This is a genomic window from Moraxella sp. K1664 (assembly GCF_039693965.1).
Lineage (GTDB): Bacteria > Pseudomonadota > Gammaproteobacteria > Pseudomonadales > Moraxellaceae > Moraxella.
The window spans coordinates 1,901,125-2,016,467 of record NZ_CP155576.1; the positions used below are offsets into that span (position 1 = coordinate 1,901,125).

Sequence of the window (115,343 nt, forward strand, 5' to 3'; positions counted from 1 at the left end):
TGTGTTAAGCAAGCATGCCCCCAAAGAAAGCTCGTCATGCCTAGATGAACAGTATTTGGATGAGTATGATGAGACCATCAGCGAAGATGGCGAAGAGGTCATTGATGATGGCGAAGTGGTCTATGGTGAGGTGGCTGATGAGACCGCAGAAGATGTGGTCTATGGTGATGTGGAAGCGGAAGTGGAAGCAGAAGAGAGTTTTTGATGTATAGCCATTAAAAACCATTTGCAAAATCAAATCAATACTGCTATCATTGATTTATGACAAAATAGTGACAAAACTATAACAAAGCCATGACAAAACTGTAAAATAGGATTGTCGTGGTTTTTGTTCATGCCACATACCAATCATGAAGTGTCCATCATGAAACGCAAAAACTACCTACATCATCTCATGCTTGTCGTCTTTGCCGTGGGGCTTGGTTTGTCCTTTTGGTACAGCTCGGCTTGGCTACATCTGTGCTATGGGCTTGCCTTGTTTTTGTTTGGTATGCAATGTATCGAAGAGGGCTTACACAGCACGGCAGGCGGGACACTTGAACGCTTGATGACAAAAAGCACCGCCACACCCGCCAAGGGTTTTTTGTTTGGGGTGGGTTCGACCTTTATTTTGCAGTCCAGTACGCTTGTATCGCTTTTGACCATCGCCTTTTTGGGGACGGGCATGATTACGCTTGCTGGCGGTATTGCCATCATTTTTGGTACCAACCTTGGGGCAACGACAGGCATTTGGCTACTTGCCTTGGCAGGGCAGAGTGTAAGCTTATCGCCTGTTGCCATTCCCATGCTTGTCTTTGGGATTTTGCTTGGGTTTTTTGGTGGTCAGCCCAAGGCGGTAGGGCGGATATTGGTGGGGGTGGCACTTATTTTTATGGGCATTGATGCCATCAAATCAGGCTTTGGGGCGTTTGGCGGACAGCTTGATTTTGCGTCTTTGAATTTTAGCCCAACCTTAGAAGTGCTGACCTTTGCAGGGATTGGGTTTTTATTGACGTGTGTGTTGCAGTCGTCCCATGCCACGCTGATTTTGACCTTGACCGCCCTTGCCAGTACACAAATCACCATTCCCCAAGCCTTTGCCATTGCGGTTGGTTCAAACTTAGGCTCATCTGCCACAACTGCCATCATGGGCATGATAAGTAGTGAGCGAGCAGGACAACGCCTTGCGTTGGCACACCTGATTTTTAATGGGGTAACGGCTCTTTTGACCTTTGTGCTTTGGATGCCGATGACCACGATAGTGGACACCATTGCCGAGCTTGCCAATTTTCCGCCTTTGATACAGCTTGCCTTATTTCATACGCTCTTTAACGTGTTTGGCATTGCGGTGTTTTGGCGGTGGCAGGGCAATCTTGCCAATGCTTTAACCAAAATCCTGCCCGACAAAGCCAACACCAAACTTCTGCCCGATGGCTCACAGGCAGTCATGCCACGCCATCTTGACCCCAATGCCTTGATGTCGGCAGATATTGCCCTGCGAGCGGTATCCCAAGAGATTCGCCATTTGGCAAGCCTTAGTATGGAAGTGATGTCGCACGCTGTCTTTGTGCCAAGCGATGATATTTACAAAAAAGACGAGTCGCCCACTGCCCCCACACCGCCTTTTGAACCGAATGTGCAGACTTTGTACGAGTGGCAGATTAAGCCTTTATACAGTGAGATTTTGGACTTTGTTAGTAAAATGGACGTGGATGAGACCGACACCCGCCAAGATGAGCTGACTGCCATTCACCTGGTGGCGTTTACACTACTGGGTATGGTTAAAGATGCCAAGCATTTGCAAAAGAATATGGCAAAGTTTTTGGCGGTTGATGTAAAGAATGACAAAAAAGATGGCGACATCAATGACATCGGTCAAGAATACCGCTATCTTAGAGAGCATTTGTTTGTCTCACTACAAGCCCTTGCCAAGGCGGGGGAGATGAAGCTGGGTTCACAAAAATGGGTCATGCACATAGACACGCTCATTCGCCATGCTGATGGGCTTGATGAAATGCGTGGGCAGGTATTTGACCGCCTGCGAGATGGCGTACTTGATGGCGAACAGGCATCATCGCTCATGAATGATATTAGCTATGTCAAACGCATTGAAGATGGTGTGCTAGAACTTCTGATGGGGGCAGGCGAGATGTTTTGTTGTCAGGCACGTTAATGCTGTCAAAAAAGCAAACAATCATAACATTTTGATACATTTTCCCAAAACTTATGAAATGTGTTAAAATTGTCATATAACTGTCATATTTGACTTTTATAATGCAACGATTTTTGGATACAACCATGTTATCCATGACGATTCAGATTAAATAGTAGTGGCGTTGCCCATTTAAGGATTGAATGGGTAGGGCTTTTTTATTGTCATATTCTTTTAATTTAACCAACCCTTGGCGGATTTTATGGTAAATTCAGCAAAGCAGTCCACGCCCATGGCGGCGAATGTCTTTTTTGCCTTATTGATGTTAGGTATTAGTGTCTATTTTGTGATGTGGGGACTTGATTATACCAATCATCAGCAAGTTGTGCTGTTTTTGGTGGCATCATTTTTTGGGATTTTTATGGCGTTTAACATCGGTGGTAACGATGTCGCCAACTCCTTTGGTACGTCAGTCGGAGCAGGGACGCTCAGTGTTACCCAAGCCCTAGCCGTGGCGGCGATTTTTGAAGTCTCTGGGGCGGTCTTGGCAGGGGCTGCCGTGACTGACACGATACGCAGTGGTATCGTGGACATCTCCGATTTGGGGGTGTCGCCCAATCAGTTTATTTATCTTATGCTCTCAGCACTCATCGCGGCGGCGTTTTGGCTACTGTTTGCCACCAAGCGGGGTCTGCCTGTCTCCACCACACATGCCATCATCGGGGGTATCGTGGGGTCGTCTATCGTGCTTGGCGTGAATCTGGGTGGGTCTGAGCTTGCTTTATCCACTGTTAAATGGTCAAAAATCGGCGAGATTGCCATCTCTTGGGTGCTCTCCCCTGTACTAGGCGGGGCGTTGTCCTATGTTATTTATGGGCTGGTTAAAAAGAACATTTTGGCGTACAACGACCACATGGAAATCAAGGTCAAAGAGCTAAAAGCGGAGAAAAAAGCCCTAAAAGCCCGCCAAAAAGAACATTTTGAAAACCTACCAGAAGAGAATAAACTGGACTACACCACCGCCTTACTGCGTGACCAAGAGATTTATAAAGAAGTGGACAGTGCCGATGAGCTAGAAACAGGCTATTATAAAGAGTTGCACGCCATTGAACACAAGCGTGAAAACCTAGACACCCTAAAAGCACTCAAAACATGGGTGCCACTTATCGCTGCTTTGGGTGCGGTCGTGATGACAGCGATGGTGGTGTTTAAGGGGTTAAAAAACACAGGGCTAAACCTATCCACCTTGCATTCTGCCCTTGTCATGGGCATGATTGGGGCGATGGTGTGGCTGACCGCCTTTATCTATACCAAGACCATTCGTGGTAAGCACAAAGAGGATTTGGGGAAAGCGACCTTTATCATGTTTAGCTGGATGCAGGTGTTTACCGCTTGTGCCTTTGCTTTCTCACACGGTTCAAACGACATTGCCAATGCCGTTGGACCTTTTGTGGCGATTATGGACGTTATCCGTGAAAACGCCATTGCCGCCAAAGCCACCGTGCCTGCTCCTGTACTGGTTACCTTTGGTGTGTCGCTTATCGTGGGGCTTTGGTTTATTGGCAAAGAAGTTATCCAAACTGTTGGGACAAATTTGACCGAAATGCACCCAGCGTCAGGATTTTCTGCCGAGCTTGCGGCGGCGGCGGTGGTCATGGGGGCGTCAAGCCTTGGTATTCCTGTATCCAGTACGCATATCCTTGTCGGGGCGGTGCTTGGCATTGGACTTGTCAATAAAAACACCAACTGGAAACTCATGAAACCCATCGGGCTTGCGTGGATCATCACGCTCCCTGCGGCGGGGGCGATTAGTGCGGTGGCGTTTGTGGCATTGTCAGCGATATTTGGCTGATGATAAAATTAAAAAAGAGCGGATTTACCGCTCTTTTTTGTTGGCAAAAATTTAAAGGCTGTTATCCCCAAGGAACTTTAAAATTACCACAAATGCAATGATGTTTGGATATAGCCCCTACAAGCCTGTGACAAATATCAAGTTTGCTAGACATGCGTTGGCAACACGCCTAGAAGTGGTGGATAATGCCTATACAGGGGGCGTGACGGATTTGCCTAGCTTTAAGGATGGTGAGATTTTTCATGCAAAATAGATAAAAGCGTTAAATTTTCATCTTATTTTATAAAAATGTTATCAATGGCAGGCACGTCCTAGATAAAAACCGCCGATGACAATGGCATTTGTTTTGACAAACTTATCACTTAGTCAGATTCAAAAAATGATTTACCGCTTTTAACGTTTGCTGATAAGGCGGTGTGTGTTTGCCCTGATGAGATATTAACCGCTCATGCAACAGAGCAGGGGTGGGATGTGGTGGATTGGTGAATTTGATGCGGTATTGATGATTGGGTGGATTTGTAGGGACAAATTGATTTGCCCTTTGGTAAAAGGTTGGTTTTTAGGGTGTGTTTATAAAAAGTTTTTTTGAACATGCAAGCAACAAAAAAAGGCGTACTCAACGATACGCCTTTTTATTTGTATGGATTATTTCATAAATGGCAACATCAAGAAGCCTTGTAGCACCACTAAGTTCATTAAGTCCACAAAGAACGCCCCCACCATCGGGATAATCAAAAATGCCTTGTGAGATGCACCATAGCGGTCGGTAACTGCTTGCATATTGGCAACAGCAGTCGGGGTTGCACCCATACCAAAACCACAATGACCTGCCGCCAGTACTGCCGAATCGTAGTTTTTACCCATGACTCTAAACGTCACAAAATAGGCAAACAAAATCATCACAATGGTTTGTGTCACTAAGATGACAACCAAAGGTCCTGCTAGGTCGGCAAGTTCCCACAGTTTTAATGACATGAGTGCCATCGCCAGAAACAGGCTCAAAGATGCATTACCAAAGACATCAATGGCACGGTCAAACATATCAAAATTAAAGATGCTGGTCAATACGTTACGCAAAATCACGCCCGTAGCCAACGCCCACACAAAGGTTGGCACTTTGAGCTGAGCTAACCACTCAATGTCTTTGGCAACACCGCTCATATAATCGGCAGCCACCAAGCACACCGCAAACAAAGCCAACGTCTCCACCGCAGAGACGGCAGTAATAAGGCGTACGCTGTCAGATTTTTCAAAGACGGTGTTGTTAGCGTCGTTGCTAGTGTCTGTTTTGTCAAGATTGGCGTTGTTTGGTGCGGTATTGACGGCTTGTACGCCCATTTTTTTGATCAGGCGTTTTGCCACAGGACCGCCAATCAGACCGCCTGCCACCAAGCCATAAGTCGCCGCCGCGATACCCATGGTCACTGCCCCTGTTACGCCATAGTCGTTTTCAAGGGTCGCACCCCACGCACCTGCCGTGCCATGACCGCCAATCAAGCTGATAGAACCTGCCACCAGTCCCATGATGGGGTCAAGCCCGAGCATGGATGCCAGTGCCACGCCCACGCCGTTTTGGACGAGTAGGAAGAAGCCGACCAGTACCGTCAAGATAACCAGTGGCATGCCCCCTGCCTTTAGACGGCGAAAATCTGCTGACAGACCGATGGATGAGAAAAACATGAGCATGCAAGCGGTCTGTAATTCTCTTTGGATATTAAAAACGTAGCCGTATTGGAAATTTAAAAAATAAATGATGGCAGCTGCAAGCAAGCCACCCGCCACAGGTTCGGGGATGTTAAAATCTTCCAAAAATTTAATCTTTTTAACCAAAAATTGTCCCACAAGTAGGACGATGGTTGCCAAAATCAGCGTGTGATAGCCGTTTAGCGTGATTTCGGTGAGTTCCATGCAAACTCCTTATTTAAAATAATACGCCCCAAAAGAGCTTAATCGATTGTTAGTTTTTTTAAAGCTATAATTTTCAATGACTTACAAAAATCATTTGAAAATGGTGTATTATATACAAAAAGTTACAATAAAGCAAATCATGATCTAATAGATGATAATTTTGGGTGGATTTGTGTGGGTAAGGTGCAATGTTTTCTTATATGATTGTCAAATTTAGGTTCTTTTATTATAAATACAAAAGTTCAACACGCCCAAATAAGGATTGACCTGCCGATAAGGATCGGTTTGCTTTGACTTGTACAACTGATAAAAATAAAAACCAATGACAATTGCACCAATCGTCGCCACAACAACTTGCATGATTCGAGTTAATGGATTCATCGTAAAATCCCTAAATCTTGTATTGCTAAAAAAGCGTATCCATTGATACGCTTTTTTTGGGTCTAAATGGCAAATCACTGCATGAACGGTAGCATAAGATAGCCTTGTAATATTACTACGTTCATCAAGTCCACAAAGAACGCCCCCACCATCGGCACAATCAAAAACGCCTTATGCGAGTCGCCATAACGGTCGGTAACCGCCTGCATATTGGCAACGGCGGTCGGTGTCGCCCCACAGCCAAAGCCACAATGACCTGTGGCAAGCACCGCCGCATCATAGTCCTTACCCATGACATTAAAGGTAACAAAATAGGCAAATAAAATAATCGCAAGCGTTTGTACGCCCAAAATAATGACCAAAGGACCTGCTAGGTCAGCCAGCTCCCACAGTTTTAAGGACATGAGTGCCATCGCCAAAAACAGGCTCAAAGAGGCGTTACCAAAGACATCAATGGCACGGTCAAACATTTTAAAATCAAAGACCATCGTCAAAACATTACGCAAAATCACCCCTGTTGCCAACGCCCACACAAAGGTTGGCACTTTGAGGGCGGCGAGCCATTCGACATTTTTGGCGATGTTGCTCATGATATCCGCCCCCACCAGACACACCGCAAACAGAGCAAGGGTCTCAATGGCAGAGCTTGCGGTAATGAGACGAATGGTGTCAGGTTTTTCAAACATGTTTTTATTGGCGTTATCGTCATCGATACTGTGCTTGGTGCTATATAGCGATTGGTCGTCTGCCAGTTTTTCTACGTCCGAGCGGTCATCTTTGGCGGTGGTGGGCTGTATGTTGAGCTTACTCACCAGTCGTTTTGCCACAGGACCACCGATAAGACCGCCTGCCACCAAGCCATAGGTTGCAGTGGCGATACCGACCGTTGTCGCCCCTGTCAGACCGTACTCGGTTTCTAGCGTGCTACCCCAGCCCCCTGCCGTACCATGTCCACCTGTGAGGCTAATCGAGCCGACCACCAACCCCATGATAGGTTCAAGCCCAAGCATGCTTGCCAGTGTTACACCAATACCATTTTGTAAAATCACAAACGCCCCAACCAGTAGGGTAAAGATAACCAACGGCTTACCCCCTGCTTTTAGACGGCTAAAATCAGCCGATAAGCCAATAGAGGCAAAAAACATCAGCATACAGGCGGTTTGTAGCTCTGCCTGAAAAATGAAACTGTACCCAAAGACCGTATTGATTCCCAAAATCAGCATGGACGCCAATAAGCCCCCTGCCACAGGTTCAGGAATGTTAAACTCGTCCAAAAAGCGGATATTTTTGACCAACAACCGCCCAATGAGTAGCACAATCGTTGCCAAAATCAGCGTATAATAGCCGTTTAAGGTGATTTCCATGTAAGCTCCATAGATTTATCAAAAACTTTTAATTATAAATGCAAAAACCTTATAAATCAATGATTGATTTTTATTCAAATTGTCCCGCCCAACAAGTAGCATTTTTCATGCAAAAACGGTTGATTTATTTGTAAAATATTTTTAAATTATAAATAGTGCAATAATAGAGTAGGCACACCCCAAGCAGGGCAATCGCACTACAAAATTTTATATGGAATTGATTAAAAATCAAGCAAATTTAGTGTTTATAGTTAATTTTAACTAAATAAATTTTTAATAGATTATTCAAAGTTTAATTGGTTTGGTGGGTTTTTAAATAATTGTGCATCTAAAAATTACCAATTTCTTTAAAAACATAATTTTATTTGCTAAAAATTAAATATAGTGCGATTGCCCTGACACCCCAAGCGGTATTGATGAAAAATAATCAAATATTTGCTATAATATGCTTTTATTTTTAAATCCATTGTAAGGTAATCATCATGGAAATCGCCCCATATCAAGAACAAATCAAAGACCTACACGCTCGTGGCAAAGAGCTTTGGGGGTATCTTTGACGTTGAGAGTAAAAAAGAACGCCTAGAAGAAGTTAATCTAGAACTAGAAAACCCCGACATCTGGAATGACCCCGAGCTTGCCACCAAAATCAGTAAAGAAAAATCAGTGCTAGACGGTATCGTGGGCGTGGTAGACGGCTTGACCGCCAAGCTAGACGACGCGACCGCCATGTTGGAGCTTGCCGTAGAAGCGGACGATGAGAGCCTGCTGGCAGACGTGCAAGCCGAGCTTGATGATGCCCTAAAAAGCGTGGAAGACTTAGAATTTAAACGTATGTTTAGCGGTGAAATGGACGCCAACAACTGCTATCTGGATATACAGGCAGGCTCAGGCGGTACCGAAGCCCAAGACTGGTCGGAGATGCTCCTGCGTATGTATCTGCGTTGGTGCGAGTCGCACGGCTTTAAGGCGGAAGTTTTGGAAGTTTCCGAAGGCGGTGTGGCAGGTATCAAGTCGGCAACCATTGCGGTCAAGGGTGATTATGCTTTTGGCTGGCTTCGCACTGAGATTGGCGTTCATCGTTTGGTTCGCAAATCCCCCTTTGACAGCAATAACGGTCGCCATACGTCATTTTCGGCGGTGTTCGTCTCCCCTGAGATTGACGACAATGTACAGATTGACATCAATCCTGCCGACCTGCGTATTGACACCTATCGGTCAAGCGGGGCGGGCGGTCAGCACGTCAATACCACCGACTCTGCCGTGCGTATCACGCACCAGCCCACAGGCGTGGTCGTGGCGTGCCAAAACGAGCGTTCACAGCACGCCAACAAAGACACCGCCATGAAAATGCTCCGAGCCAAACTCTACGAGCTTGAAATGCAAAAACGCATGGAAAAACAGCAAGCCCTAGAAGACAGCAAATCCGACATCGGTTGGGGGTCGCAAATCCGCTCTTATGTGCTTGATGATTCACGCATTAAGGATTTGCGGACAGGCGTTGAGACGTCCAACACCCAAGCGGTGCTAAATGGCGATTTGGATAAATTTATCGTGGCGAGTTTAAAAGCAGGTCTGTGATTTTAAAATTAATCGTGATAAATAATAATGATTGATTTTGCCTATCCAAAAATCCTGCTAAATATTGTAACAAACTATTTATTTTATCATTAACAGGTGTTAAAATCTTAGCACCTGTTTAAAAGGGTATTTTTAATTTCCATGATTTCAATAAGGAATGATTATGTCAATTGACCGTATTCGCCACGCAGGTTTGCGTGAAAAAGTGATGACTGCTGATGAAGCCGCCCAATTTATCCAAAATGGCATGATGCTTGCCGTTACAGGCTTTACAGGGGCAGGTTATCCAAAAGCGATGCCGACCGCCATCGCCAACAAAGCCAAAGACGCTCATGCCAAAGGCGAGAAATTTAGCGTAGGTATGGTAACAGGTGCGTCCACCGCCCCTGAGTGTGATGGCGTGCTTGCCGAAGCCAAAGCCTTGCATTTTCGTTCGCCATTTCAGTCTGACCCAAATTTGCGTAATGGCATTAACGCAGGCGAGATTGCTTACCAAGACATGCACTTATCGCACGTTGAACAGCAAATGCGTCAAGGCTTTTATGGTAAATTTGACGTGGCTATCGTTGAGGCGACCGCCATTACCGAAAATGGTGAGTTGATTTTTGCGATGGGTATCGGTCATGGCGTAGAAGCGGTCAAAAATGCCGACAAAGTCATCGTTGAGATTAACGCCGCCCTAAGTGCAGGCTTAGAAGGTATGCACGACATTTATGGCGAAGTAGGTCTGCCACCGCACCGCAAACCGATTCCTGTGGTAGGGGCGTTTGACCGTATCGGTACGACAGGGCTTGCCATTGACCCTGATAAGGTTGTGGCGATTGTGCTAACAGATGCTGGCGACCGTAACTCTAAGTTTGCCGAACCCGATGACGTATCTAAGCGTATCGCCGCCCAAGTCATTGATTTTCTTGACCATGAAGTCAAAGCAGGTCGCTTGCCTAAGAGCCTACTACCGCTCCAATCAGGCGTGGGTAACGTAGCGAACGCAGTCATGGCAGGGCTACTTGACGCCCCATTTGATGATTTGACAGGTTATACCGAAGTGCTACAAGACGGTATGCTTGACCTAATCCTTGCCAAAAAGATGAAAACAGCGTCCGCCACTGCCTTGTCATTTAGCCCAGATGCGTTGGCTCGCTTTAACGAAAACATTGAGTTTTTAAAAGACAAAATCATCCTTCGCCCAATGGAAATCAGCAACAACCCAGAAGTGATTCGCCGTTTGGGTGTGATTGGCATGAACTCCATGATTGAAGCGGACATTTATGGTAACGTGAACTCCACGCACGTCATGGGTACTCGCATGATGAACGGCATTGGCGGTTCTGGCGACTTTACCCGTAACGGCTTTTTTAGCATTTATGTCAGCCCGTCCACCGCAAAAGGCGGAGCAATCTCGGCAATCGTGCCAATGGTAAGCCACCACGACCACACCGAGCATGACGTGATGTTTATCGTAACCGAACAAGGCATGGCGGATTTGCGTGGTAAGTCGCCAAAAGAGCGTGCCAAACTTATCATTGACAACTGCTCGCACCCTGATTACCGTGATATGCTCCGTGATTACTATGACCGTGCATTCGTGGCAAGCCAAAAATCAGGCGGTGTACACACCCCACACCTATTGCTAGAAGCCTTGTCATGGCACCAACGTTTTGTTGAAACTGGCGATATGCGTATTAAATAATCATCGCTTTGGCAAAACAAAACACCCAAGTTGTCGCTTGGGTGTTTTTTTGAGCGGATTTTTTGGGGTAAATTACATTTATCCTTATAAATCATCACTTCAACAGCCACAATATCGCCATTGGCAACCACACCGCCGTTACTAAGCCATTGATGGCAAGTCCAAAGGCAGCATATCGCCCTGCGGTGGGGCTGATAGTCCATGCTTCTACCGTGCCAATGGCGTGGGCGACCAGACCCAGTGCCAAGCCTTTCGCTCGGTCGTCTGTGATGTTTTTAAACAAAATACGGCACACCCCCGCCCCCAAAATCCCCGACACGATGATGATAAGGTTGGCAAGCACAAGTGGTGCGTCAATGATTTGGGCGACCGACAAACCCACAGGCGTGGTAACCGACCGTGTGGCAAAGCCCAAAATCGTCTGCATATTTAGGCTAAACACATACGCCAAACTCATCGGCACAATCGCTCCAACTAGGCTTGCCATGACGACGATGATAGACAGCTTTTTGACAGGCAAGCCCTTAAAATCCATGCCTGCCAAGGGGACAGCAAGCAAAACAGTGCTATACCCAAGCAAGCGATCAAAGACAGGTTTGGCATGGGCGTAATAAGTATTGTAGGGCAGTTGAATTATGGCGATGATGATAAGCGTTAGCACAATGGCGATGATAATCATCGGTATGCCACGAAAGTATTTATTGATATAACGTAGTACATATTTTGCCCCGATGTGGGCGATGAGCGTAACAATAAAGGCGATAAAAATCGTGGTGCTGTCAAGGGTTGGCATGATTTCCTCCTTTATCGTCCGTGCTTTTTAGCCAGTTTTGGGACAATTTGGCAAATGCCCAAAGCGGTATCACGGTACTCAGCACGATGACCGCCGACACGGCAAGTAAATCCGCCCCCAGTCCAAACAGCAAAATCCCTGCCCCTGCCGACACAGGCAAAAATGCAAATCCACTATCCACGAGTAGCACGCTTGCCGATGACGACAGCCAATTTGGTAGACCGCCCTTAATGAGACGCACGCTCATAAGCACAGCAAAGAGCGACACCAAGCCGACAATGTTGGTGGCGGTCGGCATTCCCAAAGCGGTGCAAACGACTAAGGCAAGCTCACGCACACCGATGACGATACAGACGGTGGCGAGCATACCGAGCCAAAAAGTTGGGGATTTGGTGAGATAGGGGGATTTCATTGTTATTATGTCCTTATATGGGGTGTCGCTTGACTTGTCTAGGGCGTGTCTACCCTTTGTATTTGCAATGAAAAATGAGAAAAATCGCACGTTTTTCAAGGAAAAGTCCGCAGTTGATATTGAAATATCAACAAGGATTTTGACGCAGAAAAACAAGATTTAGCCATTTTTTATGCAAAAACAGTTGGTTGTTTTTGCAAAATTTCAAAATATAAATTGTGTTATAAAGGGTGGGCACGCCCTACATTATTTAATCATCATCACGTCATCAGGTCAAGGTGTGGGGCAGGTTTTATAAGAAATGTTCATTATTTTATAAAAAAATAAAGCCAAACACGACTGCATTTGGCTTTATATTCAGATAAAAACTAACGCCCAATCGCACGCCAGCCAATATCACGGCGGTACTGTATGCCGTCAAAGGCAATCGTACCACAGCTTGCCAAGGCACGGGCTTGGGCTTCGGCAACGCTCGCCCCGAGTGCGGTAACACACAACACTCGTCCGCCATTGGTTAGGATTTGCCCGTTTTGCTCTTTTGTGCCTGCGTGGAATACTTTTAGGTCGTCCTGCGACTCTGGCAAGCCTGTAATCACATCGCCTGATGATGAGCTTTCAGGATAACCACGACTTGCCAAGACAATGCCTAACGCCACTTTGTCCGTCCATTCTGCACTGGCGGGCAACTTGCCGTCTAGCCCTGCCAAAATCAGCTCAACCAAAGACGACTTTAATCGCATCATAATCGGCTGAGTCTCAGGGTCGCCAAATCGACAGTTAAACTCAATCACATAAGGGTCGCCTGCGTCATTTATCATCAGCCCTGCGTACAAAAAGCCCTTATAAGGTGTGCCATTTACTTTCATCTCGTCCACGACAGGGCGGATAACACGCTCAATCACTTTATTATGCACATCAGCCGTTACCACAGGGGCAGGGCTGTACGCCCCCATACCGCCTGTGTTCGCCCCTTTGTCGCCTTCAAAAATGCGTTTGTGATCTTGACTGGTCGCCATGGGCAAAATGTTATTGCCGTCAATCATACAGATAAAGGACGCTTCTTCGCCTGCCAAAAACTCCTCGATGACGACACGACTCCCTGCCTGCCCAAATTTATTGCCCGAGAGCATATCATCAATGGCAACAAAGGCTTCGGACTCGTCCATCGCCACAATCACGCCCTTACCTGCCGCCAAGCCGTCCGCCTTGATGACAATAGGCGTACCCTTGGAGCGGACAAAGTCTTTTGCCGACTCTACATCGGTAAAGACTTCATAAAAGGCGGTGGGAATGCCGACTTTTTTCATAAAATCTTTGGCAAATGCCTTAGAACCTTCTAGCTGTGAGCAGTATTTAGAACAGCCCCACGCACGCACGCCAGCACGCTCCAAATCGTCCACAATGCCCGCCACAAGCGGAGCTTCCGCCCCCACAAGCACAAAAGCGATGTCGTGAGATTGACAAAACTCAATTACGGCAGGGTGGTCGGTGATGTCCAAATCCACGTTTTGGAGCTTGGGTTCGGTGGCTGTACCTGCATTGCCACGAGCGACATAGACGGTCTGTACTCTGTCATCTTTGGCACACGCCCACGCTAAGGCGTGCTCACGTCCGCCTGTACCTGTAACTAAAATTTTCATAGCAGTCCTTATGGGTTGGGGTAAATGCCCTTATTGTAGCAAATTTTAGCCAAAAAATCTTGGGGGTTTTTGGCTGTTCTATGGATTTTCTTTTGATTTGTGGCGAAAAAAATAAGATAATGCTCATAAAAATCCCAACAAAGAAAAGATGGGTGTAAATAGAGTAATTTTATTCATCATAAGCTAATAGGGCGTGCCTACCATTGATAACATTTTTATAAAATAAGATGAAAATTTAAAGCTTTTATCTATTTTTGCATGAAAAAATGGCTATCCGACCACTTAATTTAAAAAGTTAAGTGAAAATCTTAAAATTTACCTGATTAAGTGGTCGGATTGTTTTTCATCGTCAAAAGCTCGTTTGATAGAATAACTATCAAACTTCACTTTTTCCTTGAAAAACATGCGATTTTTCTCATTTTTCATTGCAAATACCAAAGTTCAACACGCCCTAGTTAACGGCGTTATCAATAAACTTGCGATTGGTTTGATAATAAATCTCTTTCCAAACTAAAAATAAACCTTTATAAGTATTGGGGTTGAAGTTTTTAAAAATCCACAAAAATCGGGGTTTGGAAAGAAGTCTAATACATTTTTGATTACACACCCAACCAACTTGATATTTACCACGGGTTTGCAGGGGTGTGCTGAGCACACCCTGTGAAAAACACTCTGGTCGCTAAGAGATGGTTGATTGGGAGTTGGGTGGGTTAATATGAAAAAAATACCCCACCCAAAACCTAAGACTTATCCTGATGGGCAAGCTGACTGATTTCCACCGCTTGCAATAATCCCAATTCATTAAATTCTTGGCGTAATTGTTTTACTGCTTGGGTTTGGTCTTTGGTTTGGGCAAGAATGTCCAAATAGCGGTTAATGTATTTGGTTTTATCTACCGCTTGCCAAAGTTTTTGATATTTGCGTTTTTGAAAAATATCATTCACAAAGCTAAGTAATAATAACCCAAGCAGAATATATTCTATTTTCATAGTTTACCCATATCAATATGAATCAATATCTATCAAACCGTATTGCGTCATTTGCCACACTTTGCACGGGCGTTTTATTTGCCAAATGGGGAGCGGATAAGGAGCGTTTGACAATGATTTTGCCATTGCCTTTTAATTGAACATTGGCAATATCCAAAAACAGTCTTTCATCATCATCGCTTGGCGGATTTGCTAAGTCATGTAATACTTGCATGGTTTTACCCACCTTTGCCGAATAGCTATCAGACGGAAACATGGGGTCAAGATAAATCATATCCACTTTTGGCAATGTTGCCATAAAGTCGGTATTCAAAAAATTACCATGATAAATTGCAATTCGGCTTAACAGCTTTTGCCAATTTGGATTGGCGTTCATCATTTGATGCTCAAATAATAACAGCATTGCCACGATAGGATTTTGCTCTATCATTAACACATTCGCCCCTGTACTTGCCAATATCAATCCATCCTGCCCAAAGCCTGCCGTACCGTCTATCACGCTCATATCAGGCGTTAATTTACTTGCTTGTAATATCAGCTCAGACTTTCGCCCTGCGGTTACGATACGTTTGGTTAGGGCTTGCCAATTTAATGATGATTTTATAATAGCATTGTTGTCAATTTTAATTAAGGTTGGGGTATTTTTTATAATAGCGATTAGGGGTGTATTAGCATTGTCATTGGCAAACGATGAGATAAATTTATCACTTAGTTTTGATAAAGCATAAAAAGATAAATTTAAAGACAAATTATGATTTTTATTGATAACGTCTAATATATCAAATAATGCTTTTTCTTGTTCGGTGCCGATGATGTTGATAGTCAAAATATTGCCTTTTTTAAATAGATATTTCTATACTTGTTTAACTTCAAAATGCACCACCGTAGGGGCGTGCATAGCACACCCCTACAAAAGGTATTTTTCAAAAGGTAGAATGGGTGCAAATTGGGGTTAATTTCCATAAATGGTATGTGTACTAGATTGATTTTAAATAAAAATCAAATGTCATTTTAATATATTAAATTTGATAAAATATTACCCTTTAATCTGATAACCAAACACAAAATACGCCGATAACACAATCACGCCTGTGATAATCCGCAAATAGGCAAAAATCATAAAATCCCGTTTTGACACCCAAGCCACAAGCAAACGAATACATAGCAGGGCAACGACAAAAGACACCGCCGTTCCCACACCCAAAATCGCCCAATCTTCCCCTGTTTGCAGCACGTCTTTTTTCTCAATAAGCTCCAAAAGCCCTGCCCCGACAATGACAGGAATACCCAAAAAGAACGAAAATTCAGTAGCGGATTTGCGAGATGCCCCAAACCACAACGCCCCAATAATGGTAGAGCCAGAGCGACTGGTACCAGGGATCAGGGCAAGGCATTGAGCCAGTCCGATTTTTAACGCCATTTTAAAGTCAATATGTTCAGCTTCTTGTGCCTTAATGGGGCGTGGGTGCTTTTCCACATAAATGATGAGCAATGCCCCGATGATGAGCATGGTTGCCACGACAAGCGGGTGAAACAGCGTGCCTGTGATAAAGTCTTTGAGCGTAAAGCCGACAATCATGACAGGAATGGTGGCGATGATGAGCGAGATACCCAGCCCACGGGGGTTGGTCATGCCGTCCGCCTTGCCAGTCAGTAGCCCCATAAATGCCGTCCACAGCCTGCCCCAATAGTCATAAATAACCGCCAAAATCGCCCCAAGCTGAACAAAAACAATGAACAAATCCCGCTTGTCCTTGTCCCAAAAATTCATGATGTCTGCCGACAAAATCATATAGCCTGTACTAGAAATCGGCAAAAACTCGGTAATGCCTTCGACAATGCCCATGATAAAGGCTTTGATAACTAATAAAATGTCCAAAATATTACTCTTGCTTAGGGTTGTAATTGAGATTGATTAAATTTAGCTAATGATGTTGGATTAGAATAATCATATTTCCACTGATTGGATTTTTTATCCAAAATCAGACGCACGATTTCACCATTTTTTAAAATTTCTATTCTAAAAAACTCTTTGGTTGTAAAGTCTTCTGCTGGTATTTCATAAATAACCCTAACGTTGTCATTTAATATGGATTTTAATTGTTTGGCTAACGAAATGCCCATTCTGTGAAATTCAAGCCAATCAAATGAAATTGGCTTGGTTCTATCAAAATCTCTAAAAGCCAGATTAGCATCATTATAATCAAACCATGCATATTCAAATTGTACATGCCAATCACAAAATTGTTGCCATAATTCATCGGGTATGGGGCTGGGTTGGTCGGTCATGTTGGGAAAATAACTCACGCAACATTCGCCAATGAACTTGTCTTTTAATTCTTGCTGTCCCCATAAAAAAGCCTTGCCATATTCTGCCATGACAATAATAAAAGCATGGTCGTTTAAATTGGTTTCATCAGCGGTTTGTTTTTTCATGATATTGGCGTTTGTCACGCATGGTTTGGTGTTTTGTGTGGTTTTGACAATTTAAATAGGGCGTAACATACTTACGCCATAATAATCATTTCTTACCTTGTTCTGCCAAGGTTTTCCAAGCGTTATTTCTAAGATACACAGGCAAGGCGTTTTCTGCCGTTACCGTCTCGCCCTTTAAAAATAGCGGATAGGCAAGGCGGGCGATATGCTCGGCACTGGGATTTAGACGTAATTTTTTGGCATCTGTTGCCACCAAATCCACCCCGTCCCCCACGATGATGTCGGTCTCTACACGCTTATCATAATCCAGCAGATATTCGTTTTGGGCAATGGGCAAGGCGTTTTGCACCACAAAATCCCCTGCATAGACTTGGTTTTGGCGAGCGTCTATCACGGCAGTTATCGTTGTGCCGTCCGCCATGCTTGTTTGTTCACACGCCATAAATGCCAAGGCGTGTAGGCTAGATATGCCGATACACGGTGCGTCATTGGCGACAGATAAGGCTTGGGCTAAGGCGGTGTTGATACGAATACCGCTAAACGCCCCCGGTCCACGGTTAAACGCCCATGCTTTGACATCCTTAATATCCACGCCTGCCGTATGTAGTGCCTTATCCAGCATGGGCAAAATAATCTCCGTTTGCCCACGTCCACCCGCTACGGTCTCGGTATAGATAATGGTGTCATTTTGTAAAATGGCGATAGAGCATTGCTCAAAAATGGTGTCAAAGGCGATAAGAATGTCAGATGGGCTGGGCGATAAGGCAGTCATAGAATGCGTGCGGACGAAATAAAAAACGCTTATCATACCACAAAATACTTGTAAATTTTAGGGTTTTAAAAGCGGTCGGGGGCATTGATAACATTATTTACAAGAGAGTAATAATTAAGAAATTTTATTTTTGTTGGACGGGGTGGTTTTATGACAAATAAATTTAGGGCGTGCCTGCCTTTGGTATTTGCAATGAAAAATGAGAAAAATCGCACGTTTTTCAAGGAAAAAACGCAGGTTGATAGTTATTCTATCAGACAAGTTTTTGACGCAGAAAAACAATCCGACCACTTAATCAGGTAAATTTTAAGATTTTCACTTAATTTTTTTAAATTAAGTGGCCGGATAGCCATTTTTCATGCAAAAATTGATTGAAATTGTCAAGTTTTCATCTTAATTTTATAAAAATGTTATCAATGGTGGGCACGCCCTAATAAAAACTTTTGGTATTTTTAATCAAATCAGCGTATAATGCTTAAATCCCATAAAAACTTTATGGTGTGTATTTTTAGGTGTTATTTAGGAAATTGTTATGGAATCTTATGTTTTGTATGATGATGGTCATCACAAATGTATTGCGTTTAGCATGCCCGAAGAAGATGAAAGCGTGCCGTCTAACCAATTTTTAATCATTGATGGCAAAGAAGCGGCAATTATTGACCCAGGTGGGGATTTGACCTTTACGCCACTGACCTTGCAAATCACCAAATACACCAGCATGGAGAGCATTAAGTACGTCATCGGCTCACACCAAGACCCTGACATTTTGGCGTCCATGCCCCGTTGGCTCATCCATTTGCAAAACACCAAACTGCTTATTCCGACGTTGTGGGAGCGGTTTTTACCCCATTATAATTCTGCCTTTACCAAAGGGCGACTGCACCACGGTCTGTCAGAGCGGCTCGAAGGCATTCTTGATACAGGTGGGGTTTATGCACTGGGCAACACCCAAATCATGGCAATCCCTGCTCACTTTTTACATTCGGTGGGTAACATTCAGTTTTATGACCCTGTCAGTCAGATTCTGTTCTCGGGCGATATGGGGGCGTCATTGGTGGGGCATTCTGGCATTAAGGTAGAGAATTTTCAAGCTCACATCAACAGCATGTCAGGCTTTCACAAACGCTACATGGCAAGCAACAAAGCCTGCCGTCTGTGGGCGGACAGCGTGCGTCAGTTGCCTGTGGACATGATGGTGCCACAGCATGGCAAGCGGTTGGATGGACGAGCCACTTTTGATGAGTTCTTAGATTGGATTAGTGAGTTGTCTTGCGGTATTGATTTGATTGATGAGAGTACTTATGACATCAGTGAGCTGATGACATTGGCAAGAATATAAGGGCTTGTGCAATAAAAAAGGCGTGATGATACGCCTTTTTATTTTGGTTTTTTGGTAGGCAGATTGCACCTAACCAGCTTGATATTTACCACGGGTTTGTAGGGGTGTGCTGAGCACACCCTTTGACGACAGTACCGTGCAAGGCGTGCACAGCACGCCCCTACACCCAAACGTCATTGCGTTTGTAGTATTTTAAAATTTCTTGGGTGCGTCATTCATGGGTAACACCATCCACAGAGCCATGCTCTAACAGCCTTGACCCTATCCAATGCCGACTAAACTGATATGCCACCCGCCCCGAGCGACCACCCCGAGTGCTTGCCCATTTTAGGGCTTCACCACGTACCATCTCATCAAATGCCATGTCCTCCCGTGCCAAATAATACGCCACAATATCCAGATACGTCTCTTGATTCATGGGCGAGAACGATATCCACAGCCCAAAGCGGTCTGAGAGCGAGACGGTCTCATCGATGGTCTCATAGGGATTGACTTCATCGGTTTGACCGTTATAAATACTAACGTTGTCTTTCATGAGCTGTGGTAATAGATGACGGCGGTTACTGGTGGCATAGATGAGTAGGCGGTCTTGTTCGCTGTCTAACGCCCCATCCAGCACGCTTTTTAGGGTGCGGCAATTTTCATCATGCCCATTAAATGCCAAATCATCGCAGTAGATGATATAACGGCAGTGGTTGTCGCTTGCTTTGATGGCGTGGCGGATTTTGTCAAGCATTTGCAAATCATCTCGGGCGACTTCTATCACTCGCAGACCGTCTTGATGATGGGCGTGAAGTAAGGCACGCACAAGGCTTGATTTACCCGCCCCACGAGTGCCAGTCATGAGAACGTGGTTGGCAGGCAGGTTTGCCAAAAACTGGCGGGTGTTTTGAATGATTTTGTCTTTTTGGGTGTCAATGCCGTGCAAATCGTCCAAAGTGATGGCAAGGTGAACATCAACAGGGACGAGTGTGCCACGCTGACCGCCAACCCAGCGATAGGCAAGGACATCGGGGTCTAGGTGGATGGATTGGGTGGTGCGTTCGCTTAAAAATTGATTGGCTTTTTGCAAAAAGTCTGCACCAAGGGCAAGCAGTTCGTTAGGTAGGTTCATACAGGATTGGTGGGGTTAAAGTGTCTCATTAATGTAGCATAAAACACCCAAAAATAAAACCACTTCGTGTGGTGGTCGATGAGTGCGGGTGTTGCAAAAAGATTATTGAGCCATGCGAATGCCGATGTCTGTTCGACCATGCTTTTGCAAAGTATCACGTTTGGCAGTGCTCTCTTTGTGTTACACTCAATAAACTTTAAAATTGCTACAAACGCAATGATGCTTGGATGTAGGGGCGTGCTGTGCACGCTTTGCACGGTACTGTCATCAAAGGGTGTACTCAGCACACCCCTACAAACCCGTGGTAAATATCAACTGGGTGTATAATCCAAGTATCACATAAAGGCAAACATGCCCAAATCAACCATGCTACCCAACACCAGACAAGGACACAACCATGACCCATGCATTATATTCTCATCATTTATCTGCCAATGCAGCAAAAAGCCTAAACCAAATGACCGATGACGAGCTGTGGACATGGTGGCTGTCGCTTGATGATGAGTGGCGATTTTTTTTGTTAAGACAGGGGTTGGAATTAAAATTATGGAAAAATAATAAAAGGGTTTTTGATGAAAAATATGATTATCAAGCGGAATTTGATTGGCTGGATAAATCATTGGTTTTTGAGTGTGTTAAGGAAATAGTAAGTTTAACCAAACTTAATTTAGAGCGTAACCAAATCCAAGACATTTCAGCATTGGTAGGCTTAACCAATTTAACCGAGCTTTATTTATGGGGCAATCAAATCCGAGATATTTTGGCGTTGAAAAGTTTAATAAGCTTAACTGAACTTGATTTATCATACAACCAAATCCAAAATATTTTACCTTTGGCGAATTTAACCGAGCTTGATTTATTAGAAAACCAGATACAAGATATTTCAGTATTGGCTAAATTGACCAATTTAAACGTTCTTAATTTAGAGAGTAACCAAATTCAAGATATTTCTTCTTTAAATAATTTGACTGATTTAAACATTATTGATTTACGCAATAACCAAATCCAAGACATTTTATTTTTGGAAAATTTAACAAATTTAACCAGTCTTGATTTGGGAGATAATAAAATTAACAATATCTCGGCATTGAAAAATTTAACCAATCTAACTTGGCTTGACATATGGGGTAATCAAATTCAAGACATCTCTGCTTTGGCAAGTTTAACCAATTTAACAGTGCTTGGTTTGGAAAGTAACCAAATCCAAGACATTGCTATTTTGGCAAATTTGAAAAATCTGAGTAAAATTTATTTAACCAATAATCCAATTAATCCGGCAGATATTGAAAAATTACGCCAACAATTGCCAAATTGTGATATTGTGTTTTGAGATAGAATAGGAAATTTGCCTTATAATAGACTAACCCGCCACCACAAACCGCCCACGCTCATCAAAAAACCGCCGAACCACCAGCACCGCCGACAGCGTACACGACAGCGTACTGCCCGCACAGATAAAAAACATGGTAACAATCTGATAGCGTACCGCCTGCGTGGGGTCAGCCCCTGCCAATATTTGCCCTGTCATCATACCGGGTAGGCTCACCAGTCCGACCACGAGCATGGAATTGACGGTTGGGGTCAAGCCATTTAGCACCGCCGATTTGACAAGCTCATGCACCGCTTCAAAGGGGGTAGCCGACAGCGATAGGCGAGATTTGATAAGGGCTTGCTTGTCGTGCATGGCGTTTACAAGTTCGTTGGTTGTCAAGGATATGGCGGTCAAAGAATTGCCCAAAATCAGCCCCAAAATCGGTATGATGTACTGGGGGCGATACCAAGGCGACACCTTTAAAATCAATATCATGGCAATCAGCGTAACCACGCCTGCGGCAACCGACAGCGAGATGATGCTATCAGATAATAAGCCCTTGTAGGGGCGTTTGACCCGACCTTTTGCCGAGACGCTGGCAATGAGTGTCATCACGGTTAAAATCGCAAGTACCTGCCACGCACTCTCACGAGCGAATACCCACGCCAAAATCAGCCCAATCATGGACAACTGCACGACCGTCCGCACCCCTGCCATGATGAGCGTACCTGTTAAGCTAAGTCGCAGGTATGCCGACACGCCTATCGTGATAAGTAGTAAGGTGCTGGCTAAGGCGATGTCGGTTAGGGTAAGTGTGATTGCCATAATGTATAAGTTATTGATTTAAATTGATATTTTATTATTTGTAGATGTAGGGGCGAATTGCAATTCGCCCAAATCTACATTAATCTTAAAATCTTGTTATTGCCAATTTACACCGCCAACATACCATTATCCATACGCCACAAATCCGCCCCCAACACCTGTTGTTCGCTTGGCGTGTGCGTAACCCAAATCAGGGCTTTGTGGTTGTCATGCCAATCTAGCACGAGTCTCATGAGCAAATTTGCCGTCTCATCATCAAGGGCGGACGTGGTTTCATCAAATAGGGCGAGCGTTGGGTTAAATTGCAACGTCCGCAAAAAACTCACGATTTGGCGTTCACCCCCTGATAGCTCGTGGATGGATTGGTTGATAAAATTGTCATGTTTGCCGAGCGTGGTAAGTTGTTGTAAATGCCAGTCTTTATCAAATTTTTTGTTTTGATGATGTTTAAAGCCAAAGGGGGCGGTTAGGTTATCTAGTACTGTGCCGTCCGATAGGCTAGGCGTTTGATGAAATAGGGCAACGGCAGTGCGGTAATCAGGTGGGGAGATTTGGCTAAGGGGTGTTAATTTTCCATTTTTATTTAACATAATCCTATCAGTAACGGCATTATCCAAAGGCAACAAATCGGCTAGGGCTTGTAATAATATCGATTTGCCAGAGCCTGACCGACCGACCAGAGCGACTTTTTGCCCGTAATGTAAGGCAAAAGACACGTTATCAAGCAAGGTACGGTCTGGGGTGTGGTAGGATAGGGCGGTGGCGGTGAGTAAGGACATGATGTGGCGTGTTTGGGGTGGGGATTTATTATATTAGATTTGCCGATGGCATTGCCAAAAACCGCCTGCCCTTGATAGATTGATAAGTTTGATGAGTGGGGCAGACGGCTTGGTGTGGGATTTTATTTTTTGGTGGGTCGCTTACTTACATCCTTATGCTCGTCAGTCTCATATAACGCCCCTGCACGTCCCACGATGAGCGGGTCGATGTTGCCAATCTGTGAGTCGTCTTTGTCGGCATAGTCCAGCTTGTTTAGGACATAACGCATGGCGTTGAGTCTGGCACGCTTTTTACAGTCGGATTTGACGACAATCCATGGCGATTCGCTCGTGTCGGTCTCAAAGAACATCGCTTCTTTGGCGATGGTGTAGTCATCCCATTTGTCAAGGGACGCTTTGTCCACAGGCGAGAGCTTCCACTGTTTTAGGGGGTCATGCTCACGGCGAGAGAAACGCACTTTTTGTTCTTCACGACTTACCGAGAACCAAAACTTGATGAGCGTAATGCCCGACTGAGTCAGGTGTTTTTCAAAGGCAGGCACCTGCTCCATAAAGGTGTGATATTCATCATCACTGCAAAAGCCCATGACGCGCTCGACCACAGCACGGTTATACCATGAACGGTCATACAGCACTATCTCGCCTGCGGTGGGCAGGGTCTGCACATAACGCTGAAAATACCATTGCCCATGTTCGGTCTCGGTCGGCTTTTCTAGGGCGACAACCCTAGCACCACGGGGGTTTAGGTGTTCCATAAAGCGTTTGATGGTACCGCCTTTACCAGCGGCGTCACGTCCTTCAAAAAGGATGACGATTTTTTGTCCTGTTTCTTTGACGTGGCGTTGTAGTTTTAGAAGTTCGATTTGTAATTTGTACTTTTGGGCTTCGTAGTTTTTACGGCTCATGCGATGTTTATAAGGATAACCGCCTTCACGCCAGTTGGGAGCAAGTTCGGTATCTTTGGATTTGCTCGCACCCAGCTCGCTACTTAGTTGATGAGCGACGTTGGTGGCAGGTAGGTACTCCGCCAAGCGAACTCCAATTTGGGTCAAATCATCAGCACTGGCGTGTTCAACCAACTCTTCTAAGCGAGAGAGTGTGTCAGAGAATTCATCACGAAATTTGGTGGTGGACTGCTTTTTTGGGGCGGTTGCCATGGCACATACTCCTAATAAAAATGTGGTTTTGTTTTATATTAACATAACGGTAATATTTTGGCAATATAATACATCCATTTGTTTTTGACTTTTTATGATGGGTTTATTTAAACAGCTGTGATTATCAATTAACTGCTTATTATCAACTTTGTATAAGTGATTTGTTTATTAAGGGCGAATAAATTGTCCCTATAACCCAAAAATCACTATTGGGCAATCAATAAGTTGCCATTTTAAGTTGATATTGAAGTATTAATCATAATTTTAAATTAGTTTGTCAAGACAAAGGATGAATTTCTTTGAATTAATTTTTTTATCAAAGAAATTTAGCTTTACCAACCAATTTTTAAAATAATTAACATCATTTGCCAAATCATACCAAGCCTAACTCACGCCCGAACCTAATAATCTGCTTTCGCCATTAGCGATTTTTTTGACGTGGATTTGGGTGGGAATGCGTTCTTTTAATGATTGGACGTGTGAGATAATTCCTATCATCTTACCTGTATCTTTTAATGATGATAATACCGATAACGCAATGTCCAATATCTCATCATCTAATGTGCCAAAACCTTCATCTAAAAACAATGAGTTAATACTGACATTCTCACTGCTCATTTGTGATAAGCCCATTGCCAATGCCAATGACACAATAAAACTCTCGCCCCCTGAGAGATTTTTGGTGCTACGAATCTCACTGCCTTGGGCGGTGTCGATGACATTTATCTCTAAAAGGCTTTTGTTTATCTTATCATCGCCATGGGTTAGGACGTAGCGACTGTCCATTTTACTAAGGACGTCATTGGCGTGATGGAGCATAAGCTCTAAGGTCAGCCCTTGGACGAAATTGCGGTATTTTATGCCTTCTTTGGAACCGATGAGTTCATCGAGCTTTGCCCATACCAGTAAATCCTGCTGTTTTTGACTGATTAAATTCATCAAAGAACCGTGCTTTTCTCTACTGTCCTTGGCATTTACAAATAGCTGTTTTTGCTCACCAAAGGCGGTTAGCTGTGCATAATGACGGCTTTGTAATTGCTCTTTGTGGTGTTTTAATTCATCCAATGTCATGTTTTGCGGTTTGTCATTTGTTGTATTGGGTTCATGTTGTTTATCCATGTCTTTTAAAATATCTGCCAAAACTTTATCATTAGGCTTGGTAGTCATGATGTCATCTAGCTTATGCTCCCAATAGTTAAGATTATCACGGGCTTGTTTTAAGGCATAATGCAGGTTTTGCTCGGTTTGTGCTAATGCCAAGCGTTCATCATTATCCATACATGCCGATAAAAATTCATCGGTGTCTTTAAAACCTTTGTCTGTCAGTGATTCATTAAACTTATGTTGTAATTCATTAATGTGTTTATCAAGCGTGGCAATGTGGCTTTGATGATGACTGATTTTTTCATTTAGGCTTAATAGGGCTTGCTGGGACTTTTGATGGCTCTCTTGGCTATCATGAAACGCCCGTTCGCTCTCATCTATCGCTTGGCGTAGCGTGGCTTCTTTGTCATCGACATTATCCGTGCCAAACAGTGCTTCACGCTCTGATGTGTGGCTGTCATGGTGCTGGGTTAGAGATATTTTTTCTTGCTCTAATTCATGCAGTTTTTCTTGATGGTCATTTAATTGTTTGGTTTGGTTGATCAGATGAATTTGAATGTGACTTAGCTCGGATTCTAATTGCTGTTTTTGGGCGTGGTAATTGTCATGGTCTTGGCTGATTTGGGTTAGCTCGCCAATATGCTGATGAATATTTGCTAATAATGATATGTGGCTGTCATTATTATTAATATTATTAATAACATTAATAATATTATCCATATCAATATCAATGACTTTTTGATAGGGTTCTAATTTGGTATTAATGGCATGGATAAGCTCATGAATACTTTGTTCATAATCAGCGATGGCGGATTTGGTGTCTTGTGTTTGTTCTGTGATGATTTGGATGTGATTTTTTAGGGCTTTGCCGTCTTGGGTGATGATGTCAAGATTTTGGCGTAATGTGCTAAGCTCTTGGCTTTTTTGGGTAAAAGCGTGCTGTAATGTATGATAGTTATCATAACTGCCAGTTAAACTGGCTAATGTTTGATGAATGATGTCATTTAATGTATTAATGACTTCTTTTATTTTGGGCGAATTATCATCTAACGCCGTGGGCAATTCATGATGGGCGTTTTTTATTGTATCCTGTGCGATGATGGTCTGATAATCACGGTTTATATTTGTGATGATTTCATTTTTTTGTGCTGTTAATGTTTGTTGTTGCTCGCCATAATACACTTTTGCACTGGTGATATTGGCAAGTGTTTCTTTGTGAGCTTGCAGGTTTTCTTTATGCGTTTCTATTTTTTGAGTGGTGTGGGCGATGGCGGTTTTGGTGCTGTCATCAATATCATGGATAAAGGGGTTGTTAAGGGCGTACGGGTGCAATAATGAGCCACACAACGGACAGGGTTCATTATCGGTCAGCTTGGCATGATGTTCTTTTAGGGCGATGAGCTGTTGCTGGGCGTCATAATGCTGTTGCAAGGTAGATAGGGTGTTTTGTTCTTGGGTGATTTGCTCGTTTAGGGCAGAAATGGCAGACAGGGCGGTTTGCTCTTGCTCGGCATTGTCATGCAGGCGAGTGCTTAGCTCATGAAGTTGTCCATTTAGCTGTCTGTGGCTCTCTTCATGCTGGCTAAGGGCATGAGTCAAATGCGACAACTCTTTGATGCGATGAATCTTGTCTTGAAAATGCGTGCCATAATACGCCAATTTGTCATTGTCAATATCAGACAGCATGAGCGATGTTTGTAACAGCTCGCTGATTTGTCCGATAAGGGCTTGATGGTCATGCTCGCTTTGGGCTAACTGCTCTTTTTGGGTTCGCAGTTCGTCTCGTTTGTCATTGATTTGTTGGTTTTTTTGGTGTAGCTCATCGGTTTGGGCGTGCAGTTTTTGGGTGTGCTGACGAAGCTGTGCCAAAGCCGTGCCAAGCTCACGTTCATGACCTGACAGCACGCCCACATCTTGCTTGATGTCGGGATAGTGTGCCATGTGCTCATGGCGGTCATTGATGGTATGTAGCGTGGTTTGGCACCCATCCTGCTGACTGTGTAGTTCTGATATCGCCTGCTTGGCATTAGCTATCATCGTCTGCTCGTTCGTGATGGCGTGGCTGATTTTATCGATTGCCGATTTGTCCTGAGCGATGATGTTATCTAGCGTTCGCACTTGTTTGAACAGGGGTAGGGCTTGTTCATACTGGGCTTTGTGGGTGGTCAGGGTTTGATAATAGTTGTCCTTTTGTGCTTGTCGGGTTTGCTGTTCTTGTACTAGCTCGGGCAGGGCGTTTTGTAGCTCGGTTAGAGCGGTGTGGGTGTGGGTTAGGGTGTGGCGTTCACGCGTGAGTTCTTGGTAGATGGGCGATAGCTCATGAGCCAGATTGGCAAGGCGTAAGCGAGTCGCCGACTCACCAAAGGCTTGGATGTCTGTCTGGGCGGTCACAATGTCCGCTTGGTGCTTGGTGATGTGGGCTTGGGCTTGGGCTTGGGCTTGGTGCCAGCCGATGATGGTGTCTAGGTGTTGCAGGCTTGTTTGGGTGTCACGAAGACGGGCGTCATCATCGCTGATACGTCGCTCCAAAGCGGAGAAATGCTCATCATCCATGACATCGATGTCGCCTACTTTTTGCTCTAATTGGTGTAGCTCTTCCTTTTTTTGCTTATGCACGTCAAAGGCTTTTTGGCTGATTTTGGCGTAGATGTGCGTGCCGGTGATTTGTTCTAGGATTTCGCCTTTTTCGTTGGCTTCGGCTTTTAAAAAGGCAGAGAAGTTGCCTTGGGCGAGCATGACCGAACGGGTAAACTGCTCAAAGTTCATGTGCATGATTTCTATGGCTTTTTTATCGCACACGCTCGGTTTGGTCTCAATGATGGTGCCGTCATCGGATGGGCTGGTCAGTAGGCTGATTTGGCGTTTGATGGGTTGTAATTTGCCGTCGGGCTTTTTATTTGCCCGTCGCTGTTCAAAGCTGAACCGATACAGCTTATCGCCTGCACTCTCATTCATGAGTAGCACCACTTCGCTGTGGCAGTCGCCCCTATCTACGCTCATGAGTTCGTTTTGGGTGTTGCTGATGGTGCTAATCCTTGGCGTTTGTCCATAGATGGCAAGGCAGATGGCGTCTAGTATCGTGGTCTTGCCCGCCCCTGTCTGCCCTGTGATGGCAAACAGTCCGTCATTGACAAAGGCGTCATCGGTAAAATCAATGTGCCAGTTGCCTTTTAAAGAGTTAAGATTGCTAAATGATAAAGAAAGTATTTTCATGATGTTTTGGATGAATAAATGGCAAAATAAATTGGTAAAATGACTTTAAAATAAATTGGGTCAAAATCAGTCGGATAAAATAAGTGAGGTGGCAGGCAAACCAAGCCATACGCCGTCAGTCCGCCTGCACGTCCTGCTCATGAATGGCTTGGATGATGTGCTGATAGGCGACTTTTAGCTCATCTTTTTCATCATCACTCACCGCTCGTCTATCTAAGAGTCGCTCAAACACGTCCATGGTTGTGAGTTGTTTTAGGTTTTCGCCATGATGGGTGCTTTGTAAGACGTGCCTGCGTTGGGTGTTGTTTTGGATGTTTAGGGGTAGGACGTTGGTGTCTGTCAAAAAGGCTTTGATGTCTTTGGCAAAATTCGGCTCTAACGCCTGCCCGTCATAGATAATCTCGGCATAGATGGTCTGGTTTTCGGCGATTAGGGGGCGTAAGGCGTGCTTAATGCTGTCGGTGTCGCCTTGTAGTCTCACCAGTTTGGTAAAGACAGGTACGGTCAAGGCATGAATGTGGGGAGTGTTATCTGTGGCGGGGTCAAAATCAACAATCAAGACCTGCTTGTCCTTACCAATCTCACCAAAGCCCATGGCAATGGGCGAGCCACAGTAGCGAATGCGGTCTTGCCCTGCGACCTTTTGGGGAGCGTGGATGTGTCCTAGGGCGACATAGTTGATGTCATCGGCAAAAATGCTAGCAGGCAGTTGCCCGAGCGTGCCGACAAAGGTCTCTTTTCGCATGCCGTCATCATCCGATGACACGCTCGCCCCTGCACTAAACAGATGACCGGTGGCGATGATGGGGATGGGGGGCTGGTGTGGGCTGGCTTGGTGTTCATCTCGCAGGGCGATGGCATGGTCGGCAAGGCTTTGATAATGCTTGGCAATGCCTTGGGCGGTCTCGATGTCTCGCTGTCCTGTCAGCTCAAAACTACCGCCTGTCCTGACGTCTTTGTCACGCAGATAAGGCGCGGCAAGGACGATGGCACGCACGATGTCTAAATTGTCTTTTAAATTGTCTTTTAAATTGTCTTTTAAATTGTCTTTTAAATTGTCTTTTAAATTGTCTTTTAAATTGTCTTTTAATAACAGTATTTCATCATGGATGTCGGCGGTGACTTGTCCGACGACTTGGACGTTGAGTGTTTTTAAAATGGCTTTGGGGGCGTCCAAAAAGGTGGGGCTGTCGTGGTTGCCTGCGGTGATGATGACGTGTTGACAGGGGCTTTTGGCGACTTTGCCTAAAAATTCATAATACAGCTCTTGGGCTTTGTTACTGGGGGTGGCGGTGTCAAAGATGTCGCCTGCTACGATGAGTGCGTCCACGTCATGAGTGCTGATGGCGGTGTGTAGCCAATTTAAAAAGGCTTCAAATTCATCATATCGGGTGTGATTAAACAGGCGTTTGCCGATGTGCCAGTCGGATGTGTGTAAAATGCGTAGGGCGGTTGGGGGCTTGGGGGGTATGGTGTGCATGGTGGTTATTTAGATGAGTAAGATAAATGGGTAAACGAGATAAATGGGTTATGGTATTTTAAAGTTTATAAAAAAAGACCAACTCTTGCAAGTGGTCTTTGGTAAACGTATGTAGAGCACTAGACAGCGGTCTTGACCGTTTTGGCTTTGTCAAGGGCGGTGTATAGGCGATTGACTTCATCGGCAGATGTTAGGTGTAGATTGACTCGTAGGGCGTGAAACCGTCCTGTCTTGGATGGGCGGACGACCATGCTGGCGGTGTCAAAATCAGGGAAAATCTCTGCCAAAATAAGCGTGACTTCATGGCGTAGGCTGTCATGCTCGCCTTCATGCCCGATGATGCTCATGGGGTAGTCCATGGGGAATTGCCACAGCTCGGGGTTTTGGATTTCGGTGCGTTTGGCGTTCACGGTAGGGGCGATGTTTAGATTGGTAAGTTTGGTGGTCATGATAATAATAAGTAGATGAATTTAGGGGTAAATGGGGGTGGCGGTCGCTTTTTCAAGCATAAAAATAACCACACTGTGGTGGTTATTTTGGGTGTTTTAAAAATCAATCATTTTCCAAGAACGAACGCAAATGCTCGGAGCGAGATGGGTGGCGAAGTTTGCGTAGGGCTTTGGCTTCTATCTGACGGATACGCTCACGAGTAACATCGAACTGCTTGCCTACTTCTTCTAAGGTGTGGTCGGACGCCATGTCAATACCAAACCGCATTTTTAGCACTTTGGCTTCACGCTCGGTTAGGTTGTCTAGCACTTCTCGGGTGGCTTCACGCAGACCTTCGGCAGTGGCACTCTCAACAGGGCTTGAAATGGTGCTGTCTTCGATGAAATCGCCTAGGTGGCTGTCTTCATCATCGCCGATGGGGGTTTCCATGGAAATCGGCTCTTTGGCGATTTTTAGGACTTTACGCACTTTGGCTTCGTCCATGTCAAGACGTTCGCCCAACTCTTCGGGGGTGGGTTCACGTCCCATCTCTTGGAGTAGCTGACGGCTGACACGGTTGATTTTGTTAATCGTCTCAATCATGTGTACAGGGATACGAATGGTGCGTGCTTGGTCAGCGATAGAACGAGTGATGGCTTGACGAATCCACCATGTGGCATAGGTTGAGAACTTATAACCACGGCGGTATTCAAATTTATCTACCGCTTTCATGAGACCGATGTTGCCTTCTTGGATAAGGTCAAGGAACTGTAAGCCACGGTTGGTGTATTTTTTGGCGATGGAAATAACCAGACGTAAGTTGGCTTCGACCATGTCTTTTTTGGCACGACGAGCTTTGGCTTCCCCGATTGCCATTTGGCGAGCCACGGCTTTCATGTCTTTGATGTTCATTTGTAGGTTTTCTTCGTGTGCCAAGATTTTCTTTTGCAAGGCAACAACATCAGGCATCACCGCTTCTAAGGTGCCAGCAAAGGCGGGTTTGCCATCAATGCGGTGAGCCAGCCAGTCGATGTTGGTTTCGTTACTGGGGAAGGTTTTTTTGAACTCATCAAGGGGCATTTTGCCTTTACGAATAACCAGACGCATGATTTGGCGTTCGGTGGCACGTACGTCTTCATAGACTTCACGCATGAGTGCCATGATTTGGTCAGATAGGCGGTTGTTTAGTTTGATAAGCATAAAGCGAGTGGCAAGCTCATCATAGGCAGATTTGGCTTTTTCGCTGTTACGTCCATGTTTTTCAAGCATTTTTTTGGCATTGTCAAACAGGCTTTGAATCTCATCAAAGCGGGCTTTGACTTCTTCGGGGTCAAGACTGCTATCATCGCTGTCAGCGTCCATGCTCATGCCGTTGTCATCTTCTTCTTCGGTATCGCTGTCATCATCGGCTTCACTGATTTTTAGGTCAATCTCTGTGTCGTTCTCTTGGATTTCAAAATCGCTGTCATCTAGGGATAAAAAGCCTGTGACCACATCAGAGATTTTTTTCTCGCCCGTTTGTACTTGTGCGTACTCATCAAGGACAAACTTGACCGTGCCAGGCCAGTACGCCATGATGTACTGCACTTCTCGGGTACCTTCTTCGATACGTTTGGCGATACTAATCTCGCCATCTCGAGAGAGCAAATCTACTGTCCCCATCTCACGCATGTACATACGCACAGGGTCGGTGGTACGCCCCGGTTCGGTCTCAACGCTGGCTAACACCGCCGCCGCTTCATCGGCTGCCATGTCGTCATCGCTGCCTGAGTTTGCCAAAATGATGTCGTCTTCATCAGGGGCGACTTCATAAATGGCAATGCCCACGTCCGTCAGCATGGCGATGATGTCTTCTACTTGGTCGCTTTCGGTGACAGATTCGGGCAGTTGGTCGTTAATCTCGGCATAGGTCAGATAGCCTTGTTCTTTGCCAAGCTGAATAAGGGCGGCTAATTGGGAAGTAGAATGTTCGCTCATGGGTTCTCGCTCATGCCTAAAAGTGATTGAAACAGTCAATTATAACACAGTTGGGTGCTAAATGGGGGTTGGGCTTGATTTTTTAAAGGGGTATAAAAAGGGATGTGATAAATTTTAAAGGACATGCTCCAATTTTAGCTACTTTTGCCTTACCATGGGGCAAATTGTCGTTTGTCCCGATAAATCAGTTTAAAGGTAGAATTGATGAATAATCCTATTTAAAATGCATTGTTTTGTTTCAATCTCAACTTAAATCTCAATTTAAAGTTATAACTTATTGATTTTTCAATGATTGTTTTTGGGTTGTTGGGATAAATCACATCTGCCCTTGATATAGGATAAAATTTTAAAACCCCATTCTCAACTTCACATGAGTGATTGATTTATCAAGGGCGAATTACAATTCGTCCCTACAACCCGAAAAATAATTATCAAATAATCAATGAGTCGCCATTTTAAGTTGAGAATGAAGTGTTTTAAAGATTAAAATCAGCCAAGCATGCCCCCAATCATCTCACGATACTCATCATAAATGGGTAGATTGTCATCAACGACCAAGGTTCTGCGTAAGGCGACTGTCTGCTCGCCTGTTTTGGGATTAAAGCCATCTTTGTGAGTATCTTGCCAATATACGCCCACGCCACGCTTTTGCCAATTTGGTGCGTCATTAAAATTCATGCCGTTTTGAAATAACAGTTCATGCTTTTCACTTACCGATTTGTATAACAAAAAATCGGCACTTGCCCGTGGCGATTGTCCTTGTTTTCTAAGTAGCCAGTAGCAATGTGTGTTTAAGGCGTTTCTGTGAGCGTCTTCTTGTCGCCAGCTAAAATAATCCTGCACCAATGCTTTATTTGGCAATTCACAAATGCGAGCGTCAAAACTGGCAGGGGCGTTCATGACAAGGCTAAACACTCCGCTTGCTTCACCTGCCAGTAGTGAGATGATTTTGCGAGTTTTGCGATTAAAACTGTCGTCATCGATGTGTAGTAGCAAAGAAATCTCATCGCTTTGGGTGTAGCCATAGACCACGCGAAAGCCAGTATTCATAAGGTGTTCGGTGGTTTTGGTCATGGCGTGATGAAAGGTGTCATCAAAGGGGCGGTTGAGTCGCCAAACATCGTCCGCCTTTTTGGTAAAGCCCCGACCGTCCAACCGCACGATCATGTGAATATTTGGCAAAACAAAGCTGTCATGTAAGGTTTCGTATTGGCGTAACCTTGTGTCTAATTCGTCAAATCGCATACATACTCCTGTACTTCAAAGTCGCCACTGATATTTTTTACCACAAAAATCTCATCAAAACCTTCATCAAAGTCAGGGTGGGTCAGCACTTTGGCAACTGATTTTAGTCCTACTTCGGGGATTTTGGCTTTGCCGTGTCGTTGGTTGTTATTGGCAAGTGCCACATCAAACGGCACATCAAAATAATAGGCGATGACCTTAAAATGATGAACCTTTGCCAAACGGATATAATCCGCTCGGACATCTCTGGTCGGATTGGTTTTGTCTATCACGGTTGGGGTTTTGCTGTCTAGGCACGCCCTAAACAGCAGTTTTTCACGGTGGGCGGTTTTGAGCATATCGCCATTTAAGCGTATGTGCGTATCAACAAACCGCTCTTTATAGAATGTACTTTTGCCCGCTCCTTGCAAGCCAATAAACATAATGAGTTCCATTAGACTTCTTTGTCATCCGCCTGATTGGGATTGTCTTTTTCGGTGATGATGGGGCTGTTTGGGTCGCCTAGGCTTAATATGTCGCCAAAGTTGGGCTGTACTTTTAGTACCAGTTGCTCTTTTTTGACGATGGCGTGATTGACCTGAGCTTTTTTTAAGTAGCCTTTGATGTCATCAGGGAGCCAACGTCCGATTTCTAGGTAGATGACGTTGCCCTTGTATTCAATAAAGGGCTTGCCTTTGAGTTTGGGCGATAGCGACAACAAAAAGGGCAGGGGGTCTTTTCTAAGTAGGGTGCGATAGGCAGGCACGGCAAACTTGATGGCAGGGGTTTTCCACCATGATTTGCTGTGCAAGGTGATGATGTCGGTGTTGGAGATTTGTTCAAAGGCAAACCGCTGAACATGACGGTCAAGACGAGCTTCGGTGAGCTTAAAATTGCACGCCACCGATAGGTGCATATCTAACACGTCCGCCGTGCAGTAAAGCCTTAAAAAGCCGTCAAACAGTTCAAGGTGCAAATCTAGCACCATGCCGACATTTTGTACCACAAACTGATTTAGGGCATCGTTAATCTGCTCTTGACTGCCCGTTACATAAATCTCATCAACCAAATCCCCTGCGGTGTGGGTGTAGCTGTGTTTGATGTTGGTTAAGGCGTTTTGAATGCTGGTGGTGATGTTGTCAAACAAATTTTCGTTTTCAAAGGCGAATCCTGTTTGCTCAAATCCTGCTGGCTCATCAGAAAAATCCGCCTGCGTGCGACTGTCGTAAGTATTGTTCATAAATGCTAAAAATAAAAGGAAAAAATAAACGCCCTACTATTGTAGCAAAAATTCGGTAAAGATGGGTAGATTTATGTGCAAATCGGGTAAATTGTCATCCACCCTGTGTCAGATGGTGATTTTTGGGGGTGTCATTTTTTATATGATTTAAAAGGTCTTAATTGAACAATGTTCATTATCATCTTATCATCACGCCTTTTTCATAAGCCCCATTACCACGCCCAATGCCAACAGTTGCACGCCAAAGATGGTCAGCACGGCATAGAGCCATCCACCATGAGCATAGGCGATGGCACAGACCCATGCCCCGACACTGCCCCCGCCATAGTAGCCCATGTAGTACAGTCCTGACGCCAGCGAACGCCCTTCTTTGACATGGCTTGCGATGTAGCTGATGGTCGCCGACTGCGTGATAAATACCCCTGATGACATGATGGTCAAGCCGATGATGATGAGCGGTAGGGGGGCAGATAAAGTGATGAATAGCCCTGTGATGGAGCAGATGACGGCAAAGATGATGGTGTTGGTCATGCCAAAGCGAGCGATGATTTTGGCGGACAAGGGGGTGATGACCATGCCGATGAGATATAGGGCAAAGATGTTCGCCAGATGAGACGCTGATAGCCGATAAGGGGCATCGGCTAGGTGCAAGTTGATAAAGGTAAAACAGCCCACCAAACTAAATAGCACACAGCCACCGAGCAGGCAGGCACTCATGACATGGCGGTTTTTGGTGTGGGACAGGAGCAGGCGTAGGGCGTCTTGGAAGTTTTGGCTTTTTTTAAAGTGTTGCGATTTGGGTAGGCTTTTTAGTACCCACACCGCCCCCACTAAGGTCAGCACCGCCATGACGCCATAGCCCCACCGCCAGCCTATCCATTCGTGCAAATGCCCTGCAAAAAACCGTCCGCTAAACCCGCCCAATACCGTGCCTGCCACATACAGACTCATCATGCCAGCGATGTTGTCGCCGTACTCTTCGCCAATGTAGGCAATGAGTACCACCGTGATGCCAGGGACGGCAAGCCCCTGCAAAAACCGCCAAAACGTCAGCCCATCCACCGACCCCGCCATACCGACCATAAAAGTAGGAATGGCGAGCATGAGCAATGAGCCGATGATAAACCGCCGTCGCCCAAAGGCATCCGAGAGCATGCCCATAAAAGGCGACATCAGGGCAATCGCCATGACCGTCGCCCCGACCGCCAGCCCCACTTGCACTTCGCTCGCCTGCAAGTCCTGCATGAGTACCGGCAAAATCGCCTGTACCGAATAGACCTGTAAAAAGGCAAAAAAGCCAATCATGGCAATGGTGAATTTCTGGGTAAAAGTGGGGTTGTGGGCGGTCATGACATCATCAAGGATAGCAGGTAACATAGGGCGTGCCTACCATTGATAGCATTTTATAAAATAAGGTAAAAACTTAACATTTTAAATCAATTTTTGCATGAAAAATGGCTAAATCTGGTTTTTCTACGTCAAAATCCTTGTTGATATTTCAATATCAACTGCGGACTTTTCCTTGAAAAACGGGCGATTTTTCTCATTTTTCATTGCAAATACCAATGTTCAATACGCCCTAATATTGTATCACAATTTGTCGGGGGCGGGAGTGATGTCAGTGATTTATCCAGGGCAATCGCACTATATTTAATTTTTAGCAAATAAAATTATGTTTTTAAAGAAATTGGTAATTTTTAGATGCACAATTATTTAAAAACCCACCAAACCAATTACACTTTGAATAATCTATTAAAAATTTATTTAGTTAAAATTAACTATAAACACTAAATTTGCTTGATTTTTAATCAATTCCATATAAAATTTTGTAGTGCGATTGCCCTGGTGATTTATCAAAAAACTCATCCAAACCGATGTCTATCATCATTTTGTCTTATTTATTTTTTAAAAAACATAACCAAAAGTAAATAAAGTTATTACCAATCCCCAAAAATTTGATATAATATTGCACTGACAACTTTGTCATAATACGATAATCATTTACGCAGGAATGCATCATGAATACCACCAATTTATCCACGTTCATCACCGTCATGCAAACGGGCAGTATCTCAGGTGCCGCCGAGAAACTGTTTATTACCCAACCTGCCGTCTCCAAGCGGATTAAGAGCTTAGAAGATGAGTTTGGCACGGCACTGTTTGACACCATCGGACGTGGCATTATCCCCACGGCATCAGCTCATGAGCTACTGCCCTATGCCAAAAAATGGCTTGAAGACTATGAGAGCTGTAAAGCCAGTCTGCTCTACTCAAAGGAAGTAGCGACGGGGCGACTGGTCATTGGCACCAGTCATCATATCGGACTGCACCACTTGCCCCCCGTCTTAAAGCAGTTTATCCAAACTTATCCGTCTGTTCAGCTAGAAGTGCAGTTTATGGACAGTGAGACGGCACATAAAGCGGTGCTAGAAGGCGATGTGGCATTGGCATTTTTGACCTTACCCCCGACTTTTGACAGACGACTGGCGTATCACACGCTGTGGTCTGACCCGCTGTATTTTGTCACGGGGGTGCTAAGCCCATTGGCACAGCAGTCGTCCGTGAGTCTCTTGCAACTGGCACGTCATCCTGCGATTTTGCCTGCGGCGAATACTTTTACCAGTCAGATTACCTTGGCTGAGTTCAACAAGCACAACCTACGCCCCTTTGCAACCATGAGTACCAACCCGTTAGAATCCATCCGTATGCTCGTGTCTGTGGGACTGGGCTGGTCGGTGCTACCTGAGACACTCATCAATCAAGATTTGGTTAAGATTGACCTAAAAGAGAACGTGGAGTTACAACGTCATCTCGGGCTGGTCATTAATCCTAACCTAACCCGTTCATCAGGGACGGACGCCTTGCTTGATATGCTGGGCATTAAAGATGTGCAGAGTGAAGAGAATCGAGCGTAATAATAAAAACCTTGGTGAGAGCCAAGGTTTTTTATTGATTTGTTAAAAAGCGATGAGTTAGTTGCCCTTTAACAAATGATTTTCCAAATAATGAATGTTTTGAGCTTCTTCGGTAAAGGCTTCATCTTGCAATATCACATCACGGTGTAAGGCAGTGTTGGTCTTAATGCCTTCGATGATGAGCTCATCTAGGGCATGGAGTATTTTTTGTACGACCTGCTTGCGAGTTTGGGCATGACAGATGAGCTTGCCAATCATCGAATCATAGTAGCTAGGAATGCTGTACCCTTGATACAGATGACTGTCAAACCGCACGCCAGAACCGCTCGGGGCGAATAGATTGTCAATGCGACCAGGGCAGGGCATAAAGGTCTTGGGGTCTTCGGCATTGATACGGCACTCCATGGCGTGACCACGAATGGTAATCTCATCTTGATGATAGGATAGTCCATAGCCTGCGGCGATTTTAAGCTGTTCAACGATGATATCAATACCCGTAATCATCTCGGTAACAGGATGTTCGACTTGTACACGAGTGTTCATCTCAATAAAGAAAAACTGCTCATTTTCATACAAAAACTCAAACGTCCCCGCCCCACGATAGCCGATTTGCTCACACGCACGCACGCAAGCGTCTAAAATCGGCTGTTTGATGTCATCAGGAATGCCAGGGGCAGGGGCTTCTTCTAACACCTTTTGGTGGCGACGTTGTAGTGAGCAGTCACGGTCAAACAGGTGTAGGGCGTTGCCATTGCCGTCGCCTAGGACTTGGACTTCTACGTGGCGTGGGTTTTTCAAAAACCGCTCCATATAGACCGTATCATCGCCAAAGGCGTTTTTGGCTTCGGTTTTGGCGGCTTGGACTTGATTGATAAGCTCTTCAAAACGCTCAACCACACGCATGCCACGACCGCCCCCACCTGCTGCCGCCTTGACGATGAGTGGAAAGCCGATGGCACGCGCTTGCTCTTCGGCATTGTGTAGGGTGATGGCACCAACCGAACCGGGGACGGTGGGTACGCCTGCTTTTTTCATGGCGTTGATGGCAGAGACCTTGTTACCCATCAGGCGGATGTGGTCAGGGTGGGGGCCTACAAAAGTCAGCCCTGCTTCTTCGACCTGCTCGGCAAAGTCGGCATTCTCGGACAAAAAGCCATAACCAGGGTGAATGGCATCCGCCCCTGTTATCTCGGCAGCAGTCAAGATGGCAGGGATGGACAGATAGCTTTGGGTGGATGGGGTATCGCCAATGCAGACTGCTTCATCACAAAACCGCAGGTGCATCAAATCCTTGTCCGCCGATGAATACACGCCCACCGTCTGTATACCAAGCTGTTTGCACGCACGCACGATACGCAGGGCAATCTCGCCACGGTTGGCAATCAATAACTTCTTAATCATAACTCACCCGTTAGGCTTTGTAGCGAATGACTGGTTGCCCAAACTGCACCACGTCAGCGTTAGATACCAAAATCTCTTCAATGATACCGCTTTGGGTGGCTTCTAGGGGGTTCATGATTTTCATGGCTTCGATGATACCAAGCTGGTCGCCTGCTTCTACTTTTTGTCCGACTTTGACAAAGGGTGGGTCGTTTGGGCTGGGGGCGGAGTAAAATACCCCGACCATGGGCGATGTCTCAACCTTGCCGCTCGGAGTTTTTGGCGTGGGGGCGGTTGGTGCGGTACTGGCAGGAGCGGACATTTGGGGCATGGCAACGGTTTGCACCGCCACGTTACGGGTCAGATGAACATAGCTGTCATCGTTGCCCAGTTCTAGGTTTGCCAAATCTTTCTCTTCCATGAGTTCAATCAGCTCACGAATCTGAGCGATGTCAATGGTGGCATTCGTTGCCGTCTGTGTTTTTGTGGATTGGGAAGTTGGTTTTTGGGTGTTTTTTAGAATGCCCATGCCGTCACCTTATAAAATGTAAAAGTTTATTGTAACAAATTTTTTCAAAATCGCCTAGTGGCAATCATCGGCGTTATTGTTAAAATCGGTAACGCCAAAATTTGTGTTATCATCAGGTGCATAGTGTACATGCGTACGGATATTTTGCAAGTATTTTTTGCAATTTTGGGTAAATTTTTTACAAAAATGGGGTAAATTGGGTAAAACAATGATTAAAAATGAGTAATTTTTAATCATTTTTGATGTCTGGATCATCAATAAATGTCCTTTAAAATCGTCTTTATAAACTGGGTTGGGCTTGTTGCCAAGACTGGGGTGTAGTAAAATTGATTTTAATTGGCAATGATTGTGTTTTGACTGGGGTGTTTTATGAAATTATTTTTTAAAATAGGTGTTGTGTTTACTGCCGTTATTTTATCTGCTTGTGGTGGTATAAATGAGCAAGTGCGACAACATGATGACTATTTACCAAATGATAATGGGGTTAAAAAGGCTTATGATGGATTATATGCAAATTTATCCAATAGCCTAAAAGTTGCCTTAGAAGATAATCAAAAAAAGTGGCAACAAGACACTTTTAAAAACTGCACTAAAAATCCACAAACACAAAAGCAGTGCCAAGCAACTGCCAATCATCATCGCTTGTCGGTATTGACCCATCATCAAAGACATCTTGCTAATTTATTAAACTTCCTGCAAAACTAGTTTTCCGCTCGCCCTGAGCTTGTCGAAGGATGGCGGAAAACCGTTATGGTTCGACAAGCTCACCACGAACGGTTTTCTTTAATCTGGGGTTTTGCAGGAATTCTATTAAACAAAGAATTAAACGGTTTGGAAAAAACTGATGGCAAATACGTTGGTGCTTTTGATGCTTATTGTATGTGCGGTGCCGTTTTTCCTTTTATCGATACAAAAAATAACACAATCATTTGGAAAGACTTTTGTACTAACGTTATTGAAAAACACTCCATTGATAACGTGCTTTTGTCAGATGATGGCATAAGTTTTATCATGACAAATAAAAGTGGCTCCAACTATGAGCTGATGGTTAAATATCATCAAAATGGGCTATATAAAGTCATGATGAATGGCGATTATGATTTAAATCAAACGGTATACATCCCAACTTACCTTGCAAATAAAAAACTTTATCCTGTTGATGCGGATTTGATTTGTGGGGATTTTGATGGGTGATAAATAAGAAAGTTTTTGCACCCAAGAAATTTTAAAATTACCACAAACGCAATGATGTTTGGATGTGGGGGCGTGCTGTGCGTGCCTATAAAAATAGCAATATTAAAGGACATGTGCGGAGCCGATTCTTACAGACTCATGACAAATATCAAGTTCGTTGGGTGTAACCCCAATATGATTGTTAAAAATGAGAAGGATAAAATATTTTACCCTTATATATCAAATTGCAAAAACCATCCAACCAACCACCCCTGTGTTTGGCATAACATTAAGAAACAATCTCATCAAGCCATGCTGGTCTAACCCATTTGGGGGCGTCGATGAATTTAAAATTTGCCATTTTGTGCAGTAGCTCTTCGCTGTTGTCGGCGATGCACAAAAGCTGTAAATTCTCTTTGGGCATAAACCCACTCTCGGCAGTCTTGGCGAGCATGTCAAGTAGCGGGTCAAAGAAATGAGCGACATTTAATAAGCCGATGGGTTTGCGGATGAGATTAAGCTGAGTGATGGACAGCACTTCAAACAGTTCTTCATACGTCCCCAAACCGCCTGCCATGACGATAAAGCCGTCCGCCAGTTCGATGAGCTTGGTTTTGCGAGTGACCATGTCGGGGGTTTCGATGAGTTCGGTCAGTCCCAGATGGGCGACTTCTTTTTGTTTTAAAAAGGTGGGAATCACGCCAATGACTTCTCCGTCATGCGATAACGTGCTGTCGGCAAGCGTTCCCATGAGTCCGACATTGCCCCCACCATAGACAAGGCGGATGTTATGATGGGCAAGGCGTTCGCCTAGGATTTGGGCGTGATGATAATAATCGGGAATCTCACCAAAGTTAGAACCACAATAGACGGTGATGTTATTTAGCTTGATGGCAGACATAAAAACTCGCTATATTTTACTTATTTATAAAGGTAATTTGTGGGTGTTGTTACAAAAAAATTTAAATGACATTTATCAAAAGTCATTAATGTACACCCGAGAAACTTTAAAATTATCACAAACATAATGAAGTTTGGGTGTAGGGGCGTGCTGTGCACGCCTATAAAAATTGGCATGTTATCAAAGGACGTGCGGAGCCAGTCCCTACAAAGCCTGTGGTAAATATTAAGTTTGTTGGGTGTATAATGCCATTTTGTCAAAACAATAAACACCCTAATTTAACAAAACTTTGATAAAAAATCAATGATGGCTTGGGTGGTATGGTGTGTCAAGATGATTTGAACAAACGACTTTTTAGCGCGCCCACATAACGCCATGGCTGTACCGTGCCAAGCCCCATGCCGATGAGCCCTAGCACCATGACGCTGTTTAGGGGTTCGCCCAAGAGTGGCACGGCAAGTAAGGCTGAGATAAACGGGGCAAGACTGGCAAGTCCGCCAGCGAAAAACGCCCCAAGTCGCTCAACCGCCAGCGAATACGTCATCGTGGCAAATATCATCACCATGACGCTATGAAACGCCCCTTGGATGATGGCATGCGACAAAGCAACGCCACCAAAGCCCAAACCGCCCACACCCAGATACAGTAGCACGCCATAGATGGGCAGGTAGAGTATCGCTGACCAGATGGCGGTGCTACACATGACTTGCCATGGGCTAAATCCCCATTCTTTTAGCATGATACCATAACCTGCCCAACAGCAGGCACAGATGACGAACAGTATATCGCCCACGCCAAAGGACAAGCCCTTGATGAGCATGAGAGCGGTCATGAGCATGAGTGTGATGATGATAAGGATGAGTGCGATTTTGGTGTCGTGGTCGGGGCGTTTTTTGAGCAGTAGGAGCATGAGCAGGGCGGTGGCGACAGGTATCATGCCATTTAAAAACACCGCCCCATGCACCACAGGGGCGAGCAAAAAAGCACTGTACACAAGCGAGCTATAACCGACCCCACCAAACAGTGCTAAGATGACGGCTTTGGGTTGCCACAAAAACGCCATGTTTCGCCGATAGATGAGTATGGGCAAAAGTAGCCCTGCCGACACGCCAAAACGCACGGCGATGATGTCCCACGCTGATATGCCCCAACTGGCATTTAGGCGAGCGAGCAAGCTAAAACTGCCCCACACGAGCATGGTCAGCACGATACAGACATAGCCTTGGGCGGTGGGCGAGAGCTGACAAAACAGCTGGCGTAAATGAGTCATGAACACTACCAAGCGATGGATGGGTGGGCAGATGGGCGATACAAAAACCGCCTATTTTACCACAGCCTTGATACGCCCGTCATGAAATTCGATGTCAATCTCGTCTTGTCTGATGGTGTTCGATGAGCCAATGACATGCCCGTCTTGATGGATGAGTGCGTAGCCTTTGGTTAGGGTGCGGGCAGGGTGTTGTACCAAAATCATGCTTTGTAAGTGGCGAGTCTCATCACGCAAGGCGGATAAGCGGGGCAGTAGTGCTTTGTGCCGAGATAGAGTGTGGACGGTGGTTTGGCGAGCGTGTTTGATGTGTTCGTGAGCGGTTTTGTGCTGACGGGTGAGCAGGTCGCTGATGGCAGATGAGAGCGTGTGGGTGCGGTATTTGGCATGACTGCTTAGCGTGCTTAATAAAAAGTCGCTGTCTTTTTTGGCAAGTTTTAGGGTTTGGCTTGCCCCGTGATGGACGCTTTTCATGGCAAGATGGCTTTGCTCTTTGGCGTGGTGCAGGCGAGTGCGACTGATGTCGTTGATGGTGGTTATGGCACCTTTGGCAAGGGCGACCATTGTGACCAGATGGTTTTCGATGGCTAGGATGACCTTAGATGGCGTATCAAAGCGAGTGTGTGCCACTTCATCGAGTAGCACCTTATCACGCTCATGCCCGATACCGACCCACACAGGCATGGGCGATTCGGCAACCAATGCCGACAGCTCATAGTCATTAAGATACGCCAAATCGCCCACCGCTCCGCCCCCACGGATGATGACGAGCAGGTCGGCATGATGGGCGTGACTGGCATAAAACTCACCGATGGCGTGCGTGATGGCTGTCCTTATCTCGCTTGGGGCGTGATTGCCCTGAAAGGTGGCGTGATGATAATAGAACTGGCACGCCCCCGTCTGTGCCAATCTGTCCGCTTCGGCACGAAAATCACCCAGTCCTGCCGCCTGCTCGGGGGCGATGACGATGACATGACGGATGTCAAAGGGGGTGGGTAGGGCTTTATTTAGGGCGGTCAGTCCTTCATCATGTAGGCGTTTTAGCATGGCGTTATAAGCCTGAGCCAATGCCCCGAGCGTGTAAGTGGGGTCAATGTCGCTTATATTAATACTAAACCCGTACTGCGGATGAAAACTTGCCGAACCTTTTATCAGCACCGCCAGTCCTGCCGAGAGCGGTTTGCCTGTCTCACGGGTGAATTTGCCGACAACCGCATTTGCCTGATATCGCCACAACGTCGCCCGAGTACTGGCGATGATGTTGCCGTTATCGTCCTTTTCGGCAAGTTCAAAATAATAATGCCCACCCTTGGTATTGACCGCTCGCAGTTCTGCTTGTATCCACACTTCATGGTCAAAGGTGTCGCTGATGACCAGTTTTACCGCTTCTAGGTAGCTACTTAGCGATAACTGCACCCCTGCCAATGTCGGCTCATCAGATACGCCATTCATCTCATCGGCGATGGCTTGATGTAGGGCGTTGATGTCGGTGTTGTCTTGGGTCTGTGCTAGTCTGTCTAGGTTTTGGTCTAGGGCGGTCAAGATGGCTTTGTGGTTCATGGTGGCTGTTTTAAAGTAAAAAGGTAAAAGGTAGAAAATAGAAAGGCATTGAAAGGGCAAATAATACTAGGGCGTGTTGAATATTGGTATTTGCCATGAAAAATAGGAAAAATCGCAGGCTGATAGTCATTCTCAACTTAAAATAGTAACTTATTGATTTTTAAAAATTATTTTTTGGTTGTAGGGGCGAATTGCAATTCGCCCTTGATAAATCAATCACTTATACAAAGTTGAGAATGGGGCAAATTAAGTTAAAATCTTAAAAATTACCTGATTCAGTGGGCGGATAGCCATTTTTCATGCAAAAATTAATTAAAGCGTTAAATTTATCATATTTATCAATAATGGCATCAATGTTTGGCACGCTCTAAGATTGTAACAGATTTTTGATGATTTATGAATGCTGGTGGTGGTAAAGGATTGGGTTTTAATTTAAAATTGCCAAAATGCCATAAATAACGTAACATAGCAAAGACTTTGAACAATTTTAAATTGAGTAACGCACAAAGGCACACCATGAGCAAAAACACCCCAATTATCCCTACCAATTTAGCAAAATTTTGCGATGACTATTTACAAGCAAGCGAATTTAACGACTATTGCCCCAACGGTCTGCAAGTCGATGCCGATACGCCCATCAGCAGGGTCATCACAGGCGTTACCGCTTGCCAAGCCTTGATAGATAAGGCGATAGAGCATAACGCCCAAGCGATATTGGTACATCATGGCTATTTTTGGAAAGGCGAGCCTGCTCCACTGGTCGGCATGAAAGGCAAACGCATTCGCACCCTGCTCCAACATAACATTTCACTCATCGCCTATCATCTGCCCCTTGATGCTCACCCTGTCATCGGCAATAATGCGGTGCTTGCCGGTGAGCTTGGCTTGACCATAACAGGGGCGTTATATCCCCATGAAAAACACCCTGTGGGTAATGTCGCCACCTGTTCGCCCACGACATCTGCCGATTTTGCCAAAAAAATCGAGCAAGTGTTGGGGCGTACACCCCTGCACATCAGCGATGACCCTAACCGCACCCTAACCAAAATCGCCCTATGCACAGGTGGCGCCCAAGACATGATAACCCAAGCTCATGCTATGGGTTGTCAGGCGTTTATCTCGGGGGAAGCGTCCGAGCGTACCACGCATTTGGCACGAGAGCTGGGCGTGGATTATTTTGGGGCGGGTCATCACGCAACCGAACGGGGCGGTATCAAGGCATTGGGCGAGCATTTGGCGGACGTGCTTGGGCTTGATGTGGTTTTTGTGGATATTGATAATCCTGTTTAAAGGGGTGTTTGCCAATGATATTTTTAAAAAATATCCCATTTACAACGCCATATAACAGATTGATGTATTAAGGGCAAATGGGATTTGCCCCTACAACCCAAAAAATGGCATAATAATCAATCATCTACCATTTTAAATTGGCATTCAAGTAAAAACACCATTTGCAAAAGTAACTCATTTGGCTTGTCTTTTTTGGTATTATTTTTTAAAAAATAATGGTAAAATTAGCCGATTTTTGTTTGTATTGTAAATTTTAAAATTTATTAAACTTCCTGCAAAACCAGGTTTTCCGTTCGCCCTTGTATCAACCCAACACCAAACCTAGATTATCTGCTAGAATGTTGTTGGGTTATACAAGCAAAGAGAACACGGGTTCGCCCTTAGTGTCTTAACACTGGTGCTCAGATGGTGTCCTTTGCTTGTCATCTTAACTCTGAATGGTATCTAAGTGCGTTTATTAAAACAGACACTGCATAAACAAGGCAAGAGACAGATGATACACTATATTGGCATAGACATCAGCAAAGCAAAGTTTGATGTTGCATTTATAAACCCAAGCACAAATAAAGTAAAAACCAAGGTTTTTAACAACAACAAAGCAGGCTTTGATTTACTGCTTGCTTGGTTAAAAACCAATGTCAGCAATCATCTTGATGAGCTACACATCATCCTAGAAGCAACAGGGGTTTATCATGAACACCTAAGTGAGTTTCTTGATGATAATAATATCAAGCAAAGCATTGTCAATCCTAACTATGTCCGCAAATTTGCAGACAGTTTGGGGGTAATCCATAAAACTGATAAAAAAGACAGCATTATTTTATCAAGGTATGGTTATAGCCACAAGCCTGAGGTTTGGGTAGCACCTAGCATTGAAGCCAAACAGCTAAAAGCTCTATTGGCTCGCTTAGAAGCACTCAAAGAAGATTTGCAACGAGAGCAAAACCGACAAGAGTTGCTCTTATCACCCAATCTGCCCGATTTGGTTAAAGCATCCATGCAAACAGTCATCAGTGTCCTTCAAGAGGAAATTGCCAAACTCACCAAAGACATTGATGACTTTGTTGACAAACAACCAAGTTTAAAGCAAGACAAAACCTTACTTGAAACCATTGACGGTATTGGTTCTGTTATTGCCAAAGAAGTGGTATGCTTAATACATACCAAACAATTTAAAAAAGCCTCACAGATGGCTTCGTTTTTAGGCTTAATACCCAAACAAAGACAGTCAGGTGTCTTTAAGGGAGCAACCAAACTGTCCAAACAAGGGCAAGTCTCTTTGCGTGCTAAGCTGTATATGTCTGCAATGAGTGCCATTCGTTATAATAGCACCATTAAGGCATTTTATGAACGATTACAACAAAACGGTAAAACCAAAATGCAAGCCTTATGTGCTTGTATGCGTAAATTGGTACATATCTGTTTTGGTGTTATCAAAACCCAAACATCCTTTGAGCAACAAGTATCTTTAAGTTAGTTTGTAAGATACTAGATACCAGATACTTAAAAAACCATTGACTTAGGTGGGGTATCATGGTATCTGAGCTATGCCTGCGGGTGGCGGAAAACCGTTATGGGCAGGCTAGCTCACTTTGAGCAGTTTTCTTTAATTTGGGGTTTTGCAGGAAGTCCATTAAAAAATATTTTAAATTATCCTTTATCTTATAAGGAAATCTATGTTAAATCTCACCGCCACTGACGTGCGTATGAATGCACAGGCTACCAATAAAGACGAAGCCTTATCCTTGCTTGCCAAGATATTGAGCGAAGACGGACTGGCGACTGCCGATTATCTTGCGGGACTACAAGCCCGTGAAGCACAGACCAGTACCTATCTGGGGCAGGGGATTGCCATTCCGCATGGCACGCCAGAATCACGCGCTTGTGTGCAACAAACAGGGGTGCGACTCGTGCATTTTGCCGATGGCGTAGTGTGGAATGATGACGGCGAGCGAGCGTATTTGTTGGTGGGGATTTGTGCCAAATCCGATGAGCATTTGTCCATTTTAAGGCAACTGACTCGCACGCTTGGCGATGATGTGGCAGATGACATCAAAAATGCCAAGACAGCAGAGCAAATTATCACAATCATCAATGGCGATAAGGTACACGGCAAAACCAGCTTTGTGGTGCATGAGAATTTATTAAAAACCGAAGTAGTAGCCAGCGATATCGATGAGCTGTATGGCGTGGCGGTCAATGTATTAAAAAATCAAGGCAAGATAACAGGGGTGGTTGGCATTCGTCCTGCCTTTGTGCAACTGTCATCACATTTGGGCTGTGTAACCTTAGAGCATGATGAGCTGGTTGCTGAGCCTGCCCTAGCGTTGGTGGTTGCCAAAAAAGCCCTAGCATGGCAGGATAAGACGGTGCAAGCGTTGGCGGTGATTGCTGGCAATCGCCACACCGATAAGCAGGCATTGGCAGGGGTGTATGATGTTTTGTTAAATGATGAATTTAATGCCAAGCTGACTGCCCTTAGCGTGGGCGAGCTTGCCGAATGGCTTGGTGCCGAGCGTGCCGTGCATTGGCAGTCGGCAAGTGTGGTACTGCTTAATGCTCATGGATTGCACGCACGTCCTGCCACTGCCTTATCCGAGCTTGCCAAAGGGGCAACAGGCGAGCTAAAAGTGGCGGTGGATAATGGGGCGTATGTCTCCGCCAAAAGCCTAACCAAATTGCTCTCACTGGGGGCGACACGGGGGCAGAGCCTAACATTCATCGCCGAGCCGAATACCGATGCGACCGAGTATCTACCCAAACTTATCCAAGCGGTACAAGACGGACTGGGTGAAGAAGTAACACCGATAAGTAACAGCCAAGCAAATAACCAAGCAAATAGCCAAGAAAACCATGAACCTGCCCCTGTGCTTGACTTGTCCGATAATACCATTATCACCAAAGGCGAACGCACGCACGCCACATCAGCGTCAGTAGGGCTGGCTCATGGTGTGGCATTTGTGGCACGCCAAACACGCTTTGATTATGCGGTGCAAGGGGGCGATAAGGCGAGCGAGTGGGCGAGCTTGCAACAGGCGATTGGGGCGGTCAAGGCAGAGCTGACCGACTTTGTACAGCACGCCAAAAAAATGTCCATTGCCAAGATTTTTACCGCTCATGTGGCTCTGCTTGATGATGAAGAAGTCACGCACGGGGCAAAAGACGGCATTGATGATGGGCTATCGGCAGCGGCGGCGTGGCACGCTCATATTGAGCAGTTGGCAAAAGTGCAGGCGAGCGTTGCCAATCATCTGCTTGCCGAGCGAGCGGCGGATTTGCGAGATGTCGGACAAAAAGTGCTTGCCAAGCTCACAGGACAAACGCTCACTGCCGAGCCTGATGAGCCGTATGTGCTTATCAAAGAAGACCTACTACCGTCCGATGTGGCACGCCTAGACCCTGCACGCGTGGCAGGGATTATCACGGCGGTGGGCGGTGCCAGCTCGCACAGTGCGATTGTTGCCCGAGCGTTGGGCATTCCTGCGATTGTGGGGGCGGGCAAGGGCGTGCTTGACATTAACGATGGCGAACAGGTGCTGATAGATGGCGGTCAAGGTTGGTTTGTGGTTGCACCAACCGATGAGATGGTGGCGGTCGCCAAAGCTGAGCAAGCAAGCTGGGCGGAGCGTAAACGCCTAGCCAGTGAAACCGCCCTAAATCCTGCCATTACCCAAGATGGTCATCAGGTGGAGATTGCCGTCAATCTGGGTAATGTTCATGATACTAAGATGGCGGTGGAGAGTGGGGCGGAAGCGGTGGGGCTACTGCGTACTGAGCTTGTGTTCATGAGTCATCAGAGCGTGCCTGATATTGACACGCAGGTGGCGGATTATACACAGGTGTTTGATGCCTTAGACGGTCGCCCGCTCGTGGTGCGTACCTTAGATGTCGGTGGCGATAAACCTTTGCCATATCTGCCCATGCCGTTTGAAGACAACCCATTTTTGGGGGTGCGTGGCATTCGCTTGACCCTAAGACAGCCTGCTTTATTAGAAAATCAGCTCATCGCCTTGATTAAGGCGTCCAAGGGGCGTGATTTGCGTATCATGTTTCCCATGATAGGCAGATTAGAAGAATGGCACGATGCCAAAGCCATACTAGATAAAGTACTGACCGACCACCCCCATGACAAGCTCCAAGTAGGCATGATGATAGAAGTACCAAGTGCGGCGGTCATGGCGGATGTGTTTGCCAGTGAAGTGGACTTTTTTAGCATTGGCACCAACGACTTGACTCAGTATGCCCTTGCCATTGACCGTGGTCATGCCACGCTCTCAAAGGACGCGGACGGTCTGCACCCAAGCGTGCTAAGACTTATCCAAAACACCGTTGCCAACGCCCACGCTCACGGCAAATGGGTGGGCGTGTGTGGCGAGCTGGCAGGCGATGAGCGAGCCATACCGATACTGGTGGGGCTGGGCGTGGACGAGCTGTCCATGTCGGCAGGCAGTATCGCCCTTGCCAAGGCGGTGGTGCGTGAGCTAAACTTTGCCGATTGCCAGTACCTTGCCAAAAAAGCCCTAGCCTGCACCAGTGCTGGCGAAGTGCGTGCCTTGACCGTTGCTAAGGAATCCTAAGATGACACAAGTACTTTGCATTACCCTAAACCCTGCCATTGACCTAACTGTCAGTCTGGACGAATTAAAACTAGGAGCGGTCAATCGTGCCGTATCTAGCCAAATGGACGCCGCAGGCAAGGGGCTAAATGGGGCTCAGATTTTGGCGGATTTGGGTGTGGATACCGTTGCCACAGGGTTCTTAGGTGGCGATAATGACGGCATTTTTAATCGGCTCTTTGGCGAGCGTGAAGCACTCAATCACAGCGAAAATTTGGGTCAAGTGGTGGATAACTTTGTGCGTGTGGCAGGCATTACTCGCACCAACATTAAGCTTACCGATGATTATTATGGCATTGGGCGTACCACAGATGTCAATGGACAAGGGTTTGTGGTTACCGAGACCGACAAACTGCACTTTTTTGAGCAGGTGGCACAGCTTGCCCCTACCTGTGATGCGGTGCTGATTGCTGGCAGTTTGGCGACAGGTTTTGGTTTGTCGGATTTTGACCATTTGTTGACGGTTTTGACCGACATTCATGATAAAGTGGCGGTTGATGTCAGTGGTGAAGCCCTAAAAATCGCCATGCGTTATCCGTTATGGCTCATCAAGCCTAACACCGATGAGCTGACCGAAGTCTTTGGCGTGCCTGTTGAGAGCTTAGATGAGCAGGTGGCACTTTTTGATGAGATTCACAGTGATATTGAGCATATTTTTGTGTCTATGGGCGAGCGGGGCGTGCATTGGCTAAGACGTCATGGCGAGACTCGTGAGCTGTATCGTGCCGTTCCGCCAACCATGAAAATCAAAAGCACAGTCGGAGCAGGCGATACCTTTGTGGCAGGCATGATTTTTGGGTTATTAGCCAATGACGAGCCACAGACGGCGTTGGTGCGTGCCACTGCGTTATCGGCTCATGCGGTCTCTATCATTGGCTTTAAAGTGCCAGAGCAGGACGTGCTAAATGACTTAATTGAGCAGGTTGCTGTGGAAAAATTAGCTTAATCTAAGTTGAAGGCAGTTTAAAAACGCATTTTAAAAAATTGGCTATGGGGCGGATTGATTTACCTTGATAAAACTGTCTTAATCATATCCATGTTAAGCATTAAAATTTAAAAATAAAAATAGGCAAACCCTATGACAAACAAAACTTATGCCATTAGCGTGGCGGATAATTCTGCTTATGGCTTGCTCATTGCCAAGCAGTTGGTTGCCAGTTTGCAAAAAAATGGCATTGATGCACAATTTACCACAGACAAAAACACCGCTCATGGTGTGAGCATTGTCATCACTGATGATGAGCGAGCCAGCACCGAGCAGGTCATTTATCTAAATCAGCACGAGCTTGACTCAGCCAAATTTGGCGATGTGGATTATTTAAAGACACTGCTTACGCCTACCCAAACCGACCAAGCGGTTTTAAAGTCGGCAACTTCATCGGTGCGTAACATCGTGGCGGTAACCGCTTGCCCGACAGGGGTGGCTCATACCTTTATGTCGGCAGAAGCCATTGAGAACTATGCCAAAGCACAGGGCTGGAATATCAAGGTAGAGACCCGTGGACAGGTTGGCGTGGGTAATGCCATTACGGCAGACGAAGTGGCACAGGCGGATTTGGTGTTTGTGGCGGCGGATATTGACGTGGATTTGTCCAAATTTAGTGGCAAAAAAATGTACCGCACGTCCACAGGACTGGCACTCAAAAAAACCGAGCAAGAATTTGCCAAAGCCTTTGAGCAGGCAAGCGTTTATGGTGGCACCCAAAGTGCAAGCACGGCAGGCGAGAGCGATGAGAAAAAAGGGCTGTATAAGCACCTAATGACAGGCGTGTCGCATATGTTACCATTGGTGGTGGCAGGTGGTTTGCTCATTGCCATGTCCTTTATGTTTGGCGTGGAAGCCTTCAAAGATGAGAGCATTGCCTTTGGCTTACCAAAAGCACTCATGGACATCGGTGGGGGCGGTGCATTCGCCTTGATGATTGCGGTGTTTGCCGGCTATGTGGCGTACTCTATCGCTGACCGCCCCGGTTTGGCGGTGGGTTTGATTGGTGGTATGCTTGCCAATACCGCAGGGGCGGGGATTTTGGGTGGTATTATTGCTGGCTTTTTGGCAGGTTATACGGTCAAGTTTTTAAATGATGTCGTCAAACTACCTGCCAGTTTGACGTCCTTAAAGCCGATTTTGATATTGCCGTTATTGGGTTCGCTCATTGTCGGTCTGCTTATGGTCTATGCCATTAATCCGCCTGTGGCGGCACTCATGACCACCCTAACCGAGTGGCTAAAAACCATGAATGACACCAATGCCATTATCTTGGGGCTGATTTTGGGAGCGATGATGTGTACCGACATGGGTGGTCCTGTGAATAAGGCGGCCTATACATTCTCGGTGGGTATGATTGCCTCAGGGGTGTTTACACCGATTGCGGCGGCAATGGCAGGGGGTATGGTGCCGCCCATTGGCATGGCGATAGCGACGTGGATTGCCAAAAATAAGTTTAATGACAATCAGCGTAACGCTGGCAAAGCGTCCTTTGTGCTGGGTCTGTGCTTTATCTCAGAAGGGGCGTTGCCCTTTGTGGCGGCTGACCCTGCTCGTGTGATTATCGCGTCTGTGGTCGGTGGGGCGTTGGCAGGGGCGATTTCTATGGGGCTTGGTATCGGGCTACAAGCACCGCATGGCGGACTGTTTGTGATACCGTTCGTCTCACAACCGCTCATGTATCTGGTGGCTATCACGGTTGGCAGCGTGGTAACTGGCGTGCTGTATGCCTTTATCCGCCAAAAAGAACCGCAAAAAATGGTGGCATAATGATAAAAACCCTGTCGGCTGGCAGGGTTTTTGGTGTTATAAAAATTGAACGGTAAAAAATCGGACAGTCTCCCGTCCGATTTTAATTTAGGTTGTTTTGTTAGTTTTATTTTAGTATTTCTCTAAAAGTACCGTCTGTGTTCATGCGTAGCAACATTTTGGCACGGTCAGTATCTAGTGATGTCTGCCAGAAACGGTCTTGGTTTGGCACGAACAACACATAACTCACCACGCTTGGCACTTCTTCAATAGGGGTCAAGTCGTCTTTTTCCACTGTTTCGTTGTATAGCTTGATGAATTTGTCCGCTACGTCAGCAAAACGCAAGTCGTGCATTGGTGTTAGGTTTGGTTCTAAATCGCCACCGCCAGAGAGTTGAACAGGAGTGGGTTCGCTCCATTTGCCGTCTGACCATTTGTAGATGTAGTTATCAATATTCTCAGGCTTGTCGGGGTCTTGGATGTCAATGCTGATTTGGATGTCAGTAAAATTAACGCCTTGGAAGAATTTTAACTCCTTGCCTGCAAATTGGGGCAGTGCCAGCAGTTCATCTTGAACTTTTTGTAGTTTTGCTGCATCTGTCAAGGGATGAACGGTTGTGGCAGGAGTCTCTTCTGCTGTGGCGACATCAACGGCAGGCTCGGTTGGGGCAGGTTGTGTTGTTGGCGTTGCTGGTGTTTCGGCTGTGGTTGGTGCTGGCGGGGCGGTTTCTGTTTTGTCACCGCCACAGGCAGTCAATAGAGCAACCAAGCTCAGTGGTAGGATTGCTTTTTTCATGAGAGTTATCTCCTTTGGGTTAAACGAAATTTAAATAAAATTAGGCATTATCCTGAGTTGGGGTCTTGGCAGGTTTGCGACTACGGGTAAGCAGATGACGACCAAGCAAGCCAATCATGCCCATGATAATCCATGAAATCCCTGCCTGCAACATCGCATCATCGCCAAAAAACTCAGCTTGTTTGTCCGCTTTGATTTGGGCTTTGGTTGCCATCTCTTGGTAGGTGATGACCCCTGTACCATTCATGACGATGTCATAAGTGATGTTCTCATCAGTAGCATCATATTTGGCGGTGATTTGTTCTTCTAGGACGCTCTCAATGCGAGACTGCTCCAAATCATGGTCTAGTCGTAGCTTGACCATCTGTCCTGATGTTGGCTGTACGTCCAGCTCATAAAACTGCTCGGCGCTGTTTGGTCCACGGCGACGTTTGGTCTCTAAGGTAACATCACGACCTTCAACCACTTTACCTTCAACCACACTTAGGGCGGACTCTGCGGGTATGCCACCGCCTGTACTGGCATTGTGATTGCTAAAGAAGTGCATGCCCACCAAGCCAATACCACCAAACAAGAATAAATAAGACACCAAAAGAATTTTGGCAAAAACATTTTTTAACATGACAGTTACCCATCCATGAATTAGACAAATGGGTATTATATATCGTCGGGGGGGGGGAGGTGCGTCAAGCGGTAATTGATAATTTTTATTTACCAAATCGGTTTTATTGATGATGACTTTTGCGGATAAAAATAAAAAATCGGACAGTCTCCTATCCGATTTGAATTGATAAAAAGCATGAATTAACCTTACCCATCCCGCTCCTTATCCTTACCATAGAACGCTTCTTCTCGGCTGTCTTCAAACTCTACCCACACGGCACTGATAATCGCCAGCAGTACGGCAAAGCCCAATCCTAATATCCATGCAAAATACCACATGAGTTATCTCCTAATATAGTGTATGTTCGTTCTCTTTAATGTAAGCTTTGGTAACCTTGCCCCGCATGATAGCGTACGCCCAGCTCGTGTAGCCGACCACCACAGGCAGGATAAACACCACCACATAGACCATGACCATGAGTGTAAACTGGCTAGACGTGCTGTCCCACACGGTCAAGCTCGAACGGGGGTCGGACGATGACGGCATATAAAAAGGAAATAAAGCCACGCCTGCGGTCATAATCACCCCAAGCACGCCCACGCTAGACAGCACAAAGGCAGTCAAGGTGCGTCCTGCTTTCATGACAAGCACCGCCACGATAGGCATGATGACACCCAAGGCAGGAAACGCCCACAATGCCCCATTTGCCTTAAAATTGGCAAGCCACGCCCCTTGTTCGGTGATGACGGTCTTACTTGCGGGGTCAATCAAGGCGTTTTTGTCCACCGAACTGGTGATGACATAGCCGTCAAGGTTTGCCACCCAAAAGCCTGCCAATACAAACAGCACCGACATGATGACGGCAGAGATAGTGGTTAATTTTTTGGTGCGAGCTTGAATGTCATCGACTGTGCGATGAGCCAAATATACCCCGCCTTGGGTTATCATCATAAAGGCACTCACCAGACCACAGAGCAGGGCAAAGGGCGACAGCAAACCCCAAAACGAGCCAGTATAAGTAGAGACAAGCTGATTGTCAAAACCAAATGGCACGCCCAAAAACAAGTTGCCAAACGCCACCCCAAAAATCAAGGCAGGCACGAACGAGCCGATAAACAGTCCCCAATCCCATGCCGTCCGCCAGCGTTCATCTTTGACCATGCTACGGTATTTAAACCCCACAGGGCGAAAAAACAACGCCCACAATGCCGCCATTAACGCCCAATAAAACCCGCTAAATGCCGTGGCGTACAGCAAGGGCAGAGCGGCAAAAATTGCCCCGCCTGCCGTGATGAACCACACCTGATTGCCTTCCCAGTGAGCCCCAATGGTGTTGATGACCACACGCCGTTCCTTGTCGGTTTTGCCGACAAAGGGCAACAGACTACACACGCCCATGTCATGACCGTCCATAATCGCAAAGCCGATGAGCAAGATACCGATGATGAGCCACCAGATGAATTTTAGAGTTTCATAATCAAATAGCATGGTTATACTCCTTTAAATTCATTGGGGTTGATGATGTTTTTGTCGCTTTTTTCGCCAAAATACCGCCCTGTGCCGAGACTGGCAGGGCCCAGACGGACGTATTTTTGCATCAGATAAATCTCAATGATAAACAAAATGGTATAAAACACCACAAAGCCAATCAGCGACCATATTACATTGCTAATGGCGATGTTGGACACCGACAAATGTGTCGGCAATACCCCATACACCGTCCACGGCTGGCGACCATATTCGGCAACGAACCAACCTGCTTCGGCAGCTATCCAAGGGGCAGGGAGCATGATGACAGCAAATTTTAACAGCCATTTTTTCTCCATAAAATTGCCCTTAATGGTAAAAAATAGCGATAAGGCAAACAGCACCAACATCAAAAAGCCCAAACCGACCATGATACGAAACGTCCAAAACATGGGTGTTACCTTAGGAATGGTGTCATTGGTGGCGGATTTTACCATGTCGGGGGTGGCTTGGGTAACGTCATGGGTGTATTTTTTGAGCAGTAAGCCAAAACCCAAATCGTTTTTGTGGTGTTCAAACTGTGCTAATGTCTCAGGATTGACCGCCTTGCCGTCTGCCATGCTCGCACGCATCTCATCTAAGGCACTGACCGCAAAGATACCGCTGACGATTCGCTCTTCGTTAATCTCCTTAATGTCATGAATGCCTAATATCTCTTTATCCAGCGAGCGTGTGCCGATGATACCCATGGCATAGGGGACGTGTATCGCCCAGTCGTTTTTTTCTTCTTTTTCGTTGATGAGTGCCACGACATTAAAGCCGGCAGGGGCAGGCTCGGTCTCCCACATCGCTTCCATGGTGGCAAGTTTGGTCTGCTGAGCCAGCCCGATAGAATAACCCGACTCATCGCCTAACACAATGGTGCTACAAATGGACGCAAAACCAAAGGCGGCTGCCACATGAAAACTGCGTTTGGCAAAGGCGACATCACGCCCTTTGAGCAGATACCAAGCCGACACCGACAGCACAAACATCGCTCCGACCACATAGCCTGCCGAGACGGTATGGACAAATTTATTTTGAGCGTCAGGGTTTAGCAGGATTTGGGCGAAACTGGTCATTTCCATTCGCATGGTCTGGTAGTTAAACTCCGCCCCCACAGGATTTTGCATCCAGCCATTGGCAATTAAAATCCACAGAGCCGACAGGTTCGTCCCCAGTGCCATGAGTATGGTGGTGATGAGATGTTGCACACGGCTCATTCGCTCCCAACCAAAGAAAAACAGCCCGACCATCGTGGATTCTAAGAAAAACGCCATCAAGCCTTCAATGGCAAGTGGGGCTCCGAACACATCGCCGACATAGTGCGAATAATACGCCCAGTTCGTCCCAAACTGGAACTCCATCGTAATGCCCGTGGTAACCCCCAAAGCAAAGTTAATGCCAAAGAGCTTACCCCAAAAGCGGGTCATGTCTTTCCAAATCTCTTTGCCTGTGATGACATACACCGACTCCATGATGACCAACAGCCATGTCATGCCAAGCGTTAGGGGGATAAATAAAAAGTGAAATAATGCTGTTACGGCAAATTGTAGCCGTGAGACATCTACCAAAGACTCGGTAATCATAGGCTCACCAGTGTAATAATATATCGGCATTTATATTAGCATAATCTAATATAAACAACAAGCAAATAAATAATAAATAGTGTGGGTTATATGACAATAAATTTGACATGGCTTGTTAAAAAAGCATTGTCATGGTAGGCACACCCTAAATGGACACACATATTGTTGGGTAATTTTGTGATTAAAAATCATTTTTGTCAAGGCGAAAACTGTTGATAAATGGTTAAATATTATTCATTTTAAATACATCAATTAAATCCTAAACAAAAACCCAAACAAAAAACAGACAAGCCAAACTTGTCTGTTTTAAGGTCAATAAAAAGAGTAAAAACGCCATGCCAAATCTACGACATCGGCAAGTCAAACAACAAAAATTCTGCAAATTCATCACTTTGAGCGATGATTTGGTTCTCATCAATTATCGCCACCGCATCGCCTGCTTGATACTGTGTACCATTTATCATGACAGACCCTTTGGCGACTTGTAGCCAGTAGGCTCTGCCTTTATCAAGGCTCACGACTTGCTCGCCGTCCAACTGATACCGCCACAGTTTTGTGTCTTGATACACCACAAACGACCCACGCTCCCCTGTGGGCGACAGGATTAGCGTACCGCCCATATGGTCATCAAACTTTGCCTGCTCATAGCGTGGGGTTACGCCCATGCGATTGGGCATTATCCAAATTTGGTAGAGATGTAGCTCGTCCGTGTCGCTCGGGTTAAACTCCGAATGACGCACGCCCGTCCCTGCTGACATGAGCTGAAACTCGCCTGCTGGCACGGTCTCGCTGTTGCCCATACTGTCCTTATGAGCGACCGACCCCGACAACACATAGGTCAAAATCTCCATGTCTTTGTGTGGGTGCATACCAAAGCCCATGCTTGGGGCTATCCAGTCTTCGTTGATGACTCTAAGGGTAGAAAAGCCCATAAAATTAGGGTCATAATAATCGGCAAACGAAAAGCTATGGCGACTGGTTAGCCAACCATGCTCGGCAAAACCACGCTCGTGCGACAGTCTAGGGATAATCATAAAAATACCTGATGTTTTTAAAATTTATCCCATTATAAATCTTTAAAAGTGGTAAATAAATAGCGGTTTGGTTGATGTATCTTTTCTTAATGGGAAAAATAAAACACGCTTGTCAATATCGCCTAAATTGATTATGATAAACCCATACTTTTTAGGAAATCATCATAAATATCAAGCCCCTTATTTTTGCCCTATCCCTTTTACCCCTATCCGCTTTGGCGTGTGAAGTGCCAAAGGTAACGGGATATAATCATGTGGGTTGTTTGCAGGGTGGTTTAGCAAGTGTGGAACAAAACGGCAAATGGGGCATGATTGACAAAAACAATCACATCATCATTCCTTTATCATACGATGATATATTGGATGTGTCTGAAAATAAAATTGGTGTCAAGAAAAATAACAAATGGGGATTTATTGATAAAAATAACCAACTTATCATTGATTTTTTGTATGATGAAATACATTCTTTTCATCAAAACATGGCAGGCGTAAAAAGCAATGGCAAATGGCAATTCATTGACCGGACAGGTAAACCAACCATATACACCGATTACGATGATATCTTTGATTTTTCAAATAATATCGTTCAAGTAACACAAAATAAAAAGATTGGTTGGATTGATAAAACAAAGGGAGTTATCATACCTGTTGAGTACAGTCTTTTGGAGTATTTTTCACAAGATTTGATATTAGCCAGAAAAGATAATAAATTTGGTTTAATTGATAAAAATTCCAATATCGTTTTACCTTTTGAATATAGTTTTATACAAAAACTGCCCAATGGTGTGGCAAAAATACATCAAAGACAACCAACCAAATATTTAAGCTACCGTTATGGGCTGATTGATAAAAATGGTAAAATTGTTGTTAAGCCAGAATATAAATATCTTAGCATGGCAACTGATGATTTATTTATTGCAAAAGCCGATGACAATCACAAAGGGGTTATTACCAAAACAGGAGAGATTATCTTGCCTTTTTCTTACCAAGAAATTGACTTTTTATCTGGGGGTTTGATAAGGGCAACAAAAGACACAAAATTTGGATTGTTTGACAGTCAAGCTAAGCCACTCACGCCTTTTATTTATGATTATCTTGGAGATTTTTCGGAGGGATTGGCTGTTGTTTATAACAAAGAAACCCGCAAAAACGGTTTTATTGATGATACAGGAAAAGAAGTCATTCCACTGGATTATGACTCGGCAGGCAGGTTTAGACATGGTTTGTCCATTGTTAGGCTAAACGACAAATATGGCATGATTAACAAAAATAATCATGCCATAATACCCATCAAATACAAAAATATCGAACGCTTATCAGAAAATTTGATTCTGTTAGAAAAAGTCAAAGAGGATCAGTTTTTTTATTACGATTATTATCTTATGGACAATCAAACCAACATCATCAACAAGAAGCCTTATGATGGAATTTATACACCATCTGAGAATTCCTATGGGATGCAACTTAAGACTGCTGATAGAATTAAAGTATCAAGAGATAGATTGTATGGATTTGTTGATGATTTTGGCAAATTAGTTATTCCCATTCAATATGATGATGCTCAGAATTTTTCAGATGGTTTGGCAAGAGTGAAACAAAACGGCAAATGGGGATATATTGACAAAACAGGTAAAGTGGTTATCCCTGTTCAATATGATAATGCTTGGAGCTTTTCAGGGGGCTTGGCAAAAGTAAGACAAAACGGCAAATGGGGTTTTGTTGATAAAACAGGTAAAGTGGTTATTCCCATTCAATATGATTATGTTTGGAGCTTTTCAGAGGGCTTGGCAGGAGTAAAACAAAACGGCAAATGGGGGTTTATTGATAAAACAGGTAAAGTGGTTATCCCTGTTCAATATGATTATGTTTGGGTTTTTATCAATGGTAAAGCCAAAGTATCATTAAACGGCGAAACCTTTTATATAGACACAACAGGCAAACGCATTAACTAACCAAGGAAACAATTATGAAACAATTTCTAAACCCCCTTATCATCACCCTATCCCTTTTGCCCTTATCTGCTTTGGCGTGTGAAATGCCAGAGATGTCAGAGTATGATACTGTGAGTTGCTTGGTGGATGATTTGGCAAAAGTGGCAAAAAATAATAAGTGGGGAGTTGTCCATAAAAATGGCAGGCAGATTATTCCTATTCAATATGATGATATTTTGGATTTTAAAGAAGGTTTGTCGGGAGTAAGTCAAAATGGCAAATGGGGATATATTGATAAAACAGGCAAAGTGATTATTCCTATTCAATATGACTTTGCTTTTAACTTTTTAGAAGGTCTAGCAGGGGTGAAGCAAAATGGTAAATGGGGTTTTGTTGATAAAACAGGCAAGATAATTATCCCTTTTTACTATGATGATATCAGAGCTTTTTCAGAAGGCTTGGCAGGTGTCAAACAAAATGGCAAATGGGGTTATATTGACAAAACAGGCAAGGTAGTTATTCCCATTCAATACAATGATATTAGAAATTTTTCGGAAGGATTGGCAGGCGTTGAGCAGGATGGTAAATGGGGTTTTATAGAAAAAACAGGTAAAGTGGCGATTTCCTTTCAATATGATTATGCTGAGAGATTTTCAGATGGCTTGGCAGGAGTAGAACAAAATGGCAAAAACGGCTTTGTTGATAAAACAGGGAAAGTTGTCATTCCTATCCAATATGATTATGCCGAGAAGTTTTTGGATGGTTTGGCAAAAGTAAAACAAAATGGTAAATATGGTTTTGTAGATAAAGCAGGCAAAGCTGTTATTCCCATTCAATACAACCATGTTTGGGATTTTGTAATGGATAAAGCCATTGTTGAATTAAATGGTGAAACCTTTTATATCGACAAAACAGGCAAACGCATTGATTAAAACAAAAGTGCCAAATGGACATTTTGATTTTTACAGCTAACAAATTTGAATTTTATTAGGGCGTGTTGAATATTTTATTTACAATGAAAAATGAGAAAAATCGCACGTTTTTTAAGGAAAAAACGCAGGTTGATAGTCGTTCTACACTCAATAAACTTTAAAATTGCTACAAACGCAATGATGCTTGGATGTAGGGGCGTGCTGTGCACGCCTTACACGGTACTGTCATCAAAGGGTGTACTCAGCACACCCCTACAAACCCGTGGTAAATATCAAGTTGGCTGGGTGTATCAGACAAGTTTTTATTATGAAAAACAATCCGACCACTTAATTATGTAAAATTTTAAGATTTTCACTTAATTTTTTAAATTAAGTGGTTGGATAGCCATTTTTCATGCAAAAATTGATTGAAATTGTCAATTTTTCATCTTATTTTATAAAAATGTTATCAATGGTAGGCACGCCCTAGCTGTATATCTAAATTGTAAATAGTGTTATAAAGGTTTAACACGCCCTGCTTGTTATAAAGTTGAGAATGGGGTTGTCAATTTAAATGTATTATTGTACAAAAGCAGGCACGCCAAACCATCAAGATTTTAACCCCATCGCATAGGTGGCAACCATCGGTTTGACAAAGGGGATTTTGTCAAAGGCAATCAGTCCGACATTACGAGCCACTTTCATGACAGGATTGGCACTGGTAAAACTACCAACAACAGTGTCGCAGAATTTAATCACTCGCTTTTGGTCGGTTTGGCGGGATTGTTCATAGCCTAGCAGGCGTGCTTGGTTGCCAAAGTCGGGGGTGGTCATGCCAAATTTACCGCTTTGGGCGTTTTGTAGGTTCTCGCCCAAAAGTTTGGCAAGAGCGTAAGCATCTCGTAAGCACAGGTTGAAGCCTTGACCTGCCACAGGGTGTAGTGTGTGAGCGGCATTACCCATGAGGACACAGCGACCGACGACCTGCCGATGAGCCAGTACTTTGGTCAAAGGGTATGCCCCACGTCTGCCTGCTTGTACAAACTGCCCTGCATCCGTGCCAAACACTTGTTGTAGTGTCGCCAAAAAGTGGGCGTCATCATGCAAGTAGGCGTGTTCATCGCCTTTTGGGCAGATAAAGACGACCGAACGGCGATATTTGCCATCTGTGCTGTCGGGTAGCGGTAGCACCGCCAACGGTCCGGCAGGGCTGAATTTTTCAATGGCGACATGCTCATGTGGCGTGTCTGTCTCAACCACGCCAACGATACCCACTTGCCCATAATCATGACTGTCTGCTCCCACGCCGAGCATGTGGCGAGTAGGCGAGTGCTGACCATCGCACGCCACGACCAGTGGGGCAGATAGCTGAATGTTGCCGTTGCCCGTGCCGTCATCTTGGCTGATGGCGGTAACATGAGCCATGTCATCATCTTGGCTAATGGCGGTCACTTGGGTGTCATCATGCAGGCGTACATAGGGGCTTGCCTTGACCGCTTGGAGCAGTACCCGTCCTAGCCATGCGTTTTCCATGACAAAGCCAAAGCTCTCAACGTTCTCCGCTTGTTTATCCAGTGTCGCTCGCCCAAAGCTACCAAGCTCGCTAATTAGCACCTTATCAATACGGCAGGCGTGGCTGTCCAACTCATCCCACAGCCCAATCTCATGATAAATCTGCACGCTACGTCTAGACAAAGCGGTGTTGCGACTGTCTAGATAAGACTGGCGTTCACGGTCTTGGTCGGGGGCGATGGTCGGGTATTTGACCGTCTCCAACAGCGTGCTATAAATGCCGTGATGAGCCAAAAGCAGGGCAAAGGACAGTCCGACATGACCGCCACCGATGATGATGACGTGGTTATGCTCAGGTGTGGTGTCAGGGTGTGGGGCTGTCATGACTGTCTCGCTGGATAAATGGATGGTGTATTAGGGCGTGTTGAATGTTGATATTTGCAATGAAAAATGAGAAAAATCGCCCGTTTTTCAAGGAAAAAGTGAAGTTTGATAGTCGTTCTATCAAACGAGCTTTTGACGATGAAAAACAAGATTTAGCCATTTTTCATACAAAAATGGATTTAAAGTGTTAAATTATACCATATTCTACAAAAATGTTATCAATGTTCAACACGCCCTATGATAACAATTTCCCATTAAGTTAAAATTTTGTTATAATGGCTGACCATATTACCCACAACTTATTACCCTTTGGAGTTTATGATGAACATTCAAGCACTCATGCAACAAGCCCAAGCCATGCAAAAGCAGGTTGAGCAAAACGTCGAATCCGCCAAAAAAACCCTTGCCCAAAAAGAAGTCCAAGGCGAAGCAGGTAATGGACTGGTAAAAGTGACCATGACAGGTCGCCATGTGGTCAAACGCTTATCTATCGATCCAAGTTTGATGGGTGATGAGCCTGACATGATTGAAGATTTGGTGGCAGCTGCCATTAATGATGCGGTACGTCAAGCAGATGAGCTACATGAAGAGATTATGGCAGGGGCGACCACAGGCATGGGTCTGCCTAAGGGCATGCAAGGACTGTTTGGTTAATGCTCACCCCCAAATTTGACCAACTGGTCAAAGCCTTGCAAATCCTACCGTCTGTCGGACAAAAGTCTGCCCAACGCATGGCGATAGAACTACTGTCCAAAAAACGCCCCCAAGGCTTGGCACTTGCCTATGCCTTGGAGATTGCCATGAATGAGATTAAAGAATGTCAAATCTGCCATTCATTTAGCGATGATGACATCTGCTCCATTTGTGCCGATGCCCGCCGTGATGACAGTCAGCTGTGCGTGGTGGAGCGTGCTTCCGATGTGGTGGCGATTGAGCAAAGTGGGGCGTATCGTGGGCGGTATTTTGTGCTGGGCGGTCATCTGTCGCCCTTGGACGGTATCGGGGCGGATGATTTGCACATGGATGAGCTGGTGGCGTTGGTCAAAAAGTCCGCCATTAGCGAGCTGATTCTTGCCACGGGGGCGACGGTCGAAGGTCAGACCACCGCTTTTTTTATCCATGATGCCCTAAAAGCTCACGTGGATAACATTACTCGTCTCGCCCAAGGCATTCCCATGGGCGGAGAGCTGGGTTATGTTGATAGTCTAACCTTGCACCAAGCCTTACAAAATCGGGCGTTTTTATAACTAAATTTATCAGTTTGAGCCACTTTCGCTTTAAATAGCCAAAACGGTTGGGATTATCCAACCGTTTTTTGTTGCGTGGGTTGCTTGAAATACAAAGGACGATTATTTTATCAAATTATCTTGGTAAAAGTGTTATGGATAAAACACCCCAAACCCCTAAAACCGCTCTTGTGCATGCTCCATGATTTTATCACGCAGGGCATGGTTTAGGTATGCCATGGCTTGGGGGGTGGTGTGCCTGATGTGATTTAGGATTTGGGTGGTGGCAAGGGCGTGACTGTTAGGCAGGCGAGTGTAGTTATCGCTGGGCGTGATGACAAATTCATCATCGGACAAATCAACGCTTACCAGCTCCTTGGCGGTATTTTTGTGCAGAACATTGACGTTGCCTGACAGTAGGATGTTGCCAATCTCATCAGCGACCGCTTGGGCAATGTCACGCTCATCGGTGGTTTGGCTGTCTTTGGCGGTGTTGGTAAATTGCAAATGCAGGGCAAGGGGGAAGTCATCCCACACGATGACACTCGTGCCTGTGATTTTGATGTGGGTGGCAGGGCGTAAGCTGTCGGGACTGACCCCAAAAATCGCACACGCCTGTGCTGTGGTTACTTGGTCATTCATCTGCCCAAAAAAGTCGGTCAAGGGCTTTTGGGCTTTTAACTCATCGCTTAGGCGGTCATAATGAGCCAATAGCATGAGTGGCAAATCCTGCTCACAGATGAATTTGTCTATCTTGACATTATGCACCCGAAACGGCACATCATCAGTCAGTACTTCTTGTAAAATAAAACGGTCAGTCATGTTAATACGAGTGTTAAAAACGCATAATATAGCACACTATCGGCATTGTTGCATGGCTGTTGTGTAACTCTTTGTTTTTGGGCTTTTTTTGGGCATGGATGCTGGGATTATTTTGCTTTGCTTAACGCCACACACATATCCAGCAAGCGATTGGCATAGCCGACTTCGTTATCATACCATGCTAGGATTTTAAATTGACGACCTGCCTGCATAAGCTGAGAGCCGTCTATGATGAGCGAATGGGTGTCGCCGATAAAGTCAGATGAAACAAGCGGTTCATCAGTATAATCCATAATCCCACGCAGGCGGTGTTGGCTCGTGTGTTTGAGTAGTTCTCTGATGTCGTCAAGGGTAGGGTCTTTTTCAAAGATGACCGTGATGTCAATACAGGCAACGTTCACAGTCGGCACTCGAATAGAATGCCCGCTTAATTTGCCTTGTAAAAACGGCAACACCCGTACAGTGGCGTTAATGCTACTTGATGTGGTGGGAATGATGTTTTGCCCTGATGCTCTTGCTCGTCTTAGGTCTCGGTGGGCTTGGTCTAGCACTGTTTGGTCGGCGGTTACGGCATGAATCTCGGTCATCATCACGCTGTCTATGCCATAGACTTGCAAAGTGTGCAGTAGGGGAACTAGGGCTTGGGTGGTGCAGGACACACCTGAGATGATGGGCAAATCGGTGTGCAGTATCTCATCATTAACCCCCATGACCACGCTGGCATCCACCGTATCAAAGGGGGCAGAGCCGATGATGACTTGTTTTGCCCCTGATAAGCGGTGTAGACTTGCATCATCATAGGAGCGAAAATGCCCCGTGCATTCTAATACCACGTCAATGTCAAGCTCGCCCCATGCGATGTCGGTGGGGTTTTTTTGGTTAAGTAGTAAAATCTGACATAGGGTTTGCCCGTTTTTTTGTAAAATCAAATAATCATCTTGTAGATGTGCGTCCACACCCAGTCTGCCGTGCGTGCTGTCAAATTTTAATAAATGCAGGAGCGTGTGAGCGTCTGCCACATCATTAATGGCGATGATGTCAAGGCGGTCAAACCTTGTGATGTCGGACAAGTACGCACGCAGTAGCATTCGCCCAATGCGTCCAAAACCGTTGATGGCAAGGCGAAGTGTCATGGCTTATCCTTGTTGGTACTACTGTCGGTTGTTTTACTGTCATCTGCCGTGTCTGTTGTGTCGGCTTTATCGGGTTTGGAGATGTCCAAAAACGCCAACGCTAGCCTTGCGATGTTGTAATAGCCATTGCCTTTGCCACTCATCTCCACGATGGGTTTGAGCTTGACACCGCCTTCAAATTCGCCTTGGGCGTCGAGCTTATCATAGATGGCTTTGATGGCGTGTAGCTCGTCATCACTGGGGGCAAAACGCAGGTAGTCGTCTTTGCCATCACGCTCGATGAGCTGAGTGATGTGGCTGATGATGGTGGATTTGGCAAGCTGGCGTCGCTGTGCTATCTCATCAAGGCTTAGACCTTTTTTGATGAGTGCTAGGGTCTCATCTAGGGTTTTGCCAACTTGGGTGGGTGATTTGCCTTGGGTTTGGTTGGCATTGATGTGCTGTTTGCGGGCTTGCTCATCTTTGACTTTTTGCAAAAGTTTTTCTTGGCGAGCGATGATGGCATCATCAGTAATGCCGTCACAGGCGATGATGAACTGTTTGTGAATCTCGCTTAGCGTATCATCATCTAAGGCGTAGAACTTTTCGGCTTGTTCGTCGGCAATCTCTAATAGACGGTTATTGACGTGAAACACCCATTCATCTAATAGTAGGCTGTTTTTGTTCATGCCAAGGAGTTTTAGGCCGTCCAGTGACCGCAGGCGAGAGAGAGCAACATAGCCTTGCCCCATTTCAAAGGTGCGAGATAGGTCAATCTCGGCAGCATCTAGGGTCATGCCTTGGCTTTTGTGAATGGTGATTGCCCATGCTAGGGCAAGGGGGATTTGGCTGTAACTGGCTAATATCTCGCCTTGGTTGTCTTCTATCGTCCACTCATCAGGCTCGGCATAGACCATGCGACCATTGTCGAGTCGTATCATGGGATATTTGATGGTGCTGGTAGGCTCGTCACTGCCATCAATGTTTGCTTGTGGCAGGGCGATAAAATCAACCACTTCGCCCATCGTGCCATTAGAGACACTAAGGTTTTGGTTGTTTTTGACAAACATGACCCGAGCCCCGATTTTTAGGGTCAAAGATGGGGCGGCTTTGACGTTTTTGGCAAGCATTTCTATCAGGGCTTTATCGCCATAGGTGGTGCAGTCAAAGGTGTGAGCGTCGCCATCTAGTAGGGCAAGCTGTTCTTGGTTGATGCTATCCACATTGCCATTATGAGTGTACAGACGTGTACAATTGTCGCTGATGTCGTTATGGCGAGTGCCAAGTAGGATATCTTGGGCAAGGGCGTCCACGTCCTGATGGCGGATTTGGTTCAAGATGTCATTTAGACTCATGCCAAACCGTTCACGCTCATCATGCCCTGCTTGGCGGTGCTGTTCTGATAGGTAGCAGATTTGAAAATTGGCGGTTTTCCATGCCTTTGCCATAAAGGCAAACTTCTCCTTGTTGCTCTCACCCTTGTTACCAACAGGGGGCAACTGAAAAAAGTCGCCCGAGAAAATCACCTGCACCCCACCGAAAGGGGCGTCATTATCACGAATGGTGCGTAAAATCTCGTCCAGCAAATCTACTTGTTTGGCATGGAGCATGGAAATCTCATCAATGATGAGTACCTTAGCGTCTCTTAGGCGGTCGGTCACGGCTTGGCGATATCTTAGGCGTTTAAAATCTTCATCGGTAAAGCTGTCTTTGATACCCATACCAGACCATGCGTGTATCGTCATGCCATTCATGTGCGTGGCGGCAATGCCAGTGCTGGCAGTGATGGCAGCTGAGATGCCACGCACTCGCAGGTAGTGAATGTACTGGTTTAGGACATAGGTTTTGCCTGCCCCTGCCTGCCCTGTCAAAAAGACGTTTTGTCCTGTTTTTAAAATATCAAGTGCGGTACTTTGTTTCATGGCATTTACTTTGGTAGTTGTGGCGGTTTGTCAGGCTTGGGTAGTGGGTTTTTGGCATTGGTCTCACTGTTCATGTCAAGCCCCATCTCGCCCGCCTGAGCAGGCTTGTCATCTTGCTTGACTTTATCGAGCATGCCTTGGCTTAGGTCGGTTTTGGCGACATTGACCGCATTTTGGATGTCTTTTAGGGGGTCTGTTTTTTTACTGCCTAGGCGACGAACGACCGAACCACTAGGAATGGCAGTTTCTTTGACGTTGTCATCATAAATAATCCGTCCTTCGCTGTCAATGCGTGCGTATTTGACACTTTCATTTCTAGGAATGAAAAAGTCCCGTGGGCGCGAGATGAAATGTTTGAACATCAGCTCGCCCAAATCTTTCCACTGGCTAAAATGTACTTCTTTGGAACGCAGGGCAATCATGAGCGACAGCGAAAAACTAACAATCAGGTTCACCATACCGATGAGTAACACGCCAACAAAGGCATATAGGGCAAGTTGCCATGTCAAATCAGTAGGGGATAAGAAAAACAGTCCATGTACAAGGTTGGCGGAGGCAAAGGCGATGTGGCGAATGTCAAGTGGCAGTCCAAGCATATAGCCGATGGTGGCGGTACTGCCCAAAAAACAGCCAAAGATAAAGTTACCCATAATCGCCCCAAGATTGGCTTCTACAAAACTGCCAAGACGATTTTGCCAGTTTTGGGGCATGAGACGGGCAAGCAGGCGATGACGTTTGACCCGCTCGCCGATTTTGTTAAAGGCGGCAAGGTTGTCATAATACCCCGAGATAAGTCCTGATAGGAACAAAAATACCCCAGCGATGGCAGCGTGTGGCAAGGAGAGTGAACGCAAGGGGTCAAGCTCGTGAAGTAGATAAGCAGCCTTTTCGGTGCTAATCATCGGCTCGCCATAGAACTGCACCCAGCCAAAGGCGATAAGTAGGGCGATGGGCATGGTGATGGAGATGTTGCCCATGATGGCGATGAACTGCGTTCTTAGGATATCAACAATGAGTTCGGCAAGTTTGGTCAGCTGTTTGGTTTTTTTGTTGCCACTCTCGGAGATGGTGGAGGCGATGGCGGCGGCGGTCATGGCAGGCTGTTTGGTGGCGACCGTTCCCCCTGCGATGTGAATGCCGACAAAGCCAAGCCCATAAATCATGCTGTTCATGAACGCCTTGCCGATGGGGGCAAGGACAAGCGATGAGCCTAGGATTTTTAAGGTTGCCATAAAGGCGATGAAAAATCCGCCAATGGCTGCCTTTTTGTACATTTTTTTGTAGCCGAGCTTGTCGGTGCTGATGTAATGCTCGCCCACTTGACCTGAGTTTTCGGTGATTTTACGAGACAGCAGGCGGGTGTTGTTTTTGATGAGATAGCCAAAGCTGTATCGAGTTTTGGCGGTGCGGACAATCTCTTGGGTCAGCTCTACGATGGCTTTATCACGGCTTTTATTTTTGTCAGAGACAAGTTCAAGTAAGATGTGCATGCGATGAATGCTTTGCTCTAAGCGAACGAGCATGTTGGTCATGCGAATGGAAATGCCTGTTTTGTACACTCGTTTACGAATGTTTGCCACGATGTCACTGCATTGCTCTAACATGACGAGCAAGGGGGCAGGGTCAATGTCCACATCAGGCATGGTGTCGGTCATGGCGTCCAAGTTATGGGCTTGACGGTACTGATTGACGAACAGGACGGTTTCTTGGTTTTGGGCGACAAAGGCGGCGGTGTAGTTTAAAATCTGCGGATAGGTATCCATCATCTCGGTGTGTAGCCCAATGCCACTGATGCGATAGGATAAGATGACCAAGGCGTTTAGTATGCTGTTTTTAGCACTGGCGACCAGCTCTAAACTGCTCTCATCAACCTTGATAAGTTCCACCAGCTCATCCCAATGCTCAGGCGTGATGAGTGATAGCCATTTCTCATCGGTCGCCCCGTCAAAGAGATAGTGGGCAAGTTCCACCACCGAGTCTTCTTTGGGCAGTAGGGGCAAAAAACGATGTCCTATCAAGCGGTTAATGCTGTGTGAAAAGCTGTCATCAGAGATAATGCCCGTATCTGCATAGAGTGTGATACGCTGATAACTGTCTGTCAAACGCAGGATGAATGCCGCCAGTCCTGCACCATATTCAGGATTTTCTTTTAGGATGTCAATGAGTTCACGGATTTTGGCATTGACCGCTTCTTCATCATCGCCCGTCACTCTTAGGGCATCAATGAAACGTTTCAAAGACGCAGGTTCGGGCAACTCTTGGAGTAGGCTGATGTATTGTAAAATATGGCGTAAGTCAGAGCTATGGTCTAGCAAAAGGTTATCCTTAATGAGCATTTAGATAAATGGACTATTTTAGCACAGTTTTTGGGGATAATTATAAAGCAATGAGCGATTTTTCTTATTTTTCATTGCAAATGCCAAAGGCGGGTACGTCTTAAATATGTTCTAAAATAGTGAGAGATTTTTTTTGTGGTTTGATAAAATGACAAATCAGGTTGTCTTGCCTGTTTAATGGAACTTATTGGGAGAGATGAAAAAATAAAAATCGGGACGTCTGCCCGATTTTTATATAGCACAAATAATGGCATAAATTTATCACATAAATTTACCCAAAAAACCCTTTATCAAATGCCATGATGCTATCCGCCCCGTTTTTTGCCATGACGGCATGAGCGTGCAGGCGGGGCAGGATACGAGCGACAAAGTAGTCAGCGAGACGGACTTTATCGGCATAAAAATCTCCGTCCTTATCCGCACATGCCTTGACGGTCAGCACATACATATAGGCATAGCACAGATAACCCACCGTGTGTAGATAATCCACCGCTGAGCCGTTAATGGCGTTGGGGTCGGCAGTTGCAACCTTGATAAGCTGTTCGGTCAAGTCCGCCACCGTATCGCACGCCCTTAGCGTTTCACTCTTTAATGGGCTGTCGGGCAGGGCATTGGCGGACACTTTGATTTCATCAATAAACGCACTCATCGCTCGTCCACCGTCCTTGACGACTTTTCGCCCGAGTAGGTCTAGGGCTTGAATGCCGTTGGTGCCTTCATAGATTTGGCTGATACGGGTATCACGCACGATTTGCTCCATGCCCCACTCTTTGATATAGCCGTGTCCGCCAAACACCTGCTGGCAGTCAATGGTCGCATTAAATGCCATGTCGGTCAAAAACGCCTTGGCAATCGGGGTCAGCAGGGCGACCTTGGCGGAGGCGGTTTTTTTGGCATTGTCATCATCGGAGAACTTAGCGGTATCAAGTTCACGAGCCACATACATGGCAAAGGTGCGAGAAGCCACGCTGTTTGCTTTGGCGTTTAGAAGCATACGTCGTACGTCCGCATGATGAATGATGGGGTCGGCAGGTTTGTCAGCATTTTTAACCCCGTCATCGGCTCGCCCTTGCAAGCGGTTATGGGCATAATTGCAAGCGTTTTGATAAGCAAGCACGCTCGCCCCAAGCCCTTGTAGTCCCATCGTTACCCGTTCGTAGTTCATCATGACAAACATACTTGCCAAGCCTGTATTCTCCGCCCTCACCATATAGCCTGTGGCGTTGTCAAAGTTCATGACGCACGTGGCGGACGCTTTTATGCCCATTTTATGCTCAATGGAGCCTGCCGATACGCCATTACGCTCGCCCAAACTGCCGTCTGCATTGACCAAAAATTTTGGCACGATAAACAGCGATATGCCTTTTGAGCCAGCTGGGGCGTTGGGCGTTTTGGCAAGCACCAGATGAACGATATTTTCCGTCAAATCATGCTCGCCTGCGGTGATAAAAATCTTGGTGCCTGTGATGGCATACGAGCCGTCAGCGTTGGGGACAGCTTTTGTTTTGATAATCCCCAAATCCGTCCCTGCGTGTGGTTCAGTCAGACACATCGTCCCCGACCACTCGCCACTGTATAGCTTGGGCAGGTACAGAGCCTTTTGTTCATCGCTACCGCTTGCCAGTAGGCACAATGTCGCCCCTACAGTAAGGTTAGGATATAGAGCGAATGATTGGTTGGTGGCAAACAGCATCTCTTCAGTGAGCATACTTACCATTTTTGGCATGCCTTGCCCGCCATATTCAGGGTCGCCCCCAAGCCCAATCCACCCAGCATCAGCATAGGCTCTAAATGCGTCTTTAAAGCCCTGTGGCGTGGCGACTTGTCCGTCTCCAAGATAGCTTGCCCCTTCTTCATCACCTGATTGGTTTAGGGGCAACAGCGTGGACGTGGCAAATTTTGCCATTTCGTCCAAAATCATGTCCACGGTGTCGCCATCCACATGGGATAGGGCAGGCGTGTTTTGCCAAAAGGTTGGTGCATCAAAAATGTCGTTTAACACAAAACGCATTTCATCAAGAGGGGCGGTATAAGATAGGGTCATGGCGATGTCCTTGTGTCCGTTAAAAATAGAAAGTGAAAAATCATGATAAAATTTAACCAAAAAACCGCCATTTGGCAAGGGCTGATTTGAACTGATGGGTCATTTATAAATATGTTGATAAAATTATTGTTATATTGTATTGCAAGTGTTATTTTTTTATTAAATCTCTTTCCAAACCAAAAATAAACCCTTATAAGTATTGGGGTTGAAGTTTTTAAAAATCTACAAAAATCAGGGTTTGGAAAGAAGTCTATTGTATATTAACATTGTTTGGAAATTCTCAAACAGGTTTTTATTTTAGTTAAATAAGGTAATACGCATGAAAAAGTTTGCACTATCTATTTTGGCGGTGTCATCATTGGCTTTAACGGCTTGCGGTGGCGGTGGTAGTTCTGAGGCGGTAACAGGTGGTCAAACCAATCCCACCACGCCTGTGGTTAAGCCAAACCAACCAAGTAACCCACAGCCTCCTGTAACTACCAGTCAGTACACAGGTAAATCAGCAGTTATCAATACAAAAACAAATACAGACGGCGATATTGTGGCTATCAGCACTGATAACATTAATACCTTAAAAGTAAATGGTAAAACTTTTACAATCGGTCAGTCAGGCATCTCTTCTGGTACTTTTAGCGATATCAATCAAAAAGACCTGCACACAGTCATCAGTGGCACGCACATGACTCATGCCAAATACGGCTTTGTTCGTGATAAAAACGCCCAAATGGAATATTATTTTTATCAAGGCGACCAAACACCTGTAGCAAATATTCCAAAATCGGGTGTGGTTAACTATACAGGTCGTTCAACCTATGCTTGTGAAAAATGCAATGGTGAACACATTAAGGGTACATCTAAGTTTACTGCCGATTTTGGTAAAAAGACTTTGACTGGTAATATCAGTAATGAGCGTGCTAATGTTGCACTAAATGCCAAAATCTCTGGCAATACATTTAGTGGTAAAAATAGTGCAGGCACTCAGACCGAAGGTGCGTTTTTTGGTAAAAATGCCGAAGAAGTAAGTGGCATTTACCTAAATAATGGTCAGGCTTTTGCTGGTGCATTTGGTGCGAAAAAATAATCATCAAACCATCGGTGGCAAAACCCCAACAGATTCATTATCAGTTGGGGTTTTGATTTGGGTAATGGATTTGCCTATCGGTCTATAAATCATAAAATAGCGAAACTTGAAAAATATAACAACAATCAAAAATCATTCTCATTTAATGAGTATGAACAATCGTTTTCTAATTTTTAATTAAAATTCTAAAAAGTAAATCGTTGATTTTGGTTATTTTTATGGCATAAATTTTATATAAATTATTGATATTTATGGTATTTTTAAAAATGACTTATAAGTTTACAAAATAGTATTGCAATTTTTATTTTATAAATAATTCACAAAAAATGATTTTACAATGATGGTGATTTTTGTGAATATTTGCTACTTTATGCTGTTTATCTATCAATCAATACCGTCTATCGGCAGTTTACAATGTAATGATTGAACATTTAGCCAAATCGCCTATATTAAGCCTAAGTTTTTTGATTTTAATCCCAATTTACTTTGCTTAAACAGTCATAAAATGCACTCTTTTTATACCAAATAGGGCATTTGATTGGTTAGGCTACTGCGAAGAAACTGCCAAAATTTTAGTTAAACCGTTTGGTTGTTGCGTGATAATGTCCCCTGTGATGATTGGCTAAACTTATCATTATGGCAAAATTTTAGTTAAACCGTTTGGTTGTTGCGTGATAATGTCCCCTGTGATGATTGGCTAAACTTATCATTATGGGTAAATCAAAGCCACAGGCTTGATGGCGACATCATTATGATTTATCTGTCTTGTCTATTGATGTCAAGTAACCCTAAGCGTAATGGCTTATGAAGTGCTTGAATGCCCATCATAGATGATATGGATATCTAACACAGCAATCGCACCACATATCACTTACATTATGTTGTTTATGATACAAGTCGTGTGGTGTTTACGGTAAGATAGGAGAATATTATGCAAATCATTCGCACCAATAATCACCGATTTTATTATTCATTTTATGCCAATAACCCAGCAGTATTAGATAATAACACCAATCCAAATTTTAAAGCAACAACCTTTAAGCCATTTATCATCCAAAAATCTGCCCTGTGTCTATCAGAACTTAATAAACAAACTCATCAAGGTCTTTTGGGTAAATTCGCCCAAAGGCTAAGCACCACCAATAAGACAGCAACCACACTTGCCAAATGGGCATTGTGTTTGGGGACGGTGTCATTATTTGCTTTGCCTGTCAAGGGTTTTTTGACTCCGACCGTGCCCGCCCCATCATTGACTGCCTTGGAGAGCGTGATACAAAAAGGCGAGATTGTCGTGGCGACCACCAAAAGCGACAGCACCATTTTTAATCACGGCGACATCCAGCATGGCTTTGGTCATGACATCGCCCATCGCTATGCCGATGAGCTTGGTGTCCATCTTAACCTAAAAGTCTATGATAGTGAACAAGAAGCTCTAAATGCCCTACAAATAGGCGATGTGGACAGTCTGTTGGGTGTGGCACAGACGGATGTGGCAGGCGTGCGACTGGCGTGCAATGATGACACAGCAAAAAAAGTCTCGGGGCATGGTCTGAACGCCAATATGTCGCTCATGTTTCATGCTAAGGATAACAGCCTAGCACAGCATGCCAAAAACTTTCTGTGCAGTCCTGACGAGTTGGCACTCACAGGCTCTACGGCACGTTTTTATGACCAAACGTTGTTGGCAAATGAGTACAGCGATAAGCACTTTAAAAGAGCGTTAAAACAGCGTCTGCCGTTGTATGAAAATGCCTTTAAACGTGGTGCAAAGGCTCATAACCACGACTGGCAAGTGCTGGCAGTCATCAGTTATCAAGAATCGCATCTTGACCCTAATGCCATCTCACGCACGGGCGTTGAGGGGCTGATGATGCTAACCCAAGACACTGCCAAAGCGATGGGGGTAAAAAACCGCACCGATGCTGTCCAAAGTATCCAAGGCGGTGCCAAATACCTAGAAGTACTAGAAAAGCTCTATACAGATGTGCCAGAGTCTGAGCGTCTGTGGTTCGTGCTGGCGTCTTATAATATGGGACCTAACGCCGTCAAACGCATCCAAAGCGAGCTAAACGCCAAAGGGCGAGATGGCAACAGCTGGGGAGAAGTTTATGGCTACTTAGCCCAAAATGCCAGTAAGAACGGGCGATACGTCCAGTGCATGCACTACGTAGCGAACATTCGTGCGTATCTTGAAAGCATCAAAACCATGCAAGTTTGATTAATGATAAGAACATCATGAAACACAATGCTATGCAACACCTAGAAACCTTTCGCATTTTTAATGGCGAACAACAAATTTGGCAACATTCATCGGCAACACTAAATTGTGAAATGAAATTCGCCATTTATTTGCCAAGTGCCGCCAAAACCCAAAAATTGCCTGTGCTATATTGGCTATCAGGCTTGACTTGCACCGAGCAGAATTTCATCACCAAATCAGGCTTCCAGCGTTATGCCGATGAACATAATGTCATTGTCGTTGCCCCTGATACCAGTCCACGGGGCGAGCGTGTGGCGGACGATACGGCTTATGATTTGGGGCAAGGGGCGGGATTTTATGTTAATGCGACCCAACCCCCTTGGGCGGAGCATTATCAGATGTATGATTATATTGCGGGTGAGTTGCCAAGCTTGATAAATACTCATTTCCCGACCAATGGCAAACAGTCCATTTTTGGGCATTCTATGGGCGGACATGGGGCACTCGTGATTGCCTTTAAAAATCCTGATGTGTATCAAAGTGTGTCGGCATTTTCGCCCATAGTCGCCCCAAGCCAAGTTGCGTGGGGGCAAAAAGCGTTCGGTGCCTATTTGGGCGACAATCAAGCAGATTGGCAAGATTATGACAGCGTGGCATTATTGCAAAAATATCACGCCAATATCATTGCCAAAAATTTGCCGATTTTGATTGAGCAGGGCGATACAGACCAGTTTTTAGCCGAGCAATTAAAACCCGAACTGTTTTGCCAAATGGCGGATAAACTGGGCGTAAATTATGAGTATCATCTGCAAGCTGGTTATGACCATTCTTATTATTTTATCGCCACGTTTATTGGTAAGCACATTGAATTTCACGCACAGCACCTAAAAAAATGACTTAAAAAGGCGTTAAAAGGCATTAAAAAGCGTGGTAAAAGCTGGTTTTGGTTGTGCCTAACATGACCAACATACACCCTAGACAGTCCAAGTGGCTGTCTTTTTTATGCCCTTGTCCCTACCTACCCCCAAAGTAGCATTTGCCCCCTGTCTTATTCATCATTAGGATAAGCGAAAAGTTGCCCAATTCCCCTTAAAATAATCCCAAATCTTAAAATTTCCCTAAGGGGGCAACATGAGTGCAAAAAATGAACTAAAAGGCGGGGGCGTGATTCACGACTGGCGACCCGAAGACGATGAGTTTTGGGAAAATGGCGGTAAGCAGACCGCCAGTCGCAACCTATGGATTTCTATTCCTGCTCTACTACTTGGCTTTGCGGTGTGGGTCATCTGGTCGGTGGTGGTTGTGCGTATGCCTGATGCTGGCTTTAATTTTAGCAAAGATGAGTTGTTTTGGCTTACCGCCTTACCTGCCTTATCAGGGGCGACTTTGCGAATTTTTTATTCGTTTATGGTGCCTGTATTTGGTGGACGGCGGTGGACGGCTCTGTCTACGGCAAGCCTGCTTATCCCCATGCTGTGGATGGGATTTGCCCTACAAAATCCCAATACACCATTTAGCGTGTTTGTCATCATTGCTTTATTGTGCGGTTTGGGTGGGGGTAATTTCTCATCTAGTATGTCTAATATCTCGTTTTTTTATCCCAAATCCAAGCAAGGCACGGCTTTGGGGCTAAATGCAGGACTTGGCAATTTGGGCGTATCTACCGTGCAATTTGTTGTCCCTGCGGTCATTGGCTTATCAATCATTGGCACAGGCGTTACACTTGACAACGGTAAGAGCTTATATCTGCATAACGCCGCCTTTGTGTGGGTGCCTTTTATTGCATTGATGGCGATATTGGCATGGTTTTTTATGAATGATTTATCCTCTGCCAAAGCATCTTTTAAAGACCAATCCATCATCTTTAAACGCTATCACAACTGGGTCATGTGCATACTGTACTTGGGGACTTTTGGTTCATTTATCGGCTTTTCAGCGGCGTTCCCCATGCTCATCAAGCAATCTTTTGCTGACATTGACCCCTTGAAAGTCGCTTTTTTAGGTCCTTTGGTGGGAGCGATATTCCGTCCTGTTGGTGGCTGGCTTGCTGACAAAATGGGTGGGGCAAGGGTTACGTTTTTTAACTTCATTGTCATGGCGGTAGCAACCGTTGGCGTGATTGTCTTTTTGCCAAAAGATGGCACAGGTGGCAGTTTTGCAGGGTATTTTGCTTGCTTTATGGTGTTGTTCATCACCACAGGCATTGGCAATGGTTCAACCTTTCGCATGATTCCTGTCATTTTTCGCACACTTCACGAACGCAAAAACTCGCCCGACCTTATCAATGTCGCCAGAAAAGAATCGGCGGCGGTGGTTGGGTTTACAGGAGCATTTGCTGCCTATGGGGGGTTTTTCATCCCTAAGATGTTTGGCTGGTTTGGGGTAAATAGTACGCTTATCATGCTCATCGTCTTTTATGTGATTTGCCTTATGATTACATGGTGGTATTATGGTCGTAAAGGGGCGGAATACCCGTGCTAAGGCTAACCAAAAACGCTGCTTTTTAAGTGGCGTTTTTTTGCTGTTTTTTTGCTGTTTTTGTTATAATGCGTTGGTTAGACTTCCTGCAAAACCCCAAATTAAAGAAAACTGCTCAAAGTGAGCTAGCCTGCCCATAACGGTTTTCCGCCACCCGCAGGCATAGCTCAGATACCATGATACCCCACCTAAGTCAATGGTTTTTTAAGTATCTGGTATCTAGTATCTTACAAACTAACTTAAAGATACTTGTTGCTCAAAGGATGTTTGGGTTTTGATAACACCAAAACAGATATGTACCAATTTACGCATACAAGCACATAAGGCTTGCATTTTGGTTTTACCGTTTTGTTGTAATCGTTCATAAAATGCCTTAATGGTGCTATTATAACGAATGGCACTCATTGCAGACATATACAGCTTAGCACGCAAAGAGACTTGCCCTTGTTTGGACAGTTTGGTTGCTCCCTTAAAGACACCTGACTGTCTTTGTTTGGGTATTAAGCCTAAAAACGAAGCCATCTGTGAGGCTTTTTTAAATTGTTTGGTATGTATTAAGCATACCACTTCTTTGGCAATAACAGAACCAATACCGTCAATGGTTTCAAGTAAGGTTTTGTCTTGCTTTAAACTTGGTTGTTTGTCAACAAAGTCATCAATGTCTTTGGTGAGTTTGGCAATTTCCTCTTGAAGGACACTGATGACTGTTTGCATGGATGCTTTAACCAAATCGGGCAGATTGGGTGATAAGAGCAACTCTTGTCGGTTTTGCTCTCGTTGCAAATCTTCTTTGAGTGCTTCTAAGCGAGCCAATAGAGCTTTTAGCTGTTTGGCTTCAATGCTAGGTGCTACCCAAACCTCAGGCTTGTGGCTATAACCATACCTTGATAAAATAATGCTGTCTTTTTTATCAGTTTTATGGATTACCCCCAAACTGTCTGCAAATTTGCGGACATAGTTAGGATTGACAATGCTTTGCTTGATATTATTATCATCAAGAAACTCACTTAGGTGTTCATGATAAACCCCTGTTGCTTCTAGGATGATGTGTAGCTCATCAAGATGATTGCTGACATTGGTTTTTAACCAAGCAAGCAGTAAATCAAAGCCTGCTTTGTTGTTGTTAAAAACCTTGGTTTTTACTTTATTTGTGCTTGGGTTTATAAATGCAACATCAAACTTTGCTTTGCTGATGTCTATGCCAATATAGTGTATCATCTGTCTCTTGCCTTGTTTATGCAGTGTCTGTTTTAATAAACGCACTTAGATACCATTCAGAGTTAAGATGACAAGCAAAGGACACCATCTGAGCACCAGTGTTAAGACACTAAGGGCGAACCCGTGTTCTCTTTGCTTGTATAACCCAACAACATTCTAGCAGATAATCTAGGTTTGGTGTTGGGTTGATACAAGGGCGAACGGAAAACTAGTTTTGCAGGAAGTTTAATGATTTTTTAGATAGTCTCATAGATTTTGTACCACACTCGCCCAATCTTAACAACCAAAATTGACATTTATCATCAAAAAATCCAACCCCACGCCACACCTACCCCCTTAGTATTATCCCCCTAGCCGTCAAGTTAATACCTTAATTTGGCGGTTTTCTTTATAGTAAGCTCATCAATTTAGCCAAAAACTTTTTAAGTTTAGCCAACCCACAAGGGGGATTTATGAGCCATTTATTAGACCAATTCCGTTTTTTTAAGAAAAAAACGGGCGAATACGCTGACGGACACGGCGAGATTCGTGATGAAAACCGTGATTGGGAGAACAGCTACCGCAGTCGTTGGCAGTTTGACAAAATTGTCCGTTCCACTCACGGCGTGAATTGTACAGGTTCATGTTCATGGAAAATCTATGTCAAAAACGGACTGGTAACGTGGGAGACTCAGCAAACCGACTACCCACGCACTCGCCCAGATTTGCCCAACCACGAACCTCGTGGTTGCCCTCGTGGTGCATCTTATAGTTGGTATATGTATTCTGCCAACCGTGTCAAATACCCCAAAGTACGTAAGCCTTTGTTAAAACTGTGGCGTGAGGCCAAAGCAACTTACAAAAATCCTGTGGATGCATGGGCGAGTATCGTAACCGACCCAGCTAAGACCGAACAATATAAATCCAAGCGTGGCATGGGGGGTTTTGTTCGTTCATCATGGAATGAGGTTGTTGAGATTATCGCCGCCTCCAACATTTATACCGCTAAGACCTTTGGCCCTGACCGCATCATCGGGTTTTCACCCATTCCTGCCATGAGTATGATAAGCTACGCCGCTGGTTCTCGCTATCTGTCGCTCATCGGTGGGGTATGTTTGTCGTTTTATGATTGGTATTGCGACTTACCGCCAGCATCTCCGATGACATGGGGTGAACAAACAGACGTGCCAGAGGCTGCCGATTGGTATAATTCTGATTACATCATCGCATGGGGGTCAAACGTGCCCCAAACCCGTACCCCAGATGCTCACTTTTTTACCGAAGTACGTTACAAAGGCACAAAAACAGTTGCCATCACACCTGACTATGCCGAGATTGCCAAACTGTGCGACCTATGGCTAAACCCAAAACAAGGCACAGATGCGGCTTTGGCACAGGCATTTTGTCATGTGATTATCAAAGAATTTTATCTAAAAAATCCAAGTGCCTATTTTATCGATTATGCCAAACGCTATACCGATTTGCCCATGCTTGTCATGGTAGAGGGTGAAGGGCAGTCAGCACGAGCAGGGCGTTTTTTACGTGCATCTGACTTAGTGGATAACCTAGGTCAAGACAACAACCCTGAATGGAAAACCATCGCCGTCAATGACAATGGTGAACTTGTGTCGCCTTATGGAGCAATTGGTTACCGTTGGGGCGAGAGTGGTCGTTGGAATTTAGAGAATAAAGAGGGTACAAATAATACAGACGTAAACCTAAGCCTAACTCTAAAAGGCTCAGGTGAGATAACAACCGTTGGTATGGATTACTTTGGCGGTGATGAACATCCTTACTTTACCGCAGCCCAAGGTGACAGCATCCAGTATAAAAACGTGCCTTGCAAAACGCTTACATTGGCAAATGGCGAAACGGTCAAAGTGGTAACAGTCTTTGACTTAATGCTTGCCAATCTTGGCGTGGACAATGGCGTGGGCGGTCAGCACGTAACCGATGATTATAATGACGAAACCGTGGCAGGCACACCTGCTTGGCAAGAAAAAATCACAGGCGTAAGCCGTGAAAAAGTCATTCAAATCGCTCGTGAATTTGCCGACAATGCCGACAAGACTCATGGCAAGTCGATGGTCATCATCGGGGCAGGCATGAACCACTGGTATCACATGGACATGAACTACCGTGGCGTTATCAATATGCTTATGCTGTGTGGCTGTATCGGTCAGACAGGGGGCGGTTGGGCTCACTATGTCGGTCAAGAAAAACTAAGACCGCAGACAGGCTGGGCTCCTGTTGCCTTTGCTCTAGACTGGCACAGACCGCCACGCCACATGAACGGCACGAGTTTCTTTTATAATCATAGCTCACAATGGCGACACGAGAAAGTCTCGGCTCATGAGATTCTATCGCCACACGCTGATAAATCACAGTTCCCTGAGCATATGCTTGACTACAACGTGCGTGCTGAGCGTGCAGGTTGGCTACCATCTGCCCCACAGCTTAACATGAACCCCTTGGAGCTTGGTCGTCTTGCCAAGTCATCAGGGCAGGACATTGAGAGCTATGTTGTGGACAATCTGGCAAATGGCAACGTGCGTTTTGCTGCCGAGTCGCCTGACAATCCTGCCAACTTCCCCCGCAACCTATTCATCTGGCGGTCAAACCTGCTTGGCTCATCGGGTAAGGGGCATGAATATATGCTTCACTACCTACTAGGCACCAAGCACGGTATCCTAGGCGAAGAGACCATTCATGACGGCATTCGCCCGACTGAGATTGACTTTGAGCCAAATGGGGCAACGGGCAAACTTGACCTTGTTACCACGCTTGATTTTAGAATGTCGTCCACCTGTCTGTACTCAGACATCGTGCTACCGACTGCCACATGGTACGAAAAAGACGACTTAAACACGTCTGACATGCACCCCTTTATCCACCCCTTGACTGCCGCCACCGACCCTGCGTGGGAGTCTAAGACGGACTGGGAGATTTATAAGCTCATCGCCCAAAAATTCTCTGAGCTGTCTGTCGGTCATCTTGGCGTGGAGACGGACATCGTAACCTTGCCCATGCAACACGACAGCGAAGGCGAGCTGGCTCAGCCCTTTGGCGGAACGGACTGGAAAACCCAAGGCGTACGCCCCGTCCCTGGTAAGAACTGCCCACACATCAAAGTCGTGGAGCGTGATTATCCGTCCACGTATGCCAAATTCACATCGCTTGGCACGCTCATGGACAAGCTTGGTAACGGCTCAAAAGGTATCACATGGGACACCAAGGAAGAAGTTAAACTGCTTGGCGAACTCAACTACACCGTTACCGAAGACACCGTGGCTCACGGTCGCCCACGCATTAATACCGCTGTGGACGCTGCTGAGACGGTGCTTATGCTTGCCCCTGAGACCAACGGACACGTTGCGGTCAAGGCATGGGCGGACTTGTCAAGCAACACAGGGCGAGACCACACGCACCTTGCCAAATCGTCCGAGCATGAAAAAATCCGTTTCCGTGATATTGTCGCTCAGCCCCGTAAGATTATCTCATCCCCAACTTGGTCGGGATTAGAATCTGAAAAAGTCAGCTACAATGCAGGCTACACCAACGTGCATGAGCTCATCCCTTGGCGTACCATCACAGGTCGTCAGCAGTTCTACCAAGACCATCCGTGGATGCAGGCGTTTGGCGAGCAGATGCAACAATACCGCCCACCGATTGACACAAGAACGACAGATGAGCTAAAACGCTATAAGTCAAATGGCAACAAAGAGATTGTACTAAACTTCCTAACGCCACACCAAAAATGGGGCATTCACAGTACTTACTCTGAGAACCTGCTCATGCTAACCCTATCCCGTGGTGGGCCTATCGTGTGGATGAGTGAGATTGATGCCAAAAAAGCAAGTATCGAAGACAACGATTGGATTGAAGTCTTTAACCACAACGGCACAATCACCGCCCGTGCGGTCGTCTCTCAGCGTGTCAAAGAAGGCATGACGATGATGTACCACGCCCAAGAAAAGCTTGTGAACATCCCTGGTTCTGAAAACTCAGGCACCCGTGGCGGTATTCACAACTCAGTAACTCGGGCAATCCTAAAACCCACGCACATGATTGGCGGTTATGCCCAGCAAGCGTACGGCTTTAACTACTATGGTACGGTCGGCTGTAACCGTGATGAGTTCGTGGTGGTGCGTAAGATGGCGAACATCGACTGGCTAGAAGGCAAGCCTGACGACAGTCTGCCACGTCCATTGCCTACTACTTTGGACTGATAAACCGCCAAGTTTATCCCTTTTGGTAGGATAGTAAACTTTCAGCAAAGGGGATAAACTAGGGCGTGTTGAATCTTTGTATTTGCAATGAAAAATGAGAAAAATCGCACGTTTTTCAAGGAAAAGTCCGCAGTTGACATTGAAATATCAACAAGGATTTTGACGAGGAAAAACAAGATTTAGCCATTTTTTCATGCAAGAACAGTGATTTTATTTTACAAAATTTCAAATTGTAGTTTGTGTTATAAAGGTTCGACACGCCCTATTCAATTTTGACCTACCGATGTTCTTTTAAATTAATTAAAAAGAACTAGGCATAAGGGGAATCCTATGAAAATTCGCTCACAAGTTGGCATGGTGCTAAACCTTGATAAATGTATCGGTTGCCACACCTGCTCTGTAACCTGCAAAAACGTCTGGACAAGCCGTGAAGGCATGGAATACGCATGGTTTAACAACGTAGAGTCCAAGCCTGGTATCGGCTACCCCAAAGAGTGGGAAAACCAAGAAAAATGGAAAGGGGGCTGGATTCGTAACGCCAATGGCTCCATCAACCCACGCATTGGCGGTAAATTCCGTGTGCTTGCCAACATCTTTGCCAACCCTGATTTGCCAACGCTTGACGACTATTATGAGCCGTTTGACTTTGACTATCAGCACCTGCACACCGCCCCATTAGGCGACCATCAGCCGATTGCACGCCCACGCTCGCTTATTACAGGTAAGCGTATGCAAAAAATCGAATGGGGGCCAAACTGGGAAGAAATCCTAGGCTCTGAATTTGCCAAACGCCGTGCCGATAAGAACTTTGACCAAGTTCAAGCCGACATTTATGGCGAGTACGAAAACACCTTTATGATGTATCTGCCACGCTTGTGCGAGCATTGCTTAAACCCAACGTGTGTGGCGTCTTGCCCATCGGGAGCCATTTATAAGCGTGAAGAAGATGGCATTGTGCTTATCGACCAAGACAAATGCCGTGGCTGGCGTATGTGTATCTCGGGCTGTCCTTATAAGAAGATTTATTATAACTGGAAATCAGGCAAATCCGAAAAATGTATCTTCTGCTATCCACGCATTGAGTCAGGTCAGCCAACCATCTGCTCTGAGACCTGTGTGGGGCGTATTCGCTATCTTGGCGTGCTTTTGTATGATGCCGACAAAATCAAAGAAGCCGCCAGTACTCCGAACGAAAAAGACCTGTACAAAGCTCAGCTTGATGTGTTCTTAGACCCCAATGACCCTGCCGTCATTGAGCAAGCTCTAAAAGATGGCGTGCCGATGAGCGTGATTGAGTCCGCCCAAAAATCGCCTGTGTATAAACTGGCGATGGATTGGCAACTTGCCCTGCCTTTGCACCCAGAATATCGCACCTTGCCGATGGTGTGGTATGTGCCACCACTATCGCCAATCCAAAACGCTGCCGAGGCGGGCAAAGTGGGCATGGACGGGCTTATCCCTGATGTCGATAGCCTACGTATCTCTGTCAAATACCTTGCCAATATGCTGACCGCTGGCGATGAAGTGCCTGTCAAGTTGGCACTCAAACGCCTGCTTGCCATGCGTTCTTATAAGCGTATGCAACTTGTCGATAAGGTCGAAAGCCAAGCGGTGCTTGATGAAGTGGGCTTGACCAAACACCAAGTCGAAGAGATGTACCGCTATTTGGCAATCGCCAACTACGAAGACCGCTTTGTCATTCCGACCGCTCACCGTGAAGAAGCGTTGTCTGATGCCTTTGCCGACAAAAACGGCTGTGGCTTTACCTTTGGTAATGGCTGTACAGGCGGTAATGATGTCAGTATGTTCGGTCAGCGTAAGTCCAATCGCCGTGAGATGATTGAGACCGTGCAGACATGGGATAACTGATGGGGGCTAGTATGAATCATCTTGATTTTAAATTATTAAAAGTGATAAGTCTGCTGATGGATTATCCGTCTGATGAGCTGTTTGCCGATGATACGCTAGATGCGTGCAAAGACATCGTAGCCACGTCAAAGCTCATCAGCCCTGATGTCCGCCAAGAGATTAACGCCTTTGTTGATGAGTTATCAAGCAAAGGCTCGATTGAAGCTCAGTCGGTGTATGACAGTCTGTTTGAGCGTGGGCGTTCGTTGTCGCTTTGGCTGTTTGAACACGTGCATGGCGAGAGCCGAGACCGTGGACAAGCGATGGTCGATTTGATGGGACAGTACGAAGAGGCGGGCTTTGCCATTGATGTCAAAGAGTTGCCCGACTATTTACCCATGTATTTAGAATTTTTGTCTTATAAGGCAGGCTTTGCAGATGACGTTGAGATTCGCATGGACATTGCTGATGTCAGCCATATCATCGCTCTACTTGGGGCAAGACTTGTGGACAAAGGCAGTAGCTATGCTGGGCTGTTTAAGGCGTTATTGCAAATTGCAGGTAAGCCTTTGACCGTCATTGATGAAGAGCTTGCCAAGATGGGCAAAGACAAGGTGGATGATACGACTTTTGATGCCATTGACAAAGAATGGGAAGAAGAAGCCGTGGACTTTTTGGCGGCAAAGCAAGAAGAACGCTGTCCGTCAAACCAAACCGACATTCGCATTGCCGAGACCTTGGCAAGACAAGCCCAAAACGAAAGCGAAATCCCTGTGCATTGGGTAGATTTTAAAACCAACAAAACCGTTAGCCAAGGAGTGTTATCATGATAACCGCAATCACAGCAACGACCCCCGAAAACTGGCTCCATGTCTTTTTGTTCGGTATTTATCCTTATATTGCTTTGACGGTATGTATTTTGGGATGTTGGGCAAGATTTGACCTGTCGCAGTACACATGGCGTGCAGGGTCAAGCCAAATGCTAAACGACAAGGGAATGCGTGTGGCGAGCAACTTATTCCATGTTGGCATTCTTGTGGTACTGTTGGGGCATTTCTTTGGCATGCTAACCCCCCATTTTGTCTATGAACGTATCATCACCGCCCCCCAAAAACAGCTTTTGGCGGTCATCGTGGGTGGTATCGCAGGCGTGATGTGTCTTGTGGGGCTACTTATGCTCATCTGGCGACGTTTTACCGATCCACGAGTGAGCCATACGTCTACATTTAGTGATAAGATGCTCCTTGTTATCATTTTGGTGCAGTTGCTTATGGGACTTGGTACGATTTTTTCATATCCGCATCATAAAGATGGCGCATTGATGGTATCGCTTGCAGGTTGGGCTCAAAACCTTGCCATCTTACGACCTGTTTATGCAGCGTCTTTGGTAGAGGATGCAGGTCTGATTTATAAGTTGCACATGTTCTTAGGAACAACGCTGATTCTGCTTGTGCCATTTACTCGTCTTATCCACATCATCTCCGCACCGATTTGGTATTTGGGCAGACGTTATCAGATTGTCCGCCATAAGACATCACAGTAACCTGCCTGATTTTAAAAACCATTTTCTCGGTTTTTGCCACAAACATCGCCCTAATGTTTGTGGTTTTTTTATTTTATAACTTATTGATTTTTATAGTAATTTAAAAAATTAATTCTAAAACTGTGCAATATTCACAAGTCCAATATAGAGTGTTTAGCCCTAATTTGGAGAGACTTAACGGTGAAATTAACATGAAATTTGATAAAATATATTGACAATAATAATAATTATTATTATGATAATTATCAATTATAGTACGAGGAGCTTTGTTTTATGTCTAACAAACAAAGAGATATTGAGCGATTGTCAATACAAAATCTTATAAACGCCTACTGTATTGAAACCAGTCGCTTTAAAATTTTACAATCAAGCGAACAAAGCGACATTTGTCGAGGATGTTGTGAAGGACACTCTGCCCTGTCTTTGTTTTTAGAACCCTTAAAAGTCCGTATAGTTGTTCCATTGCTATTTGTCAGTGTGCTAGGACATCATCAAACTTTTGATAAAATATATATTGAACAAGCTGATGGTTTTGTAGAGACTAACTCTTTAATGCTGGCAAATTTATTGTTACAAGATATGCTATATTGGCATTCAGATAAAGAAAGTATAAACATCAACAGTGTGTTGTTAAGATGGATGGATAGTTCAGAAAAATTGCAGGTAATTCTTGATAGTCGACAACAAAAAATTGACAGCATATTTAAAAGAAAAAAACTTAATTTTGTTGATACGGAGCAAGCTCTATTCTGTGGGCATGCCATGCACCCTACTCCGAAAAACAGAATTGGTTTTGATGATGTGCAATGGAAAAATTTTTCACCAGAAACTAATGGTTGCTTTAAGTTGCATTATTGGCTGGTTGAATCAAGTATTTACGTTGAAGAATCAGAGAGTGGTCTGATATTAGAAAGGATAAAAAGTGATATTTTAAATGAAATTAAAATTCAAAAAGAATATGAATCAAAAGATTATAATAACTTTAGGTTGATTATATTACATCCTTGGCAGGCGAAATATTTACAACAAAAAGATATTTATAAAAAATTATTAACAGAAGAAAAATTAATAGATTTAGGTCAAATGGGAGATGATTATTATGCCACCACATCAGTTCGTACGGTTGTAAACTTAAATAGGGAGTGGATGTTTAAATTATCTTTATCTGTTGCAATCACAAATTCAGTACGCATAAATTTACCGAAAGAAGGTCGTAGGGGTTTGTTGGCTAATAAAATTTGGCACAGTCAGTTTGGAGAAAATATAAAAAATTCATACCCAATGTTTGATGTTGTTAATGATTCTGCTTGGAATGGGGTAATTGCAGATGGAAAAATTATAAATGAAACCATTTGCATTATTAGAAATAATCCTTTTAATGAAGAAGGTAACATTACAAATTTGGCAACGTTATGTCAAGATCATCCATTCCAAAAGAAAAATCGCCTATATCACATTATCAAAAATATTAGAGGTAGTCAAAAAGAATTTGGTGTCTGCTTAAGAGAAATTAGTCACAAATGGTTTGAAGAATTTTTGAAAATTTCACTAATTCCCATGATTGATATGTATCATAATTATGGCATGGTTTTTGAGGCTCATCAACAGAATTGTCTCATAGAAATAAGAGATAATTTCCCTTATAAATTTTGGGTAAGAGATAATCAAAGCTTTGGATATGTTACTGATTATGCAGATGAATTGATAGATGAGTATACAGATCTTATTGCCAGAGCAAAGTGTGTTGTTTCTATTGATTTTGCTAATAGTCGATTTATATATTATTTTATTGGAAATACGGTTTTTTCGCTAATTAGCAGTATTGCAAAAACTGGATTTTCAACAGAAGAAAATCTTCTCAATATACTACGGGAGTATATTGAGAATCTGTTGAAAAAGTATCCAAATAGTAAGCTACTAAATACTTTGTTGTTTAGTAATCAATTACCCTACAAAGGAAATTTGTTGACTCGCTTACACGATTTGGATGAACTGGTTGCACCAGTAGAGACCCAATCTATTTATGTAAAGATAAAGAATCCTATAAAGCACAAAGAGGTAAACCATGTTTGATATCATAGGTATTGGTATAGGGCCATTTAACTTAAGCTTGGCAAGTTTGCTAAACCATAAAGATTGTCATTTAAAAACAGTATTTTTCGATAAAAAAGAAAAATTCATATGGCATCAAGGAATGTTAATGCTTGATGCCACACTACAAGTTCCGTTTTTAGCTGATTTGGTAACAATGGTAGACCCAACAAACAAGTACAGTTTTCTTAATTACTTGCAAGAAAAACAAAGGTTGTTTCAATTTTACTTTAAAGAGTCTTTTTTCCTACCAAGAATTGAGTATAATAATTATTGCCAATGGGTATGCAGTCAATTAGAAAATTTAAATTTTGGCTGTTTAGTAAAACAGATTCTTCCTATTAATAAAGGATTTAATGTTATTATTGAATGTGATGGGAAAATTAAAAATTATGAGTGTAAAAATTTAGTTATTGGCATAGGAACTTCTCCAAATATTCCCGATTGCACAAAAAATATTGTGAAAAATTTAGAAAATCAGTGCTTCCATTCATCGGATTTTATGAAAAATTTTGATGAACTTTTAAAGAAGAAAAAACCCGATATTATTTTGGTTGGTTCTGGGCAATCAGCTGGCGAGATTTTTTATAAATTAATTCAAAATGATTTTAATAATATTCATTGGGTTACTGATGATGAGGGATTTTTTCCCATGGAGTATACGCCATTAGCTTTAGAGCATTTTAGCCCAGACTATATGGATTTTTTTTACAGCCTATCAGAAGAAGCAAGAAAAAATTTATTGAAAAAACAAGATTTTTTATATAAAGGAATTAATTCAAACTTACTAAAAAATATTTACAGCATGCTTTATCAAAAAATAATTTTGAATAATGAAAAATCAATAAAATTAAATTCAAATTTAAAACTAATACAAACTTGTCAGAATCAAGGAAAGATTTGTTGTGATTTTGTACATAATTATACAAATACTTCGTCAAAAATAAGTGCTGATTATGTTATTTTGGCTACTGGATATCAGCAAGCGTCACTGGATTTTATGTCAGAATTAGATCCTTGTATCAAAAAACAACCTTGTGGTAGTTATGATATTGATCGAAATTATGAGGTAAATTACCAACACCCTAATGGTATGGGGAGAATTTTTGTGCAGAATATGGGACTTTGTACTCATGGAGTTGGGACGCCAGATTTAGGATTGAGCGCTCATCGTTCAGCAACCATAATCAATCGGATTTTGGATAAAGAGTTTTATAAGCTAAGTAGAAACAATATTTTATCAAATTTTTCATAGATGAGGTTTTGCAATGAATACATCCAATGCTTATCATTTAAATATAGAGTTGTCGCAATTAAAAAGCGCTGGTCAGTCTTTGATGAAGATTGCTATATCTGAGCTGCTTTACGAAGAAATTATTAGACCAACAAAAGTGGAATATTTGCCAGAAAACAAGCAAAGAATGTTATTTGTTTTTGATAAAATTAATTTGGAAGTAATTATCAAACCAAAGAAATTTGGTGGCTTTATCGTCTACTCTATTAATGACAAAAAAACAGGTGATTCTTTTTATAATCTAACCGATTTTTTTGTTGAGTTGTGTGAAAGTCTGAATATGGATAATGGCACAAAAGCTTATATGGTAAAGGAAATTAATCATACTTGGTTGGCGGAGGCTCATTTATACACAAAGCATGGTTTAACAAGTGAAGCGTTATCAAATCTTAGTGGGTCAGTTGTTGACTCGGCTTTACGTGGACATCCTTGGATTGTTATGGGAAAAGGTCGCCTCGGTTTTGGCTATGAGGATTATAAACAGTATGTTCCAGAGGTTGCTATTGCAAGAAAACTTCCTTGGTTTGCTGTTCATAAAAGTCTTGCGGTACTCTCATTAATTCAAGGGCTAACTTGTGATTGCATTTATAAAAAGACGTTGGGGGAAGGTCAGTATAAATCTTTTAAAAACATTTTGATGAATAAAGGATTGGACAGTCAAGAATATTTATTTTTACCAATACATCCTTGGCAATGGTCAAATTGGATTAGCTTAAATTATGCACTTGAAATCTCTGAACAAAAATTACTGTTTTTAGAAATGTCTAAGCATGAGTATTTACCTTTACAGTCTATTCGAACTTTTTCAGATATGACTGATAAAACAGCATATCACATTAAACTACCACTTAGTATTTTAAATACAGCAGTATATCGTGGCTTGCCAAACAAGCGTAATTTTTTTGCTCCGCAAATCAGTGAATGGCTGTTGAGAATACTTAAAAACGACCAACAATTGCAAGAAACCGGTGTTGTTCTATTGGGAGAGTTAGCAACAGTTACTGTAAAACAGCCCGCCTTTGATAAATTAAGCTCTCCACCTTATCAATTTACGGAATTACTGGGTTGTTTGTGGCGAGATAGTGTTGAAAATTACATCACTGATAATCAAAAAGTTATCTCTCAAGCTGCACTTATTCATAAAGATAGACATGATGATTTTTTGTTGCCACATTTAATCCATCGGTCGGGTCTTACGGTTGTTGAGTGGCTAAAAAAATTCTTTAAAGTTTGTGTAACACCATTATTGTATTGGTTGTATCGTTATGGAATTGTATTTTCGCCACATGGTGAAAATAGTCTATTGATACATGAGAATGGCATACCGATAAAAATGGTTTTAAAGGATTTTGTGGATGATATTAATTTAGTTGATGACACTTTTTTTGAACAAGAGCCTAAACCAAAAGAGGTGGGTATTTTATTAAAACACTCCCCAAAAGATTTGAGTCATTTTATTTTCACTGGGCTTTTTGTTGTGCATTATCGCTATATTTTTGATGTATTACATCAATATTATAATATATCTGAATTTGAATTTTGGAATGAGTTATCAAAGATTGTTGATGAATTTCACCATCAACATCCAGAGCTAAATGAGAGGATTGCTTTATTTGATTTAAAAAGACCAAAATTTGAAAAGGTGTGCCTAAATCGTGTTCGCTTTTTTACAAGAGGTTATCAAGATAACGCCAACCGTCCAGAACCCGTGGTTTGCGAACCAATTTGCAATCCAATTTCACCACAGTTTCTAAGGTGTGTTGAACATTGATAACATTATTTGTAAAAATGATGAAAATTTTAACGCTTTTATTAGTTTTTGCATGAAAAACGTGCGATTTTTCTCATTTTTCATTGCAAATACCAATATTCAACACACCCTAATGAGAGAATAGAAATGCTAGAAGTCTATACCGATTCTTTTAATCAAGATCAATGCAGTAAAACCAATCGATTGCCAACTTTATCTCAGGGGTTGCCAAACAACTATATTTACAGAGAAAATGGGGTTGAATTTGGGTTGGTGCAAATACGCTACCCTGAACATATTGAATTGTTGCATCGTTGGATGAATATGCCCCATGTTATCCCTCAATGGCAACTCAATAAATCATTGTCTGAGCTGTCTGTTTATTTTGAAAAAATGTTGGCTGATGATCACCAGCGTCTGTATTTGGTTAGTATTAATGGCGAATGGGTTGGTTACGCCGAAGTTTATGAAGGGGCAAGGGATAGACTATCAGGGTATTATACAGCTGACAAAAATGATTTGGGTTGGCATTTGTTACTAGCAGAGGCACAGGCTGTTGGCAAAGGGTACTTGCGTGCCATCATGCGTCTACTAAGCTTTTTTATTTTTGAACATTCACCTGCTAAAAAAATTGTGGGTGAACCTGATGCAAGTGTAAAACCCTATGAGGTAGTCGCTCAAGAATTAAACTATATGCCCCAATATCAAATTGTAATGCCTGAAAAAACTGCAATGTTATATTTTTGTGACAAAGAAGGGTTTTATTGTAAGTTTGCCCATTATTTAAATGCCAACATTAAAGAGTGATGTTATGCCTATTTTTCTAAATACTATTCAGAACCCAAATAGCTCCTTACCTGTATTTTTACTCGATTTTTCAGGCGAGATTAGTCAAGATGCATTTGATGATTGGTTGATTGCTATGAGTGATTTGTTAGCCAGTGAGCAGAGTTTTGCCTTGATTTACCATAGTCGGACAGGGCTGACACTCCCTGATAACTACCGCCAGATTGAGGCGGTTTGGTACAAGACGCACAAAGAATCGTTCTTTAAATATTGCAAGGGATTAGTCAGAATTGTTGATGATGAGACTCAAAGACAAGCCTTAGACAGTCCTGCTTTTCATAAAGCATGGCGAGTGCCTTATGCGGTGGTGTTATCACTGACTGAAGCCAAAGCATGGATAAACACTAAAATAGGGGCGGTCTGATGATTGTCTCACAACAAAAAAATCGCCATCTTTTGATGATGGTGGCACTGTTATATGTTGCCCATGCCTTGCCTTTGTATTTTTTTAATGTGGCATTGCCTGCCATTTTAAGACATCAAGGCGTTGATATTAGGGTGATTGGCATGCTTTCACTTTTATATTTGCCGTGGGCGTTTAAATTTCTGTGGGCAAGTTATGTGGACAATTATTATTGTGCCAAAATCGGCAAACGCAAAACTTGGTTATTTTTTACTCAAATTATTGTGGTGGTCGGGCTATTTGGGCTTGGCTTTTTACAGTTTTCTGAGATTGTATTATTTCTTAGCATAAGTTTTTTGGTGTCTTTAGCAAGTGCCACTCAAGACATCGCCATTGATGGCTATACAGTGGAACAATTTGATAAGTCATCCTTTGGGCTGGCAAGTGCCATGCAAAGTTTTGGGGTGGCGTTTGGTAGTATGGTGGGCGGTGCTGGCACGCTGTGGCTATATCAGAGATTTGATTGGCAAATGGCGACAATCAGTTTGGCAACAACTGTTGTGCTTATTTCGTGTTCACTATGGTTCTTAAAAGATCAAGACAATCCCAAACATGCTACCAATCTTTCCAAAGCAAGTCTTATTAGGCTTATCAAACGCCCGCAAACTAAATGGTTACTAGCTTTGATTGTGGTGTTTCGCTTTGTGGAAGCTCCGATGATGGCAATGCTAAATCCAATGCTTGTGGATTTTGGTTTTTCACTGTCTCAGATTGGGCTTTTGTTTTCGGTATTTGGAGCGATTGTTGGGATTGGTTCAGCACTTTTGGCAGGGGTATTAATCAAATATATCGACATTGTACGTTGTCTTATATTATTCGGATGGCTAAGAACGGCAGTTTATGCTTTGTTGTGTTTAGGATTGCTATATCCTTTATTGGGTGATTTTTTACCTGCGGTAGGTTTATTAAAAACAGGGTTTATGAGCTTGATGGCAATTAGTGTTTTGCTAATTTTATCTGTTCGCTATTTAACAATGACTGCCTTATATGCTCTGTTTATGAATGCTGCCAATCCCGACCAAGCTGGCACGGACTTTACTTTGTTTGTGTGCGTGGAGTTGCTTGTGTATTTTATCGGCGGGGCGATGAGTGGATTTTTAGTACATCAGTTTGGCTATGACAAGCTATTTTTGTGGCTTGCGATTGGTTCTGGGGTGTCAATGCTTATTTTGCCGACATTGATAAAAAAATTTTCCGTAACAGACTGTTAAACCGTAACAGACTGTTAAAATTTTACTTTTCCATAAGGAGTAATTTATGCGTCATTCCCACTATTTTCAATGGTTATCTTTGCCTTTACTAAGTGTGGCAGTAACTCAGCAGTTGTACGCTCAACCCAATGAATCATTACCAACGGTTGAATTAGAGCCTGTGGTTATTACCATTGATAAGAGCGGTATGGCACTTGCCAATCGTATCACGCAAATGCCCCATACCACCAAAGTTATTTATGAAGAGCAAATTCAAGAGCAAGCAACAGGCTCTCGACAGCTTGCCGATGTGATGGCACAGCTCATTCCAAGTTTGGGGGTAAGTAGTGGCACTACCAGTAACTTTGGGCAAACCATGCACGGTCGTCAAGTACAATTTTTGTTAAATGGTGTGCCTTTGACAGGTTCGCGAGACATCTCTAGACAGCTTAATAGTATCAACCCCAGTCAAGTGGCTAGAATTGAAGTTTTATCAGGAGCAACCAGTATTTATGGGTCTGGGGCAACAGGCGGTTTGATTAATATCGTTACTAAGTCTGATTTGGAAGAGGAGCAATTTGAAACCCGCATCGGTGTACATGGTAGTAAATTATCCAGTGAAGGCATTGGTTATCAGGTAGGTCAGAGTGTGGCAGGTGTCAGCGAAAATGGCAATGTCCTTGCACGACTTGATGTCGACTACCGCACCACAGGAGGGGCATTTGATGCTAGTGGTAAACGCATCGCTCCTGAGCCTGCCCAAACTGATAAGCAAGACAGCAAAAGCCTAAGTGTCAATACAAATGTTGATTGGCAACTTGACGACAAGCAAAATATCAATCTAGCATTGACGCATTATAACGACAAACAAGATACCGATTATGCACCTGATTATGGTAATCGCCTTGCGGTGTTGTTTGGAGAAAAGCCTTCATTAAATGCCATCAAAGGCTTATCATTATCAGAACAGCCAAAAACCACCAAAAGCACCTTTAATATCAACTATCATCATGATGATTTGTGGGGTAACACCATCAATACCAATGCTTATTATCGCAGAGAGAAAGGCAGATTTTATCCCTTTGTTGCCCCGTTTTCGACCGCCAAAGCCCTGCCTATTTTACAAAGCATGAATTTGCCACCAGCCACTTTGGATGCTTATACCAAGGCTCTACAAGCTCGCGCCTATGGGGTGTTACAATCTGAATCTAAGGCAGAGGTACTAGGAGCAAGACTGGCTTTGCAAAGAAAATTTGACCTTGCTCAAAAACCTGTACTACTTAGTTATGGTATCGATTATGAACAAGAAAAAAACCGTCAAGGGGCGACAGGCTATGATTTGACTACCTTTATGCAAAGCAATGGCTTAGTATTTAAAGACACTGGCAACCGTTATACTTATGGGCCTGACACCACCTTAAAAACCTATGGCATATTTACCAATGCCAATATTGCGTTAACAGATGATTTAAAAATATCAGCAGGCGTGCGACATCAACGTATAGACAGCAAAACAGACGATTTTGTGCCACCCAGTGAGTCGCTATTGGCTGATTTATTAATCCAAAACAAAGTGCCGTATCAAGCAGGGGTTGTCAATTCTGGCAAAGTAAAGCATCACAAAACTTTGTTTAATCTTGGGGCAAATTATCAATTAACGCCAAATCACAGTATTTTTGCCAACTTTGGGCAGGGATATAGTTTGCCTGACCTGCAAAGGGTGCTACGAGATGTTGGGGCAGGTTTTGTGGTTAATTCTGATAATGTCGAGCCAATCACGGTCAATAGTTATGATGCAGGGTGGGTAGGAGTATTTGGCGGTAGCCGTGCCAAGTTGACAGGTTTTTATAATACATCAGATAAAGTAACCCAGTTTTTAAAAGATTATAGCGTGGTGGTTGCTGATACTGATGAGCGTATTTATGGGGCGGAGTTTGAATTAAATCACAAGATTAATGATAACTGGGCTGTCGGTGGTAGCATTGCCTATACACGAGGTCAATACAAAGATGCAAGTGGTCAGCACAGAGAGCTTGGAGTGTTTCGTATCAGTCCTACCAAAGCCACCACTTTTGCTCAATACACCACACCAAGTGAACATAAATTACGCTTACAACTGCTTGCTATTGGAGGTACAGACAATGCCTATCAAGACAGCTTGGTTGCTACAACCAATCAAAACGTCCGCAAAACCCCAGAGACTAGAATTTCAGGCTATGTTGTGGCGGATTTATTGGGTGAGATAAAACTGCCCAAGGGTCAGCTAAATTTTGGGGTTTATAATTTGATGGATGCCGATTATAAGAGCGTATTTAGTCAAGCTGCCAAAGCAACTTATGGTGAATTATCCAGCTTGTCTGCACAGGGGAGAAGTTATGGGATAAGTTATACCTTAAATTATTGATCAGCATTATGTGCCACAATACCACAAACATCGCCCTAGTGTTTGTGGTTTTTTTATTTTATAATAAAATTTAATTTACCAACAGGAACCCCCATGAAACGACACCCCACCTTACAGCCCCTATCTCGCCAGCACCATTTGGGCTTGGTCATCGCCAACAAAGCCAAATCCGTCACCGATGATGACAAACTTACCCACCATCAAGCCTTAGTGGAGTATCTGACCACTACCATTCCCACGCATTTTGAGATTGAGCGAACACGCCTTGCCGATGTTATTTTGACAAAATTATCCGATGACAAAGCGGTTAAATTGGCAAAGCAAATGCTTGATGAGCATGAATACATTGAGAGCCTACTTGTCAATACCGACCCAAGCGTCGACGATGTCAAGGAGCTTGCAAATGCTCTGTATGACCATATCCGCTTTGAAGAGCGAGAGCTTTTTCCCATTGCTGAGACGGTGCTAAGCGATGATGAGCTTTTTGCCATTTATGAGGCGAGTGATGAGAATGTAAAATGAACGAGTTAAAAGCTGGGCAATGGAATTAAAAAGCCAAACACCACGTTTGGCTTTCGTTTAATTTTAAAATTGCTAAAAGTTATTTAAACCCATCTTTTAATCCCACAATCTGATTAAACACAGGTTTATCGGTGCTATGCTCCACGCTGTCCGCCACAAAGTAGCTTTCACGTTCAAATTGGAACTTGTCATCACCTTGTGCCTGTGCCAATGACGGCTCTACAATGGCATTGACAACCTTGATGGAATTGGGATTGACATGGGTGAGTACCCATAATGCGTCATCATCAGCATCTGGATTTGCTGTTTTAATGCTGGCAAAATGTTCATCTGATATCTCATCATCTTCAAGGAGCAAATGCTCATACAGTCGCACGGTGGCAGGCATGCCATGACTTGCCGACACCCAATGAATCACGCCTTTGACTTTACGTCCTTCGGGGTTGTTGCCCAGCGTTTTTGGGTCAATGGTGGCGATAAGCTCCACCACATCGCCATTAGCGTCCGTGATATGCTCTTCTACTTTTAGCACATAGCTGTTACGCAGGCGAATCTCGGGGTTCTCTGGCGATAGGCGTTTGTAGCCGTCTGGGGGCGTGATTTCAAAGTCGGCTTTATCAATATAAATGGTTTTGGTAAAGGGAATCTCACGCTCGCCATTATCCGCCTGTGGGTGCTTGGGTTGGGTGAGCCAAAGCACGCCATTATCTAGGCGAGCCTTGACGGTGTCTTTTTTTAGATTTTCAAAATCGGCAACCGCTTCATCAAAGTTGGCAATCGTAACTTTTAAGGGGTTTAGCACCGCCATACCACGACTGGCGGTATTTTCTAGCACGTTTCTGATACTAAATTCCAACTGGCGAAAATCCACCACGCCGTCCGCCTTAGACACGCCAATGCGTTCACAAAAGTCCCGCAAGCCCTCGGCAGGGTAGCCACGTCTTCTCATGCCTGCAATGGTCGGCATTCGTGGGTCGTCCCAGCCTGATACCACGCCCATGTCCACAAGGCGTTTTAGTTTACGCTTAGATGTCAATGTGTGGTCAATGTTTAAACGGCTAAATTCGTATTGACGGGGTGGTACGTCAAAGCCCACTTTTTCTACCAGCCAATCATAAAAAGGGCGATGGTCTTCAAATTCAAGCGTACAGATAGAATGCGTAATTCCCTCATGGGCATCTGACAAGGGGTGAGCGTAGTCATACATGGGATAAATGCACCATGTATCACCTGTTTGATGGTGGTTTGCGTGCATGATACGATAGATGACAGGGTCTCTCATGTTTATGTTAGTGTGATTCATGTCAATTTTGGCACGCAGTACCGCCTCGCCTTCTTTGTATTTACCGTTTTTCATGTCGTCAAAACGGGACAAATTTTCATCGATGCTGGCGTTACGTTGTGGCGACTCAACGGACGGCTTACCAAAACCGCCACGGTGTTCACGAATCTCATCAGGCGTTTGAAAGTCCACATAGGCATCGCCTTGCTTGATAAGCTGTACCGCCCACTCGTGCAATTTGTCAAAATAATGCGACGCATAACGCACGTCCCCTGCCCAGTCAAAGCCAAGCCATTCCACGTCCGCCTTAATGCTGTCCACATAATCCTGCTTTTCGGCGGTGGGGTTGGTATCGTCAAAGCGTAGGTTACATGCCCCATTAAACTCCTGTGCCACGCCAAAATTTAGGCAAATGGATTTGACGTGTCCGATGTGCAAATAGCCGTTTGGTTCAGGAGGAAAACGGGTCAAAATGCTGTCATGTTTACCGCTTGCTAGGTCATCACGGATGATTTGGCGGATAAAGTCGTTTTTTTCAGGTAAATCGGTCATGGGTTTTTCCATTATTTAAAAATCTAAAAGTATTTAAAAATCTAAAAGCGTAAATTTTATTATTTTAGCATAATTTTTATATAAATTGACAAAATAAAAATTCCATAAGTGGCAAAAAATAAATGAGATTTTTGGATGATTGATTGAATTTACGATGATTTTTAAAAGTCTGCTCCCTAACTGTCTGATGCTCTTTTACATGCTTTTGTTGTTTTTTGTGTTATTTATCAAATTTTGGCGATTTTGTGCTATACTACGCCATCTTTTTTCATTTTAACTTAATTTTAAGGAACTCCTATGGATATGCCTGTTGTAGAGTTTGACACCACACACGGTGCGATTGTCATTGAACTAAACGCCGAAAAAGCCCCTGTTACGGTGGCAAACTTCCTTGACTATGTCGAAAGCGGTCATTATGACGGCACGATTTTTCATCGTGTGATTGACGGCTTTATGATTCAAGGCGGTGGTATGGACAGCGACATGAACGAAAAACGCACCGGCACGCCAATCAAAAACGAAGCCGACAACGGTCTAAAAAATGACATCGGCACCATCGCCATGGCTCGTACATCTGACCCACATTCAGCGACTGCTCAATTTTTTATTAATGTCAAAAACAACGACTTTTTGAATTACAGCAGTCCCACACCACAAGGCTGGGGCTATGCGGTATTTGGTAAAGTAACGGACGGCATGGACGTGGTAAACCAAATCAAAGGCGTACCAACGGGGCGTTATGGCTATCACTCAGACGTGCCAACCACACCGATTGTCATTAACTCTGCCAAAGTGATTTCTAAATAATCAGCCAATAATTAGCCTAAGTTATTTTGGTTGTAGGGGTGAATCATGTTCGCCCTTTTTTATCATTTATAAAGCCTTGCTATGCAACGATTTGACCATCTTTTAACCACTCGCCCCCATGACATTAATGCGGTATTTGTCAGTGATTTGCATTTATCAAGTGATACGCCTGCCCTAAATGAGGCATTTTTGGCGTTGGTGCAAGATTTGTCCGTTTTGCCAAATTTGCAAAGCCTTTATATCTTGGGCGATTGGCTGGACGGCTGGATTGGTGATGATGATTACTTGACATTGTCCGATGACAAAAAAGCACGGCATTTTTTAACGCCCATTTTAAACGCCCTAAAAACGCTCTCTACAAACACCGCCATTTATGTCATGCACGGCAACAGAGATTTTGCCATTCGTCAAAGCCTGTGCGATACCTTTAACGGCAAACTTATCAAAGAACCGCACTTTTTGACATTACAAGATGACACACATATCCGCCTAGAACATGGCGACCGCCTGTGTACCGATGATAAGGCGTATCAGCGTTACCGCAAAATTATCCAAAATCCTGTTATCTCTTGGCTTATTTTAAAACAGCCCCTAGCCCACCGCCAACGCCTTGCCCACAACATCAAAACCAAATCCCAGAGCGATAAACACCAAAAATCCACCACCATCATGGACGTAAACGCCCAAGCGGTCAATCACGCCATGCAAACGTGCAATATCCTACTACACGGACATACGCACCGCCCTGCCGTGCATACATTGGGCGACAAAAAACGCATGGTGCTTGGCGATTGGCGGTATATCGATGACAAAGTGCAAGCGGTGATTGGGGCGGTGGACAGTGATGGCGTAGGGCTTTGGGTGTTTGATTGGTTTGTAAAATAAACGCCATTTTTAACGTTATATCAGCAATCCATCAAGGACAAACATGATTTGCCCTTATGTCTCAAAAAAACTCCCAATCATCAAAAACTTGCCATATTAATTGAGATTGGCGTTTATCTCTTCTTTAATGCTTTTTTCGTTAATATCATCTGTTGTGGATTTCCCACTTTCTTTATCTTGCCCATCTTTCCTGTCTTGCTCGTCTTTTTCGTCATTTGCCACATCTGTTATCTTATGATTGCCGTGACGTGCCAAATGCTCGTGTAGGATTTTACGTAATTGTAAAATGGTTTTGGGGTTTTCGTGAATACTATGTCCGCCTGTGATGACTGTTTCGCTAAACGCTCCATCCAAATGAGAGCTGTCATAGGGAACAATGCCGTCAGAGAGATTTTGCCCGACCAAATTGCCCTGTAAGCCCTCGGCACTGCCAGCACGGTCGCCCATGATGGTGTGATAGGCGACATTGTCATTGATGGTTAGCTCTTTGGTAAGTTTTATAAAGGCGGACTGGTCGGAGAGCTGGCTGGGTCCGTTTTGTAGGTAGAGTGAGCCGATGGCACTGTTTTGGAGTTGGGTGCTGTCCACTTGTCCGCTGTTTATGATGGTGCCAGTCACGGTTTTGGTGATGTCTAGGGGTAGGCGGACGACACGGCGGGCAAAGCGGGTAAACCAGCGGTCGGCATAGTCCGTGCCTGCAAAAGGGGCGGAGATAAACACCGCTGTATCAACCTGTGGCAGGGCGTGTAGGGCAAAGCGGTTGTGAAAATCTTCTTGATAAGTGTCCGCCAGTAGCTGTCTGATTGCGGCATTGTTGTGGGGGCGGATTTGGTTGTTGGTGATTTTATTTAGGTCGCCATCATCCATGCTGTCTATATGCGTGGCATCAACCAATTCGTCCAAATCATCCAATTTTCCCAAATCATCCAATCGGGGCAATAAATCATCATCCGAGACAAGCATTCTTGCCATGATACCACCCATGCTATGCCCGATAATCACGCTATGACGACTGGCGGGGTGAGTGCCGTTGGGGTCGGTGAGTGTGTAGGCGGTGTCGATGACTTCACGGATTTGGTAGCGGTTTTCGAGCATGGGTAGGTTGGTGGCGTAGAACACTTGCCATACTTGGTAGTTATCACGCAGGACGGGGTCAGCAAAGAGATTGTTGGTGAGATTGACCCATGTGGCAGGGCTAGACGCCAAGCCATGTATCATGATGATGACTTTTTGGTTGGGGTCGTAGGGCTTTAGCATGAACAGTTGGGGCAGGGTGGCGGTGTTTTTGTTTAGCATGTTTAAAATGCCCACGCCTTGTAGTTGGTTCTCGGCAAGCCATAGGGCATACCCTGCTGAGAAGTTTGCCGATAGGGGGTAATTTTTGCCCAAAATCTCAACGTCTTTGGTTTTATAAGGGTTGAAAAAATGCACGTCTAGCACGTTTGCTGACAGCACATCGGACAAGTGCGTGCCTTGGGGCTTGACCACGCCTGTTAGGAGCATGTGCCCTGTGGAATGAATGCGACTGGCGATGCTGTCAAGGTCTTGGCTAAGCAGGGGGTTATTTGCTTTGATGTCTTTGGTTGGGTTGTCGGTTGGATTATTGGTTGGGTTATCGGCAGGATTGGCGTTAGGGCTGTCGGTGGCGTGATTGGTGCGTGGTTCGGTGGATGTATTTTGACCAACCAGTTCTCGTAGGGTAATCATTGGGCGGTCGGACAGCACGCCCACATAAGGCACGCCCAGACCTGCCCGGCTACTGGTGGTGTTTAGGTCTGCCAAACGTGAGTCATAAGCTGAGACTAAGTCAGAGAGCAGGTGCTGGTTGTGTGGGTGTTCATCTAGATTTGCCATGTAGTCAGGGTCATTGGCAAGGTAGAGATTGACGGTGATGTCATCGCCGTGGTAGCTGTTGGCAAGGATGTGACCGTAGTCACTGGTAGGGGTGAGATGAAAGCCCTGCTGACGAGCATCGGCAAAAGCCCCGTTTTGGACTTGGTACAGCTCGCCAATCAAGGCGTTGCTCGCCACATGGTACAAGTCCTGAGCCTTGATGTCGCTCTCGGTGACTAGGGGTGATGTGGTCTGTCGTCCTGTTAAGTTATCATAAAACAGATAAGCATAGCTGTGGTTAATGCTTGCCTTGATGGCATCTCGCTTGGCGGATAGGCAGGCGTGACGCTCCTTTTGTTCATCAGCTTGCTCGCTGGCGGATAGGGGGGCATTGGCATAATGGGGGTCTAGCGGTGGACGGGTGGGGCTTTGGCAAGCGTCCTGCTCGCCAAGGCTTAGGGCTTTGGTGTAGTATAACTCGGAGAGTAGGGCAAGGGTGGGTCTGGCGATGTGTTGGTGTTGGCGGTCATTGACGGCAACTTGCGGATTGCCAAAGGCAAGTACTTCTTTGACCTTGTCCAAACAGTCATCAAAGGCATTCATACACTCATCTTGGGTCAGACCTGATGACAGTAAGATGCTGCTTGCCACGGCACTGATTTGTGGGCGGGTGGTGATGTTGGCACGGTGGGTTTCGATGATTTTGGATTGGATTTGTTTGGGCTTGTGAAGCGTGCTACACCCTGTGATGATAAGCGTTAGGGCAAGGCTTAGGGTGCTTAGCGTAAGTTTGGTGCTCATACAGGTCTTGTTGTGTTAATGTCTCCCCAATAATTTTACACAAAAAATCCATCAAAAGGAATGTTTGATGGATTTATTTTTAAAGCATTAGCAAGTATTTTATTGATTGCTGGCTAATTGCAATGGCTTAACATTGATGTTGTCGTTTTTGATGTTCCAAATATAATAACCGCCATTTTCAACGATACGAACCTGCTCGGCAATCTGAGTATTGGTCGGGTGCTGACTTTGTAAGGCTCTTAGGCGAGACAATGCCCCTGCGTGGTTGTCCGCCAGTAGCTCGGCTTGGGCAAGACTTTGCTCGGCTTCCACATAGCCGAGACTGGCAGCTTTTTGTAAGTATTTTTGCCCTTCAATAAAGCCACCGCCTTCACTAATCATCATGCCATATAGGAAATTGGCTTCGGCATTATTGGGGGCGAGATTGACGGCTTTTGCCATGTATTTATTGGCACGTTGGGTATAGTCGGTGCCGATGTTTAAGTTGCGTGCCATGCCGTTGATTTTAGCGGCACGCAAGATGACATCAAGGGTGGCATCATTGGCATTGGCGTAGGGTTCTAGCCAGTCAGAGAGATATTTGATGTTCTCACCTGTGACAAATTCAGTAGTGCGATTGGGGAAATTCGGTGGATAGTGGCGAGCATTGGGCGAGACATCGTCAATAAAATCATCAATCAGGCTCACATCAAGGCGGGTACTACCGCTTTGGTTGGCATTGATGGTAATGGTGGGAATACGATTGATGTTAGAGATATTGGCATTGATGGATGGCACGCCTGCCACAGACTGACCAAGTAGATTGGCGGTGTTGGCGTGGGAGATGGGCGTGGTTAGTTCACCACGCATGGCAGGGGCGATGCCTGTTTGGATGTTTAGTTGAGCCATGGCAGGCAGGGCGGTCAAGGCGATGGCACCAAGTGCTACTTTGTAAAAGGGTAGGGTTTTCATGGGGTTCTCTTTTAAAAATCTTAAAAATAAAATCAAGGTAAATTTTAAAAATTATAAGAAATTTACCTTAATCATCTATATGTATTGGGCGTTGTTTTGGTGGTAAATTGTTACAGGGTTGTCGGTTGTGTTACACTGTGTAGTTGAGTATGTTTGCTTACATCTCACCCAAAAATCCGCCCGACTGTCTTGCCCATAGGTTGGCATAAATCCCGTCTTGGGCGATGAGTTCGTCATGACTGCCCATCTCGATAATCTCGCCCTTGTCCATGACCACGAGCTTATCAAGGCTGGCGATGGTTGAGAGACGGTGAGCGATGGCAATGACCGTTTTACCTTTCATCATCTCATCTAGGCTCTGGGTGATGGCGTGTTCCACTTCGCTGTCTAGGGCAGAGGTTGCTTCATCAAGCAGTAAGATGGGGGCGTTTTTGAGCATGACCCGAGCGATGGCGATACGCTGACGCTGACCGCCTGAGAGTTTCACGCCACGTTCGCCCACTTCGGTGTCAAGTCCGGTGTTGCCATGTTTGTCTTCTAAGGTTTGAATAAAATCCCATGCGTGGACGAGGCGTGCCGCTGCGATGATTTCATCATCGGTGGCATCAGGTCTGCCATAGGCGATGTTCTCACGCACGGTGCGGTGCAGTAGGGCGGTGTCTTGGGTGACCATGCCGATGTTTTGGCGTAGTGATGTCTGAGTGACAGCACTGATGTCCTGCCCATCAATGCTGATACTGCCCCCATTCACGTCATAAAAACGCAGTAATAGATTGACAAGGCTAGACTTACCTGCTCCCGAGCGACCGACCAAGCCGATTTTCTCGCCTGCTTGAATGGCTAAGTTGAACTTATCAAATAGGGCGGTTCTGTCTTCGCCACGCCCGTAGTTAAAGGTTACGTCTTTAAACGCAATCTCGCCCCGTGCTACCACAAGCTCGCCAGCATCAGCCCTATCCGTGATGGCGTGGGGCGTGGTTAGTGTTCTCATGCCATCTTGCACCGTGCCGATATGCTCAAACAGGCTTGCCATCTCCCACATAATCCACTGAATCATGCCTTTTAGACGCAGGGCGATACCACTTGCCACCGCAATCGCCCCCACGCTTACTTCGCCCATCATCCACAGGTACACGCCGATGGCGGTACTACCGACTATCATAATCAGTGAGAGCGTCTCGGTCGTCGTCCCTAGTATGGACACCCACCGCATTTGGGCATGGACGGTGGTCATGAACTCGCTCATGGCGGATTTGGCGTAGGACAGCTCACGATTAGAATGACTAAACAGCTTGACCGCACTGATGTTGGCATAAGCATCAGTCACACGTCCTGTCATCAAGGCACGAGCGTCGGCTTGGTTGCTGGCGGTCTCACGCAGGCGGGGCAAGAAAAATTTCATCATACACGCCACACAAATCAGCCACGCCACAAACGGCAAAAACAGCCAAATATCCAGCCCTAATAAAATCACGCCACTGGTTACCAAATACGCCACGACAAACGATACCATCTCTGCCATTGTCATAATCGTATCACGCACCGACAGGGCGGTTTGCATGACTTTGGCGGAGACACGCCCTGAGAACTCATCATGATAAAACTGCATGGACTGCCCGAGCATGTGCTTATGAAACCACCACCGCAGTCGCATCGGCATGACCCCTTGTAACACTTGAAAGCGGATTAAGTTGCCGATAAATTCGCCAAAAATGGACAACACGCACAGCCCCAAAATCAGTGTAATGGTCGCCCCTTTTTCTTGCCATAGAGTCTCGGGGGTATAGACGGTCAGCCAGTCCACGACATCGCCCGCCCATGCAAACAACAGCGAGCTAAATATCCCAAGCAGTATCGACAGCACGATACGCACCCCAATCCAAAATCTCGCCCCTTCGGTACACGCCCACAAAAACGCAAAAAACCCACGCTGACTGGGGTCGGGGGTAGGCATGGGACTGTCGGGGTAGGGGTTTAGGCGGTTTTCAAAGTAGCGAAATAAAGACATGGTTATTATTTATAAATTATTAAAGGGAAAAGTAGTAAATTGCAAGGGTCTAATGTGGGGTTTGTGGGAGTATTATTCAATATCAAAATTTTAAAAATACGTTTTTAAAAATGGAAAACTAAGAGTAAAATTTAATTTGGTGTGGGCTGGGTGTTATTGGGGTATTTAAATCCATACAACCACTTAACCCTGTATCGCCCTAAGCACATCTTGTTTTAGGTTTAGGTATTCCACACTTTGCAAAAAATGTGGCGATTTATCAATGATAAAATGATGAGCCAGCGTGGCAGGAAATCCCTTTAATACATACAATTCATCCGCCAAATAAATCGCTTCATCAATGTCATGCGTGATAATCAGGCAAGTTAGCCCCTTGTCTTTTTGAAACTTCCCAAACCAGTCATACATCTGATTTTTGGTAACAAAATCCAGTGCCGAAAATGGCTCATCTAAAAGCATAAGGCTATCATTACTTAGATACGTGCGAAGTAGTGCCACTCGCTGACGTTGTCCGCCTGAGAGCTGAGCAGGGTATTTGTGGTATAACTCATCAAGCCCAAAGGCAGGTAGTAGGGGCATGATTTTGTCATGAATGGCGGATTTTGGCAGGTTTTGTAAGGTCAAAGGCAAGGCAATGTTGTCATATACACTTTTAAAGGGCAACAACAAATCCTTTTGGAGCATATACCCCACGCCCCCTGCCTGCCCTGTGCTGTCCTTGCCGTCTATCAAGACCTTACCTGATTTTGGCATGATAAGCCCTGAGGCGATGTTAAACAAAGTCGTCTTACCCACGCCACTTGCCCCAACAATGGCAACGATTTTGCCTTGATAAATGGTTAAATTCAACTTGGCAAATAATGGCTTATCATCAAATTCATGATGAATATCAACAAGTTGCAATTTGGCGGTTGGGGTGGTCATGGGGTGTCCTTTTTATAGTGAGTATTTGAAATCGCATTAGGGTTAAGATAGAACGTACAAAGGGCGTGTGCAACACGCCCCTACACAAATATTGCTTAGATTAGTTAATCACAAAATCAATATCATCATTTTGCATCATTAGGCAAATAATCGTTGCTAACCCCTGCTTGCGGGGCGAATGGCTTATCAATGAGTTTATTATCGTATACCCATTTAAAGAAATTGTCCCAGCGATTATAATCAAACCGCCCCCAACTGCCGTCTTCTGCCAGATATTGCCCTGACATATATTGCTGACTGGCTTTGGCAAGCTCGGGGTTAATCTCGGGGGCGTGCTTGATAAGAATCTTAGCACTTTCATCGGCGTGCTGACTGGCATAGGTGTAGCCTTGACTGATGGCGGTCATGGCTTTTTTGTAGCGTTCAGGGTCTTTTTGTAGCTCGTTGCTGTTGGCGATGATAACGGGCGAATAATAGTCAAACACAGGGTTTGAGTCTTTTAGATAAAAGAAATTGGTCTCCACGCCTTTGAGTCCTGCGTGAATGCCGTCCCAACTATAATACGCCAAAATATAGTCAAATTGGTTCATACGCAAGGCGGTTGTTGCGTCCGTACTCTCCCCAGGGATTGGGTTTAGTGGCTCACCGACAAGGCTTGCCACCGTCTTGTCGTCCACAGGGTCTTCCCACGTTGAGTAGCGTTTGCCGTGCAAGTCTTTTGGCGTGGTTGCTCCTAATGATTTGAGCGACAACAGCCCTGCGTTGTTGTGCTGAACGATGGCTCCGATGGCGGTAATCGGCTCGCCTTTGTTTAGGCGTTTGACCATGTTCGGCTGAAAATACACGCCCAAATCGGCACGCTCGTTCGCCACCAATGTGGACGTACTGTCTTCGGACGGCTGAACGATTTTGGCATCAAAGCCTTGCTCGGCAAAATAGCCCTTATCCAGTGCCACATACAGCCCAGTGTGGTTGGTGTTGGGCACCCAGTCTAGGGCGATGATAAGCTCTTGCTTTTCGGTTTTGGCAGGGTCTTGGGCGGGCTTGGCGGACGTGTCGGCAGGTTTGTTACACCCCGCCACACATAGGCTTACTCCAAGGGCGATGACGGATAATAATTTTGGGCTTAACTGAGCTAACATAACAACTCCATTCAATGTCAATAAAAAACCCTTGGGGTAACCCAAAGGCAAATACAGTCAAGCCGACAAAAACATGAGGTAAATCACGCATTTAGTTTCCTACGCCAGTATTAACTGTATCAGGTTCACGGGTATTATCTCAGCTTTTTGGTTAAATAAAAAGCACCCCGACTAAGGTTTTTATTATAAATGAAATGGGTGGTTTTGGCAATGGTTTTTAAGGGGTTAATTGGGGGTTTGATTTGATGGTATTATTTAAAGGCATTTTAAATTTAAAATTTAGTATTGCAAGGTGCGTACCACACACCTTTTAAATAAAATAATATATTGGTGCGTGATACAAACCCTAACACCTATCAATAATTTTTACAAATTATTTTATAAATAATTTAAAATAACCCTTAATATAAATCATGCTAATTTTTAAAAATAAAAAATCATTTGGCAGTAGTTCAAAAAGTATGCCAAACCAGGTTTTCCGTTCGCCCTTGTATCAACCCAACACCAAACCTAGATTATCTGCTAGAATGTTGTTGGGTTATACAAGCAAAGAGAACACGGGTTCGCCCTTAGTGTCTTAACACTGGTGCTCAGATGGTGTCCTTTGCTTGTCATCTTAACTCTGAATGGTATCTAAGTGCGTTTATTAAAACAGACACTGCATAAACAAGGCAAGAGACAGATGATACACTATATTGGCATAGACATCAGCAAAGCAAAGTTTGATGTTGCATTTATAAACCCAAGCACAAATAAAGTAAAAACCAAGGTTTTTAACAACAACAAAGCAGGCTTTGATTTACTGCTTGCTTGGTTAAAAACCAATGTCAGCAATCATCTTGATGAGCTACACATCATCCTAGAAGCAACAGGGGTTTATCATGAACACCTAAGTGAGTTTCTTGATGATAATAATATCAAGCAAAGCATTGTCAATCCTAACTATGTCCGCAAATTTGCAGACAGTTTGGGGGTAATCCATAAAACTGATAAAAAAGACAGCATTATTTTATCAAGGTATGGTTATAGCCACAAGCCTGAGGTTTGGGTAGCACCTAGCATTGAAGCCAAACAGCTAAAAGCTCTATTGGCTCGCTTAGAAGCACTCAAAGAAGATTTGCAACGAGAGCAAAACCGACAAGAGTTGCTCTTATCACCCAATCTGCCCGATTTGGTTAAAGCATCCATGCAAACAGTCATCAGTGTCCTTCAAGAGGAAATTGCCAAACTCACCAAAGACATTGATGACTTTGTTGACAAACAACCAAGTTTAAAGCAAGACAAAACCTTACTTGAAACCATTGACGGCATTGGTTCTGTTATTGCCAAAGAAGTGGTATGCTTAATACATACCAAACAATTTAAAAAAGCCTCACAGATGGCTTCGTTTTTAGGCTTAATACCCAAACAAAGACAGTCAGGTGTCTTTAAGGGAGCAACCAAACTGTCCAAACAAGGGCAAGTCTCTTTGCGTGCTAAGCTGTATATGTCTGCAATGAGTGCCATTCGTTATAATAGCACCATTAAGGCATTTTATGAACGATTACAACAAAACGGTAAAACCAAAATGCAAGCCTTATGTGCTTGTATGCGTAAATTGGTACATATCTGTTTTGGTGTTATCAAAACCCAAACATCCTTTGAGCAACAAGTATCTTTAAGTTAGTTTGTAAGATACTAGATACCAGATACTTAAAAAACCATTGACTTAGGTGGGGTATCATGGTATCTGAGCTATGCCTGCGGGTGGCGGAAAACCGTTATGGTTCGACAGGCTCACCACGAACGGTTTTCTTAATAGCATACTTTTTAAACCAGAACCAAATCATTTTAAATATTGATATTTTAATACTTGTCTTTCAATCAATTTAACACTTGCCAATAATACAAGCGTTAAAAAACTGATAAAAAATATCACCGCAAACATATTATCCAGCTCATACGATTTTCGCACACGGGTCATATAGACCCCAAGCCCATGATAACCACCAAGCCATTCTGCCACCACCGCCGAGATAAGGGCATAAGACAACGCCACTTTTAATCCTGTAAAAAAATATCCCATGGCGGACGGTATTTTTAGATGGCGGTAAGTTTGATAATGGCTTGCTTTTAATGAACGAAAAAGATTTAATTGCTCTTTTTGTACCGAATTATAGCCGTCCACAAGTGCAATCGTCATGGGGAAAAATACCGACAGCACCACCAGCACCACTTTTGGTAATATACCATAGCCAAGCCAAATCACCAATAACGGAGCGATGGCGATGGTTGGAATGGTTTGGTTGAGCAGTAAAACAGGGTAAACGATTTCTTTAAATTTTTTGGAAAAATCCATTAAAATGGATAATACAAAACTTAGTAAAAGCCCAATAACCGTTCCCAAAAATGCCGTCATCAGCGTATATTTGGCATGACCCATGAGTAAATAAAAATCATCAATAAACGCCTTAATGATTTGTATAGGCGATGGCAATAAATAATCAGGAATAAAACCAAACCCAATGACCGCCTGCCAAGCAACCAATAAGACAATAACAAGGCTATATTGTGTGCCAAATAACATCAATCGTGAGAGCCAAGAGGGTTGCATAATGATTTGCCAAAAGTTATAATATAAAAAATTATACGATAAAGACAGCCAAACCGTCAAGTTGATTTTATGGTTTGGGTTGTATTTATTTAAAAAACCATTACACCATAGTCCAATATTAAAACCATATAAGACCATCTATGACAAAGATTTAACAGATAATTATGTTAAGAAAAATCATATTTAATACATTAAATCTTGCCGTAAAAAATTTGACTTTATGGCAATTTATTATTGCCAATCTTTTATTGATTGGTATGTTATTTTTAATAAGTCAATTTAAATTTTTATACTGGCAAGTGATATTTTTTGCATTTTTATTTCTGCCTTTATTGAGTTTTATTTTGGCAATTAACAACCAAAAATATTCTCATAAATGGCTAAAACATTTATCCGCAAGTTTATGGACAATTGGTCTTTTTATTTTTATTAATATCAAAAATCAAGGAGAGATTGACTTATCATCTGTTTTATTTACATTGGCATTTTTTGCGTTCTTTTTCTTTATTCAGCATTTTTTAATTTTATACACCCAAAATAGCAAGCCAACCAATACACTATTATTTGTTATTTTAATGGCAGTTGCAACTCTAATGGATTTTTTTAGCAACATTGGCTTGCTTGGAGCAATACTGACACCTATCATCACCATTGGGCTTGTTATTTGGACGGCTCGGCTTATTTTAACTAAGCAATTTATTTTACGCCATTGTATCAATATGATAGTGGGGACATTGTTTGTCATTGGCTCTGAATTTAATGCCAATTATCAAAACACTAAATCACAAACTGACGGTCAAGCCCTTGCCAAAGAAATTACAGAATACCACAAAATTCACCAAACTTACCCAAATAAAGAAAGCCTAATCATCAATAACCCAAAAGTCCGTTATCATCATTGGCATTCTGAACCAGACAAAAAATCCCACGCAATGCTTTATTATTCAGATTTTAAAATGCCTTATTGTCGTTATTTTTATGATTTTGAAAAACAGGCGTGGAGTGAAGATTGCAAGGATTAATTTTATATCTACGCAAGCTCAAACGCCCTTATCAACGCATCATCTAGTCTATCCACGGCAATGATGTTTATTTTGGCAAAATTTTTATCGCCTGTTTTGGGAGCGTTGGCTTTGGGGATAATGGCGTGGGTAAAGCCGTGCTTCATTGCTTCTTTTAGGCGTTCTTGACCGTTTGGCACAGGGCGAATCTCGCCAGATAGTCCCACTTCACCAAAGACACACAGCCGTGCAGGGAGCGGTTTTTCCTTAATGCTGGACGCACAGGCAATCAGCACCGCCAAATCCGAGCCTGTCTCCATGACCTTGACCCCGCCCACGACATTGACATACACGTCCTGACCGCTTGTGTAGATACCGCCATGACGGTGCATGACCGCAAGGAGCATGGACAGGCGTTGATAATCAAGCCCCAACGCCATACGTCTGGGCTGACCTTGTGAGTCGTCCACCAACGCTTGAACTTCCACAAGCAAAGGGCGTGTGCCTTCACGGCTGACCATGACCACCGACCCTGCAATGGGCTTGTCATATCGGCTCAAAAAAATGGCGGACGGATTGGCAACTTCCTTTAAGCCTGTATCAGTCATGCCAAAAATACCCAGTTCATTGACCGCCCCAAAACGGTTTTTTACCGCACGAATCATTCTAAATCGGCTATCGGACTCGCCTTCAAAATACAGCACCGTATCCACCATGTGTTCTAGCACACGAGGCCCTGCCAACGCCCCTTCTTTGGTAACGTGTCCCACCAAAAACAGTGCTGTGCCTGTCTGCTTGGCATAGCGTGTCAAGACGGCGGCGGATTCACGGATTTGAGCGACACCCCCAGGGGCGGACTGTATGGCTTCGGTAAAAAGCGTCTGGATTGAGTCAATGACGGCAATGGCGGGCTGTTCGGCGGTGAGAGCCATGCAAATGGTCTCAACGTTGGTCTCGGCAAGCACCCTTAGGCGGTCGGTCGGTAGCCCAAGTCGCACCGCACGCATGGCAACCTGCGACAGGCTCTCTTCGCCTGTGATATATAAAGCCGAGCCAGCGAGCGAGTCGCTACTTGCCATGTTAATGGCGGTCTGCAAAAGGATTGTGGATTTGCCGATACCCGGGTCGCCCCCAATCAGCACCACCGAGCCTGCCACAAGCCCACCGCCAAGCACACGGTCAAACTCGCCCAAGCCCGTGGGCATACGAGTTTCTAGCGAAAAGCCGACATTGGCAAGGGTCATGACCCCAGAGCTGTCGCCTGCATAGTTGGCGGTTTTTGGAGCGGATTTGGCGGTGGTTTTTTTGTGGTGAGGCATGGCGACATTGGGGGCTTCGGTGAGCGTGTTCCATTCGCCACAGTCGGCACATTGCCCTGACCATTTTCCGTAATTGGCTCCACAGGATTGGCAGACGTAAGAGGATTTTTTTGCCATGATGAGTGTGTGTTAAAATTTGGGGTATTGTAGCATTTTTATTTGAAGCATGGTAAAAATTATGCAAAAGATGATTGTATTTTTATGGGTTTTTAAAAACTTCAACCCTAGTATTTATAGGGGTTTATTTTTAGTTTGGAAGGAGATCTGTTTTATAAAATGTAAAGATGTTATCAATGTTCAAAAAACCCCATTATCAGTGATAAAATAAGTACTGATTTTGTTTTGATAATGATAATTATTTATTAGATTGGTTTTTTGTAAACTGATAAAATAGCACTTGAAATTTGCCAATTTTGCCTTTATATTGATGGGACAAATCAATGATTTGTACAAACATTAACCCTAATTTTATTAAGGAATTATCATGTCTTTTACCCTGCCTGAGCTAGGTTACAGCTATGACGCATTAGAGCCACATTTTGACAAAGAAACCATGGAAATCCACCATTCTCGCCATCATCAAGCGTATGTCAATAACGCCAACGCTGCCCTAGAAGGCACTGAATGGGCGGACAAATCTGCCGAAGAAGTCATCGCCAATCTATCTGCACTGCCTGCCGACAAACAAACTGCCGTCCGTAACAACGCAGGCGGACACGCCAACCACAGCCTATTTTGGACAGTCCTAAAAACAGGCACAGAGCTAAAAGGCTCGCTAAAAGACGCCATCGTGCGTGATTTTGGCTCAGTAGAAGCATTCCAAGAGCAATTTGAAAAAGCCGCCGCCACTCGCTTTGGCTCGGGCTGGGCGTGGTTGGTTAAGCAAGGCGACAAACTTGCCGTTGTCTCAACTGCCAATCAAGACAGCCCACTGAT

93 protein-coding genes and 1 riboswitch (2 of these 94 only partly in view) are annotated in these 115,343 nt (G+C 44.5%); of the genes, 44 read left to right on the forward strand and 49 right to left on the reverse strand.

Annotation, left to right across the window (positions count from 1 at the left end):
- From mrcB to AAHK14_RS09500, 4 genes are all read left to right on the forward strand, one after another.
- Positions 1 to 205: the end of a penicillin-binding protein 1B gene (gene mrcB / locus AAHK14_RS09485; protein WP_065254869.1), read on the forward strand. 2,207 nt of this gene lie to the left of the window's left edge; the window shows 205 of its 2,412 coding nt (coding positions 2,208–2,412); its start codon lies off the left edge, out of view; its stop codon occupies positions 203 to 205.
- Between the two features lie 129 nt (positions 206 to 334).
- Positions 335 to 2,152 carry a Na/Pi symporter gene (locus AAHK14_RS09490; protein WP_197035865.1) on the forward strand — a complete coding sequence of 606 codons (1,818 nt, stop codon included), beginning with the start codon at positions 335 to 337 and terminating at the stop codon, positions 2,150 to 2,152.
- Positions 2,153 to 2,393: 241 nt separating this feature from the next.
- Positions 2,394 to 3,983 (forward strand): inorganic phosphate transporter, encoded by a 1,590-nt coding sequence (locus tag AAHK14_RS09495; RefSeq protein WP_065254854.1) that lies wholly within the window; start codon positions 2,394 to 2,396, stop codon positions 3,981 to 3,983.
- A 97-nt stretch (positions 3,984 to 4,080) separates the two neighbouring features.
- On the forward strand, positions 4,081 to 4,236 hold the full coding sequence (locus tag AAHK14_RS09500; RefSeq protein ID WP_156064924.1) for a hypothetical protein: 156 nt from the start codon (positions 4,081 to 4,083) through the stop codon (positions 4,234 to 4,236).
- A gap of 392 nt (positions 4,237 to 4,628) precedes the next feature.
- Here the strand turns inward: AAHK14_RS09500 and gltS are convergent, their stop codons facing one another.
- The 3 genes from gltS to AAHK14_RS09515 all read right to left on the reverse strand — a co-directional run bounded on the left by gltS (position 4,629) and on the right by AAHK14_RS09515 (position 7,636).
- Positions 4,629 to 5,891 carry a sodium/glutamate symporter gene (gene gltS, locus AAHK14_RS09505; protein WP_065254855.1) on the reverse strand — a complete coding sequence of 421 codons (1,263 nt, stop codon included), beginning with the start codon at positions 5,889 to 5,891 and terminating at the stop codon, positions 4,629 to 4,631.
- Positions 5,892 to 6,104: 213 nt separating this feature from the next.
- Positions 6,105 to 6,272, reverse strand: a complete 168-nt coding sequence (locus AAHK14_RS09510) for a hypothetical protein (protein WP_156064926.1) — start codon at positions 6,270 to 6,272, stop codon at positions 6,105 to 6,107.
- Positions 6,273 to 6,346: 74 nt separating this feature from the next.
- Positions 6,347 to 7,636 carry a sodium/glutamate symporter gene (locus tag AAHK14_RS09515; RefSeq protein ID WP_065254856.1) on the reverse strand — a complete coding sequence of 430 codons (1,290 nt, stop codon included), beginning with the start codon at positions 7,634 to 7,636 and terminating at the stop codon, positions 6,347 to 6,349.
- Positions 7,637 to 8,118: 482 nt separating this feature from the next.
- Between AAHK14_RS09515 and prfB the strand changes: the two genes are divergently transcribed.
- A protein-coding gene (gene prfB, locus AAHK14_RS09520; RefSeq protein ID WP_156064928.1) for a peptide chain release factor 2 occupies positions 8,119 to 9,214 on the forward strand; the annotation gives its coding sequence in 2 pieces (ribosomal slippage) (positions 8,119 to 8,190 and positions 8,192 to 9,214; 1,095 coding nt in all).
- Positions 9,215 to 9,377: 163 nt separating this feature from the next.
- Entirely contained in the window at positions 9,378 to 10,904 is a 1,527-nt protein-coding gene (locus AAHK14_RS09525) for an acetyl-CoA hydrolase/transferase family protein (protein WP_083108225.1), read from the forward strand.
- Positions 10,905 to 10,998: 94 nt separating this feature from the next.
- Here AAHK14_RS09525 and AAHK14_RS09530 read toward each other — a convergent pair whose 3' ends face one another.
- From AAHK14_RS09530 to tsaB, 8 genes are all read right to left on the reverse strand, one after another.
- Positions 10,999 to 11,697: an LrgB family protein gene (locus tag AAHK14_RS09530; RefSeq protein WP_062499503.1), complete on the reverse strand. Its 699-nt coding sequence runs from the start codon at positions 11,695 to 11,697 to the stop codon at positions 10,999 to 11,001.
- Positions 11,684 to 12,109, reverse strand: a complete 426-nt coding sequence (locus AAHK14_RS09535) for a CidA/LrgA family protein (RefSeq protein WP_065254859.1) — start codon at positions 12,107 to 12,109, stop codon at positions 11,684 to 11,686. The genes AAHK14_RS09530 and AAHK14_RS09535 overlap by 14 nt, the downstream gene beginning before the upstream one ends.
- 368 nt (positions 12,110 to 12,477) lie before the next feature.
- Entirely contained in the window at positions 12,478 to 13,749 is a 1,272-nt protein-coding gene (gene purD / locus AAHK14_RS09540; RefSeq protein ID WP_194092569.1) for a phosphoribosylamine--glycine ligase, read from the reverse strand.
- A gap of 740 nt (positions 13,750 to 14,489) precedes the next feature.
- A complete protein-coding gene (locus tag AAHK14_RS09545; protein ID WP_062501241.1) occupies positions 14,490 to 14,738 on the reverse strand; it encodes a hypothetical protein in 249 nt (82 codons plus the stop codon).
- A gap of 22 nt (positions 14,739 to 14,760) precedes the next feature.
- Positions 14,761 to 15,564: a class I SAM-dependent methyltransferase gene (locus AAHK14_RS09550; RefSeq protein ID WP_062501238.1), complete on the reverse strand. Its 804-nt coding sequence runs from the start codon at positions 15,562 to 15,564 to the stop codon at positions 14,761 to 14,763.
- Positions 15,565 to 15,774: 210 nt separating this feature from the next.
- On the reverse strand, positions 15,775 to 16,617 hold the full coding sequence (locus AAHK14_RS09555) for an undecaprenyl-diphosphate phosphatase (RefSeq protein WP_065256920.1): 843 nt from the start codon (positions 16,615 to 16,617) through the stop codon (positions 15,775 to 15,777).
- Between the two features lie 14 nt (positions 16,618 to 16,631).
- Positions 16,632 to 17,174, reverse strand: a complete 543-nt coding sequence (locus AAHK14_RS09560) for a hypothetical protein (protein WP_065256919.1) — start codon at positions 17,172 to 17,174, stop codon at positions 16,632 to 16,634.
- Positions 17,175 to 17,259: 85 nt separating this feature from the next.
- Positions 17,260 to 17,982: a tRNA (adenosine(37)-N6)-threonylcarbamoyltransferase complex dimerization subunit type 1 TsaB gene (gene tsaB, locus AAHK14_RS09565; protein ID WP_227514768.1), complete on the reverse strand. Its 723-nt coding sequence runs from the start codon at positions 17,980 to 17,982 to the stop codon at positions 17,260 to 17,262.
- A 114-nt stretch (positions 17,983 to 18,096) separates the two neighbouring features.
- Here tsaB and AAHK14_RS09570 point away from each other — a divergent pair, with 114 nt between their 5' ends.
- A complete protein-coding gene (locus AAHK14_RS09570) occupies positions 18,097 to 18,249 on the forward strand; it encodes a hypothetical protein (RefSeq protein ID WP_158081028.1) in 153 nt (50 codons plus the stop codon).
- 229 nt (positions 18,250 to 18,478) lie between these two features.
- Positions 18,479 to 19,285, forward strand: coding sequence for an MBL fold metallo-hydrolase (locus tag AAHK14_RS09575; RefSeq protein ID WP_065256918.1), 807 nt, complete (start codon positions 18,479 to 18,481; stop codon positions 19,283 to 19,285).
- Positions 19,286 to 19,496: 211 nt separating this feature from the next.
- On the opposite strand, the gene AAHK14_RS09580 is transcribed toward AAHK14_RS09575, so the two are convergent.
- The gene (locus AAHK14_RS09580; protein ID WP_065256917.1) at positions 19,497 to 20,399 is read right to left on the reverse strand and encodes an ATP-binding protein; all 903 of its coding nucleotides are present in this window, start codon (positions 20,397 to 20,399) and stop codon (positions 19,497 to 19,499) included.
- 397 nt (positions 20,400 to 20,796) lie between these two features.
- On the opposite strand from AAHK14_RS09580, the gene AAHK14_RS09585 reads away from it, so the two are divergent.
- Positions 20,797 to 21,729: a leucine-rich repeat domain-containing protein gene (locus AAHK14_RS09585; RefSeq protein ID WP_065256915.1), complete on the forward strand. Its 933-nt coding sequence runs from the start codon at positions 20,797 to 20,799 to the stop codon at positions 21,727 to 21,729.
- Positions 21,730 to 21,759: 30 nt separating this feature from the next.
- Here AAHK14_RS09585 and fetB read toward each other — a convergent pair whose 3' ends face one another.
- From fetB to AAHK14_RS09640, 11 genes are all read right to left on the reverse strand, one after another.
- Positions 21,760 to 22,536, reverse strand: a complete 777-nt coding sequence (gene fetB / locus AAHK14_RS09590) for an iron export ABC transporter permease subunit FetB (RefSeq protein ID WP_065256914.1) — start codon at positions 22,534 to 22,536, stop codon at positions 21,760 to 21,762.
- 107 nt (positions 22,537 to 22,643) lie between these two features.
- A complete protein-coding gene (locus tag AAHK14_RS09595; RefSeq protein WP_062499064.1) occupies positions 22,644 to 23,315 on the reverse strand; it encodes an ATP-binding cassette domain-containing protein in 672 nt (223 codons plus the stop codon).
- Positions 23,316 to 23,437: 122 nt separating this feature from the next.
- Complete coding sequence (ppk2, locus tag AAHK14_RS09600) at positions 23,438 to 24,472, reverse strand: polyphosphate kinase 2 (protein WP_083108223.1); 1,035 nt, start codon at positions 24,470 to 24,472, stop codon at positions 23,438 to 23,440.
- A gap of 384 nt (positions 24,473 to 24,856) precedes the next feature.
- Entirely contained in the window at positions 24,857 to 28,789 is a 3,933-nt protein-coding gene (locus AAHK14_RS09605; RefSeq protein WP_065256913.1) for an AAA family ATPase, read from the reverse strand.
- Positions 28,790 to 28,904: 115 nt separating this feature from the next.
- Entirely contained in the window at positions 28,905 to 30,269 is a 1,365-nt protein-coding gene (locus AAHK14_RS09610; protein WP_194092568.1) for an exonuclease SbcCD subunit D C-terminal domain-containing protein, read from the reverse strand.
- Between the two features lie 119 nt (positions 30,270 to 30,388).
- Positions 30,389 to 30,718 carry a DUF493 domain-containing protein gene (locus AAHK14_RS09615; protein WP_062499067.1) on the reverse strand — a complete coding sequence of 110 codons (330 nt, stop codon included), beginning with the start codon at positions 30,716 to 30,718 and terminating at the stop codon, positions 30,389 to 30,391.
- Between the two features lie 103 nt (positions 30,719 to 30,821).
- Positions 30,822 to 32,675: an RNA polymerase sigma factor RpoD gene (rpoD, locus tag AAHK14_RS09620; RefSeq protein WP_065256911.1), complete on the reverse strand. Its 1,854-nt coding sequence runs from the start codon at positions 32,673 to 32,675 to the stop codon at positions 30,822 to 30,824.
- Positions 32,676 to 33,164: 489 nt separating this feature from the next.
- A complete protein-coding gene (locus tag AAHK14_RS09625) occupies positions 33,165 to 33,920 on the reverse strand; it encodes a tRNA(His) guanylyltransferase Thg1 family protein (protein WP_065256910.1) in 756 nt (251 codons plus the stop codon).
- Positions 33,902 to 34,354 (reverse strand): ATP-binding protein, encoded by a 453-nt coding sequence (locus AAHK14_RS09630; RefSeq protein ID WP_062499070.1) that lies wholly within the window; start codon positions 34,352 to 34,354, stop codon positions 33,902 to 33,904. Before AAHK14_RS09630 ends, AAHK14_RS09625 begins: the two co-directional genes overlap by 19 nt.
- Complete coding sequence (locus AAHK14_RS09635) at positions 34,354 to 35,139, reverse strand: hypothetical protein (RefSeq protein WP_065256909.1); 786 nt, start codon at positions 35,137 to 35,139, stop codon at positions 34,354 to 34,356. Before AAHK14_RS09635 ends, AAHK14_RS09630 begins: the two co-directional genes overlap by 1 nt.
- Before the next feature lie 189 nt (positions 35,140 to 35,328).
- On the reverse strand, positions 35,329 to 36,489 hold the full coding sequence (locus AAHK14_RS09640; protein WP_194092571.1) for an MFS transporter: 1,161 nt from the start codon (positions 36,487 to 36,489) through the stop codon (positions 35,329 to 35,331).
- 668 nt (positions 36,490 to 37,157) lie between these two features.
- Between AAHK14_RS09640 and AAHK14_RS09645 the strand changes: the two genes are divergently transcribed.
- Positions 37,158 to 38,054, forward strand: a complete 897-nt coding sequence (locus tag AAHK14_RS09645; RefSeq protein ID WP_065256908.1) for a LysR family transcriptional regulator — start codon at positions 37,158 to 37,160, stop codon at positions 38,052 to 38,054.
- 57 nt (positions 38,055 to 38,111) lie between these two features.
- Here AAHK14_RS09645 and accC read toward each other — a convergent pair whose 3' ends face one another.
- Together accC and accB are read right to left on the reverse strand one after the other, a co-directional pair.
- Entirely contained in the window at positions 38,112 to 39,455 is a 1,344-nt protein-coding gene (gene accC / locus AAHK14_RS09650; RefSeq protein ID WP_194092567.1) for an acetyl-CoA carboxylase biotin carboxylase subunit, read from the reverse strand.
- 10 nt (positions 39,456 to 39,465) lie between these two features.
- Positions 39,466 to 39,891, reverse strand: a complete 426-nt coding sequence (gene accB, locus AAHK14_RS09655; RefSeq protein WP_062499101.1) for an acetyl-CoA carboxylase biotin carboxyl carrier protein — start codon at positions 39,889 to 39,891, stop codon at positions 39,466 to 39,468.
- A 441-nt stretch (positions 39,892 to 40,332) separates the two neighbouring features.
- On the opposite strand from accB, the gene AAHK14_RS09660 reads away from it, so the two are divergent.
- Complete coding sequence (locus tag AAHK14_RS09660) at positions 40,333 to 40,668, forward strand: hypothetical protein (protein WP_062499098.1); 336 nt, start codon at positions 40,333 to 40,335, stop codon at positions 40,666 to 40,668.
- A 45-nt stretch (positions 40,669 to 40,713) separates the two neighbouring features.
- Positions 40,714 to 41,157 (forward strand): hypothetical protein, encoded by a 444-nt coding sequence (locus AAHK14_RS09665; protein WP_062499099.1) that lies wholly within the window; start codon positions 40,714 to 40,716, stop codon positions 41,155 to 41,157.
- 268 nt (positions 41,158 to 41,425) lie between these two features.
- Here AAHK14_RS09665 and AAHK14_RS09670 read toward each other — a convergent pair whose 3' ends face one another.
- From AAHK14_RS09670 to xseA, 3 genes are all read right to left on the reverse strand, one after another.
- Positions 41,426 to 42,037 (reverse strand): TIGR00730 family Rossman fold protein, encoded by a 612-nt coding sequence (locus AAHK14_RS09670; RefSeq protein ID WP_194092566.1) that lies wholly within the window; start codon positions 42,035 to 42,037, stop codon positions 41,426 to 41,428.
- A 328-nt stretch (positions 42,038 to 42,365) separates the two neighbouring features.
- Positions 42,366 to 43,307 (reverse strand): DMT family transporter, encoded by a 942-nt coding sequence (locus AAHK14_RS09675; protein WP_062499102.1) that lies wholly within the window; start codon positions 43,305 to 43,307, stop codon positions 42,366 to 42,368.
- A 51-nt stretch (positions 43,308 to 43,358) separates the two neighbouring features.
- Positions 43,359 to 44,864, reverse strand: a complete 1,506-nt coding sequence (gene xseA, locus AAHK14_RS09680) for an exodeoxyribonuclease VII large subunit (protein ID WP_065256902.1) — start codon at positions 44,862 to 44,864, stop codon at positions 43,359 to 43,361.
- A 516-nt stretch (positions 44,865 to 45,380) separates the two neighbouring features.
- On the opposite strand from xseA, the gene AAHK14_RS09685 reads away from it, so the two are divergent.
- From AAHK14_RS09685 to AAHK14_RS09705, 5 genes are all read left to right on the forward strand, one after another.
- The gene (locus AAHK14_RS09685) at positions 45,381 to 46,154 is read left to right on the forward strand and encodes a Nif3-like dinuclear metal center hexameric protein (protein WP_065256901.1); all 774 of its coding nucleotides are present in this window, start codon (positions 45,381 to 45,383) and stop codon (positions 46,152 to 46,154) included.
- 448 nt (positions 46,155 to 46,602) lie between these two features.
- Positions 46,603 to 47,631, forward strand: a complete 1,029-nt coding sequence (locus AAHK14_RS09690; protein ID WP_083108321.1) for an IS110 family transposase — start codon at positions 46,603 to 46,605, stop codon at positions 47,629 to 47,631.
- Between the two features lie 199 nt (positions 47,632 to 47,830).
- Entirely contained in the window at positions 47,831 to 50,731 is a 2,901-nt protein-coding gene (ptsP, locus tag AAHK14_RS09695) for a phosphoenolpyruvate--protein phosphotransferase (protein ID WP_065256516.1), read from the forward strand.
- A gap of 1 nt (position 50,732) precedes the next feature.
- Positions 50,733 to 51,716: a 1-phosphofructokinase gene (locus AAHK14_RS09700; RefSeq protein WP_065256515.1), complete on the forward strand. Its 984-nt coding sequence runs from the start codon at positions 50,733 to 50,735 to the stop codon at positions 51,714 to 51,716.
- A gap of 132 nt (positions 51,717 to 51,848) precedes the next feature.
- Positions 51,849 to 53,525 (forward strand): fructose-specific PTS transporter subunit EIIC, encoded by a 1,677-nt coding sequence (locus AAHK14_RS09705; RefSeq protein ID WP_197035913.1) that lies wholly within the window; start codon positions 51,849 to 51,851, stop codon positions 53,523 to 53,525.
- A gap of 106 nt (positions 53,526 to 53,631) precedes the next feature.
- On the opposite strand, the gene AAHK14_RS09710 is transcribed toward AAHK14_RS09705, so the two are convergent.
- The 6 genes from AAHK14_RS09710 to AAHK14_RS09735 all read right to left on the reverse strand — a co-directional run bounded on the left by AAHK14_RS09710 (position 53,632) and on the right by AAHK14_RS09735 (position 59,033).
- Positions 53,632 to 54,300, reverse strand: a complete 669-nt coding sequence (locus tag AAHK14_RS09710; protein WP_065256514.1) for a hypothetical protein — start codon at positions 54,298 to 54,300, stop codon at positions 53,632 to 53,634.
- A gap of 40 nt (positions 54,301 to 54,340) precedes the next feature.
- Positions 54,341 to 54,922, reverse strand: coding sequence for a hypothetical protein (locus AAHK14_RS09715; RefSeq protein WP_065256513.1), 582 nt, complete (start codon positions 54,920 to 54,922; stop codon positions 54,341 to 54,343).
- A gap of 188 nt (positions 54,923 to 55,110) precedes the next feature.
- The gene (gene cydX, locus AAHK14_RS09720) at positions 55,111 to 55,242 is read right to left on the reverse strand and encodes a cytochrome bd-I oxidase subunit CydX (RefSeq protein WP_065256512.1); all 132 of its coding nucleotides are present in this window, start codon (positions 55,240 to 55,242) and stop codon (positions 55,111 to 55,113) included.
- 10 nt (positions 55,243 to 55,252) lie between these two features.
- Complete coding sequence (cydB, locus tag AAHK14_RS09725; protein WP_065256511.1) at positions 55,253 to 56,392, reverse strand: cytochrome d ubiquinol oxidase subunit II; 1,140 nt, start codon at positions 56,390 to 56,392, stop codon at positions 55,253 to 55,255.
- Between the two features lie 2 nt (positions 56,393 to 56,394).
- Positions 56,395 to 57,999, reverse strand: coding sequence for a cytochrome ubiquinol oxidase subunit I (locus AAHK14_RS09730; protein WP_065256510.1), 1,605 nt, complete (start codon positions 57,997 to 57,999; stop codon positions 56,395 to 56,397).
- A gap of 344 nt (positions 58,000 to 58,343) precedes the next feature.
- Entirely contained in the window at positions 58,344 to 59,033 is a 690-nt protein-coding gene (locus tag AAHK14_RS09735; protein ID WP_065256509.1) for a pirin family protein, read from the reverse strand.
- A gap of 308 nt (positions 59,034 to 59,341) precedes the next feature.
- Between AAHK14_RS09735 and AAHK14_RS09740 the strand changes: the two genes are divergently transcribed.
- The 3 genes from AAHK14_RS09740 (at position 59,342) to AAHK14_RS09750 (ending at position 62,235) form a co-directional block, all read left to right on the forward strand.
- Positions 59,342 to 60,985, forward strand: coding sequence for a WG repeat-containing protein (locus tag AAHK14_RS09740; RefSeq protein ID WP_156065177.1), 1,644 nt, complete (start codon positions 59,342 to 59,344; stop codon positions 60,983 to 60,985).
- An 83-nt stretch (positions 60,986 to 61,068) separates the two neighbouring features.
- Positions 61,069 to 61,896 (forward strand): WG repeat-containing protein, encoded by an 828-nt coding sequence (locus AAHK14_RS09745; protein ID WP_346818198.1) that lies wholly within the window; start codon positions 61,069 to 61,071, stop codon positions 61,894 to 61,896.
- Between the two features lie 177 nt (positions 61,897 to 62,073).
- Positions 62,074 to 62,235 (forward strand): hypothetical protein, encoded by a 162-nt coding sequence (locus AAHK14_RS09750; protein ID WP_156065069.1) that lies wholly within the window; start codon positions 62,074 to 62,076, stop codon positions 62,233 to 62,235.
- Positions 62,236 to 62,484: 249 nt separating this feature from the next.
- On the opposite strand, the gene AAHK14_RS09755 is transcribed toward AAHK14_RS09750, so the two are convergent.
- The gene (locus AAHK14_RS09755) at positions 62,485 to 63,771 is read right to left on the reverse strand and encodes an FAD-dependent monooxygenase (protein WP_065255736.1); all 1,287 of its coding nucleotides are present in this window, start codon (positions 63,769 to 63,771) and stop codon (positions 62,485 to 62,487) included.
- Between the two features lie 59 nt (positions 63,772 to 63,830).
- Between AAHK14_RS09755 and AAHK14_RS09760 the strand changes: the two genes are divergently transcribed.
- The 3 genes from AAHK14_RS09760 (at position 63,831) to recR (ending at position 65,018) form a co-directional block, all read left to right on the forward strand.
- Positions 63,831 to 63,962 carry a hypothetical protein gene (locus tag AAHK14_RS09760; protein WP_255518752.1) on the forward strand — a complete coding sequence of 44 codons (132 nt, stop codon included), beginning with the start codon at positions 63,831 to 63,833 and terminating at the stop codon, positions 63,960 to 63,962.
- A gap of 130 nt (positions 63,963 to 64,092) precedes the next feature.
- Positions 64,093 to 64,425 (forward strand): YbaB/EbfC family nucleoid-associated protein, encoded by a 333-nt coding sequence (locus AAHK14_RS09765; RefSeq protein ID WP_065255735.1) that lies wholly within the window; start codon positions 64,093 to 64,095, stop codon positions 64,423 to 64,425.
- Positions 64,425 to 65,018 (forward strand): recombination mediator RecR, encoded by a 594-nt coding sequence (gene recR / locus AAHK14_RS09770; RefSeq protein WP_065255734.1) that lies wholly within the window; start codon positions 64,425 to 64,427, stop codon positions 65,016 to 65,018. Before AAHK14_RS09765 ends, recR begins: the two co-directional genes overlap by 1 nt.
- Before the next feature lie 156 nt (positions 65,019 to 65,174).
- Here the strand turns inward: recR and AAHK14_RS09775 are convergent, their stop codons facing one another.
- The 5 genes from AAHK14_RS09775 to AAHK14_RS09795 form a co-directional block, all read right to left on the reverse strand.
- Complete coding sequence (locus tag AAHK14_RS09775) at positions 65,175 to 65,819, reverse strand: hypothetical protein (protein ID WP_083108371.1); 645 nt, start codon at positions 65,817 to 65,819, stop codon at positions 65,175 to 65,177.
- 107 nt (positions 65,820 to 65,926) lie between these two features.
- Positions 65,927 to 66,952, reverse strand: a complete 1,026-nt coding sequence (locus AAHK14_RS09780) for a type I glyceraldehyde-3-phosphate dehydrogenase (RefSeq protein ID WP_194092668.1) — start codon at positions 66,950 to 66,952, stop codon at positions 65,927 to 65,929.
- Positions 66,949 to 68,853 carry an AAA family ATPase gene (locus AAHK14_RS09785; protein WP_194092667.1) on the reverse strand — a complete coding sequence of 635 codons (1,905 nt, stop codon included), beginning with the start codon at positions 68,851 to 68,853 and terminating at the stop codon, positions 66,949 to 66,951. The genes AAHK14_RS09780 and AAHK14_RS09785 overlap by 4 nt, the downstream gene beginning before the upstream one ends.
- Before the next feature lie 5 nt (positions 68,854 to 68,858).
- Positions 68,859 to 71,168 (reverse strand): site-specific recombinase, encoded by a 2,310-nt coding sequence (locus tag AAHK14_RS09790; protein WP_065255730.1) that lies wholly within the window; start codon positions 71,166 to 71,168, stop codon positions 68,859 to 68,861.
- Positions 71,169 to 71,460: 292 nt separating this feature from the next.
- Positions 71,461 to 73,233 (reverse strand): acyl-CoA dehydrogenase C-terminal domain-containing protein, encoded by a 1,773-nt coding sequence (locus AAHK14_RS09795; RefSeq protein ID WP_194092666.1) that lies wholly within the window; start codon positions 73,231 to 73,233, stop codon positions 71,461 to 71,463.
- Between the two features lie 319 nt (positions 73,234 to 73,552).
- Here AAHK14_RS09795 and AAHK14_RS09800 point away from each other — a divergent pair, with 319 nt between their 5' ends.
- From AAHK14_RS09800 to AAHK14_RS09815, 4 genes are all read left to right on the forward strand, one after another.
- Positions 73,553 to 74,314: a Slam-dependent surface lipoprotein gene (locus AAHK14_RS09800; protein ID WP_062500910.1), complete on the forward strand. Its 762-nt coding sequence runs from the start codon at positions 73,553 to 73,555 to the stop codon at positions 74,312 to 74,314.
- Positions 74,315 to 75,245: 931 nt separating this feature from the next.
- A complete protein-coding gene (locus AAHK14_RS09805; RefSeq protein WP_194092665.1) occupies positions 75,246 to 76,532 on the forward strand; it encodes a transglycosylase SLT domain-containing protein in 1,287 nt (428 codons plus the stop codon).
- Between the two features lie 32 nt (positions 76,533 to 76,564).
- Positions 76,565 to 77,410 carry an S-formylglutathione hydrolase gene (gene fghA / locus AAHK14_RS09810; RefSeq protein ID WP_194092670.1) on the forward strand — a complete coding sequence of 282 codons (846 nt, stop codon included), beginning with the start codon at positions 76,565 to 76,567 and terminating at the stop codon, positions 77,408 to 77,410.
- 235 nt (positions 77,411 to 77,645) lie between these two features.
- Complete coding sequence (locus tag AAHK14_RS09815) at positions 77,646 to 78,995, forward strand: NarK family nitrate/nitrite MFS transporter (RefSeq protein WP_062500916.1); 1,350 nt, start codon at positions 77,646 to 77,648, stop codon at positions 78,993 to 78,995.
- A 231-nt stretch (positions 78,996 to 79,226) separates the two neighbouring features.
- Here the strand turns inward: AAHK14_RS09815 and AAHK14_RS09820 are convergent, their stop codons facing one another.
- Entirely contained in the window at positions 79,227 to 80,255 is a 1,029-nt protein-coding gene (locus tag AAHK14_RS09820) for an IS110 family transposase (RefSeq protein ID WP_083108321.1), read from the reverse strand.
- Positions 80,256 to 80,662: 407 nt separating this feature from the next.
- On the opposite strand from AAHK14_RS09820, the gene AAHK14_RS09825 reads away from it, so the two are divergent.
- From AAHK14_RS09825 to AAHK14_RS09880, 12 genes are all read left to right on the forward strand, one after another.
- Entirely contained in the window at positions 80,663 to 84,418 is a 3,756-nt protein-coding gene (locus tag AAHK14_RS09825) for a nitrate reductase subunit alpha (protein WP_065256879.1), read from the forward strand.
- A 330-nt stretch (positions 84,419 to 84,748) separates the two neighbouring features.
- Positions 84,749 to 86,287, forward strand: a complete 1,539-nt coding sequence (gene narH, locus AAHK14_RS09830; protein WP_065256878.1) for a nitrate reductase subunit beta — start codon at positions 84,749 to 84,751, stop codon at positions 86,285 to 86,287.
- A gap of 11 nt (positions 86,288 to 86,298) precedes the next feature.
- Complete coding sequence (narJ, locus tag AAHK14_RS09835) at positions 86,299 to 87,096, forward strand: nitrate reductase molybdenum cofactor assembly chaperone (RefSeq protein ID WP_065256882.1); 798 nt, start codon at positions 86,299 to 86,301, stop codon at positions 87,094 to 87,096.
- A gap of 8 nt (positions 87,097 to 87,104) precedes the next feature.
- Positions 87,105 to 87,809: a respiratory nitrate reductase subunit gamma gene (gene narI / locus AAHK14_RS09840; RefSeq protein WP_172823663.1), complete on the forward strand. Its 705-nt coding sequence runs from the start codon at positions 87,105 to 87,107 to the stop codon at positions 87,807 to 87,809.
- Between the two features lie 273 nt (positions 87,810 to 88,082).
- Positions 88,083 to 89,882, forward strand: coding sequence for an IucA/IucC family protein (locus AAHK14_RS09845; RefSeq protein ID WP_065256877.1), 1,800 nt, complete (start codon positions 88,083 to 88,085; stop codon positions 89,880 to 89,882).
- A complete protein-coding gene (locus tag AAHK14_RS09850; RefSeq protein ID WP_194092672.1) occupies positions 89,875 to 91,155 on the forward strand; it encodes a SidA/IucD/PvdA family monooxygenase in 1,281 nt (426 codons plus the stop codon). The genes AAHK14_RS09845 and AAHK14_RS09850 overlap by 8 nt, the downstream gene beginning before the upstream one ends.
- A gap of 13 nt (positions 91,156 to 91,168) precedes the next feature.
- Positions 91,169 to 92,965: an IucA/IucC family protein gene (locus AAHK14_RS09855; RefSeq protein WP_065256875.1), complete on the forward strand. Its 1,797-nt coding sequence runs from the start codon at positions 91,169 to 91,171 to the stop codon at positions 92,963 to 92,965.
- Between the two features lie 183 nt (positions 92,966 to 93,148).
- Positions 93,149 to 93,751: a GNAT family N-acetyltransferase gene (locus AAHK14_RS09860; RefSeq protein WP_065256881.1), complete on the forward strand. Its 603-nt coding sequence runs from the start codon at positions 93,149 to 93,151 to the stop codon at positions 93,749 to 93,751.
- A 4-nt stretch (positions 93,752 to 93,755) separates the two neighbouring features.
- Complete coding sequence (locus tag AAHK14_RS09865) at positions 93,756 to 94,154, forward strand: hypothetical protein (RefSeq protein WP_062500253.1); 399 nt, start codon at positions 93,756 to 93,758, stop codon at positions 94,152 to 94,154.
- Positions 94,154 to 95,404, forward strand: a complete 1,251-nt coding sequence (locus AAHK14_RS09870) for an MFS transporter (RefSeq protein ID WP_050894028.1) — start codon at positions 94,154 to 94,156, stop codon at positions 95,402 to 95,404. The genes AAHK14_RS09865 and AAHK14_RS09870 overlap by 1 nt, the downstream gene beginning before the upstream one ends.
- A gap of 46 nt (positions 95,405 to 95,450) precedes the next feature.
- Positions 95,451 to 97,787, forward strand: a complete 2,337-nt coding sequence (locus tag AAHK14_RS09875) for a TonB-dependent receptor (protein WP_061698891.1) — start codon at positions 95,451 to 95,453, stop codon at positions 97,785 to 97,787.
- A gap of 93 nt (positions 97,788 to 97,880) precedes the next feature.
- Positions 97,881 to 98,309: a hemerythrin domain-containing protein gene (locus AAHK14_RS09880; RefSeq protein WP_065256874.1), complete on the forward strand. Its 429-nt coding sequence runs from the start codon at positions 97,881 to 97,883 to the stop codon at positions 98,307 to 98,309.
- A 79-nt stretch (positions 98,310 to 98,388) separates the two neighbouring features.
- Here AAHK14_RS09880 and AAHK14_RS09885 read toward each other — a convergent pair whose 3' ends face one another.
- The gene (locus AAHK14_RS09885) at positions 98,389 to 100,143 is read right to left on the reverse strand and encodes a glutamine--tRNA ligase/YqeY domain fusion protein (RefSeq protein WP_065256873.1); all 1,755 of its coding nucleotides are present in this window, start codon (positions 100,141 to 100,143) and stop codon (positions 98,389 to 98,391) included.
- Positions 100,144 to 100,440: 297 nt separating this feature from the next.
- On the opposite strand from AAHK14_RS09885, the gene AAHK14_RS09890 reads away from it, so the two are divergent.
- Together AAHK14_RS09890 and AAHK14_RS09895 are read left to right on the forward strand one after the other, a co-directional pair.
- The gene (locus AAHK14_RS09890; protein ID WP_065256872.1) at positions 100,441 to 100,950 is read left to right on the forward strand and encodes a peptidylprolyl isomerase; all 510 of its coding nucleotides are present in this window, start codon (positions 100,441 to 100,443) and stop codon (positions 100,948 to 100,950) included.
- 81 nt (positions 100,951 to 101,031) lie between these two features.
- Positions 101,032 to 101,835, forward strand: a complete 804-nt coding sequence (locus AAHK14_RS09895; RefSeq protein ID WP_065274054.1) for a UDP-2,3-diacylglucosamine diphosphatase — start codon at positions 101,032 to 101,034, stop codon at positions 101,833 to 101,835.
- 96 nt (positions 101,836 to 101,931) lie between these two features.
- Here AAHK14_RS09895 and AAHK14_RS09900 read toward each other — a convergent pair whose 3' ends face one another.
- The 5 genes from AAHK14_RS09900 to AAHK14_RS09920 form a co-directional block, all read right to left on the reverse strand.
- Positions 101,932 to 104,469 carry an alpha/beta fold hydrolase gene (locus AAHK14_RS09900; protein WP_065256870.1) on the reverse strand — a complete coding sequence of 846 codons (2,538 nt, stop codon included), beginning with the start codon at positions 104,467 to 104,469 and terminating at the stop codon, positions 101,932 to 101,934.
- A gap of 99 nt (positions 104,470 to 104,568) precedes the next feature.
- Positions 104,569 to 105,420, reverse strand: coding sequence for a sel1 repeat family protein (locus AAHK14_RS09905; protein ID WP_065256869.1), 852 nt, complete (start codon positions 105,418 to 105,420; stop codon positions 104,569 to 104,571).
- A gap of 157 nt (positions 105,421 to 105,577) precedes the next feature.
- Positions 105,578 to 107,428: an ABC transporter ATP-binding protein gene (locus AAHK14_RS09910; protein WP_065256868.1), complete on the reverse strand. Its 1,851-nt coding sequence runs from the start codon at positions 107,426 to 107,428 to the stop codon at positions 105,578 to 105,580.
- A 183-nt stretch (positions 107,429 to 107,611) separates the two neighbouring features.
- The gene (locus AAHK14_RS09915; protein WP_065256867.1) at positions 107,612 to 108,352 is read right to left on the reverse strand and encodes an ATP-binding cassette domain-containing protein; all 741 of its coding nucleotides are present in this window, start codon (positions 108,350 to 108,352) and stop codon (positions 107,612 to 107,614) included.
- Between the two features lie 125 nt (positions 108,353 to 108,477).
- Positions 108,478 to 109,494, reverse strand: a complete 1,017-nt coding sequence (locus AAHK14_RS09920) for an ABC transporter substrate-binding protein (RefSeq protein WP_083108404.1) — start codon at positions 109,492 to 109,494, stop codon at positions 108,478 to 108,480.
- A 79-nt stretch (positions 109,495 to 109,573) separates the two neighbouring features.
- Positions 109,574 to 109,674, reverse strand: a riboswitch (TPP riboswitch).
- Positions 109,675 to 110,131: 457 nt separating this feature from the next.
- Here AAHK14_RS09920 and AAHK14_RS09925 point away from each other — a divergent pair.
- The gene (locus AAHK14_RS09925) at positions 110,132 to 111,160 is read left to right on the forward strand and encodes an IS110 family transposase (protein ID WP_083108321.1); all 1,029 of its coding nucleotides are present in this window, start codon (positions 110,132 to 110,134) and stop codon (positions 111,158 to 111,160) included.
- Positions 111,161 to 111,319: 159 nt separating this feature from the next.
- On the opposite strand, the gene AAHK14_RS09930 is transcribed toward AAHK14_RS09925, so the two are convergent.
- Positions 111,320 to 112,087 carry an ABC transporter permease gene (locus AAHK14_RS09930; protein WP_227514645.1) on the reverse strand — a complete coding sequence of 256 codons (768 nt, stop codon included), beginning with the start codon at positions 112,085 to 112,087 and terminating at the stop codon, positions 111,320 to 111,322.
- 164 nt (positions 112,088 to 112,251) lie between these two features.
- Here AAHK14_RS09930 and AAHK14_RS09935 point away from each other — a divergent pair, with 164 nt between their 5' ends.
- Positions 112,252 to 113,109, forward strand: coding sequence for a hypothetical protein (locus tag AAHK14_RS09935; RefSeq protein ID WP_065254996.1), 858 nt, complete (start codon positions 112,252 to 112,254; stop codon positions 113,107 to 113,109).
- An 8-nt stretch (positions 113,110 to 113,117) separates the two neighbouring features.
- On the opposite strand, the gene radA is transcribed toward AAHK14_RS09935, so the two are convergent.
- The gene (gene radA, locus AAHK14_RS09940; RefSeq protein ID WP_065254995.1) at positions 113,118 to 114,524 is read right to left on the reverse strand and encodes a DNA repair protein RadA; all 1,407 of its coding nucleotides are present in this window, start codon (positions 114,522 to 114,524) and stop codon (positions 113,118 to 113,120) included.
- A gap of 367 nt (positions 114,525 to 114,891) precedes the next feature.
- Between radA and sodA the strand changes: the two genes are divergently transcribed.
- Positions 114,892 to 115,343: the 5' portion of a superoxide dismutase [Mn] gene (gene sodA / locus AAHK14_RS09945; protein WP_065254994.1), read on the forward strand. Its footprint extends 163 nt past the window's final position; 452 of the gene's 615 nt are visible here — the first part of the coding sequence; the start codon lies at positions 114,892 to 114,894; its stop codon lies beyond the right edge, outside the window.

What these genes read in the sequence shown, in the direction of transcription:
- AAHK14_RS09490 (WP_197035865.1), top strand. Translation starts at nt 335, where the DNA reads ATGCCACATACCAATCATGAAGTGTCCATCATGAAACGCAAAAACTAC.
- AAHK14_RS09495 (WP_065254854.1), top strand. Translation starts at nt 2,394, where the DNA reads ATGGTAAATTCAGCAAAGCAGTCCACGCCCATGGCGGCGAATGTCTTT.
- AAHK14_RS09500 (WP_156064924.1), top strand. Translation starts at nt 4,081, where the DNA reads ATGATGTTTGGATATAGCCCCTACAAGCCTGTGACAAATATCAAGTTT.
- gltS (WP_065254855.1), bottom strand. Translation starts at nt 5,891, where the DNA reads ATGGAACTCACCGAAATCACGCTAAACGGCTATCACACGCTGATTTTG.
- AAHK14_RS09510 (WP_156064926.1), bottom strand. Translation starts at nt 6,272, where the DNA reads ATGAATCCATTAACTCGAATCATGCAAGTTGTTGTGGCGACGATTGGT.
- AAHK14_RS09515 (WP_065254856.1), bottom strand. Translation starts at nt 7,636, where the DNA reads ATGGAAATCACCTTAAACGGCTATTATACGCTGATTTTGGCAACGATT.
- AAHK14_RS09525 (WP_083108225.1), top strand. Translation starts at nt 9,378, where the DNA reads ATGTCAATTGACCGTATTCGCCACGCAGGTTTGCGTGAAAAAGTGATG.
- AAHK14_RS09530 (WP_062499503.1), bottom strand. Translation starts at nt 11,697, where the DNA reads ATGCCAACCCTTGACAGCACCACGATTTTTATCGCCTTTATTGTTACG.
- AAHK14_RS09535 (WP_065254859.1), bottom strand. Translation starts at nt 12,109, where the DNA reads ATGAAATCCCCCTATCTCACCAAATCCCCAACTTTTTGGCTCGGTATG.
- purD (WP_194092569.1), bottom strand. Translation starts at nt 13,749, where the DNA reads ATGAAAATTTTAGTTACAGGTACAGGCGGACGTGAGCACGCCTTAGCG.
- AAHK14_RS09545 (WP_062501241.1), bottom strand. Translation starts at nt 14,738, where the DNA reads ATGAAAATAGAATATATTCTGCTTGGGTTATTATTACTTAGCTTTGTG.
- AAHK14_RS09560 (WP_065256919.1), bottom strand. Translation starts at nt 17,174, where the DNA reads ATGAAAAAACAAACCGCTGATGAAACCAATTTAAACGACCATGCTTTT.
- tsaB (WP_227514768.1), bottom strand. Translation starts at nt 17,982, where the DNA reads ATGATAAGCGTTTTTTATTTCGTCCGCACGCATTCTATGACTGCCTTA.
- AAHK14_RS09570 (WP_158081028.1), top strand. Translation starts at nt 18,097, where the DNA reads ATGACAAATAAATTTAGGGCGTGCCTGCCTTTGGTATTTGCAATGAAA.
- AAHK14_RS09575 (WP_065256918.1), top strand. Translation starts at nt 18,479, where the DNA reads ATGGAATCTTATGTTTTGTATGATGATGGTCATCACAAATGTATTGCG.
- AAHK14_RS09580 (WP_065256917.1), bottom strand. Translation starts at nt 20,399, where the DNA reads ATGAACCTACCTAACGAACTGCTTGCCCTTGGTGCAGACTTTTTGCAA.
- AAHK14_RS09585 (WP_065256915.1), top strand. Translation starts at nt 20,797, where the DNA reads ATGACCCATGCATTATATTCTCATCATTTATCTGCCAATGCAGCAAAA.
- fetB (WP_065256914.1), bottom strand. Translation starts at nt 22,536, where the DNA reads ATGGCAATCACACTTACCCTAACCGACATCGCCTTAGCCAGCACCTTA.
- AAHK14_RS09595 (WP_062499064.1), bottom strand. Translation starts at nt 23,315, where the DNA reads ATGTCCTTACTCACCGCCACCGCCCTATCCTACCACACCCCAGACCGT.
- ppk2 (WP_083108223.1), bottom strand. Translation starts at nt 24,472, where the DNA reads ATGGCAACCGCCCCAAAAAAGCAGTCCACCACCAAATTTCGTGATGAA.
- AAHK14_RS09605 (WP_065256913.1), bottom strand. Translation starts at nt 28,789, where the DNA reads ATGAAAATACTTTCTTTATCATTTAGCAATCTTAACTCTTTAAAAGGC.
- AAHK14_RS09610 (WP_194092568.1), bottom strand. Translation starts at nt 30,269, where the DNA reads ATGCACACCATACCCCCCAAGCCCCCAACCGCCCTACGCATTTTACAC.
- AAHK14_RS09615 (WP_062499067.1), bottom strand. Translation starts at nt 30,718, where the DNA reads ATGACCACCAAACTTACCAATCTAAACATCGCCCCTACCGTGAACGCC.
- rpoD (WP_065256911.1), bottom strand. Translation starts at nt 32,675, where the DNA reads ATGAGCGAACATTCTACTTCCCAATTAGCCGCCCTTATTCAGCTTGGC.
- AAHK14_RS09625 (WP_065256910.1), bottom strand. Translation starts at nt 33,920, where the DNA reads ATGCGATTTGACGAATTAGACACAAGGTTACGCCAATACGAAACCTTA.
- AAHK14_RS09630 (WP_062499070.1), bottom strand. Translation starts at nt 34,354, where the DNA reads ATGGAACTCATTATGTTTATTGGCTTGCAAGGAGCGGGCAAAAGTACA.
- AAHK14_RS09635 (WP_065256909.1), bottom strand. Translation starts at nt 35,139, where the DNA reads ATGAACAATACTTACGACAGTCGCACGCAGGCGGATTTTTCTGATGAG.
- AAHK14_RS09640 (WP_194092571.1), bottom strand. Translation starts at nt 36,489, where the DNA reads ATGACCGCCCACAACCCCACTTTTACCCAGAAATTCACCATTGCCATG.
- AAHK14_RS09645 (WP_065256908.1), top strand. Translation starts at nt 37,158, where the DNA reads ATGAATACCACCAATTTATCCACGTTCATCACCGTCATGCAAACGGGC.
- accC (WP_194092567.1), bottom strand. Translation starts at nt 39,455, where the DNA reads ATGATTAAGAAGTTATTGATTGCCAACCGTGGCGAGATTGCCCTGCGT.
- AAHK14_RS09660 (WP_062499098.1), top strand. Translation starts at nt 40,333, where the DNA reads ATGAAATTATTTTTTAAAATAGGTGTTGTGTTTACTGCCGTTATTTTA.
- AAHK14_RS09665 (WP_062499099.1), top strand. Translation starts at nt 40,714, where the DNA reads ATGGTTCGACAAGCTCACCACGAACGGTTTTCTTTAATCTGGGGTTTT.
- AAHK14_RS09670 (WP_194092566.1), bottom strand. Translation starts at nt 42,037, where the DNA reads ATGTCTGCCATCAAGCTAAATAACATCACCGTCTATTGTGGTTCTAAC.
- AAHK14_RS09675 (WP_062499102.1), bottom strand. Translation starts at nt 43,307, where the DNA reads ATGACTCATTTACGCCAGCTGTTTTGTCAGCTCTCGCCCACCGCCCAA.
- xseA (WP_065256902.1), bottom strand. Translation starts at nt 44,864, where the DNA reads ATGAACCACAAAGCCATCTTGACCGCCCTAGACCAAAACCTAGACAGA.
- AAHK14_RS09685 (WP_065256901.1), top strand. Translation starts at nt 45,381, where the DNA reads ATGAGCAAAAACACCCCAATTATCCCTACCAATTTAGCAAAATTTTGC.
- ptsP (WP_065256516.1), top strand. Translation starts at nt 47,831, where the DNA reads ATGTTAAATCTCACCGCCACTGACGTGCGTATGAATGCACAGGCTACC.
- AAHK14_RS09700 (WP_065256515.1), top strand. Translation starts at nt 50,733, where the DNA reads ATGACACAAGTACTTTGCATTACCCTAAACCCTGCCATTGACCTAACT.
- AAHK14_RS09705 (WP_197035913.1), top strand. Translation starts at nt 51,849, where the DNA reads ATGACAAACAAAACTTATGCCATTAGCGTGGCGGATAATTCTGCTTAT.
- AAHK14_RS09710 (WP_065256514.1), bottom strand. Translation starts at nt 54,300, where the DNA reads ATGAAAAAAGCAATCCTACCACTGAGCTTGGTTGCTCTATTGACTGCC.
- AAHK14_RS09715 (WP_065256513.1), bottom strand. Translation starts at nt 54,922, where the DNA reads ATGTTAAAAAATGTTTTTGCCAAAATTCTTTTGGTGTCTTATTTATTC.
- cydX (WP_065256512.1), bottom strand. Translation starts at nt 55,242, where the DNA reads ATGTGGTATTTTGCATGGATATTAGGATTGGGCTTTGCCGTACTGCTG.
- cydB (WP_065256511.1), bottom strand. Translation starts at nt 56,392, where the DNA reads ATGCTATTTGATTATGAAACTCTAAAATTCATCTGGTGGCTCATCATC.
- AAHK14_RS09730 (WP_065256510.1), bottom strand. Translation starts at nt 57,999, where the DNA reads ATGATTACCGAGTCTTTGGTAGATGTCTCACGGCTACAATTTGCCGTA.
- AAHK14_RS09735 (WP_065256509.1), bottom strand. Translation starts at nt 59,033, where the DNA reads ATGATTATCCCTAGACTGTCGCACGAGCGTGGTTTTGCCGAGCATGGT.
- AAHK14_RS09740 (WP_156065177.1), top strand. Translation starts at nt 59,342, where the DNA reads ATGATTGACAAAAACAATCACATCATCATTCCTTTATCATACGATGAT.
- AAHK14_RS09745 (WP_346818198.1), top strand. Translation starts at nt 61,069, where the DNA reads ATGCCAGAGATGTCAGAGTATGATACTGTGAGTTGCTTGGTGGATGAT.
- AAHK14_RS09750 (WP_156065069.1), top strand. Translation starts at nt 62,074, where the DNA reads ATGATGCTTGGATGTAGGGGCGTGCTGTGCACGCCTTACACGGTACTG.
- AAHK14_RS09755 (WP_065255736.1), bottom strand. Translation starts at nt 63,771, where the DNA reads ATGACAGCCCCACACCCTGACACCACACCTGAGCATAACCACGTCATC.
- AAHK14_RS09760 (WP_255518752.1), top strand. Translation starts at nt 63,831, where the DNA reads ATGAAAAATGAGAAAAATCGCCCGTTTTTCAAGGAAAAAGTGAAGTTT.
- AAHK14_RS09765 (WP_065255735.1), top strand. Translation starts at nt 64,093, where the DNA reads ATGAACATTCAAGCACTCATGCAACAAGCCCAAGCCATGCAAAAGCAG.
- recR (WP_065255734.1), top strand. Translation starts at nt 64,425, where the DNA reads ATGCTCACCCCCAAATTTGACCAACTGGTCAAAGCCTTGCAAATCCTA.
- AAHK14_RS09775 (WP_083108371.1), bottom strand. Translation starts at nt 65,819, where the DNA reads ATGACTGACCGTTTTATTTTACAAGAAGTACTGACTGATGATGTGCCG.
- AAHK14_RS09780 (WP_194092668.1), bottom strand. Translation starts at nt 66,952, where the DNA reads ATGACACTTCGCCTTGCCATCAACGGTTTTGGACGCATTGGGCGAATG.
- AAHK14_RS09785 (WP_194092667.1), bottom strand. Translation starts at nt 68,853, where the DNA reads ATGAAACAAAGTACCGCACTTGATATTTTAAAAACAGGACAAAACGTC.
- AAHK14_RS09795 (WP_194092666.1), bottom strand. Translation starts at nt 73,233, where the DNA reads ATGACCCTATCTTATACCGCCCCTCTTGATGAAATGCGTTTTGTGTTA.
- AAHK14_RS09800 (WP_062500910.1), top strand. Translation starts at nt 73,553, where the DNA reads ATGAAAAAGTTTGCACTATCTATTTTGGCGGTGTCATCATTGGCTTTA.
- AAHK14_RS09805 (WP_194092665.1), top strand. Translation starts at nt 75,246, where the DNA reads ATGCAAATCATTCGCACCAATAATCACCGATTTTATTATTCATTTTAT.
- fghA (WP_194092670.1), top strand. Translation starts at nt 76,565, where the DNA reads ATGCAACACCTAGAAACCTTTCGCATTTTTAATGGCGAACAACAAATT.
- AAHK14_RS09815 (WP_062500916.1), top strand. Translation starts at nt 77,646, where the DNA reads ATGAGTGCAAAAAATGAACTAAAAGGCGGGGGCGTGATTCACGACTGG.
- AAHK14_RS09825 (WP_065256879.1), top strand. Translation starts at nt 80,663, where the DNA reads ATGAGCCATTTATTAGACCAATTCCGTTTTTTTAAGAAAAAAACGGGC.
- narH (WP_065256878.1), top strand. Translation starts at nt 84,749, where the DNA reads ATGAAAATTCGCTCACAAGTTGGCATGGTGCTAAACCTTGATAAATGT.
- narJ (WP_065256882.1), top strand. Translation starts at nt 86,299, where the DNA reads ATGAATCATCTTGATTTTAAATTATTAAAAGTGATAAGTCTGCTGATG.
- AAHK14_RS09845 (WP_065256877.1), top strand. Translation starts at nt 88,083, where the DNA reads ATGTCTAACAAACAAAGAGATATTGAGCGATTGTCAATACAAAATCTT.
- AAHK14_RS09850 (WP_194092672.1), top strand. Translation starts at nt 89,875, where the DNA reads ATGTTTGATATCATAGGTATTGGTATAGGGCCATTTAACTTAAGCTTG.
- AAHK14_RS09855 (WP_065256875.1), top strand. Translation starts at nt 91,169, where the DNA reads ATGAATACATCCAATGCTTATCATTTAAATATAGAGTTGTCGCAATTA.
- AAHK14_RS09865 (WP_062500253.1), top strand. Translation starts at nt 93,756, where the DNA reads ATGCCTATTTTTCTAAATACTATTCAGAACCCAAATAGCTCCTTACCT.
- AAHK14_RS09870 (WP_050894028.1), top strand. Translation starts at nt 94,154, where the DNA reads ATGATTGTCTCACAACAAAAAAATCGCCATCTTTTGATGATGGTGGCA.
- AAHK14_RS09875 (WP_061698891.1), top strand. Translation starts at nt 95,451, where the DNA reads ATGCGTCATTCCCACTATTTTCAATGGTTATCTTTGCCTTTACTAAGT.
- AAHK14_RS09880 (WP_065256874.1), top strand. Translation starts at nt 97,881, where the DNA reads ATGAAACGACACCCCACCTTACAGCCCCTATCTCGCCAGCACCATTTG.
- AAHK14_RS09885 (WP_065256873.1), bottom strand. Translation starts at nt 100,143, where the DNA reads ATGACCGATTTACCTGAAAAAAACGACTTTATCCGCCAAATCATCCGT.
- AAHK14_RS09890 (WP_065256872.1), top strand. Translation starts at nt 100,441, where the DNA reads ATGGATATGCCTGTTGTAGAGTTTGACACCACACACGGTGCGATTGTC.
- AAHK14_RS09895 (WP_065274054.1), top strand. Translation starts at nt 101,032, where the DNA reads ATGCAACGATTTGACCATCTTTTAACCACTCGCCCCCATGACATTAAT.
- AAHK14_RS09900 (WP_065256870.1), bottom strand. Translation starts at nt 104,469, where the DNA reads ATGAGCACCAAACTTACGCTAAGCACCCTAAGCCTTGCCCTAACGCTT.
- AAHK14_RS09905 (WP_065256869.1), bottom strand. Translation starts at nt 105,420, where the DNA reads ATGAAAACCCTACCCTTTTACAAAGTAGCACTTGGTGCCATCGCCTTG.
- AAHK14_RS09910 (WP_065256868.1), bottom strand. Translation starts at nt 107,428, where the DNA reads ATGTCTTTATTTCGCTACTTTGAAAACCGCCTAAACCCCTACCCCGAC.
- AAHK14_RS09915 (WP_065256867.1), bottom strand. Translation starts at nt 108,352, where the DNA reads ATGACCACCCCAACCGCCAAATTGCAACTTGTTGATATTCATCATGAA.
- AAHK14_RS09920 (WP_083108404.1), bottom strand. Translation starts at nt 109,494, where the DNA reads ATGTTAGCTCAGTTAAGCCCAAAATTATTATCCGTCATCGCCCTTGGA.
- AAHK14_RS09930 (WP_227514645.1), bottom strand. Translation starts at nt 112,087, where the DNA reads ATGCAACCCTCTTGGCTCTCACGATTGATGTTATTTGGCACACAATAT.
- AAHK14_RS09935 (WP_065254996.1), top strand. Translation starts at nt 112,252, where the DNA reads ATGTTAAGAAAAATCATATTTAATACATTAAATCTTGCCGTAAAAAAT.
- radA (WP_065254995.1), bottom strand. Translation starts at nt 114,524, where the DNA reads ATGGCAAAAAAATCCTCTTACGTCTGCCAATCCTGTGGAGCCAATTAC.